The organism is Mycolicibacterium parafortuitum (assembly GCF_002086815.1).
GTDB lineage: Bacteria > Actinomycetota > Actinomycetes > Mycobacteriales > Mycobacteriaceae > Mycobacterium > Mycobacterium parafortuitum.
In genome coordinates this window covers 112,408-227,750 of the sequence record NZ_MVID01000003.1, presented here as the reverse complement: position 1 = coordinate 227,750, position 115,343 = coordinate 112,408, and the positions used below count along the sequence as shown (strand labels likewise).

The 115,343-nt window shown below is 69.6% G+C and carries 106 protein-coding genes, 2 pseudogenes and 1 riboswitch (1 of these 109 running past the window's edge); of the genes and pseudogenes, 53 read left to right on the top strand and 55 right to left on the bottom strand.

Going from position 1 to position 115,343, the window contains the following annotated elements; translation table 11 throughout:
• The 3 genes in view from BST38_RS05895 to BST38_RS05885 are tightly spaced (at most 33 nt apart) and all read right to left on the bottom strand, a layout consistent with a single transcriptional unit that may run on beyond the window.
• Positions 1–898 carry the 5' portion of an FAD binding domain-containing protein gene (locus BST38_RS05895; RefSeq protein ID WP_083142317.1) on the bottom strand. 95 nt of this gene lie to the left of the window's left edge, so only the first 898 of its 993 coding nucleotides appear in the window; it begins with the start codon at positions 896–898; its stop codon lies off the left edge, out of view.
• Positions 895–1,416: a 2Fe-2S iron-sulfur cluster-binding protein gene (locus BST38_RS05890; RefSeq protein ID WP_083142316.1), complete on the bottom strand. Its 522-nt coding sequence runs from the start codon at positions 1,414–1,416 to the stop codon at positions 895–897. The genes BST38_RS05895 and BST38_RS05890 overlap by 4 nt, the downstream gene beginning before the upstream one ends.
• A 33-nt stretch (positions 1,417–1,449) precedes the next feature.
• The gene (locus tag BST38_RS05885) at positions 1,450–2,679 is read right to left on the bottom strand and encodes a YibE/F family protein (RefSeq protein ID WP_237160678.1); all 1,230 of its coding nucleotides are present in this window, start codon (positions 2,677–2,679) and stop codon (positions 1,450–1,452) included.
• A gap of 73 nt (positions 2,680–2,752) precedes the next feature.
• On the opposite strand from BST38_RS05885, the gene BST38_RS05880 reads away from it, so the two are divergent.
• Positions 2,753–3,388: a DUF4304 domain-containing protein gene (locus tag BST38_RS05880; RefSeq protein ID WP_083142314.1), complete on the top strand. Its 636-nt coding sequence runs from the start codon at positions 2,753–2,755 to the stop codon at positions 3,386–3,388.
• On the opposite strand, the gene BST38_RS05875 is transcribed toward BST38_RS05880, so the two are convergent.
• From BST38_RS05875 to BST38_RS05860, 4 genes are all read right to left on the bottom strand, one after another.
• Positions 3,376–4,644 (bottom strand): pyridoxal phosphate-dependent aminotransferase, encoded by a 1,269-nt coding sequence (locus BST38_RS05875; protein WP_083142313.1) that lies wholly within the window; start codon positions 4,642–4,644, stop codon positions 3,376–3,378. The genes BST38_RS05880 and BST38_RS05875 overlap by 13 nt on opposite strands.
• A gap of 113 nt (positions 4,645–4,757) precedes the next feature.
• Positions 4,758–7,937 (bottom strand): 4Fe-4S dicluster domain-containing protein, encoded by a 3,180-nt coding sequence (locus BST38_RS05870; protein ID WP_083142312.1) that lies wholly within the window; start codon positions 7,935–7,937, stop codon positions 4,758–4,760.
• 142 nt (positions 7,938–8,079) lie between these two features.
• A complete protein-coding gene (gene iniR, locus BST38_RS05865; protein ID WP_083142311.1) occupies positions 8,080–10,578 on the bottom strand; it encodes an isoniazid response ATPase/transcriptional regulator IniR in 2,499 nt (832 codons plus the stop codon).
• Between the two features lie 3 nt (positions 10,579–10,581).
• Positions 10,582–12,414 carry an Hsp70 family protein gene (locus tag BST38_RS05860; RefSeq protein ID WP_083142310.1) on the bottom strand — a complete coding sequence of 611 codons (1,833 nt, stop codon included), beginning with the start codon at positions 12,412–12,414 and terminating at the stop codon, positions 10,582–10,584.
• Between the two features lie 199 nt (positions 12,415–12,613).
• Between BST38_RS05860 and BST38_RS05855 the strand changes: the two genes are divergently transcribed.
• The 5 genes from BST38_RS05855 to BST38_RS05835 all read left to right on the top strand — a co-directional run bounded on the left by BST38_RS05855 (position 12,614) and on the right by BST38_RS05835 (position 19,722).
• Positions 12,614–13,126 carry an Rv0340 family IniB-related protein gene (locus BST38_RS05855; RefSeq protein ID WP_083142309.1) on the top strand — a complete coding sequence of 171 codons (513 nt, stop codon included), beginning with the start codon at positions 12,614–12,616 and terminating at the stop codon, positions 13,124–13,126.
• Positions 13,127–13,389: 263 nt separating this feature from the next.
• Positions 13,390–14,409 (top strand): IniB N-terminal domain-containing protein, encoded by a 1,020-nt coding sequence (locus tag BST38_RS05850; protein ID WP_083142308.1) that lies wholly within the window; start codon positions 13,390–13,392, stop codon positions 14,407–14,409.
• Positions 14,410–14,505: 96 nt separating this feature from the next.
• The gene (iniA, locus tag BST38_RS05845; RefSeq protein ID WP_083142307.1) at positions 14,506–16,326 is read left to right on the top strand and encodes an isoniazid-induced dynamin-like GTPase IniA; all 1,821 of its coding nucleotides are present in this window, start codon (positions 14,506–14,508) and stop codon (positions 16,324–16,326) included.
• Between the two features lie 23 nt (positions 16,327–16,349).
• Positions 16,350–17,843, top strand: coding sequence for a dynamin family protein (locus BST38_RS05840; RefSeq protein ID WP_083142445.1), 1,494 nt, complete (start codon positions 16,350–16,352; stop codon positions 17,841–17,843).
• A gap of 37 nt (positions 17,844–17,880) precedes the next feature.
• Positions 17,881–19,722 carry an Hsp70 family protein gene (locus BST38_RS05835; RefSeq protein WP_083142306.1) on the top strand — a complete coding sequence of 614 codons (1,842 nt, stop codon included), beginning with the start codon at positions 17,881–17,883 and terminating at the stop codon, positions 19,720–19,722.
• Here the strand turns inward: BST38_RS05835 and BST38_RS05830 are convergent, their stop codons facing one another.
• From BST38_RS05830 to BST38_RS05800, 7 genes are read right to left on the bottom strand one after another with little or no spacing between them, the layout of a single operon-like run.
• Positions 19,723–20,256, bottom strand: a complete 534-nt coding sequence (locus BST38_RS05830; RefSeq protein ID WP_083142305.1) for a hypothetical protein — start codon at positions 20,254–20,256, stop codon at positions 19,723–19,725.
• Between the two features lie 26 nt (positions 20,257–20,282).
• Entirely contained in the window at positions 20,283–20,738 is a 456-nt protein-coding gene (locus BST38_RS05825) for a hypothetical protein (RefSeq protein ID WP_237160677.1), read from the bottom strand.
• A gap of 40 nt (positions 20,739–20,778) precedes the next feature.
• Positions 20,779–21,711 carry an LLM class F420-dependent oxidoreductase gene (locus tag BST38_RS05820; RefSeq protein WP_110781522.1) on the bottom strand — a complete coding sequence of 311 codons (933 nt, stop codon included), beginning with the start codon at positions 21,709–21,711 and terminating at the stop codon, positions 20,779–20,781.
• Positions 21,712–21,736: 25 nt separating this feature from the next.
• Positions 21,737–22,360: a TIGR03085 family metal-binding protein gene (locus tag BST38_RS05815; protein ID WP_083142302.1), complete on the bottom strand. Its 624-nt coding sequence runs from the start codon at positions 22,358–22,360 to the stop codon at positions 21,737–21,739.
• 15 nt (positions 22,361–22,375) lie between these two features.
• Complete coding sequence (gene zwf, locus BST38_RS05810) at positions 22,376–23,782, bottom strand: glucose-6-phosphate dehydrogenase (RefSeq protein ID WP_083142301.1); 1,407 nt, start codon at positions 23,780–23,782, stop codon at positions 22,376–22,378.
• On the bottom strand, positions 23,779–25,185 hold the full coding sequence (locus BST38_RS05805; protein WP_083142300.1) for a mycothione reductase: 1,407 nt from the start codon (positions 25,183–25,185) through the stop codon (positions 23,779–23,781). Before BST38_RS05805 ends, zwf begins: the two co-directional genes overlap by 4 nt.
• A gap of 50 nt (positions 25,186–25,235) precedes the next feature.
• On the bottom strand, positions 25,236–25,781 hold the full coding sequence (locus tag BST38_RS05800) for a hypothetical protein (protein WP_083142299.1): 546 nt from the start codon (positions 25,779–25,781) through the stop codon (positions 25,236–25,238).
• Positions 25,782–25,976: 195 nt separating this feature from the next.
• On the opposite strand from BST38_RS05800, the gene dnaK reads away from it, so the two are divergent.
• The 4 genes from dnaK to BST38_RS05780 are packed head-to-tail and all read left to right on the top strand — an operon-like array spanning position 25,977 to position 30,090.
• The gene (gene dnaK, locus BST38_RS05795) at positions 25,977–27,851 is read left to right on the top strand and encodes a molecular chaperone DnaK (protein WP_083142298.1); all 1,875 of its coding nucleotides are present in this window, start codon (positions 25,977–25,979) and stop codon (positions 27,849–27,851) included.
• Positions 27,848–28,468, top strand: coding sequence for a nucleotide exchange factor GrpE (gene grpE, locus BST38_RS05790; RefSeq protein WP_083142297.1), 621 nt, complete (start codon positions 27,848–27,850; stop codon positions 28,466–28,468). Before dnaK ends, grpE begins: the two co-directional genes overlap by 4 nt.
• 46 nt (positions 28,469–28,514) lie before the next feature.
• Positions 28,515–29,699: a molecular chaperone DnaJ gene (gene dnaJ / locus BST38_RS05785; RefSeq protein WP_083142296.1), complete on the top strand. Its 1,185-nt coding sequence runs from the start codon at positions 28,515–28,517 to the stop codon at positions 29,697–29,699.
• 31 nt (positions 29,700–29,730) lie between these two features.
• Positions 29,731–30,090, top strand: coding sequence for a heat shock protein transcriptional repressor HspR (locus BST38_RS05780; protein WP_083142295.1), 360 nt, complete (start codon positions 29,731–29,733; stop codon positions 30,088–30,090).
• Positions 30,091–30,172: 82 nt separating this feature from the next.
• Here BST38_RS05780 and BST38_RS05775 read toward each other — a convergent pair whose 3' ends face one another.
• From BST38_RS05775 to BST38_RS05765, 3 genes are read right to left on the bottom strand one after another with little or no spacing between them, the layout of a single operon-like run.
• Complete coding sequence (locus BST38_RS05775; protein WP_083142294.1) at positions 30,173–31,075, bottom strand: aldose 1-epimerase; 903 nt, start codon at positions 31,073–31,075, stop codon at positions 30,173–30,175.
• 24 nt (positions 31,076–31,099) lie between these two features.
• Positions 31,100–32,266 carry an FAD-binding oxidoreductase gene (locus tag BST38_RS05770; RefSeq protein WP_083142293.1) on the bottom strand — a complete coding sequence of 389 codons (1,167 nt, stop codon included), beginning with the start codon at positions 32,264–32,266 and terminating at the stop codon, positions 31,100–31,102.
• A 16-nt stretch (positions 32,267–32,282) separates the two neighbouring features.
• Positions 32,283–33,341, bottom strand: a complete 1,059-nt coding sequence (locus BST38_RS05765; protein ID WP_083142292.1) for a hypothetical protein — start codon at positions 33,339–33,341, stop codon at positions 32,283–32,285.
• Between the two features lie 98 nt (positions 33,342–33,439).
• Between BST38_RS05765 and BST38_RS05760 the strand changes: the two genes are divergently transcribed.
• Positions 33,440–34,066: a TetR/AcrR family transcriptional regulator gene (locus BST38_RS05760; RefSeq protein WP_083142291.1), complete on the top strand. Its 627-nt coding sequence runs from the start codon at positions 33,440–33,442 to the stop codon at positions 34,064–34,066.
• Here BST38_RS05760 and BST38_RS05755 read toward each other — a convergent pair.
• Positions 34,055–34,732 (bottom strand): GAP family protein, encoded by a 678-nt coding sequence (locus BST38_RS05755; protein ID WP_083142290.1) that lies wholly within the window; start codon positions 34,730–34,732, stop codon positions 34,055–34,057. The genes BST38_RS05760 and BST38_RS05755 overlap by 12 nt on opposite strands.
• Before the next feature lie 119 nt (positions 34,733–34,851).
• Here BST38_RS05755 and BST38_RS05750 point away from each other — a divergent pair, with 119 nt between their 5' ends.
• Complete coding sequence (locus BST38_RS05750; protein WP_083142289.1) at positions 34,852–35,205, top strand: VOC family protein; 354 nt, start codon at positions 34,852–34,854, stop codon at positions 35,203–35,205.
• Between the two features lie 17 nt (positions 35,206–35,222).
• Here the strand turns inward: BST38_RS05750 and BST38_RS05745 are convergent, their stop codons facing one another.
• From BST38_RS05745 to BST38_RS05725, 5 genes are all read right to left on the bottom strand, one after another.
• Positions 35,223–36,506, bottom strand: a complete 1,284-nt coding sequence (locus tag BST38_RS05745) for an LLM class flavin-dependent oxidoreductase (RefSeq protein ID WP_181792096.1) — start codon at positions 36,504–36,506, stop codon at positions 35,223–35,225.
• Positions 36,507–36,553: 47 nt separating this feature from the next.
• Positions 36,554–37,876: an LLM class flavin-dependent oxidoreductase gene (locus BST38_RS05740; RefSeq protein WP_083142287.1), complete on the bottom strand. Its 1,323-nt coding sequence runs from the start codon at positions 37,874–37,876 to the stop codon at positions 36,554–36,556.
• The gene (locus BST38_RS05735) at positions 37,873–38,202 is read right to left on the bottom strand and encodes a hypothetical protein (protein ID WP_083142286.1); all 330 of its coding nucleotides are present in this window, start codon (positions 38,200–38,202) and stop codon (positions 37,873–37,875) included. Before BST38_RS05735 ends, BST38_RS05740 begins: the two co-directional genes overlap by 4 nt.
• Positions 38,199–39,707, bottom strand: a complete 1,509-nt coding sequence (locus tag BST38_RS05730) for a sodium:solute symporter family protein (RefSeq protein WP_181791991.1) — start codon at positions 39,705–39,707, stop codon at positions 38,199–38,201. Before BST38_RS05730 ends, BST38_RS05735 begins: the two co-directional genes overlap by 4 nt.
• A 177-nt stretch (positions 39,708–39,884) precedes the next feature.
• Positions 39,885–40,508 carry a CYTH domain-containing protein gene (locus BST38_RS05725; RefSeq protein ID WP_083142285.1) on the bottom strand — a complete coding sequence of 208 codons (624 nt, stop codon included), beginning with the start codon at positions 40,506–40,508 and terminating at the stop codon, positions 39,885–39,887.
• A 180-nt stretch (positions 40,509–40,688) separates the two neighbouring features.
• Between BST38_RS05725 and clpB the strand changes: the two genes are divergently transcribed.
• The 5 genes from clpB (at position 40,689) to BST38_RS05700 (ending at position 46,551) form a co-directional block, all read left to right on the top strand.
• Positions 40,689–43,235 (top strand): ATP-dependent chaperone ClpB, encoded by a 2,547-nt coding sequence (gene clpB, locus BST38_RS05720; RefSeq protein WP_083142284.1) that lies wholly within the window; start codon positions 40,689–40,691, stop codon positions 43,233–43,235.
• A gap of 196 nt (positions 43,236–43,431) precedes the next feature.
• Entirely contained in the window at positions 43,432–44,205 is a 774-nt protein-coding gene (gene ttfA, locus BST38_RS05715) for a trehalose monomycolate transport factor TtfA (protein WP_083142283.1), read from the top strand.
• 14 nt (positions 44,206–44,219) lie between these two features.
• Positions 44,220–44,996, top strand: a complete 777-nt coding sequence (locus tag BST38_RS05710; protein ID WP_083142282.1) for an SDR family NAD(P)-dependent oxidoreductase — start codon at positions 44,220–44,222, stop codon at positions 44,994–44,996.
• Between the two features lie 6 nt (positions 44,997–45,002).
• Positions 45,003–45,902, top strand: coding sequence for a hypothetical protein (locus BST38_RS05705; protein WP_083142281.1), 900 nt, complete (start codon positions 45,003–45,005; stop codon positions 45,900–45,902).
• Positions 45,895–46,551 (top strand): TrmH family RNA methyltransferase, encoded by a 657-nt coding sequence (locus BST38_RS05700; RefSeq protein ID WP_083142280.1) that lies wholly within the window; start codon positions 45,895–45,897, stop codon positions 46,549–46,551. The genes BST38_RS05705 and BST38_RS05700 overlap by 8 nt, the downstream gene beginning before the upstream one ends.
• Here the strand turns inward: BST38_RS05700 and BST38_RS05695 are convergent.
• Both BST38_RS05695 and BST38_RS05690 read right to left on the bottom strand, forming a co-directional pair.
• Positions 46,435–48,054: an MFS transporter gene (locus tag BST38_RS05695; RefSeq protein WP_133057208.1), complete on the bottom strand. Its 1,620-nt coding sequence runs from the start codon at positions 48,052–48,054 to the stop codon at positions 46,435–46,437. The genes BST38_RS05700 and BST38_RS05695 overlap by 117 nt on opposite strands.
• Before the next feature lie 22 nt (positions 48,055–48,076).
• Positions 48,077–48,616, bottom strand: coding sequence for a TetR/AcrR family transcriptional regulator (locus BST38_RS05690; protein ID WP_083142279.1), 540 nt, complete (start codon positions 48,614–48,616; stop codon positions 48,077–48,079).
• A 73-nt stretch (positions 48,617–48,689) separates the two neighbouring features.
• On the opposite strand from BST38_RS05690, the gene BST38_RS05685 reads away from it, so the two are divergent.
• Positions 48,690–49,814, top strand: coding sequence for a glycoside hydrolase family 76 protein (locus tag BST38_RS05685; RefSeq protein WP_083142278.1), 1,125 nt, complete (start codon positions 48,690–48,692; stop codon positions 49,812–49,814).
• Positions 49,807–51,669, top strand: coding sequence for a Na+/H+ antiporter NhaA (gene nhaA / locus BST38_RS05680; protein ID WP_420872521.1), 1,863 nt, complete (start codon positions 49,807–49,809; stop codon positions 51,667–51,669). The genes BST38_RS05685 and nhaA overlap by 8 nt, the downstream gene beginning before the upstream one ends.
• Here the strand turns inward: nhaA and BST38_RS05675 are convergent.
• Positions 51,666–52,352, bottom strand: coding sequence for a DedA family protein (locus tag BST38_RS05675; RefSeq protein ID WP_083142443.1), 687 nt, complete (start codon positions 52,350–52,352; stop codon positions 51,666–51,668). The two genes, nhaA and BST38_RS05675, sit on opposite strands and share 4 nt — an antisense overlap.
• Before the next feature lie 67 nt (positions 52,353–52,419).
• Here BST38_RS05675 and BST38_RS05670 point away from each other — a divergent pair, with 67 nt between their 5' ends.
• Entirely contained in the window at positions 52,420–53,445 is a 1,026-nt protein-coding gene (locus tag BST38_RS05670; protein ID WP_083142276.1) for an alcohol dehydrogenase catalytic domain-containing protein, read from the top strand.
• Between the two features lie 52 nt (positions 53,446–53,497).
• Positions 53,498–54,535, top strand: a complete 1,038-nt coding sequence (gene fbaA / locus BST38_RS05665) for a class II fructose-bisphosphate aldolase (RefSeq protein ID WP_083142275.1) — start codon at positions 53,498–53,500, stop codon at positions 54,533–54,535.
• Positions 54,536–54,550: 15 nt separating this feature from the next.
• On the opposite strand, the gene BST38_RS05660 is transcribed toward fbaA, so the two are convergent.
• Positions 54,551–55,360: an Rv0361 family membrane protein gene (locus BST38_RS05660; RefSeq protein ID WP_083142274.1), complete on the bottom strand. Its 810-nt coding sequence runs from the start codon at positions 55,358–55,360 to the stop codon at positions 54,551–54,553.
• 62 nt (positions 55,361–55,422) lie between these two features.
• On the opposite strand from BST38_RS05660, the gene BST38_RS05655 reads away from it, so the two are divergent.
• The gene (locus tag BST38_RS05655; protein ID WP_083142442.1) at positions 55,423–55,839 is read left to right on the top strand and encodes a DUF3151 domain-containing protein; all 417 of its coding nucleotides are present in this window, start codon (positions 55,423–55,425) and stop codon (positions 55,837–55,839) included.
• A gap of 4 nt (positions 55,840–55,843) precedes the next feature.
• Here BST38_RS05655 and BST38_RS05650 read toward each other — a convergent pair whose 3' ends face one another.
• The 3 genes from BST38_RS05650 to BST38_RS05640 are packed head-to-tail and all read right to left on the bottom strand — an operon-like array spanning position 55,844 to position 58,159.
• Positions 55,844–56,740 carry a cation diffusion facilitator family transporter gene (locus BST38_RS05650; protein ID WP_083142273.1) on the bottom strand — a complete coding sequence of 299 codons (897 nt, stop codon included), beginning with the start codon at positions 56,738–56,740 and terminating at the stop codon, positions 55,844–55,846.
• Positions 56,741–56,783: 43 nt separating this feature from the next.
• Positions 56,784–57,551 (bottom strand): site-2 protease family protein, encoded by a 768-nt coding sequence (locus tag BST38_RS05645; protein ID WP_083142272.1) that lies wholly within the window; start codon positions 57,549–57,551, stop codon positions 56,784–56,786.
• On the bottom strand, positions 57,548–58,159 hold the full coding sequence (locus BST38_RS05640; protein ID WP_083142271.1) for a peptidase M50: 612 nt from the start codon (positions 58,157–58,159) through the stop codon (positions 57,548–57,550). The genes BST38_RS05645 and BST38_RS05640 overlap by 4 nt, the downstream gene beginning before the upstream one ends.
• A gap of 126 nt (positions 58,160–58,285) precedes the next feature.
• Between BST38_RS05640 and BST38_RS05635 the strand changes: the two genes are divergently transcribed.
• The 3 genes from BST38_RS05635 to BST38_RS05625 are packed head-to-tail and all read left to right on the top strand — an operon-like array spanning position 58,286 to position 60,878.
• Entirely contained in the window at positions 58,286–59,581 is a 1,296-nt protein-coding gene (locus tag BST38_RS05635; RefSeq protein ID WP_083142270.1) for an adenylosuccinate synthase, read from the top strand.
• On the top strand, positions 59,578–60,225 hold the full coding sequence (locus tag BST38_RS05630) for a PaaI family thioesterase (RefSeq protein WP_083142269.1): 648 nt from the start codon (positions 59,578–59,580) through the stop codon (positions 60,223–60,225). Before BST38_RS05635 ends, BST38_RS05630 begins: the two co-directional genes overlap by 4 nt.
• A complete protein-coding gene (locus BST38_RS05625; RefSeq protein WP_083142268.1) occupies positions 60,222–60,878 on the top strand; it encodes a hypothetical protein in 657 nt (218 codons plus the stop codon). Before BST38_RS05630 ends, BST38_RS05625 begins: the two co-directional genes overlap by 4 nt.
• Here the strand turns inward: BST38_RS05625 and BST38_RS05620 are convergent.
• From BST38_RS05620 to BST38_RS05610, 3 genes are read right to left on the bottom strand one after another with little or no spacing between them, the layout of a single operon-like run.
• On the bottom strand, positions 60,835–61,041 hold the full coding sequence (locus BST38_RS05620; protein ID WP_083142267.1) for a ferredoxin: 207 nt from the start codon (positions 61,039–61,041) through the stop codon (positions 60,835–60,837). The two genes, BST38_RS05625 and BST38_RS05620, sit on opposite strands and share 44 nt — an antisense overlap.
• A complete protein-coding gene (locus BST38_RS05615; protein WP_083142266.1) occupies positions 61,038–62,249 on the bottom strand; it encodes a cytochrome P450 in 1,212 nt (403 codons plus the stop codon). Before BST38_RS05615 ends, BST38_RS05620 begins: the two co-directional genes overlap by 4 nt.
• Positions 62,246–64,285 (bottom strand): MMPL family transporter, encoded by a 2,040-nt coding sequence (locus tag BST38_RS05610; protein WP_083142265.1) that lies wholly within the window; start codon positions 64,283–64,285, stop codon positions 62,246–62,248. The genes BST38_RS05615 and BST38_RS05610 overlap by 4 nt, the downstream gene beginning before the upstream one ends.
• A 60-nt stretch (positions 64,286–64,345) precedes the next feature.
• Between BST38_RS05610 and BST38_RS05605 the strand changes: the two genes are divergently transcribed.
• Complete coding sequence (locus BST38_RS05605; protein ID WP_083142264.1) at positions 64,346–64,822, top strand: MarR family winged helix-turn-helix transcriptional regulator; 477 nt, start codon at positions 64,346–64,348, stop codon at positions 64,820–64,822.
• Here the strand turns inward: BST38_RS05605 and BST38_RS05600 are convergent.
• Positions 64,812–66,319: pseudogene (locus BST38_RS05600) on the bottom strand (Na+/H+ antiporter); the annotation flags it as partial. The gene BST38_RS05605 and the pseudogene BST38_RS05600 overlap by 11 nt on opposite strands.
• Positions 66,320–66,358: 39 nt before the next feature.
• On the opposite strand from BST38_RS05600, the gene purT reads away from it, so the two are divergent.
• The 5 genes from purT to BST38_RS05575 are packed head-to-tail and all read left to right on the top strand — an operon-like array spanning position 66,359 to position 70,036.
• Positions 66,359–67,474 (top strand): formate-dependent phosphoribosylglycinamide formyltransferase, encoded by a 1,116-nt coding sequence (gene purT, locus BST38_RS05595; protein ID WP_083142263.1) that lies wholly within the window; start codon positions 66,359–66,361, stop codon positions 67,472–67,474.
• 3 nt (positions 67,475–67,477) lie between these two features.
• Positions 67,478–67,951 carry an Rv0361 family membrane protein gene (locus tag BST38_RS05590; protein ID WP_237160676.1) on the top strand — a complete coding sequence of 158 codons (474 nt, stop codon included), beginning with the start codon at positions 67,478–67,480 and terminating at the stop codon, positions 67,949–67,951.
• Between the two features lie 19 nt (positions 67,952–67,970).
• Complete coding sequence (locus tag BST38_RS05585; protein WP_083142262.1) at positions 67,971–68,384, top strand: rhodanese-like domain-containing protein; 414 nt, start codon at positions 67,971–67,973, stop codon at positions 68,382–68,384.
• Positions 68,381–69,595, top strand: a complete 1,215-nt coding sequence (locus tag BST38_RS05580) for an O-succinylhomoserine sulfhydrylase (RefSeq protein WP_083142261.1) — start codon at positions 68,381–68,383, stop codon at positions 69,593–69,595. The genes BST38_RS05585 and BST38_RS05580 overlap by 4 nt, the downstream gene beginning before the upstream one ends.
• Entirely contained in the window at positions 69,596–70,036 is a 441-nt protein-coding gene (locus BST38_RS05575) for a hypothetical protein (protein ID WP_083142260.1), read from the top strand.
• Between the two features lie 45 nt (positions 70,037–70,081).
• On the opposite strand, the gene BST38_RS05570 is transcribed toward BST38_RS05575, so the two are convergent.
• Positions 70,082–70,945, bottom strand: coding sequence for an SDR family oxidoreductase (locus tag BST38_RS05570; protein ID WP_083142259.1), 864 nt, complete (start codon positions 70,943–70,945; stop codon positions 70,082–70,084).
• Positions 70,946–71,014: 69 nt separating this feature from the next.
• Between BST38_RS05570 and BST38_RS05565 the strand changes: the two genes are divergently transcribed.
• From BST38_RS05565 to BST38_RS05540, 6 genes are all read left to right on the top strand, one after another.
• Entirely contained in the window at positions 71,015–71,680 is a 666-nt protein-coding gene (locus BST38_RS05565; RefSeq protein WP_083142258.1) for a GntR family transcriptional regulator, read from the top strand.
• A gap of 80 nt (positions 71,681–71,760) precedes the next feature.
• Positions 71,761–72,255, top strand: a complete 495-nt coding sequence (locus BST38_RS05560) for a GNAT family N-acetyltransferase (RefSeq protein ID WP_083142440.1) — start codon at positions 71,761–71,763, stop codon at positions 72,253–72,255.
• On the top strand, positions 72,252–73,199 hold the full coding sequence (locus BST38_RS05555; RefSeq protein WP_083142257.1) for an LLM class flavin-dependent oxidoreductase: 948 nt from the start codon (positions 72,252–72,254) through the stop codon (positions 73,197–73,199). The genes BST38_RS05560 and BST38_RS05555 overlap by 4 nt, the downstream gene beginning before the upstream one ends.
• Positions 73,196–74,323 (top strand): LLM class flavin-dependent oxidoreductase, encoded by a 1,128-nt coding sequence (locus tag BST38_RS05550; protein WP_083142256.1) that lies wholly within the window; start codon positions 73,196–73,198, stop codon positions 74,321–74,323. Before BST38_RS05555 ends, BST38_RS05550 begins: the two co-directional genes overlap by 4 nt.
• Positions 74,313–74,990 carry an LLM class flavin-dependent oxidoreductase gene (locus tag BST38_RS05545; RefSeq protein WP_083142255.1) on the top strand — a complete coding sequence of 226 codons (678 nt, stop codon included), beginning with the start codon at positions 74,313–74,315 and terminating at the stop codon, positions 74,988–74,990. The genes BST38_RS05550 and BST38_RS05545 overlap by 11 nt, the downstream gene beginning before the upstream one ends.
• Before the next feature lie 10 nt (positions 74,991–75,000).
• Complete coding sequence (locus tag BST38_RS05540; RefSeq protein WP_083142254.1) at positions 75,001–75,291, top strand: hypothetical protein; 291 nt, start codon at positions 75,001–75,003, stop codon at positions 75,289–75,291.
• On the opposite strand, the gene BST38_RS05535 is transcribed toward BST38_RS05540, so the two are convergent.
• On the bottom strand, positions 75,273–76,019 hold the full coding sequence (locus tag BST38_RS05535; protein ID WP_083142253.1) for an MBL fold metallo-hydrolase: 747 nt from the start codon (positions 76,017–76,019) through the stop codon (positions 75,273–75,275). The two genes, BST38_RS05540 and BST38_RS05535, sit on opposite strands and share 19 nt — an antisense overlap.
• Before the next feature lie 23 nt (positions 76,020–76,042).
• Here BST38_RS05535 and fgd point away from each other — a divergent pair, with 23 nt between their 5' ends.
• Positions 76,043–77,053 (top strand): glucose-6-phosphate dehydrogenase (coenzyme-F420), encoded by a 1,011-nt coding sequence (fgd, locus tag BST38_RS05530; protein ID WP_083142252.1) that lies wholly within the window; start codon positions 76,043–76,045, stop codon positions 77,051–77,053.
• Between the two features lie 18 nt (positions 77,054–77,071).
• Positions 77,072–78,043 (top strand): endonuclease/exonuclease/phosphatase family protein, encoded by a 972-nt coding sequence (locus BST38_RS05525; RefSeq protein ID WP_083142251.1) that lies wholly within the window; start codon positions 77,072–77,074, stop codon positions 78,041–78,043.
• Between the two features lie 6 nt (positions 78,044–78,049).
• On the opposite strand, the gene BST38_RS05520 is transcribed toward BST38_RS05525, so the two are convergent.
• The 4 genes from BST38_RS05520 to BST38_RS05505 are packed head-to-tail and all read right to left on the bottom strand — an operon-like array spanning position 78,050 to position 84,492.
• On the bottom strand, positions 78,050–79,735 hold the full coding sequence (locus BST38_RS05520) for a glycosyltransferase family protein (protein ID WP_083142250.1): 1,686 nt from the start codon (positions 79,733–79,735) through the stop codon (positions 78,050–78,052).
• Positions 79,732–81,660: a hypothetical protein gene (locus BST38_RS05515; RefSeq protein ID WP_083142249.1), complete on the bottom strand. Its 1,929-nt coding sequence runs from the start codon at positions 81,658–81,660 to the stop codon at positions 79,732–79,734. The genes BST38_RS05520 and BST38_RS05515 overlap by 4 nt, the downstream gene beginning before the upstream one ends.
• Positions 81,660–83,090, bottom strand: a complete 1,431-nt coding sequence (locus tag BST38_RS05510; RefSeq protein WP_083142248.1) for a glycosyltransferase family 2 protein — start codon at positions 83,088–83,090, stop codon at positions 81,660–81,662. Before BST38_RS05510 ends, BST38_RS05515 begins: the two co-directional genes overlap by 1 nt.
• Positions 83,083–84,492: a hypothetical protein gene (locus BST38_RS05505; RefSeq protein ID WP_110781520.1), complete on the bottom strand. Its 1,410-nt coding sequence runs from the start codon at positions 84,490–84,492 to the stop codon at positions 83,083–83,085. The genes BST38_RS05510 and BST38_RS05505 overlap by 8 nt, the downstream gene beginning before the upstream one ends.
• A gap of 297 nt (positions 84,493–84,789) precedes the next feature.
• Here BST38_RS05505 and pta point away from each other — a divergent pair, with 297 nt between their 5' ends.
• Together pta and BST38_RS05495 are read left to right on the top strand one after the other, a co-directional pair.
• Entirely contained in the window at positions 84,790–86,880 is a 2,091-nt protein-coding gene (pta, locus tag BST38_RS05500; protein ID WP_083142246.1) for a phosphate acetyltransferase, read from the top strand.
• The gene (locus BST38_RS05495) at positions 86,877–88,037 is read left to right on the top strand and encodes an acetate kinase (RefSeq protein ID WP_083142245.1); all 1,161 of its coding nucleotides are present in this window, start codon (positions 86,877–86,879) and stop codon (positions 88,035–88,037) included. The genes pta and BST38_RS05495 overlap by 4 nt, the downstream gene beginning before the upstream one ends.
• On the opposite strand, the gene BST38_RS05490 is transcribed toward BST38_RS05495, so the two are convergent.
• The 4 genes from BST38_RS05490 to glnX form a co-directional block, all read right to left on the bottom strand.
• Positions 87,957–88,286 carry an STAS domain-containing protein gene (locus BST38_RS05490; RefSeq protein WP_494337775.1) on the bottom strand — a complete coding sequence of 110 codons (330 nt, stop codon included), beginning with the start codon at positions 88,284–88,286 and terminating at the stop codon, positions 87,957–87,959. The genes BST38_RS05495 and BST38_RS05490 overlap by 81 nt on opposite strands.
• 423 nt (positions 88,287–88,709) lie before the next feature.
• Positions 88,710–91,007 (bottom strand): serine/threonine-protein kinase PknG, encoded by a 2,298-nt coding sequence (locus tag BST38_RS05485; RefSeq protein WP_110781518.1) that lies wholly within the window; start codon positions 91,005–91,007, stop codon positions 88,710–88,712.
• Positions 91,004–91,984: a glutamate ABC transporter substrate-binding protein gene (locus tag BST38_RS05480; protein ID WP_110781516.1), complete on the bottom strand. Its 981-nt coding sequence runs from the start codon at positions 91,982–91,984 to the stop codon at positions 91,004–91,006. Before BST38_RS05480 ends, BST38_RS05485 begins: the two co-directional genes overlap by 4 nt.
• A gap of 2 nt (positions 91,985–91,986) precedes the next feature.
• Positions 91,987–93,306, bottom strand: coding sequence for a protein kinase G-activating protein GlnX (glnX, locus tag BST38_RS05475; protein WP_083142242.1), 1,320 nt, complete (start codon positions 93,304–93,306; stop codon positions 91,987–91,989).
• A gap of 140 nt (positions 93,307–93,446) precedes the next feature.
• On the opposite strand from glnX, the gene BST38_RS05470 reads away from it, so the two are divergent.
• A complete protein-coding gene (locus BST38_RS05470; RefSeq protein ID WP_083142241.1) occupies positions 93,447–93,938 on the top strand; it encodes an NUDIX hydrolase in 492 nt (163 codons plus the stop codon).
• On the opposite strand, the gene thiE is transcribed toward BST38_RS05470, so the two are convergent.
• Entirely contained in the window at positions 93,922–94,587 is a 666-nt protein-coding gene (gene thiE, locus BST38_RS05465) for a thiamine phosphate synthase (protein ID WP_083142240.1), read from the bottom strand. The two genes, BST38_RS05470 and thiE, sit on opposite strands and share 17 nt — an antisense overlap.
• Positions 94,588–94,724: 137 nt before the next feature.
• On the opposite strand from thiE, the gene thiO reads away from it, so the two are divergent.
• From thiO to BST38_RS05420, 9 genes and pseudogenes are all read left to right on the top strand, one after another.
• A complete protein-coding gene (gene thiO / locus BST38_RS05460) occupies positions 94,725–95,729 on the top strand; it encodes a glycine oxidase ThiO (RefSeq protein ID WP_083142438.1) in 1,005 nt (334 codons plus the stop codon).
• On the top strand, positions 95,726–95,923 hold the full coding sequence (gene thiS, locus BST38_RS05455; RefSeq protein WP_083142239.1) for a sulfur carrier protein ThiS: 198 nt from the start codon (positions 95,726–95,728) through the stop codon (positions 95,921–95,923). Before thiO ends, thiS begins: the two co-directional genes overlap by 4 nt.
• A gap of 1 nt (position 95,924) precedes the next feature.
• A complete protein-coding gene (locus BST38_RS05450) occupies positions 95,925–96,689 on the top strand; it encodes a thiazole synthase (protein ID WP_110781656.1) in 765 nt (254 codons plus the stop codon).
• Positions 96,689–97,451: pseudogene (locus tag BST38_RS05445) on the top strand (SGNH/GDSL hydrolase family protein). The gene BST38_RS05450 and the pseudogene BST38_RS05445 overlap by 1 nt, the downstream one beginning before the upstream one ends.
• Positions 97,448–98,371, top strand: a complete 924-nt coding sequence (locus tag BST38_RS05440) for an ABC transporter ATP-binding protein (RefSeq protein WP_083142237.1) — start codon at positions 97,448–97,450, stop codon at positions 98,369–98,371. Before BST38_RS05445 ends, BST38_RS05440 begins: the two are co-directional and overlap by 4 nt.
• The gene (locus tag BST38_RS05435) at positions 98,371–99,126 is read left to right on the top strand and encodes an ABC transporter permease (RefSeq protein ID WP_181791992.1); all 756 of its coding nucleotides are present in this window, start codon (positions 98,371–98,373) and stop codon (positions 99,124–99,126) included. Before BST38_RS05440 ends, BST38_RS05435 begins: the two co-directional genes overlap by 1 nt.
• An 11-nt stretch (positions 99,127–99,137) precedes the next feature.
• Entirely contained in the window at positions 99,138–100,049 is a 912-nt protein-coding gene (locus BST38_RS05430; RefSeq protein WP_083142235.1) for an alpha/beta fold hydrolase, read from the top strand.
• A 13-nt stretch (positions 100,050–100,062) separates the two neighbouring features.
• Positions 100,063–101,565 (top strand): M28 family metallopeptidase, encoded by a 1,503-nt coding sequence (locus BST38_RS05425; protein WP_083142437.1) that lies wholly within the window; start codon positions 100,063–100,065, stop codon positions 101,563–101,565.
• A complete protein-coding gene (locus tag BST38_RS05420; protein WP_083142234.1) occupies positions 101,562–103,028 on the top strand; it encodes a M28 family metallopeptidase in 1,467 nt (488 codons plus the stop codon). The genes BST38_RS05425 and BST38_RS05420 overlap by 4 nt, the downstream gene beginning before the upstream one ends.
• A 19-nt stretch (positions 103,029–103,047) precedes the next feature.
• Here BST38_RS05420 and BST38_RS05415 read toward each other — a convergent pair whose 3' ends face one another.
• The 3 genes from BST38_RS05415 to BST38_RS05405 are packed head-to-tail and all read right to left on the bottom strand — an operon-like array spanning position 103,048 to position 106,005.
• On the bottom strand, positions 103,048–103,398 hold the full coding sequence (locus BST38_RS05415) for a cupin domain-containing protein (protein WP_237160674.1): 351 nt from the start codon (positions 103,396–103,398) through the stop codon (positions 103,048–103,050).
• Positions 103,399–103,445: 47 nt separating this feature from the next.
• On the bottom strand, positions 103,446–104,735 hold the full coding sequence (locus tag BST38_RS05410; RefSeq protein WP_110781514.1) for a uracil-xanthine permease family protein: 1,290 nt from the start codon (positions 104,733–104,735) through the stop codon (positions 103,446–103,448).
• A 7-nt stretch (positions 104,736–104,742) separates the two neighbouring features.
• Positions 104,743–106,005: an APC family permease gene (locus BST38_RS05405; protein ID WP_420872522.1), complete on the bottom strand. Its 1,263-nt coding sequence runs from the start codon at positions 106,003–106,005 to the stop codon at positions 104,743–104,745.
• A 22-nt stretch (positions 106,006–106,027) separates the two neighbouring features.
• Here BST38_RS05405 and BST38_RS05400 point away from each other — a divergent pair, with 22 nt between their 5' ends.
• A complete protein-coding gene (locus tag BST38_RS05400; protein WP_110781652.1) occupies positions 106,028–107,254 on the top strand; it encodes a TetR/AcrR family transcriptional regulator in 1,227 nt (408 codons plus the stop codon).
• Here the strand turns inward: BST38_RS05400 and BST38_RS05395 are convergent.
• From BST38_RS05395 to thiD, 5 genes are all read right to left on the bottom strand, one after another.
• The gene (locus BST38_RS05395) at positions 107,221–107,487 is read right to left on the bottom strand and encodes a DoxX-related protein (RefSeq protein WP_083142232.1); all 267 of its coding nucleotides are present in this window, start codon (positions 107,485–107,487) and stop codon (positions 107,221–107,223) included. The genes BST38_RS05400 and BST38_RS05395 overlap by 34 nt on opposite strands.
• 9 nt (positions 107,488–107,496) lie before the next feature.
• Positions 107,497–108,987: a flavin-containing monooxygenase gene (locus BST38_RS05390; protein WP_083142231.1), complete on the bottom strand. Its 1,491-nt coding sequence runs from the start codon at positions 108,985–108,987 to the stop codon at positions 107,497–107,499.
• A 45-nt stretch (positions 108,988–109,032) separates the two neighbouring features.
• Positions 109,033–109,761, bottom strand: a complete 729-nt coding sequence (locus tag BST38_RS05385) for a DUF4190 domain-containing protein (protein WP_083142230.1) — start codon at positions 109,759–109,761, stop codon at positions 109,033–109,035.
• A gap of 14 nt (positions 109,762–109,775) precedes the next feature.
• On the bottom strand, positions 109,776–110,399 hold the full coding sequence (locus BST38_RS05380; RefSeq protein WP_083142229.1) for an alpha/beta hydrolase family protein: 624 nt from the start codon (positions 110,397–110,399) through the stop codon (positions 109,776–109,778).
• A complete protein-coding gene (thiD, locus tag BST38_RS05375) occupies positions 110,396–111,241 on the bottom strand; it encodes a bifunctional hydroxymethylpyrimidine kinase/phosphomethylpyrimidine kinase (protein ID WP_083142228.1) in 846 nt (281 codons plus the stop codon). Before thiD ends, BST38_RS05380 begins: the two co-directional genes overlap by 4 nt.
• Positions 111,234–111,343, bottom strand: a riboswitch (TPP riboswitch). It overlaps the preceding gene by 8 nt.
• A 97-nt stretch (positions 111,344–111,440) precedes the next feature.
• Here thiD and BST38_RS05370 point away from each other — a divergent pair.
• Positions 111,441–113,168: an MFS transporter gene (locus BST38_RS05370; protein WP_083142433.1), complete on the top strand. Its 1,728-nt coding sequence runs from the start codon at positions 111,441–111,443 to the stop codon at positions 113,166–113,168.
• Here the strand turns inward: BST38_RS05370 and BST38_RS05365 are convergent.
• On the bottom strand, positions 113,165–113,545 hold the full coding sequence (locus BST38_RS05365) for a DUF7715 family protein (protein WP_083142227.1): 381 nt from the start codon (positions 113,543–113,545) through the stop codon (positions 113,165–113,167). The genes BST38_RS05370 and BST38_RS05365 overlap by 4 nt on opposite strands.
• Before the next feature lie 10 nt (positions 113,546–113,555).
• Entirely contained in the window at positions 113,556–115,199 is a 1,644-nt protein-coding gene (locus BST38_RS05360; RefSeq protein WP_083142226.1) for an HNH endonuclease signature motif containing protein, read from the bottom strand.
• Positions 115,200–115,343: the final 144 nt, after the last annotated feature.

The following is a 115,343-nucleotide window of genomic DNA, read 5'->3' as shown; positions in this document are numbered from 1 at the left end:
CGGCGGCGAGTTCGGCGTCCGCCGCAGCGCTGAACGCGTCGGCGTCAGCAGGGGAGCCGGCGAGCATCTGTTCGGCCTTGTGGGCCCGCCAGGGTTTGTGGGCGACACCGCCGAGCGCGATGCGAGCGGTCGCGATCGCGTCGCCGGCGAAACTGAGCTCCACGGCGACCGAGCTGAGCGCGAACGCGTACGACGCGCGGTCGCGGACCTTGCGGTAGTCGGAGACCGCACCGGGCGGCGGGGCGGGGATCTCTACGGCGGTGATCAGTTCACCGTGACCGAGCACGGTGTCGCGGTGCGGTTCGTCACCGGGCAGCCGGTGGAACTCGGTGACGGGTATCCGGCGTGGTCCGTCGGTGCCTTCGACGACGACCACCGCGTCCAACGCGCTCATCGCGACCGCCATGTCCGACGGGTGCACGGCCACACACTGTGGCGACGCGCCCAGGATCGCGTGGTAGCGCACGTAGCCGCCGAGCGCCGAGCAGCCGCTGCCCGGTTCGCGCTTGTTGCACGCGGTGGTGACATCCTGGAAGTACACACATCGAGTGCGCTGCAAAAGGTTTCCCGCGGTGGTCGCCGCATTGCGCAGCTGCCCGGACGCCCCCGAGAGCAGAGCCCGCGACAGCATCGGATAGCGCGAGCGGATCACCGGGTGGGCGGCCAGATCGCCGTTGCGGACGTTCGCGCCGATCGTGACGCCGCCGTCGTCGCCGACGGTGACGTCGGTGAGGTCGAGACGGCTGACATCGACGAGCAGATCAGGTTCGGCCACACCGAGTTTCATGTGGTCGACGAGGTTGGTGCCGCCGGCGAGATAGACCGCACCCGGATGCGCGGTCAGCGTCGCGACGGCGTCGGAGGCGCTGGTGGCGACGTGGTAGGCGAACGGTTTCACCGGTCCGCCGCCTTGCCGATCGCCGCGACGATGTTCGGATACGCCGCGCAGCGGCACAGGTTCCCGCTCATCCGTTCCCTGATCTCGTCATCGGTCAGCGTCGGGGACGCATCGAGGTCGTCGGCGATCACGCTGGGTGCGCCCGCCTTGACCTCGTCGAGCATGCCCACCGCAGAACAGATCTGGCCGGGGGTGCAGTACCCGCACTGGAACGCGTCGTCGTCCTGGAACGCCTGGGCGACCGGATGCAGCGCGTCGCCGTCGCCGAGGCCGGCCGCGGTGGTGATCCGCGCGCCGTCGGCGGCGACCGCGAAGACCAGGCAGCTGATCGCGCGGCGGCCGTCGACGAGCACGGTGCACGATCCGCACTGCCCGTGGTCGCAGCCCTTCTTCGGGGCGGTGGCGCCGAGTCTTTCGCGCAGCGCGTCCAACAGGGTCATGCGGTTGTCGACGGTGACGGATCGTCGCTGTCCGTCGACTTCGAGGCTGACGTCAGAACTGTGTTGGGGCGGGCTCACCGTCGGCGGATACCCGGGGCCGAACCCACCAAACTACGGCCGGCGGTCGACCCGCGGGGCGGCCAGCAGTGCGGCGATGCCGGTGGTCAGCGGCACCGACAGCGCGAGCGCGATGCCGCCGACCGCGGACCGCGCCACCTCGATGGCCACCAGCTCGCTGGTCAGCACATCCCCGAGCGACCGGTTCGCGACGCTGAACAGCAGCAGCAGCGGCAGCGCGCTACCCGCGTACGCCAGCACCAGCGTGTACACCGTGGACGCGATGTGGTCGCGGCCCACCCGCATCGCGCCGACGAACACGTCGCGCCGGGACGCGTCGCCGAGCGCCGCCAACTCGAACGTCGTCGAGGCCTGGGTGACCGTCACGTCGTTGAGCACACCGAGGGAACCGATGATGAATCCCGCCAGCAGCATCCCGGTGATCGAGACGTTGCCCAGATAGGCGGCGACCTCGTTGTTCTGGTCCTCCGACAGCCCGGTCAGGTGGGTCAATTCGATTGCCGCCCAGGACAACACCGCCGCCAGCAGCAGCGAGGCCAGGGTGCCGAGCAGCGCCGCGCTGGTCCGAAGGCTGACCCCGTGCGCCAGGTAGATCACCGCGTACAGGATCGCCGCCGACCCGACCAGCGCGACCGGTACGGCCGGGGCCCCGTCGCGCAGGGCCGGCAGCAGGAACACCACCAGCACGCCGAACGCGATCACGATCCCGACCAGCGCCCGGAAACCCCGCCACCGCGCCACCGCGACGATCACCACCGCGAACACCAGCGCGAACGCGGCCAGCGGCCACGATCGCTCGTAGTCGTAGAACGCGTAGCTGGTGACCCCGGCGTCGTCGACCTGGCGGCTGAGGCGGACGTCGTCACCCACCGCCAATGTCGGCTGGCCGGGTCCGACCCCGATCTCGAGCAGGGTGTTGGCGCCCCGGTTGGGACCGGAGTCGATCGCGACCAGCGACTGCACGCACTCGGCGCCGGCACCGTCGGACGGCAGCGGCGCCGAGGTCAGCACCGACCCCGCCGACGGGCTGCCGCACGTCGCCGCGGTACTGGAGAGGACATGACCGGATTCGGTGGTGACCGCCCCGCCCGCGGCGTTCTGGAACGGCAGCGGGATGTCGGCCTTCTCACCGCTGGGCCACAGCAGTGCCGCGCCGATCAGGACCGCGACGCCGATCGCGACCAGCAGGCTGACCACGATCCTGGCGGCCAGCGGTCCCAGCGGCGACGGACCTGCCAACGAGTGCGAATGCGAGTGCGCCACCCGGACAGGGTAGTGGGCGGTGGCGCCGGAATTGGCGCGCAAGGGGATGGTCGCGGCGACTTAGCCTGAGGACATGACCGGAAGCGCCGACCGTTCGGCATTGAAACGACGCTACGAGTCCGTGGTCGCCGACGCGGTGGTGCCCGTCCTCGGCTGCCGCGGATTCGTCAGGTCCACGAACACGTTTCGCAGATCACGCGGACCGCTCTACGACGTCATCGAGTTCCAGGCCAACTGGAACAACGGTGTCACGTCCTGGTACGGATTCTTCGTCAACGTCGGTGTCGGTTCCGTGGAGATCGACGAAGCCTGCCCAGGCCATTCCCGCACCCTCCACCGATCCGAGGAGTTTCTGCTGGACCGGCGCTGGGAGCATCTCGTGCCGGCGGCCCCCTACGAGCTGCGATTCGACCGGAGCACAGACATGACGGCGTTCGCCACGAGCCTGTGCGAGAACTTGGAGCTGGTAATCGCAGCGGTGGAACGTATTTCGACGACTGCCGAGCTCGTCGACTACGCCGTCACCAACAACCTGCTGATCGCCTACGAGAAGACGTGCTGCTACCTCGCGGCGAGCGGAGACCTCGCCACCTTGGACGCCTACGTCGGTAAGCTCCGCGACCGCTTCGGGCACCAGGACCGCTGGGAGAACTTCAGGCACCGGATCAGCGCCGTGGCCGGACCTGTGGCCGAGCCCTACTGCCGGTAGTTGGCCAGAAAGTTGCCGAGCCGTTCGATCGCGGCGGACAGGTCACGTGCCCACGGCAACGTCACGATGCGCAGGTGATCCGGTGTGGGCCAATTGAATCCGGTGCCCTGGACCACCAGGATCTTCTCCTGCAGCAGCAGGTCGAGCACCAGCTGTTCGTCGTCGGCGATGTCGTACACCTCGGGGTCCAGCCGCGGGAACGCATACAGCGCACCCCGCGGCTTCACGCAGGACACCCCGGGGATCTCGTTGAGTTTCTCCCACGCGACATCGCGCTGCTCGAGCAGCCGCCCGCCCGGCAACACCAGGTCGTCGATGCTCTGATGGCCACCGAGCGCCACCTGAATCGCATGCTGGGCAGGCACGTTCGGGCACAGGCGCATGTTGGCCAGCAGGCTGATGCCCTCGATGAAACTGGCGGCGTGTTCCTTGGGCCCGGTGATCACCAGCCACCCGGAGCGGTACCCGGCCACCCGGTACGCCTTGGACAAACCGTTGAACGTCAACGTCAGCAGGTCCGGCGCCACCGAGGCCAACGAGATGTGCTCGGCGTCGTCGTAGAGGATCTTGTCGTAGATCTCGTCGGCCAGCAGCAGCAGTTGGTGCTTGCGCGCCAGATCGGCGATCTGGGTCAGGACCTCACGGCTGTACACCGCACCGGTCGGGTTGTTCGGGTTGATCACCACGATCGCCTTGGTGCGGTCGGTGATCTTCGACTCGATGTCGGCGACGTCGGGATTCCAGCCCTGGGTCTCGTCACACAGGTAGTGCACCGGGGTGCCGCCGGCCAGCGAGGTGCACGCGGTCCACAGCGGATAGTCCGGCGCCGGGATCAGCACCTGGTCCCCGTTGTCCAGCAGCGCCTGCAGCGTCATCTGGATCAGCTCGGAGACACCGTTGCCGAGGAACACGTCGTCGATGTCGAAGCGCGGGAAGCCCTCGACGAGTTCGTAGCGGGTGAACACGGCGCGGCGGGCGCTGACGATGCCCTTGGAGTCGGAGTAGCCCTGCGCGTAGGGCAGCGCGGCGATGATGTCGCGCATGATCACATCGGGGGCCTCGAACCCGAACGGGGCGGGGTTGCCGATGTTGAGCTTGAGGATGCGGTGGCCTTCGGCCTCCAGGCGGCCCGCGTGTTCGTGCACCGGTCCGCGGATCTCGTAGAGAACGTCCTGCAGCTTGCTCGACTGCGTGAACTCACGCTGGCGCACGTGCTGGCCACCGCCGGTCTGCCACGGCGCCTGATGCGTACTCATGCCGAAAAGTCTCCCACGGGCTGTCCAGGTGTTTTCCGCACCTGATCGCACCCACTCCCGAAACGAGTCCGGCGGGCCCCGTGTGGGACCCGCCGGCTCGAACTACTCGCGAACTACTTGCGGCCCGGTCGGCGGGCGCCCTTGGCGATGCCGAGCCCCTTCACCGGCGGCTCGTCGCCGACGACGCGATCGTCACCGCTGCCGCTCGAACCGTTGCCGGACGGCTCTGCCGGTGCCTGCGGCTCCGGCTCGGCGGGCGCCTCGGCTGCGGGTGCCTCGGCCGCCGGAGCTGCCGGGGCGGCCGCCTTCTTGGCGCCGGGACGGCGTGCGCCCTTGGCGATCGCCAGGCCCTTGACCTCCGGTTCCGGCGTCGCGGCGGTGTCGAGCCCGCGATCGGAATCGGCGGTATCGGCTGCCTCGGTGCCCGTGGTCGCCTTGTCCGGGTCGACGTTCGGCGGCTGCACGACGGTGCCCTCTGCCGGCTTGGCGGCCGGGGCCTTCTTCGCACCCGGGCGGCGTGCGCCCGACGCGATGCCGAGGCCCTTGACCTCGGGTTCGGGCTTGGCCGCGGTCTCTGCCAATGCCGTCTCTGCGGGTGTCTCCGCCGGTGCGGCGGCCGTCTTCTTCGCGCCGGGACGCTTGGCGCCGCCGGCGATGCCCAGACCCTTGACCTCCGGCTCGGCCTTGGCCGGCTCGGCGGCCGCGGTGCTCGCGCTGGAATCCGAGGGGGCCGGGGCGGCCTTCTTCGCACCCGGACGCTTCGCGCCACCGGCGATACCGAGCCCCTTGGCGGGAGCGGCTTCCGGCTTGTCCTCGGCCGGAGCGGCGGCGGTCTTCTTGGCGCCGGGGCGCTTGGCGCCACCGGCCACACCGAGTCCGGTGACGGGCTTGGTCTCCGTCGGGGCGGTGCTCGCCTTGGCCTCGGCGGGTGCGGCCTCCGCGGCGGGGGCGGCCTCGGGCTCCTCGACCTTGGCCGGCGCCTCGGCGGCCTTGCGTGCCGCGCGCTCCTCGGATTCCTTTGCCGCCGTGCCCTTCTCGGGAAGGGTGAAGGAGCTCTTGTCCAGCGAGCCGAGCAGCAGCTGCGCGACGTCGAGCACCTCGACCTTTTCGATGTCGCGGGTCGCGGACACGTCGTCGACGCCGTCGGTCATCATCACGCGGCAGAACGGGCAGCCGGTCGCGATCGCCGATGCGCCGGTGTCGATGGCCTCCTCGGTGCGCTCGGTGTTGACGCGCTTGCCGATGTGCTCTTCCATCCACATCCGCGCACCGCCGGCGCCGCAGCACAGGCCGCGGTCGGCGTGCCGGGGCATCTCGGTCAGCTTCGCGCCCGACGCCCCGATCAGCTCACGCGGCGCCGAGTACTCCTTGTTGTGCCGACCCAGGTAGCAGGGGTCGTGGTAGGTGATGTCCTGGCCGTGCGGGCTGCCGTCGGCGGACTTCACCGGCACCAGCTTCTTGTCGCGGACCAGGCGGTTCAGCAGCTGGGTGTGGTGCAGCACCGTGTAGTTGCCGCCGACCTGCGGGTATTCGCGGCCGAGCGTGTTGAAGCAGTGCGGGCAGGTGACGACGACCTTGCGGTCGACGCGCTCGACGCCGTCGAACAGGTCGTTGAGGGTCTCCACGTTCTGCGCGGCCAGCTGCTGGAACAGGAACTCGTTGCCGGAGCGGCGGGCGGAGTCGCCGTTGCAGGTCTCACCCTCGCCGAGCACCAGGTACTTGACGCCGGCGGCGGAGAGCAGTTCGGCGACGGCCTTGGTGGTCTTCTTGGCGCGGTCCTCGTAGGCGCCGGCACAGCCGACCCAGAACAGGTACTCGAAGCCCTCGAACGAGTCGACGTCCTTGCCGTACACCGGCACGTCGAAGTCGACCTCGTCGATCCAGTTGGTGCGCTCCTTGGAGTTCTGGCCCCACGGGTTGCCCTTGTTCTCCAGGTTCTTGAACAGCACACCGAGCTCACCGGGGAACTCGGACTCCATCATCACCTGGTAGCGGCGCATGTCGACGATGTGGTCGATGTGCTCGATGTCCACCGGGCACTGCTCGACGCACGCGCCACAGGTCGTGCAGGACCACAGCACGTCGGGGTCGATGACGCCGCCCTCTTCGAGGGTGCCGACCAGCGGGCGGGTCGCCTGCAGCGGCGAGTCGGCCGGGATGCGCTCGAAACCGGACTCGGGAACGTGCTCGTGCGAGTGCTTCTCGCTGCGCTTCTCACCGCGCAGCTCTTCGCCGAGGCCGCCTTCGGGGGTGTTCTCCAGCGGAGATTCCTTGCCGTCGAGGAAGTACGGCGCCTTCGCGAACATGTGGTCGCGCAGGTTCATGATCACGAGCTTCGGGGACAGTGGCTTGCCGGTGTTCCACGCGGGGCACTGCGACTGGCAGCGGCCGCACTCGGTGCAGGTGGTGAAGTCGAGGTAGCCCTTCCAGGTGAAGTCCTCGATCTTGCCTCGGCCCAGGACGGCGTCCTCGGCGGGATCCTCGAAGTCGACGAGCTCACCCTTGGACTCCACCGGCAGCAGCGGCCCCAGCGCGTTGGGCATCCGCTTGAACGTGACGTTGATCGGGGCCAGGCCGATGTGCAGGTGCTTGGAGTGCAGCACGATCAGCAGGAACACCAGCATGACCGCGATGTGGCCGAGCAGCGCCAGCGTCTCGATCCACTCGTTGGCGGTGTGGCCGAGCGGAGACAGGATCCAGCCCATGAACTGCGAGAAGAACGCGCCGTTGCCGTAGGGCAGCGCACCGGTGTTGGCTCCGGCGCCGCGGACCAGCGCGTAGGTCCAGATGACGTTGAAGATCATGAACAGGATCAGCCAGGCGCCGCCGGTGTGCGATCCGTAGAACCGGGAGTCGCGGCCGTGCTTCTTGGGCTCGCGGACGATGCGGATGATCGCGAAGGTGATCACGCCGAGCAGCACCGCGACGGCGAAGAAGTCCTGCAGGAAGCCCAGCGTGTCCCAACGGCCGACCAGCGGGATGTGGAAGTCGTGGTCGACGAGCTGGCCGAACGCCTCGATGTAGACCGTGGCGAGGACGAAGAAGCCCCACATGGTGAAGAAGTGCGCGATACCGGGGATCGACCAGCGCAGCAGCCGGGTTTGCCCGAAGACCTCTTCGAACTGCGTGGTGATGCGCTTCTGGAGGTGGTCCTTGCGGTTGTTGCCCTCGCTCAGCGGTTGCCCGGAGCGGATCAGCTTGGTCAGCCAGACGACGCGTTTGGCCGCGAACACCCCGACGACGGCGAGCATCAGGACCCCGGCGATGATCCTGATCAACATCTGCGTTTCCACGCGGGCCTCCGGTTTTTCTTGTTACCCGTGGGTAACTTAGAGTCGGTTACTGGTGAGTAACTTAAGCTCGATGCCTGCTCATAGTTACATCCACCTGATAACCAGCGCTACGAAGGCTGGCCTAACTAACCGGTTGGGTGTGCTATCGGGTGGCTGTGGAGTCTGGGGAATCCATGGCGGCGCGCAGCATGGACAGCATCTCGGAACGTGATTCCGCACCGAGCCGGCGCCGGATCCGCGCCACATGGTGCTCGACGGTCTTTGCCGAGATGAACAGCGCAGCGCCGATCTCGCGGTAGGGCATGCCCTGGAGCAGCAGCTCGGCGACTTCGCGCTCGCGGTCGGACAGTTGGGCCGACGCCTGCCGCGGGACGGGCCCACGCGCCGCGGCGGTGGGCGGCGCGGGTTCGGGCCCGGCGGGGACGTCGGCCGGCGCGGTCGCCTGTTTCAGGTCGCGGGCCAGCTGCAGCATGGCCTGGGATACGCGGGGCTGTGAGGTCTGCAACGCCGCCTGCCCGGCCAGCCGGGTCGCATCCCAGGTGTGGCCGAACCCGGCCAGCCCGCGCGCGGCCACCGCGACCTCGGCGGCGTCGACCTGTCCCGCCAGCACCCGCAGCCAGGTGCGGCCCGCGGTGGCCAGCGCCTTGGCGAACGGACTGTGCGCAGCCGCGGAGGTCAGCGCCTGTCCGTGCGGTGCGACCGCGTCGGGCGCGTTGGCGAGGATGCCCGCGTGCACCCCGGCCCAGTGCAGCGGCAGCGACCACAGCAGCGGATCGCCCAGCGTGGCCAGCAGCCCGAACACCTCGTCCACCGCGTGGCGCACCTGGTCGACCTGGCGCATCCGGGCCGCCGCGATCCACAGCTCGCCGAGCGGCAGCACGGCGAACACCTCGGCCGAACTCTCGGCCAGTACGTCCATCGCTGCATGCCAGTGCTTCTGCATCGCCCCGCTGTCACCGTTGCGCCGCGCGATGCCGGTGTGCAGCGCGGCGGCCCACAACGCGTCGCGCCGGTGCAATGCGGAGTAGCCGTCGGCGGGGACGGCCGTCGCCGCGGCGGCCAACTGTCCGTCCTGCAGGTGCGCCCAGCCCTGGAGCAGCCGGTGCCGGTGGGTGACGAAGATCGCATCCGCGCGGTCGGGCCGGGCGTCGGCGTGCACGGCGCGCCCGATCACGCTGCGCGCCCGCACGGGATCCCCGCCGTGCAGCGCGGCGAGGGTCACCAGCGCGGCGGGGGTGTCGGGCAGCACGCCCCGCTGCCCGGTGTCGACGCTGATGGCCTGACCCAGCCTGGCCACCGCCGCGTGGTACGGATCCGCCAGCGTCATCACCAGGCCCTCGGCGATGCTGCGCGCCGACCTCGCGGCCGACGTCGGCGGGCCTGCCGACTCGGCGTCCGCGGCGGCGCGGAGCGCTGCGGCGTCGCCGACACCCAGCGCGACGATCGACGCGGCGGCCGACACCGTCGCGTCCGACGTCGGGCCCAGCCAGCGGAACAGGTCCGCGCCCTGCGCGGTGGCGCCGTCGTGGGCGGCGATGCTCGCCGCGATCCGCACCGCGGCCGCGCGTTCGGCCGGCTCCGGCGAGGTGAGCAGTTCGTCGGCGACGCGCCCGGCGGTCGCGCAGTCCCCGGTCAGCGCCAGCGCGTCGGCGAGCCCGGCGTTCGACGCGGTGGCGCCCGCCCCGGCGGCGGCGCGGTAGAGCCGGGCCGCGTGAGCGGGCCGGTCGTGGCTGCGGGCCGCCAGTTCGGTCAGCGCCGCGGCCAGCCGGTCGTCGCGCAGGCCGTGTTCGGCGATCCGCAGCGCGAGGTCGGCGGTCAGCGTGCCCAGCTCCAGCTGTGAGCCCAGCAGCGCCACCTCGATGTCGTGATGTCGTGCGGCGCCGACGATCTGAGCGATCCCGTCGTGGACCGAGCGCAGGAACACCGGTGGATGCACGGGGTCGACCAGCGCGCAGGCACGCGCCCGGTCGACGGTCGCCAGCGCGGCATCGGGGGCCAGCCTCAGCGCAGCGGCGACGTCGTCGGGCCCCAGTCCGGTGCCCAGCGACACGACGAGCAGGGTGTCGAGCAGTCCGTCGTCGAGGCGGGCCAGCCGCTCGGCAAGCTTGACCGCGGCGGCCTGACGCACCGCGGGTGCGCCGCCGTCGACCGCGTCGAGCGCGGCGGTGAGCAGGAACGGGAGCCCGCCCGTCGCGGCGACGAGCAGCCGGGTCAGGTCGCTGCCGGGCGGGCCGCCGAGGCGCGCGGCCGCGGCCTCGGCGACATCGTTCGGGGGCAGGGGGCCGAGGGTGACCGGAGGGTGCTCGCGTTCCAGCTCGGTCATCAACGTCCGCAGCGGAAGGTGGTGCGCCAGAGGCTGTGTCGCGACGACCACGGTGGCGGCGGGGTCGGCCACCAACTCGGTTAGACGGCCCAGGCTCGCGGCGTCGAGGAGATCGGCATCGTCGACGACGACGGCAGCGTCCCCGCCGGTCGCGCCGGGCCGGGCCAGCACCTGACGGCCCGCACTGCGCAAGGCGGTGCGCACGGCGGTCAGCACCGTCGACTTGCCGGTGCCGATACCGCCGGTCACCAGCAGCTTGGTCGCCGCCCGCGGATCGGCGTCGACGGCCGCGATCGCGTCACGGGCGGCCGGCAGCACAGGTCAGGCGCCGCCGTCGTCAGGGATCACCGTCGTCACGATCGGTTCCGGATCCACCGTCGGCGGCGGTTCGACGGTGGTCGGCGGCGGCTCCACCGTGGTCGGTGGCGGCGTGGTCGTCGGCGGTGCCGTGGTGGTGGTGCGCGTCGTCGTCGTGGTCGTCGGCGGCGTGGTCGTCGTCGTGGTGGTGGTCGTGGTGGTGGTCGTCGTCGTGGTGGTCGACGACGTCGGCGAGGTGGTGGTGGTCGTGGTGGTCGACTCCGGTGGCGGGGGCGGCGGCTGGCTGACCGTGGTGGTCGCGATGCCGTCCGAACCCACGGTCACCGTGGTCACCGGAGGCGGCAACTCGGCCGGCGCCGCCTCCGAAGGCGGTGTCGTGCTTGCGGTTTCGGTGACGGTGGTGGAATCGCCGCTCGACGAGGTCAGCGTCACCGCGAGACCGCCGACGGCGAGCAGCGCCGCGGCGGCGGCCAGCCCGAACAGAATCGGGGGCCGTTTGTACCAGGGCAGCGGCGGCAGCTCGTCGGTATATCCGTCGGCGTATCCGTCGGCCCCGAAGCTCACCGGGGGCCGCGCGCCGGTCACGCCCGCGTCGCCGTAGCCGGCGGGTGCGGTGTAGTCGGCGCCGGTGTACGGCGTCGGGTCGACGGCTTCGTCGTCCTCCGACCACGCCAGCGCCCCACCGGCCACCGGCGGCGCGGCCGGGCCCAGTGCGGTCGGAGCGTCGGCGGCCGGACCCATCGCGGTCGGGACGTCGGCCGCGGCGGCCATGCCCGTCGGAGCCATACCGGTCGGGGCGTCGCCGTCGGAGCTCTGGGCGGCGAGCACCGCGGCGCCGGCGGCGATGTTCAGCAGCGCCTGCGGCGTGGTGACCACGGGCGCGCGCAACCGTTCGGACAGCCGCTGCGTCACCAGCGGGATCGCGGCCCCGCCGCCGACCGTCGCGACGGCCGAAAGGCGTTCCAGCGCAACGCTGTTGCGCTGCAGCGTGTCCTCGATGACGGCCAGCAGCCCGTCGAGCGGTCCGCTGATCAGCTGCTCCAGTTCCGGGCGGGTGATCCGCACGTCGGACCGGAACCCGGGCAGGTCGACCGGGACGGCGGTGGCGGTCTCGGCGGAGAGTCGCTCCTTGGCGGCCCGGCACTCGTCGCGCAGCCGGGACAGCGGTCCCACCGCCGCGGTGCCCGCGGTGTCGGCGTCGTTCGCGCCGGTGTCGGCCACCCCGGCGAGCACGTGGTCCAGCAGCGCCCCGTCGATGCCGTCACCCGAGAACTCCGGATAGCGCACGGTCTGACCGACGACGGCCAGATCGGCGCCCGCATCGGCGAGCGTGACGCTGGTTCCTCCGCCGCCCAGGTCGACGAGTGCGACCACACCGCTGCCCGGCAGACCCGGGGTGGTGCGCAGGGACGCCAGTGCCGCCGTGGAATCGGGGACCAGTGTCGGTGGCACGCCGTCGGGGGCCAGGCCCGCGACGGTGCGCAGCGCGCCGCGCAACGCCCCCACGGTCCCGGGACCCCAGTGCGCCGGCACCGCGATCGCGACCGGCGAACCGCCGCCGGCCAGGCGCCCCATCGCGTCGAGAGCGGCGGCCAGCACCTGTTCACCGCGATGGGCGCTGCCGTCCTCGGCGACCAGCGGCACCGGATCGCCGACGCGCTCGACGAAACCGGACAGCACGACACCTGCCGCGCCGCCGGTCTCGGCCGGCGAGCCGACCTCGGGCGCGCGGCCGGGGATGAGGGTGAGGATGGATCGGCGGGTGACGGGCGCACGGCCCACACGGGCCGCGACAAGGTTCGTCGTACCGATCGACAACCCGAGCGGTTCGGTCATGGCGGCGTCTCTCCTGTCTGGACCGCCGCCCACCTTAGCGGCTCACCGCGCGCGAGCGGTGGACGTTCCCCTAGTGTGGCGATTCCCCTAATGGGCGATCCCCTAATGCTCTGTCCGGCCGTGCGGGTCGGGCACCGATCCGTGGGGCTCCCGCGCCGCATACGCTCGGGAACACAACGATCCTGCGGAAGGGAATCTCGTGGCGAACTCGCTGCTCGACTTCGTGATGACGCTGGTGCGCGACCCGGAGGCGGCCGCACGGTACGCCGCGGACCCCGCCCGCGCCCTCGCCGAGGCCGATCTGACCGACGTGACCAGTGCCGACGTGCAGAATCTGATCCCGGTCGTCGCGGAGTCGCTGTCGACGACCGTGTCGTCGCCCGGCCTCGACCCGTTCGCCGCCGAACCGGTGGACAACGTCTGGGCGAGTGGGGCCGCCACGGCGGCGTTCGACGCGTTCGACGATCTGGTCCCGACGTCCGTCGGCGCAGGTCCTGACTCCGACCTACCCGTGATCGTCGACGAGATCGACACCGGACTCGAGGTCACGGCCGCAGACGATCTCGTCGAACCGGTCGCCTCCCTGCAGCTCGACGACCCCGTGTTCGACGCCTCCCCGCCGGCCGATCCTGTCGTCGTCGACGACTGGACCGGACCCGACTCCGGCCAGGACGGCCTCGACCCGGCATCGGGATTCGACCTGTTCGACTGAACTCGGACTTATTCGAACCACGGCCCCCTACGCCCGAAACCCGCGCGGACCACCTGATCCGCGCGGGTTTTTTCGTGTCTGAAACCGGGGTGGAGAGCCGCCCCCAGGCTCACCCCCTATACCCCTAATGAACTGATCCCCGAATCCCTAGCGAGCCCGGATGGGGATTGGGATCCAACCCCGTTCCCGAGCCCCCGGACCGTCCATAAATTGGTTTCCAGACGCCGGGAGGAACCGGCAGCAGCTCCGAGAAAGGGACTCCAATGCTCACTCTCATCGACTTCATCCTCGACCTGTTCCGCAGCCCCGCCGCGGCCCGCGCGTTCGTCGTCGACCCCGACGGTGCGCTGCGCGACGCGGGTCTGCCCAACGTCACCGCCGCGCAGCTCGCCTCGGTCGCCGCGACCGCCGCACCCGCCGGCTACGCCCTCGGCGGCGGCGACCCGATCGTGGGCCTGCAGCGTGCGGTGGCCGACCACCACCAGCTGGCCTCGAACTTCGCGTCGCCGTTCTCGCCGCAGACCTCGTACGCGCCGACGTTCGCGCCGGAGACCACCACCGACCTGCTCAGCGGCAACAACGTGCCGGTGGCCAGCCCGGTCCAGGACGCCGGCGCCAACGCCCAGAACGGCGCGTTCAACCTCGGCTTCGGTGACATCACGTTCGGCGACAAGACCTCCAACACCGCCACCAACGGCGGTGTGGTGGTCGACGGCGACAACGACGGTGACATCGTCAGCGGCGACGGCGCCGTGCTCGGTGACGGCAACACCACCAGCAACGGCGACATCCTCGCCGGGTCCGGTTCGAACGTCGTCGTCGGCAAGGACAACGAGGTCGAGGACAACTCCAAGACCGCCGGCGGCGACCTGATCACCGACAACGACGCCCCCGTGCTCAACGACGTCGACACCAGCGGCGGCAACGGCGGCGGCGCCGACGGCGGCGGGAGCCTGATCGGGATCGGCAGCGGCAACGCGGCAGGCGGGGCCGGCGGCAACGGCGGTGCGATCGTCATCACCGACACGAACGTGAACTCCGGCACCCAGATCGACGGCGACTTCGGCAGCGACAACACCGAGGACAATTCGGTCAGCACGGCGATCGAGACCGACATCGCGACGTCCACGGAGAGCACCGTCACCGACAACTCGTCGGTGTTCGAGTCCAACATCGGCTCGGGCAACGAGACCAGCACCGACCTGTTCTCCGGCAACGTCACCGGTATCGAGACCACCGATGTGGCCTCGCACAACGACACCGCCCTGGTCGACGCGTTCTGATCCACCCACGAACCAGGCTGCTGGCGGGGACCATCCGATGGTCCCCGCCAGTTCGCTGCGCCTACCTTGAACTGACACCGCGGGAGTTAGGGAGCCATGACGCCACCGAATGACCCCAACAAGGTCGTCCTCGAGCTGATCGACCACACCAGCAAGATCGCCGACGCGCAGGGTCGCGCCGACCTGGTGGCCCGGCTCGGGCGCGCGCAGCGCCGCGTCAACGACCCGCAGATCCGCGTCGTGATCGCCGGGCAGCTCAAACAGGGCAAAAGCCTGCTGCTGAACTCCTTGTTGAACATACCCGTGGCTCGCGTCGGTGACGACGAGTCCACCGTGCTGGCCACCGTCGTCTCCTACGGCGAGCAGGCGTCCGCGCGGCTCGTGGTGGCCCGCGGCGACGGACGCGAACCGGAGCTCATCGAGATACCGACCGCCGATCTGCGCAACGATCTGCGCCGCGCCCCGCAGGCCGGCGGGCGCGAGGTGCTCCGCGTCGAGGTCACCGCGCCCAGCCCGCTGCTCAAGAGCGGGCTGGCGTTCATCGACACCCCGGGTGTCGGCGGGCACGGCCAACCGCACCTGTCGGCGACGCTGGGCCTGCTGCCCGACGCCGACGCGATGCTGATGATCAGCGACACCAGCCAGGAGTTCACCGAACCCGAGATGACGTTCATCCGACAGGCTTTGGAGATCTGCCCGGTCGCTGTCATCGCCGCCACCAAGACCGACCTGTACCCCCACTGGCGCGAGGTCGTCGACGCCAACGCCGCGCACCTACAGCGCGCCGGGATCACCACCGAGCTTGTTCCGGTCTCCTCGACGCTGCGCGGCCACGCCGTCGCGCTCAACGACAAGGAGCTCAACGAGGAATCGAACTTCCCGCGCATCGTGAAGTTCCTCTCCGAGGACGTGGTGACCCCGCACAACGACCGGGTGCGGCGGCAGGCCGCCGGCGAGATCCGCGCCGCGGCAGAGCATCTGATCCTCGCCGCGGAGTCGGAACGGTCCGCGCTGACCGATCCGCAGACCCGGGACCGGCTGACCGCGGACCTCCAGCGCCGCAAGCAGGAGGCCGAGGACGCGTTGCAGCAGACCGCGCTGTGGCAGCAGGTCCTCAACGACGGGATCGCCGACCTGACCTCCGACGTCGACCATGACCTGCGAGAGAGGTTCCGCAACATCACCTTTCACACCGAGCGGATGATCGACACCGGTGACCCGACGTTGCACTGGGCCGAGATCGGCGCCGAACTCGAGGATGCCGTCGCGACCGCGGTCGGCGACAACTTCGTATGGGCCTACCAGCGCGCGGAGGCGCTCGCGGCCGATGTCGCGCGCACCTTCACCGAAGCCGGGCTGGGCGCGGTACGAATGCCGGCCATCGATGCCCGCGCCATGGGCGCCGACATGGGTCAGTTCCGGTCGCTGGCCGACCTGGAGGCCAAGCCGCTGAAGATCGGCCACAAGATCGTCACCGGGATGCGCGGCTCCTACGGCGGGGTGCTGATGTTCGGCATGCTGACCTCGTTCGCCGGGCTGGGCATGTTCAACCCGCTGTCGCTCGGCGCGGGATTCGTGCTGGGCCGCAAGGCCTACAAGGAGGACATGGAGAACCGGCTGCTGCGGGTCCGCAACGACGCCAAGACCAATGTGCGCCGGTTCGTCGACGATGTCGCGTTCGCGGTCGGCAAGGAATCCCGCGACCGGCTCAAGGGGATTCAGCGTCAGCTGCGTGACCACTACCGCGAGATCGCCAACCAGGCCACCCGATCGCTGAACGAGTCGCTGCAGGCCACCGTCGCGGCGGCCAAACTCGAGGAGGCCGAGCGCAACACCAGGGTCAAGGAACTCGACCGTCAGCTGTCCATCCTGAGGCAGGTCATTCAACACACTGTGCATGCCGACGACGTGCGGTGATGCCCGCTCATTAAGCTCGGGTGATCAGTACCAGCGACCACGTGCGAGCAATCCTGGCCGGCACCATCGGTGCCTACCGGAGCGATCCCGCATACCGGCACCGCGCCGACGTCCACGCCGAGCTCGAGCGGATCGGGGCGCGGCTGAACCAGCCGATCCGGATCGCGCTGGCGGGCACACTGAAAGCCGGAAAATCCACCCTGGTCAACGCGCTCGTCGGCGACACCATCGCCCCGACCGACGCGACCGAGGCCACCCGCATCGTCACGTGGTTCCGGCACGGCCCCACCCCGAAGGTGACCGCCAACCACCGCGGCGGCCGGCGATCCAACGTGCCGATCACCCGTGACCCGGGCTCCGGCGGGCTGACCTTCGACTTCGCGCTGCTGAACCCCGACGACGTGCTCGACCTCGACGTGGAATGGCCCGCGGCCGAACTGATCGACGCGACGATCATCGACACCCCCGGCACCTCGTCGCTGTCGCGCGATGTCTCGGCGCGCACACTGCGGCTGCTGGTGCCCGACGACGGCGTGCCCCGGGTCGACGCGGTGGTGTTCCTGCTGCGCACACTCAATGCCCCGGATATCGCGCTGCTCAAGCAGATTGGCGAGCTCGTCGGGGGTTCGTCGGGCGCGCTCGGCGTGATCGGGGTGGCCTCGCGCGCCGACGAGATCGGTGCCGGGCGCATCGACGCGATGCTGTCGGCCGCCGACGTCGCGGCGCGGTTCACCTCCGAGATGGAACGCACCGGGATCTGCCAGGCCGTCGTGCCGGTGTCCGGTCTGCTCGCGCTGACCGCGCGCACCCTGCGGCAGAGCGAGTTCACCGCGCTGGAGAAGCTCGCCGGTGTCGAACCCGCCGAACTGGCCAAGGCGATGCTGTCGGTCGACCGGTTCGTCCGCGAGGACAGCACGCTGCCCGTCGACGCCGCGACGCGCGCCGCGCTGCTGGACCGGTTCGGCATGTTCGGGCTGCGGATCTCGATCGCGGTCCTGCACGCCGGCGTCGGCGACTCCGTGGCGCTCGCCGAGGAACTGCTCGAACGCAGCGGGCTGGTCGCCCTGCGGGAGGTGATCGATCAGCAGTTCGCGCAACGCTCCGACCTGCTCAAGGCGCACACCGCGCTGCTCACGCTGCGGCAGTTCGTGCAGCGCCACCCCGTGTACGCGACACCGCGCATCCTCGCCGACATCGACCCGCTGCTCGCCGACACCCACGCGTTCGAGGAGTTGCGGCTGCTCAGCCAGTTGCGGTCGCGGCCGACCACCCTCAACGACGACGAGATGGCCTCGCTGCGCCGGATCATCGGCGGTTCCGGGACCGACGTCGCCAGCAGGCTCGGGCTGCCCGCCGGGGACCACTCCGACGGCCCCCGCGCCGCGTTCGCCGCAGTTCAGCGGTGGCGCAGGCGCGCCGATCACCCGCTCAACGACCCGTTCACCGCGCGGGCCTGCCGGGCCGCGGTGCGCAGCGCCGAGGCGATCGTCGCGGAGTACGCACGCGCCCAGCGCTGACGATTAACGTTTCGTCGCCCCCGGACGAATAAGAGGTATGCGCAGTTCCCTGGGTCTCTCGCTGGGCGCAGCCACCCTGATCGCGGTCACCGACGGCCGGGCGACGGTCCGGCGGCAGGCGCTGACGCTGCCCTCCGGGCTCGCGGTGACCGGCTTCGTGGAGCGCATCGGAGACCCGGTGCCGATGGTGCTCGCCGACGGATCGATCCACCGTCCCGAGACGCTGACCGCCGCGGCGGTCGAAGAACTGACCCAAACCGTGCGGCCGCAGCGCCGACCGGATGTCGCGGCCGTCGCGGTGCCGGCCCACTGGCCCGACACCGTCGTCGCGGCGTTCCGTGCCGCCGTCCCGCACCTGACCGTCGTCTCCGACGCGGCCGCGGCGCTGACCGCGCTGCAGGCCAGCCCCGGACTGCCGGCGCACGGCGTCATCGCGCTGTGTGACTTCGGCGCCGGCGGCACCGGCATCACGCTCGCCGATGCGTCGGCCGGTCTCACTTCCATCGGTACCGTCCGCGTCGACGCGTTCTCCGGCGATGCCGTCGACCGCGCGCTGCTCCAGCACGTGCTGGCCCAGTTCGAGGCCGAGCCCGGCGGGACGGCACACGTCGCGACGCTGGCCGGTCTGCGCGAACAGTGCCGGGTGGCCAAGGAGCGGCTGTCGTCCGAGACGGCGACCTCTCTGGCCTACGGGCACACCACGGTCCGGGTGACCCGCGCCGAGCTGGACGGGCTCATCACCGCCGATCTGAACCTCGTCGCCGACGCGTTGCTGGGCATGCTGGACCGATACGGCATCACACCCGCCCAGCTCGCCGCGGTGGCCACCGTCGGTGGTGGAGCCCGCATACCGCTTGTCACGCAGCGTCTTTCGGAGGTGCTGCGACAGCCGGTGATCACCGCGCCCGGGGCCCAGGTGGCAGCCGCGGCCGGTGCCGAACTGCTGGCGCTGCGCAGCGCCGACCATGATGCGCCGACCGTGCTGGCTTCGGCTCCGCCGACTGCTGATGTGTGGGCTCCGCCGACGGCTGCCAACGCCACCGTCGCCGCTCCCGTGACCCCCCTCGCGTGGTCGGCCGAACCGGACGGCGACGAGACCGGCTACGCGACGGAGTACGCGCGTCCGGACGTGCATTTTCAGCCCGACGAGTCCGACGAACCCGATCTGGAGCCCCTCGCGTGGTACCGACGGCCGGGTGTGTTGTTCGCGGCCGCCGCCTGCTTCGCCGCCGTCGCGGCGACGGGCCTGGTGCTGACCGCGCACACCGGACCGGTCGAGGCGGACACCTCCACCATCGCGACGCCCGTCGCGACGAAACCGGCGCAGGCCCCCGCCGACACCGCACCTGCCGTGGAGCCACCACCCGCCGTCACCGAGGTCGTCGTCGCGGACGCGCCCGCACCGCGCGTGGTACCGCCCGCCGCTCCGGCGCCGCAGCAACCGGTCCTCAAACAAGCCGCGCCGCAACCAGTTCCGCGACCTGTCCCGCAGGCGCTGCCGCAACCGGTACCGCAGACGGTGCTGATACCGGTGCCGATCGCACCGCCGCCGCCACCCGCTCCGTCGACGGTGACGGTGACCCCGAAGCCAACGCCCAGCCCGACACCAACGCCCAGCCCGAGCCCGAAGCCGACGCCCACCTCGACGCCTGCGCCGTCACCGGAGCCGACGTCCAGCCCTGAGCCGTCACCGGAACCGACCTCCAGCCCTACGCCGTCACCGGAACCGACTACGTCACCGGAGCCGACCTCTAGCCCCGCGCCGTCACTGGAACCCACGCAGGAACCCGAACCGGCGCCGACGTCCACGGAAACGGCGGCACCGGCGGCACCGTCCGAACCTCAGGAGTGCGCGCCGGAGTCCGAATCCGACTGCTGATCAGGGGTTCTCGGGCGCGGGCGCAGGCGTCTCGGTAACCGTCTCGGTCTGCGTTTCGGTCTGAGTGACCGTGCTGGTGCTGGTGCTGGTGCTGGTGCTGACCGTCGTGCTCGGTGTCGTGGTCGTTGTCGTGGTGGTGGTCGTCGACGGGGTGGTCGTGGTCGTCGTCGGCTCCTCCGAGGTGGTGGTCGCCGATTCGGTCGGCGCCGCGGTCTCGGTCACGGTCGCAGGCGGCACCACCGCGGGCGCCGAGGTCGTGGTCACGGGGGTCAGGGACGAGGTCGGGGTGGTCTCGGAATCGGAGTCACCGGTGATCGCCTTGGCGAGACCGAACACGATCAGCGCGATCAGCACGGCTCCGACGGCGCCGAGGCCGACGAGTGCGGCGGGCTTGCGGTACCACGGCACCGGCTCGGTCGCGAGCGGAGGCTGGTCCCCGTACCCGTCCCCATACTCACCGCCGTAGTTGCTGAGCTGGGTCGGCTCATCCTCGGAGTAGTAGTTCTGGTCGTCAGAATCGCCGTAACGGGCCACGGAACCCGATAGTAGGCGCTGGGTCCTCAGGTTCCGGGGTACAGCGTGCGTGTCACGTTGGTCCGTGGCGCTCTGGTGGTCCGCGTCGTCGTGGTGCGCGTCCCGTCCTGGTCCTCGGTACTGCGCTGCTCGGACTCCTTGGTCCGCGGCGGCCGGGTGCTGCGCGTCGTGGTCGTTTCCGAGGTCGTGGTGTCATCCGGATTGATGTCGCTGGTCATCGGCGGGCTGGTGCTGGTGATCGTCCCGGTGGTCGACGACCCGGACTTCGTGGTCGACGCGGTCGTCTTGGCCGACGAGGACGGCGGGATGTAGTGCAGCGGCGCCGGGTCAGGGTCGCTGAAGTGCCGCGCGAAGTAGGTGATCAGCGAAATCACCAACGCGAGCGCGGCGATCCCGGCCACGCTGGCGCCGAGCAAAGTCGATGTCCGGTTGTGCCACGCGACGGGCGGCGCCTGCGCTTCGTCGTCGTCCCGTCGGTTCACGGGCACTGATAGTAGCCGTGACCTCGGGCAGCCTGCCTGCTCAGCGAAGCTGGGGCACGACCTGCTCGGCGAAGAACTCGACGTGGTCGAGATCGGACATGTCCAGAACCTGCAGGTAGATCCGCTGGACGCCGGCCTCCAGGAACGGGCCGAGCTTGTCGACGACCTCGGCCGGGGTGCCCACCGCGGGGGAGTTCGAGCGCAGTTCGTCGACCTCGCGCCCGATCGCCGCGGCGCGCCGGGCGATCTCGGCCTCGTCACGTCCGAGGCACACCACGAACGCCGCCGAGTAGGTCAGCGAGTCCTTCGCCCGGCCCGCCTTCTCCACCGCTGCCGCCACCCGTGCGTACTGCTCGGTCAGGGTGTCCAACGGGACGAACGGGATGTTGAACTCGTCGGCGAACCGCGCGGCCAGCGCCGGAGTGCGCTTCGCGCCACCGCCTCCGATGATGATCGGCGGATGCGGGCTCTGCGCCGGCTTCGGAAGGCCGGGGGACTCCACGATGCTGTAGTGGCGCCCCGAGTAGTCGAAGGTCTCGCCGGCGGGCGTGGTCCACAACCCGGTCAGGATCTCCAGCTGTTCGGTCAGGCGGTCGAACCGCTCGCCGAGCGGCGGGAACGGGATCGCGTAGGCCTTGTGCTCGGCTTCGAACCAGCCCGCGCCGAGCCCGAATTCGACCCGGCCTCCGCTCATCTCGTCGACCTGCGCGACCGAGATGGCCAGCGGCCCGGGATAGCGGAACGTCGCGGAGGTGACCATGGTGCCCAGCCGGATCGACGTCGTCTCCCGGGCCAGCGCGCCCAGCGTCACCCAGGAATCGGTCGGGCCGGGCATACCGTCCCCGGCCATCGCCACGTAGTGGTCGGATCGGAAGAACGCCGAGTAACCCGCGCTCTCGGCCGTCTTCGCGACAGCGAGCTGATCGCCGTAGGTGGCGCCCTGCTGGGGTTCGACGAAGATGCGGAAATCCACTGAGCTCACGATGACCAGCCTAGGCTCACAGACCGGCGCGGGAGCTTTTCAGCTGCTCCACGAGGTCGGCGGACCCGTCGAACGACACCCACGCCTGATCGCGGCCCGCGGCGAACATCAGCAGCTCGCCCGGGTCTCCGGTGACGGTGACCTGAGGGCCCTTACCGACGGTGGCCAGGGTGTCGCCCTGCGGGGTGCGGAACACCACCGTCGCCGGTGATTTGCGCAGGGTCATCCGCGCCATCATCGCGACCGGCCTGCGCAGTGCCGCCACCGTCTGGTCGTCGAGCGGCCGCGGCTCCCACTCGCCGCCGGCCCGGCGTACGTCCTCGTGGTGGATGAACATCTCGGCGACGTTCGCGATCGGGTCGAGCAGCTTGAACGGCGAATAGATCGGCGGTCCGTCGGCGACCTGGCCGAGCAGCACATCCCAGTCGGTGGATGCGGCGGTCTGCTGCTGAACCCGCTCGGTATAGCTGGCGAACGCCGGGATCAGGATGCCCGGGGCGGCGTCCATCCGCCGCTCGCGCACCACCAGATGCGCGGTCAGATCCCGCACGTCCCAGCCGTCGCACAACGTCGGGGCGTCGGGCGGGGTGTCGCGGAACGTTGCCACCAGCGCGGCCCGCTCTCGTTGTGCAACGGTCATCGTCGGCCTTTCGGTTCAGTCATCGGGCAGCCACCAGCCTTGCCGACCGGGCAGCTTCAATGCTAGATCGGGCCCCCACGAGCCCATTTCGTAACTGTGTGGTCGCGGGGGATGGTCCAGGACCGGCTGGCACACCTGCCACAGCCGGTCCACCTCGTCGGCACGCGCGAACAGGGTCTGATCCCCGCGCAGGACGTCGAGCAGCAACCGTTCGTAGGCGTCGAGCCCGTCGTTCTCATGGCGCTCGGCGCTCAACCGCACCTCCGAGCCGACGGGCTCCACGGTCAGGTCGGGGCCGGGCTTCTTCACATTGAGCTCCAGCACCGCCGTCGGCGTCTCGGTCAGGTCGAGTGCCAGCCGGTCGCGATGGGTCTCGTCGGCCCCGAACAACGCGCCGGCCGGTTCGCGGAACGTGATCGTCACGGTCCTTCGGTTGTCGCCCAGCGCTTTTCCGGTACGCAGATAGAACGGGACGTCCCGCCAGCGGTCGTTGTCGACGAACGCCTCCAGCGCGACGAACGTCTCGACGTCCGAGTCGTCGGCGACGCCGTCCTCGTCGCGGTAGCCGGCATACTGGCCGAACACCACCCGCTGCGGGTCCAGCGGGCGCATATCGCAGAACACCTGCGCCTTGGCGTCGCGCAGCCCCTGCGCGTCCAGGGTGGCCGGCGGCTCCATCGCGATGAACCCCAGCACCTGGCACAGGTGCGTGGTGACCATGTCGCGGAAGCAGCCGGTCGACTCGTAGAAGCCGCCCCTGCCCTCCAACGCGATGTCCTCGGGTACGTCGATCTGCACTGACTCGATATGCCTACTGTTCCAACAGGGTTCGAGTAGACCGTTGGCGAAGCGCAGCGCCAGGATGTTCTGGACGGCTTCCTTTCCCAGGAAGTGGTCGATGCGGTAGACGGACTGCTCGTCGGCGACGGCCTCGGTGGCCGACGCGAGCCGGCGCGAGCTGTCCAGATCGGTGCCGAACGGCTTCTCCACGATGATGCGCGCGTCGTCGGCGAGCCCCTCGCGGCCGAGCATCTCGATCATCGGCTGCATCGCCGTCGGCGGAACCGACAGATAGATCAGGGTCTGGGTCGGTTCGCCGAGTTCGTCGCGGGCCCGGCGTACCGCCGAGGCGAGCTCGTGGCCGTCCTCGTCGGTCGCCGACTGGAAGCTCAGGCGCTCCAGCAGGGTGTCGGCGACGGCCGGCTCGAAGTCCTTGACCGACTCGGACAGCCCGTCGCGCACCGACTCCCGGAACTCCTCAAGGCTGTCGGGTGAGGATCTGCCGGACCCGATGATGCGGTAGTCCTCGGGCAGCCGGCCTGCCGCCGCGAGCCGGTACAGGCTCGGGAACAGCATGCGGCGCGCGAGATCGCCGCGCGCGCCGAACAGCACCAGCACGACCGGGTCCGCTGCGTCGTTCATGCCTGGTCCTTTCCGAGATCGATCAGGGCGTTCTCCACCACTTCGGTCAACGCCGGGTGGATCCAGTACGGCCGGGCCGCCAGCTCGTCGGCGCGGATGCCGAAGTTCATTGCGACGACGAAGATCTGGATCAGGGTGGCGGCCTGCGGCCCGATGACGTGGGCGCCGAGGATCTCCCCGTCGGCGGTGGTCAGCACCTTGCACAGACCGCTCTCGTCGCGCATGGCCCAGCCGTAGGCGACATCGGAGTAGTGGGCCAGGCCGACTCGATAGTCGAGACCGTCGTCGCGGCAGTCCTTCTCGGTGCGTCCGATCGCCGCGATCTGCGGCTGGGTGAACACCGCCGAGGGCACCAGATCGTGGTTCACCGCGCGCAGATCGTCAGGATGCAGCAGATTGTGTTGGACCACGGTGGCTTCCCGATTGGCGACGTGTTTGAGGGGGACGGCGGTGCTGACGTCTCCGAGTGCGAACACGCCGTCGGCGGTGGTGCGGCAGTGGCGGTCGACGACGATGCGACCGTCCTGGTGGGTGTCGATGCCGCCCTTCTCGACGTCGAGGCGGTCGCTGTTGGACCGTCGTCCGGTCGCGACGAGCAGCATGTCGGCGCGCACCGTCGATCCGTCGTCCAGATGAATGCTGAGATCTCCTGCGGTTCCGGTGATGTCGGCGATCTCGCTGCCGCAGCGCAGGTCGTAGCGCGACCGGGCGAGCTCGGTGTAGACGTCGCGGACCGTGTCGTCGTGCGGGCCGCCGAGCAGCCGGTCGGACTTCTCGATCACCGTGATGCGGCTGCCCGCGGCGGAGAACACATGGGCCAGTTCGGCGGCGATGTATCCGCCGCCGAGCACGGCGAGATGGGCGGGCGCGGCGTCGAGGCGCATCACGGTGTCCGACGTCTGGTACGGCAGGCCGGATTCGACGACGACGTCGGGGACGACGGGCCGGCCGCCCGCGGCCACGACGATGCGCTCCGCGGCGACGTCGACGGTGTCCCCGTCCACCGACACCCGCAGACGCCCGGGTTCGGTGAACCGGGCGTGCCCCTTGTAGACGGTGACGAAATCGCTGTCGCGACGGCCCTGTTCGCCGGCGGCGGCGACCGCGTCGGTGCGGTCGAACACCCGGTCACGCAGGGCGGTCCAGCGCAGTCGAGGCTCTGCTCCTAGCGTGAGCGCTGGACGGCGGAAGTCGGTGTTGATGTCGAAGTCCGCCGCGCCGGCGACGAGGTCGGCGACCTGGGCGGCGTAGGACAACATCTTCGACGGGATGCAGCCGTGGTTGACGCAGGTGCCACCGAACTTGCGGTCGTCAACGATCGCGACGTCGAGGCCGGAGAACCGGTCGTCGACGACCATGTTTCCCGACCCCGCGCCGATGACGACCAGATCGTGGGTGCGCACCCGCCTGCTGTTCCCGGAAGCTGACGGATGTCAAACCCCCGGCGACGGCCTCAGAACGCCTCGACGCCCTCCACCGCGATGACCATGCCGTGTCCGGTGCGGTCGTTGGTGAAGCGGGTGCCCATCTCGTCGGCCTCGATCGTCCAGCCGACCGCGGAGTAGGTGCGGTAGTCCAGGGTCACCGCCGGAATCGCCCCGAGGTTGCCCAGCACCCACTGCAGTTCGCCGTCGGCGTTGATGCGCACCCCGTTGGCCGGCAGCCCGTCGACCTCGGGAGCGTTGCTGAACGCGGACTCGCAGCCGACCTCCTGCGCGTCGAGCTGGCAGCGGGTCTTGCCCGACTTCGTCTCGATGAAGACGTACCCGCCCTGCGGTCGCAGCACCTCGCCACCGGGCCGGGCCGGCCCACTCGGCGCCGGCGAGGCCGGGGTGGACGGTGCCGGGGAGGACGGCCTGGTCGGGCGTGGCGTCGGGAAGTCGGGTTCGGTGAACGTCGCGTCGCCGGCGCGGGTGGCGGTGCCGTCCACCACGGACTGGCATCCGGCGAGCACGGCCGCCGATGCGAGCGCTCCCGCCACGATCAGCCGCGTCCTCATCAATGGCTAGCCTACGCAGTCTGTTGCGCAAGTGACGGAAGTGACGCGGGAACAAATTCCGCAGCCGCTCTGTTGACCGGTTCGACAAGTTGAGTGAGATCGACTCAAGTTAAGCTTGACACGGCGCCGCCGGGAGGAGCAGTCTTGAGTGCGGTGCACTCAGACCACCAAAAGTCTATTCAGGAGGCAGTAACTATGGCTCGTGCGGTCGGTATCGACCTCGGGACCACCAACTCCGTCGTCGCAGTACTGGAGGGTGGCGACCCCGTCGTCGTCGCAAACTCCGAGGGTTCCCGGACCACCCCGTCGGTCGTCGCGTTCGCGCGCAACGGCGAGGTGCTGGTCGGCCAGCCCGCCAAGAACCAGGCAGTGACCAACGTCGACCGGACCATCCGTTCGGTCAAGCGTGAGATCGGCACCGACTGGCATGTGGAGATCGACGGCAAGAACTACACGCCGCAGGAGATCAGTGCGCGCGTGCTCATGAAACTGAAACGCGACGCTGAGGCCTACCTCGGTGAGGACATCACCGACGCGGTCATCACCGTGCCCGCGTACTTCAACGACGCCCAGCGTCAGGCCACCAAGGACGCCGGCCAGATCGCCGGCCTCAACGTTCTTCGTATCGTCAACGAGCCGACCGCGGCCGCGCTGGCCTACGGCCTGGACAAGGGCGAGAAGGAACAGACCATCCTGGTGTTCGACCTCGGCGGCGGCACGTTCGACGTGTCCCTGCTGGAGATCGGCGAGGGTGTGGTCGAGGTGCGTGCCACCTCCGGTGACAACCACCTCGGCGGCGACGACTGGGACGACCGGATCGTCGAATGGCTCGTCGACAAGTTCAAGGGCACGTCGGGCATCGACCTGACCAAGGACAAGATGGCGATGCAGCGGCTGCGTGAGGCCGCCGAGAAGGCCAAGATCGAACTGAGCTCCTCACAGAGCACCTCGATCAACCTGCCCTACATCACCGTCGACGCGGACAAGAACCCGCTGTTCCTCGACGAGCAGCTGACCCGTTCGGAGTTCCAGCGCATCACCCAGGATCTGCTGGACCGCACCCGCAAGCCGTTCCAGTCCGTGATCAAGGACGCCGGCATCTCGGTGTCCGACATCGACCACGTGGTGCTGGTGGGTGGTTCCACCCGCATGCCCGCGGTCACCGATCTGGTCAAGGAACTGACCGGTGGCAAGGAGCCCAACAAGGGCGTCAACCCGGACGAGGTCGTCGCCGTGGGCGCCGCGCTGCAGGCCGGTGTGCTCAAGGGTGAGGTGAAAGACGTTCTGCTGCTTGACGTCACCCCGCTGTCGCTCGGTATCGAGACCAAGGGCGGCGTGATGACCAAGCTCATCGAGCGCAACACCACGATCCCGACCAAGCGTTCGGAGACCTTCACCACCGCCGACGACAACCAGCCGTCGGTGCAGATCCAGGTCTATCAGGGCGAGCGTGAGATCGCCGCGCACAACAAGCTGCTCGGCAGCTTCGAGCTGACCGGTATCCCGCCGGCTCCGCGCGGTGTCCCCCAGATCGAGGTCACCTTCGACATCGACGCCAACGGCATCGTCCACGTGACGGCCAAGGACAAGGGCACCGGCAAGGAGAACACGATCAAGATCCAGGAAGGCTCCGGCCTGTCCAAGGAGGAGATCGACCGGATGGTCAAGGACGCCGAAGCGCACGCCGAGGAGGACCGCAAGCGTCGCGAAGAGGCCGACGTCCGCAACCAGGCCGAGTCGCTGGTCTACCAGACGGAGAAGTTCGTCGCCGAACAACGGGGCACAGCGTCCGACGGTGGCGGATCGAAGGTCCCCGAGGACACGCTCGCCAAGGTCGATTCCGCGATCGCCGACGCCAAGACCGCTCTTGCCGGCACCGACATCGGCGCCATCAAGTCGGCGATGGAGAAGCTCGGCGAGGAGAGCCAGGCCCTCGGCCAGGCGATCTACGAGGCGACCCAGGCCGAGCAGGCCGCGGGTGGCCCGGCCGGCGGGTCCGCCGGTGGGTCGAGCGCCAACGACGACGTGGTCGACGCCGAGGTGGTTGAGGACGATCAGGAGCGCAAGTGAGCGACGCGGATCGACCAGAGGAACCGATAACCGTCACCGATAAGCGGCGCATCGATCCCGACACCGGGCAGGTGCGCGAGAACCCGTCGCCGGAGCCGGCCCCCAGTGGGCCGGCCCCGGAGGGGGTCGCCGGTGAGACGGCCGAGGAGGCCGGCAAGGCCGCCGAACTGCTCGCCGACCTGCAGCGCGTCCAGGCCGATTTCGCCAACTACCGGAAACGGACGCTGCGGGATCAGCAGGTGATCGCCGACCGGGCCAAGGCCACGGTGATCACCCAGCTGTTGCCGGTGCTCGACGACCTCGAGCGGGCGCGCAGCCATGGCGACCTGGAGTCCGGCCCGTTCAAGGCCGTTGCCGACAAGATCGTGGCAACCCTTGAGGGCCTGGGCCTTTCAGGTTTCGGCGACGAGGGCGACGAGTTCGATCCGGAGCTGCATGAGGCCGTGCAGCACGAGGGCGAGGGCACCCACCCCGTCCTCGGGACCGTGATGCGGCGCGGCTACAAGGTCGGTGAGCTCGTGGTCCGGCACGCGATGGTCGGTGTCGTCGACACCGTGCCCGGCGCGTCAGGGCCCGGCAATACCGACTCTGGGGCCCAACAGCCTTCAGAATCGTAAGAATTGAACCGAACACAGATGAGAACAGGTAAGGAGGTGACGCGATATGGCCCAGCGTGAGTGGGTTGAGAAGGACTTCTACAAGGTGCTCGGCGTCGCCTCTGATGCCGACGAGAAGGAGATCAAGCGGGCCGCCCGCAAGATCCTCGCCGAGAACCACCCTGACCGGAACCCGGGCAACTCCGAAGCCGAGGAGCGCTACAAGGCCGCCTCCGAGGCCAAGGAGGTGCTCACCGACCCCGCCAAGCGCAAGGAGTACGACGAGACGCGCCGTCTGTTCGCAGGCGGCGGTTTCGGCCGCGGGCGATTCAGCGGCGGCGGTGGCGGTTTCGGTGGGTTCGGTGGAGACGGCGCCCAGGAGTTCAACCTCAACGATCTGTTCGACGCCGCCGGTCAGGCCGGCGGCGCGAACATCGGTGACCTCTTCGGCGGTCTGTTCGGCCGCGGCGCACAGCAGCCGCGCCCGACCAGGCCGCGGCGCGGCAACGATCTCGAGACCGAGACGGAGCTGAGCTTCCTGGAGGCCACCAAGGGCGTCGCGATGCCGCTTCGGCTGACCAGCCCGGCGCCGTGCACGAACTGCCATGGCAGTGGTGCACGGCCCGGGACCAGCCCGAAGGTGTGCCCGAACTGCAACGGCGCCGGTGTGATCAGCCGAAACCAGGGGGCGTTCGGGTTCTCCGAGCCGTGCACCGAATGCCGGGGCAGCGGCTCGATCATCGAGAACCCGTGTGACGAGTGCAAGGGCACCGGGGTCACCACGCGTACCCGCACCATCAACGTGCGGATCCCACCGGGTGTCGAGGACGGACAGCGTATCCGGCTCGCCGGTCAGGGTGAGGCCGGGCTGCGTGGGGCGCCGTCGGGTGACCTGTACGTGACCGTCCACGTCCGGCCCGACAAGGTGTTCGGCCGCAACGGGGACGATCTCACGGTGAGCGTGCCCGTCAGCTTCCATGAGTTGGCATTGGGGACAACGCTTTCGGTGCCGACCCTGGAGGGCAAGGTCGGGGTCCGGCTGCCGAAGGGCACCTCCGACGGCCGGATCCTTCGGGTGCGTGGCCGCGGCGTTCCGAAACGCGGTGGCGGACACGGCGATCTGCTGGTGACGGTGAAGGTGGCGGTGCCGCCGAACCTCGAAGGCGATGCCGCAGAGGCATTGGAGGCGTACGCGAAAGCCGAGCGCGCCAGTGGGTTCGACCCCCGGGCGGGATGGGCAGGGAATGTCTGATGAGCGCTTGCGTGAAGAAGCGAGGGTTCTGATGGCCGCCCGGAAGGATGAAGCGCGTACGTATCTGATCTCGGTGGCAGCCGAGCTGGCCGGCATGCATGCGCAGACCCTGCGCACCTACGACCGGCTCGGTCTGGTCACCCCGAAGCGTACTTCCGGTGGCGGACGGCGATATTCGCAGCACGATGTGGACCTGCTGCGCGAGGTGCAGCGGTTGTCCCAGGACGAGGGTGTCAACCTCGCCGGGATCAAGCGCATCATCGAGTTGACCAATCAGGTCGAGGCGCTGCAGGCGCGGGTGCGCGAACTCAGCGACGAAGTCGAGCGGTTGCACGCCCAGCGGCCCAAGAGCACCGCGCTGGTGGTGTGGCAGCCGCGCAACCAGCGCTAGACCGCTCACCGCCGAAATTGCGTTCCGGCAGGAGTCTTCTCGAAGTTCCTCTGCTGGAATGCAATTCCGGCGGTCTTGTCGGCTAGGAGACCTTGATCCGGAACTGCGCGACCGCCGACTCGCCGGGCTGCACCTCGCGGTAGCCGCCGCGGCGCAGCGCGTCGGTCGCGGCGGCCATCGGCTCGAAGCACACGACATCGTCGTCGCCGGGCGCGTAGACCTGTGCGGCGGTGTAGCCCTGGTCGAAATGGACCTCGATGCGGCGCCCGCCGCCGGACAGCGCGAACACCGATCCCTCGGGGACCTCGTCGAACCCGTCGTCGATGAACCTGTCGCCGAGCACGTCCGTGGCGGCCGGCCGCTGCTCGACGCGGCCGGTCGGGATACCCCACGCGTTCACCGGCTGATACCGCATCGCCGGGGTCTCGATCTGCCACTGCGCCCGCGGCACACCCGGGAGCTGCAGGTACGGGTGGAACCCGAAACACATCGGCACCCGCGCACCGGTCGTCGCGGTGACCGTCGTCGTCACCGTCAGGGTGCGGTCGGTCAGCGTGATGTCCAGCGTCAGCAGGTGCGGGAACGGGAAGGTCGCCAACAGCGCGGGCCGCGCCGCGAAATCCAGTTCGGCCGTCAGCTGCGACTCCAGCAGCGTGGTCACCGTCCAGTCCCGGTAGCCGCCCAACGTGCCGTGGATCGGCACGCCGTGCTGATCGGTGCGCACCCCGCCGGTACCCGGGGTCAGCGTGACGACCGCGCCGTCCACGCCGTACCCCATGCTGCTCAGCCGATTGGCCCACGGGTACAGGATCGGGATGCCCATGGTTTTGTGGTTGGACACGTAGGCCTGCAGGCCGCGGCGCTGACCGAGTAGTTCGACCCCGTCGTCGGACAGCGACGTCGCGACCATGCCGGCGATCGGGACGTAGGTCGCGGTCAGCGCCGACGACGGATCACGCAGCGTGACGGTTTCGAACTCCTCCATGACAGCGATCCTGCCATGCGGGGCTCAGTCGGCCAGCGGATCGTGCTGGATCCTTTCCGCAGGTGCGCCTTTGGCGATCAGTGCCGCCTTGGTGGCCCGCACCATCTCGGCCCGCCCACACAGCAGGATCTGACGATCGCCCCAGCTGCCGTACCGCGTCACCACCTCGGACAGCAGGCCGGTCTGGCGCACGTGCAGCCCGCGCGGCGGGGTGTTGTCGGGAAAGTCGCCGGCCCACGGCGGGTCGAAGTTCAGCTCCGACACCGGCGTCACCGACAGCCACGGGTTCATCGACGCGAGCTCCCACAGCGTGCGCAGATCGTAGAGCTCGCACGGATACTTCGCGCCGAAGAACAGATGCACGCGCGGGTTCACCGCGTAGCGGGCCAAATCCATGATCAGCGCCCGCAGCGGTGCCAGCCCGGTGCTGCCCGCGACCATCAGCACGTCGCCGCCGTCACGGTCGACATGCATACCGCCGTGCGGATTGGCCAGCCGCCAGCGGTCCCCGGGCCTGGCCTCGCCGACGATGGCGTGGCTGACCATGCCGCCTGGCACGGACCGGACGTGGAACTCCACATGGCCCTGCGGGTCGGCCGGCATCGCCGGGCTCAGGTAACGCCACCGGCGCGGCCACTGCGGCACCTGCACCGGCAGGTACTGCCCCGGGTGGTAGCCCAACGGGTGATCCATCTTCAGCCGCACCACCGCCACGTCGCGGGTGGGCCGCAGGTGTTCGACCACGGTGCCGTCGCAGAACGGGGGAGTGGACTCGGCATCGGCGGCCCCGCTCATCACCTCCACGGCGAGGGTGAACACGTCGGAGACGGCCTCGGCCAGCCGGGCGTTCCACCGGTCGGCCAGCGCGGTGCGCACGGTGGCCAGCAGCGCGTCCTTGACCGCCGCGTAATGCGCCGGGGTGACGCCGTATTTGCGGTGGTCGCGGCCGAGCTGGGCGAGGAACGCGACGGGTTCCTCCGCACGCTGGGCGATCAGCTCGTCGCACAGCCAGCACATCGCGTGCGCGAACGCCCGGCGCTGCGTCGCCATGTCCGGCGGAAACAGGTCGCGGGCGGACAAGTCGGCGGCGAACCACCGCGTGTAGAAGTCGCCGACCAGTTGCTCGGACCCGAGCGCGGGATCGAACGCGTCCCTGAGGATGCGCACCGAGTCGCGGTCTTCGAGTCCCACGCCGGACGATCCTAGGTCAGGAAGCTGTGCTCTTCCCCTGCCGAACAGCGGCGGCCACGGTCAGCGCGAGGCCGAACAGGGCCCAGCAGGCCAGCACCCCGATCGCCATCGTGGCGCCGGCCCCGTCGAATGCCGCCGCCGAGCGCAGCAGCGTCGCGGTCGCGCCCTGCGGCATCAGTTGGCCGAGCTGTCCCCACCCCGACGGCAGCATCTCCGGCGCACTCGCGAGGCCGGACAGCGGGTTGCCGACCAGCAGGGCCAGCGCCGTCCCGACGCCGAGACCGATCCGGCCGAACAGCGAGCCGAGACCGAGCACGGTCAGCGCCGCGGCCGCGATGCCCAGGGCCAGCGCGGCCGACACATCCCAGAAGCCGGTCTCGATCGAGCCGAACACGAACCGCAGCAGCGCCGCGATCGTGACGCCTGCGACGGCGGCGAACACCACCGCCGCGGTCAGGCGCGTCCAGATCTCGCGGGGCAGCGCGAGGACGAGCGCGATGGCGGGCAGGATGCCGGCCAGCGTGATCGGCAGCGCAGATGCGGCCAGCCCGGCGCCGCGGGGATCGCGGGCCGTCGGTGGCGCGAGATCCTCGGTCTGCAACTGCATCCCGGTCTGGCGGCTCAGCTGCGTGCCGATCTGGGTCAGCAACTGCGCGACCATCGGGCTGGCCTGGGTGGCCACCAGCAAGGTGGGCTGCTGCCCTGGCGCGGCGGGAAACGCCTCGCTCGGAAAGACCTCGCTCGGGAACACGATGCCGCCGTAGACATCCCGGTTCCTGATCGCATCGCGCAGTGCCTCCTCGCCGGGGAAGTAGGTCACCTCGAATGCGCCCGGCGCCCTCTCGTCGAGGATGCGGTTCACCTGGCTGCCCGCGGCCTGTGGCCCGGCGGCGCCGATCGGCACGTCGTGCGGGCCGGACTTCACCGCGGGCAGCGCGAACGCGATCGCGACGAGCGCGAGCAGTGCGGTGACGGCGACGACGATGCCCGCCGCGCGCGCGGCGGCGGGTGCCTCGTGGACGGAGAACCGGTGGACGGAGTGCCGGTGACGGGTGGGTGTGTCGGTCGACGTCATGGCGACCCCCTTTTCACTGGTTGTTGAATTTCAGTGTGCCGAGCGTAAGCCTGACCGGGGGTTCAATTCAATAGCTGTTGAAATGCTAGGGTGGCCACGTGCCCCGACCTGCAGAGACGACGCGCCGCCGCGGGAGGCGCAAGGGCGACCCGGTGTCCCGGGACGTCGTGCTCGCCGCGGCGAAGGCGCGCTTCAGCCAGGACGGTTTCGAGAAGACGACCCTGCGCGCGATCGCCGAGGACGCCGGCGTCGACGCGTCGATGGTGCTGTACCTGTTCGGTTCCAAGGAGGAACTGTTCCAGGAGTCGCTGCGGTTGATCCTCGATCCCGAGGTGCTGGTGGCCGCACTGACCGGGGACGAGGGCGACATCGGCACCCGGATGGTGCGGACCTACCTGGGCATCTGGGAGGCGCCGGACAGCGCCGCGACGATGCGCGCGATGCTGTCGTCGGCGACGTCGAACTCCCATGCCCACACCGCGTTCCGGGAGTTCATGCAGCACTACGTGCTGACCGCGGTCTCCGGTGTGCTCGGCGGCGACGAACAGGCCAGGCTGCGCGCGCTGCTGGCCGCCTCCAGCCTGGTGGGCACCGCGATGCTGCGCTATCTGATCGAGGTGCCGCCACTGTCGGAGCTGGCCACCGAGCAGGTGGTGACGCTGGTCGCGCCGACGGTCACGAGGTACCTGACCGCTGACGCCGGCGAACTCGGGCTACCCCAGTAACGCGTGAACGCCCTTGTACAGCACCAGAAGACCGATCACGACCAGGATCACCGCGATCAGCGTCGCGTGCTGGCGCTCCATCCAGACGCGCACCCGGTTCAGCCTCGGGTCCAGACGCTCACCGGAGACGGCGTACGCGAGGATCGGCGCCGCCACCGTCGAGCCGGCCACCAGTACGAACCACAACACCGCCAGCCACACCGCCGGGGCGTCGATGCCTGACGATCCCATCGCCAAACCCGCTGCGGCACAAATGAACAGGACCTTCGGGTTGAGCACGGTCAGCGCTGCCGCGGTCACCGCGGCCTTCCCCGGGGTCAGGGAACCGATCCGCCTCATCCACCCCGGCATGTGTTCAGAGGTCGCGCGCTTGACCCAGCGGTAGACGCCGAACGCGACCAGCGCGACACCGATGACGATGCGCAACCAGGACGCCCACCCCGGCGGCTTGGTGCCGACGCCGCCGAAGAGATTGGACAGCTGCAGGAACACCGCGGTCAACGCGGCCATGCCCAGCAGCCACCCGGCCAGGAATGCCAACCCGGTCGGTCGTGGCCTCGGAGTGCTCAGCACCAGCACCGCGGGAATGACCGACAGAGGGGACAGCGCGATGACGAGACCGAGCGGGATGAGCTCGGTCAGAATGGATCCCCAGGTACCCGACACCCGGAGAACGTAGCAAGCGGCGTCCCCTGCGCGCCGAATGGGGAGCGGCGCGACACGCAGTACCGATGAGTTCGGCGGGGTTCCCCGGTCGGTACCCATGACGAGAAAAGGGGAACCGTATGTCGATCACCCACGTCCTCGCGGTTGTGCACGTCACGGACATCGCCAGGAGCAGGCGCTGGTATGCCGCCCTGTTCGGCAGACCCGAGGACAACAACCCGATGCCGTCGCTGGTCGAGTGGCAGGTATTGCCGGGTGCTTGGGTGCAGATCTTCCACGACCCGGACAGAGCCGGGACGGACGAATGTAACCTCGCAGTCCACGATCTGGAGGAGCACCTCGCCGAACTGCGGGCCCGGGGTGTGGAGCCCGGCGACATCGTCGAGGCGAACAAAGGCGTGCGACTGTCCCGATTCCCGGATCCCGACGGCAACATCATCAGCCTCATCGGTGGGTTCCGGGTCGAGTACTGACGCCCCCGCGCGACCGGCTAATCCGCCCGGATGTTCTCCCGCAGTGTCCTTCCCGGGTAACGGGTCCGGTACCGGCCGCGCCGCTGCAACTCGGGCACCACCAGGTCGACGAACTCCTCGAAGCACCCGGGCGTGTAGGTGGCCAGCAGCATGAAGCCGTCGGCGCCGCCGTCGTCGAGGAAGTTCTCCAGCTGGTCGGCCACCGATTCGGGGGTGCCGATCACCTGCGGCATCGAGAACCGGAACGCGTAGATGTCGGCCGCCTCGGCGACGGTGACCTTCTCACCGGCCCCGGTCGCGACCAACGCGTCCTTGACCCCCTGGATGCCGGGCACCGGGATCTCGTCCAGCGGAGCCGACGGGTCGAAGGTGGAGAAGTCCACGCCCAGTTGACCCGACAGCATCGCCAGCGACGCCTCCGGCCGCAGAAGCGACCGCAGATGTTCGGCCTTCTCCTGTGCCTCGCGCTCGGTTGCCCCGACGATGACCTGCGCCCCGTAGTACAGCTTCACCGACTCCGGGTCGCGTCCGGCCGAGGCGACCCGCGACCGGATGTCGTCGGAGTACGCGCGCATCGAGGCCACCGTCGGCTGGATCGCGAAGATCGCCTCGGCGGTCGACGCCGCGAACTGCCTGCCCGGTTCACTGGCGCCCGCCTGCCACAGCACCGGCCGGCCCTGCGGCGACGGGGCCACGAAATGCCGCGCCCGGCAGCGGAAGTGCTTGCCCTCGAACACGACCTCCCGGATCTTCTCGGGATGGGCATAGATGCCGGTCTCCCGGTCGGCGACCACCGCGTCCGGCTGCCACGAGTCCCACAGTTGGCAGCACAGGTCGACGTACTCGGCGATGCGTTCGTAGCGGATCGAGCGGTCCGGCATCTCCTGGCCGTACGCGGCGAACTCCGACGGCGAGTACGAGCCGACGATGTTCCATGCCACCCGGCCGCCGGAGAGGTGATCGAACGTCGACAACCGGCGGGCCATCGAGTACGGATGCTCGAATGCCGTCGACAACGTCAGGCCGACCCCGAGATGCGTTGTGGCGCCGGTGATGATGGGGGTCAGCGCGGCCGGCTCGTGGGTCGGCGCCTGCACCGCGTACCGGATGGTCGCATTCGAGCTGTCCTCGAACGAGTTGTACGGGGCCAGCTCGTCGGCCAGGAACACCGCGTCGAACAGGCCGCGCTCCAGCGTGCGGGCCAGATGCTCCCAGTACGGCGGCGACGCGTAGTCCCAGCCGACCTTGTCGAGCGGATGCCGCCACATGCCCACGGAGTGACTGCTCACCCCGTGCTGCATGAAGGCCAGGAAATGAGCTTTGCGCTTGGTCTTGGAGGACAAGCCGATCAGTACTCCTGAAGGCTGTCGCGCAGCGTGGTCCCGGGGTAGCGGGTACGGAACCGTCCGCGCCGCTGCAGTTCCGGAACCAGCAGCTCGGTCATGTCGTTGAAGCAGCCCGGCGTATCGGTGGCCAGCATCATGAAGCCGTTGCAGCCGCCCTCGTCGAGGTACTGCTCCATCTGGTCGGCCACATCGGCGGGAGTGCCGACCGCGACCGGCGCGCCCATCGACACACCGTAGATCTGCGCGGCCTCGCGCACCGTGACCGGCGCACCGTCCTTGGCCTCCAGGATCGCGTCGAACAGACCGCGGATCCCCTGCACGTCGGCGTCGACGACGTTGTCGTCCAGTCCGAGCGTGGAGAAGTTGAAACCGGTATGGCCGGACAGGATTCCGAGCGCGCTCTCGATCTGCACCTTCTCGACGAACTCGGCATAGCGGTCGTTGGCCCGCGCCTTGTCGCGGTCGATGACCGTCTGCAGACCGTAGATCAGCTTCACCGACTCGGGGTCGCGGCCGGCATTGTCGGCGCGCGAACGGATGTCGTCGGCGTAGGCCCGCATGCTCTTGGGTGTCGGGAAGATGCCGAACACCGACTCGGCGTGCTTGGCGGCGAAATCGCGGCCCTGCTCCGAGGATCCGGCCTGCCACAGCACCGGCCGCTTCTGCGGCGACGGCGCGACGAAATGGCGGCCCTTCGACGTGAAGAACTCGCCCTGGAAGTCGACCTCCCGAACCTTGGACGGGTCGGCGAACACACCGTTCTCGCGGTCGTAGACGATCGCGTCGTCATCCCAGGAATCCCACAGCTGATAGAGCAGCTGCATGTACTCCTCGACCACCTCGTAGCGCTTGTCGCGCGGCGTCAGGTTGTCCTTGCCCATCGCCTGGAACTCGCTCTTGGAGTACGAGGTCACGATGTTCCAGCCCACCCGGCCGTTGGTCAGGTGGTCCAGCGTCGAGAGCTGACGCGCCATCATGTACGGCGGCACAAAGGACGTCGACAGCGTGATACCGATGCCGAGGTGCTTGGTGAACGCACCGATGATCGGCACCAGCGCCGCCGGTTCGTGCACCGGGCACTGGCCGGCGTACTTGACCACCGGATCGGAGCTGCCCTTGTACGTCGTGTACGGCGCCAGCTCGTCGGCGATGAACATCGCGTCGAACAGCCCGCGTTCCATCGTGCGGCCCAGATCCCGCCAGAATTCCGGACGTGACCAGTGGTAGCCGACCTTGTCCCGCGGGTGCGCCCACATCGTCGACGCGTGGTTCATCACGCCGTGCTGGACGAATCCGAGAAGATGCGCCTTCTTCTTCGCGCTCATGCTGTTGCCTTCCGGTCGATGACGAACGCCGAGATCACCGCGACAGCCGAGCCGATCGCGAGAACCGCTGGGATGTACCAGAACACGGGACTCACACCCAGGAGCACGATCACCGCGGTCGAGGTCACCACGGCCCCGAGTGCCTTCCAGGTGAAGGACCGGTTGTTCTCCTGCTCGAGCCCGGCGGTGTCGATCTCGGCGGGGGCGCCGGACTCCGCGAGTGCCAGCACGTCGCGGCGCACCCGGAAGAACGCCTGCACACCGAGTGTCACGTAGACCACGCCGACGATGCCACCGACCACCACGGCGATCCAGAACGCGATCATCGGACCGGATCCGGTTCAGCCGAAGGGATTTCGGACGGGGCATCGGCGGCGGTGAGCGCCTCGCCGCGGCGCTTGAGCGCGTCGTAGTCGAACTTCTGATTGGACAACAGGCTGATACCGACGGCAGCCACGAGTGAAATCGCCTCCAGGGTGATGATTCCGGGGAGTTCGCCGACGAACTCACGGACGGGATAGCCGATGGCGATCGCCAGCACCAGGCTGGTCACGAACGCCGTCGAGGTCATGCGCTTCCAGAAGATCGCCAGCCCCAGCGGGATGATCAGCGCGGCCTTGAGGAAGTACACGGTGTTGACCAGATCGACATAGTCGATACCGGAGCTCACGACGATGCCGCCGATGACACCGGCCACCAGGATCGAGGCCTTGGTGTAGCGGAACAACGACTTCGGCGCGATGTCGGGCTTGGCGCGCTTGAGGATGTCGACGGCGACGACCGAGGACAGCGCCGAGAACGCGCCATCGATCGACGAGTAGCACGCGTTGAGGATGATCAGCACGTACAGCGCGATCAGCACGATCGGCAGCCCGAGGTGGCTGATCACGTACGGCCCGATGCCTCCGGGGCCGGCGTCGCCGAGATCGTCGAGCGTGACCCCGAATCCGAGGCCGACGAGTCCGAGCAGGCCCAGCACGATCGGGATCGGGTAGAACCACATGCCCGCCCACACGAAGGTGCGTCCGGCGGTCGCGGGCTTGAGGGCCCACGCTTTCTGCCAGAAGGTCTGGTCGGCCATCGTCGAGGCGAGCAGGCCCAGCGCCAGCGAGATGCCGAACGCGGCCGCCGCCGAGCCGTCGAACGCGTCGAGCGTGTTCGCCCCCGCCTCGTCGACCTTCTGGAACACCAGCTCCGGGCCGCCGACCTTCTGCAGCACGTAGAGCACGACGATCGCGGCGGGCACGGTGATCAGCAGCGTGTTGAAGGTCGCGGTGATCGCCGAGGTCCACAGTCCGCCGAAGTACGAGTAGACGGTGACGGTGGCCAGCGTGACGATCAGCACCACGGTCGGGTTGATGCCGAAGATCACGCCCATCACGAGCACCACGCCGAACAGGTTGATGAAGATCTCGGCGAGCAGCCCGAGCAGCATCGCGACCAGCATCACGGTGGTGGCCGGCTTGTTGTGGAAGCGCTCGCGGATGAACTCGACGATCGTGTAGCCGGCCGGCATCTGACGGCGCAGCCGCAGTGCGAACGGCACCATCACCATGACCGCGAGGCCGTTGGGCACCACGAACCAGATCAGGCCGGACGTGCCGAAGCTGAAGGCCTGCGCCGAGGACATCATCACCGCCATCGACCAGGTCCACACCGCGATGACCGAGCCGACGCCGAAGCCGAAGCCGATCCGGCGGTCCGCGATGACGAAGTCGTGGGTGTTCTTGACCATCGAGCGGACGGTGAACGCGACGGCGAACATGAAGACGCCCAAGCCCAGCATCAGCGCGAAGCCGATACCGGGCGAGAGGTCGGACGGGTGGAACACGGGAGCACTCCTGGAATGAGGGCGAGAGTCGCGCAGCGGGCGAAGGGGATGCTGCGGGCGCGCAGCGCTGGGCACCCGCCGCGGTTAAGCGGCTGCGTCAGCTTCGACGGAGTGAGCGCTCAAGAAAAGAATTGAATTCAATGTGAGCGAAATTGCCGCGCGCGTTGTACCAGGGGTCTAGGTGCCCTCGAACTCGTTCTGGCCCAGGGTCTCGACGAACCGCGGGCCGATCAGCTCCAGTTCGCGCGCGTAGTCGGGTGCCCACGTGCCGAACGGGTGATGGGCCAGGTACTCGTTGCGGAACCGGTCGTCCTCGGACACCTCGGTGGTGCAGAACGACGGGATGGCCAGGTCGACGACGGGTGTGTTGCGTTCCACCTCGGCGAGGACCAGCGGTGCGTTGCCGGCGAGGAACCGGTCGATGACCCAGCCGTCCTCACCCAGCCACACCGACGACCGGATCTTGAGGATCACGTGCGCGGCCCGTGACACGATCTGCCCGGCGACGAGCGGGTCCAGTTCGCGTTCGGCCTCGTAGCGGGTGCCGCCCGCGGCCGGACCCTTCGCGGTCATGGTGCCGATCGCGTCGTCGACGAGTGCGCTGACCAACTCCGCGGGGGTGCCGTCGAGGTCGACGGGTGCGCGTCCCTGCAGGCGCACCCGCACCGCGTAGCCGTCGGCGGCGAACAGATATGCCTGCGCGATCAGGGCCGGACTCGGGTCGGACGCCGCGACGGCGGGCATGTCAGCGACGAAGAACTTGCGTTCGAACTCGAAGTCACCGAAGCCGGAATCGGACATACGGCGACGTTAACTCCTCGGCGGCCGCGGCGGTGGACCTCGCGTTCGTGTCCACATCCCAACATCTGGTAAAACTTTCTAGAGTTGAGCGGAACAGACTCAACCTTGACTGCGTTGCTAGAGGGGACAAGCATTCGAAGGGCCTGCTGTGCAGCCCTCCATACCTGAAAGGGAGGTGTCGTGGACTCGTTCAATCCGACGACCAAGACCCAGGCGGCTCTGACTTCGGCGCTGCAGGCGGCCACCGCCGCGGGCAACCCGCAGATCACGCCCGCTCACCTGTTGATGGCGCTGCTGACGCAGAACGATGGCATCGCCGCCCCGCTGTTGGAGGCCGTCGGCGTCGACCCCGCGACCATCCGCGCGGAAACGCAGCGTCTGCTCGACCGGTTGCCCAGCGTGACCGGATCGAATTCGCAGCCGCAACTGGCTCCGCAGGCGATCGCCGCGATCACCGCGGCAACTCACCTCGCGACCGAGATGGACGACGAGTACGTCTCCACCGAGCACCTGATGTTCGGCCTCGCGTCCGGGGACGCCGACGTCGCCAAGCTGCTCACCAGCCACGGTGCGTCGCCGCAGGCGCTGCGCGAGGCGTTCGTCAAGGTGCGCGGCAGCGCCCGGGTCACCAACCCGGACCCCGAGGGCAGTTACCAGGCGCTGGAGAAGTACTCCACCGATCTGACCGCGCGCGCCAAGGAAGGCAAGCTCGACCCGGTCATCGGCCGCGATCACGAGATCCGGCGCGTGGTGCAGGTGCTGAGCCGCCGTACCAAGAACAACCCGGTGCTCATCGGTGAACCCGGTGTCGGCAAGACCGCGATCGTCGAGGGCCTGGCCCAGCGCATCGTCGCCGGCGACGTTCCGGAGAGCCTGCGCGACAAGACGGTCGTGTCGCTGGATCTCGGCTCGATGGTGGCCGGCGCGAAGTACCGCGGTGAGTTCGAGGAGCGCCTGAAGGCCGTCCTCGACGACATCAAGAACTCGGCCGGACAGATCATCACCTTCATCGACGAGCTGCACACCATCGTCGGCGCGGGCGCGACCGGTGAATCGGCGATGGACGCGGGCAACATGATCAAGCCGATGCTGGCCCGCGGTGAACTGCGGCTGGTCGGCGCGACCACCCTCGACGAGTACCGCAAGTACATCGAGAAGGACGCCGCACTGGAACGCCGCTTCCAGCAGGTGCTGGTCGGCGAGCCGTCCGTCGAGGACACCGTCGGCATCCTGCGCGGCCTCAAGGAGCGCTACGAGGTGCACCACGGTGTGCGCATCACCGACTCCGCGCTGGTCGCGGCGGCCGCCCTCAGCGACCGCTACATCACCAGCCGCTTCCTGCCGGACAAGGCCATCGACCTCGTCGACGAGGCCGCGTCTCGGCTGCGCATGGAGATCGACTCCCGGCCCGTCGAGATCGACGAGGTCGAGCGGTTGGTCCGCCGTCTCGAGATCGAGGAGATGGCGCTGGCCAAGGAGGAGGACGCCGCGTCGAAGGACCGGCTGGAGAAGCTGCGCGCCGAACTGGCCGACAAGAAGGAAGAGTTGGCCGAGCTGACCACGCGCTGGCAGAACGAGAAGGGCGCCATCGATGTGGTGCGCGAACTCAAGGAACAGCTGGAGGATCTGCGCGGTGCGGCCGACCGGGCCGAACGCGACGGTGATCTGGCCAAGGCCGCCGAGCTGCGCTACGGCCGTATCCCGGAGGTCGAGAAGAAGCTCGACGCCGCACTTCCGCAGGCCGAGGCCCGCGAGAACGTGATGCTCAAGGAAGAGGTCGGCCCCGACGACATCGCCGAGGTGGTGGAGGCGTGGACCGGTATCCCGTCCGGCCGGATGCTCGAAGGCGAGACCGCCAAGCTGCTGCGCATGGAGGAGGAGCTGGGCAAGCGGGTCGTCGGGCAGCGCAAGGCCGTGCAGGCGGTCTCGGATGCGGTGCGTCGCTCGCGTGCCGGTGTCGCCGACCCGAATCGGCCCACGGGCTCGTTCATGTTCCTGGGCCCGACCGGCGTCGGTAAGACCGAGCTGGCCAAGGCGCTGGCGGAGTTCCTGTTCGACGACGAACGCGCGATGGTCCGCATCGACATGAGCGAGTACGGCGAGAAGCACTCGGTGGCCCGGCTGGTCGGTGCCCCGCCCGGATACGTCGGATACGACCAGGGTGGTCAGCTGACCGAGGCGGTGCGGCGGCGCCCGTACACGGTGATCCTGTTCGACGAAATTGAAAAGGCTCACCCGGATGTGTTCGACGTGCTGCTGCAGGTCCTCGACGAGGGCAGGCTGACCGACGGTCAGGGCCGCACGGTCGACTTCCGCAACACCATCCTGATCCTGACGTCCAACCTGGGCGCCGGCGGTTCCGAGGAGCAGGTGATGGCCGCGGTGCGGTCGGCGTTCAAGCCGGAGTTCATCAACCGGCTCGACGACGTGATCATGTTCGACGCTCTGAACCCGGAGCAGCTGGTGTCGATCGTCGACATCCAGCTGGAGCAGCTGGCCAAGCGGCTGGCTCAGCGTCGCCTGACGCTGGAGGTGTCGCTGCCCGCCAAGAAGTGGCTGTCCGAGCGCGGGTTCGACCCGCTCTACGGGGCGCGGCCGCTGCGTCGGCTGGTGCAGAAGGCCATCGGTGATCAGCTGGCCAAGATGCTGCTGGCAGGAGAGGTGCACGACGGTGACGTGGTGCCGGTGAACGTCAGCGCGGACGGAGAATCGCTGGTTCTGGGCTGAGCGCTTGCGCGAAGACCCCGTCACACTTCGGTGTGGCGGGGTTTTTCGCGTCCCGATCGCGCCAGAGTGCGTCCAGGGCGTGATCGAGCGAAGAATGGCGATCTGAGCGCACTCTCGCGGGCCGGTTCGACCCGGTGACAAGTTGTGATCGGCTCGAGTTCTCGGTTCGGCGGGCCGAGAAGTTACTCTTAGGGCAATGGTCCCGCTTTGGTTCACGCTGTCCGCACTCTGTTTCGTGGGTGCGGCCGTCTTGCTGTACATCGACCTCGACCGCCGCCGCGGACTCGGGCGTCGCCGCAAGTCGTGGGCCAAATCGCACGGCTTCGACTACGAGCGCGAATCCGGCGAGATCGTGCAGCGCTGGAAGCGCGGCGTGATGTCGACCGTCGGAGACGTCACCGCCAGGAATGTGGTGCTCGGTCAGATCCGCGGCGAGGCCGTGTTCATCTTCGACCTCGACGACGTCGCGACCGTGATCGCGCTGCACCGCAAGGTCGGCACCAACGTCACCGTCGACATGCGGCTCAAGGGCCTCAAGGAGCCGCAGGAGAACGACATCTGGCTGCTCGGCGCGATCGGGCCGCGGATGGTGTACTCCACGAATCTGGACGCGGCGCGGCGTGCCTGCGACCGCCGGATGGTCACGTTCGCCCACACCGCGCCGGACGTCGCCGAGATCATGTGGAACGAAGGCAACTGGACGCTGATCAGCATGCCGGTCACCAGCACCCGCGCTCAGTGGGATGAAGGCCTGCGCACCGTGCGGCAGTTCAACGATCTGCTGCGGGTGCTGCCGCCGGTCCCGACCGCCGCCACCGGGCAGCCCGTCGCACGCCGTACCGGCTCCCCGAGCCGTCCGCTGACCCCGGCTCCCGCGGGCCGCGACGTGCCGCCGCCGGGACCGGTGCGCCGCCCCGCGCCGCAGCCGGCGCCGCCGAACGGGCGGCAGTCGCCCAACTATCAGCGATAAGTATTCTCTGGGACATGTCCCGTCCCGTCGCCCTGATCACCGGACCGACGTCCGGGCTCGGCGAGGGATTCGCCCGGCGCTACGCCGTCGACGGCCATGACCTGGTGCTGGTCGCCAGGGATGCGACCCGGCTCGAGACACTCGCCGCCGAGCTTCGCGATGAGGCCGGCGCCGGTGTCGAGGTGATCCGCGCCGATCTCGCCGACGCCGACGACCGTGCGGCGGTGTGCGAGCGGCTGCGGGCCGGCGTGCAGGTGCTGGTGAACAACGCCGGCTTCGGCACCTCTGGGGAGTTCTGGACGGCCGATTACGACGTGCTGCAGGCCCAGCTCGACGTCAACGTCACCGCGGTCATGCAGCTCACGCACGCCGCCCTGCCGTCGATGATCGAGGCAGGCCGGGGCACGGTGCTCAACGTCGCCAGCGTCGCGGGTCTGCTGCCCGGCCGGGGCTCGACGTACTCGGCGTCCAAGGCGTGGGTGGTGTCGTTCACCGAGGGTCTCGCCAACGGCCTGACCGGCACCGGCGTCGGGGTGCACGCATTGTGCCCCGGGTTCGTGCGCACCGAGTTTCACGCCCGCGCCGGTATCGACATGGCGGGCACCGCGCCGTTCCTGTGGCTGGAAGTCGACGAGGTGGTCCGCGAGACCATGGCCGACATCGCCAAGGGCAAGGTGGTCATCATCCCGGGCCTGCAGTACAAGGCGCTCACCACCGGCGGGCGGCTGGTGCCCCGGAACGTCGTGCGCAGCCTGACCAGAGTGGTCGGCAAGGGCCGTGGGCGGACCTGAGGGCCTGTGCGCGTAATCGCCATCCTGGCGGCGATCGTGTTCGCCGTGACGTCCTGTTCCGGTGACGCCGCCGACCGCCGTGACGTGTTCTCCGCCCAGACCGTGACGATCGGGGAAGCGCTGCCGCTGCTCGGCTGGAACATGTCGGTGGCGAACCTGCGCTTCGAGGCCGAGCACGTCCTCGTCGACGTGGACGCGTCCGTCGCCGCGGAGGGGGAGCCGCACGCCGCGCCCGAGGACATCCGGTTCGGCCTGTACGGCGCGCTCGCCCACCCGCTGGAGGCGAACGGGATCGGTGGTTGTCAGGACGTGACAACCCTTGACATCAAACCGCTTTCGGCGCCGACGCCGGACCGGATGACCGGTACGGTGTGCATCGGGCCGCTGCGGGACCAGTCGCAGGTGCGCGGCATCTACGCGTACTCGCCGCGCGAGCGCACACCCGGGACCACCGTGGCCTATCCGGCCGCGTTCCCGGTCGGGCTGCCCCCGGCGACCGGCGACGACGCCGGCCTGGCGGTCAAGACCACGAGTGTCGACGCCTTCCGTGCCGACGGGGCGCAACTGGCCCCGGCCGCGCTCGGCGACCCGGCCGCGTTCCAGGGCCAGGGTTACATGCTGCTCGGCCTCGAGATCACCGGCCTGACAGAGCGTTACCGCGACGAGTCGGCGCAGCGCGGTGGCCCGATGATGGTGTTCACCTCGCCGACCCGGCAAGGCAGGGGTCTGAGCCGGGCGTGCGACGTGTACGGCTCCTCGGTGCTGGTGCTGCCCGACGAGTCGCGCGACGGCGTCCACGTCAACGTGTCGCTGTGCACGCAGGGCGAGATCAACCACGCACTGCTCTACGCGACGGTGTCGCTGGCGGGCACCCGTGCCGGGCTGTGGACCACCTCCGATGACTGAGCCACCCGACGAGCTCCCCGGCCCCACCGAATGGGGTGGCGGAACGGGCGTCGGACCGTGGCCGGGCCCGCTGCCCGACGACCCGCGCTACGACCGGGAGCTGTTGCGCGCGGGGGACACCCGCAACGTCGTCGACGCGTACCGGTACTGGACGCGGGAGGCGATCATCGCCGACATCGACACCCGCAGGCACCCGTTGCACGTCGCGATCGAGAACTTCGGAAACGACGCGAACATCGGCGGGGTGGTGCGCACGGCCAACGCGTTCGCCGTGGACACCGTGCACATCGTCGGCAGGCGGCGCTGGAACCGGCGCGGCGCGATGGTGACCGACCGCTACCAACGGCTTCGCCATCACGACAGCACCGCCGAACTCCTCGAGTTCGCCGCGGGCGCCGGGCTGTGCACCGTCGCCGTGGACAACGTCCCCGGTGCGGCCCGCCTCGAAGAGGTCAGCCTGCCCCGAGACTGCCTGCTGATCTTCGGTCAGGAAGGGCCCGGCATCACGGACGACGCGAAAGACGGTGCCGCGCTAACGGTTTCGATCGCCCAGTTCGGGTCCACCCGCTCCATCAACGCCTCCGTCGCCGCAGGCATCGTGATGCACGCCTGGATCCGCGAGCACGCCGACCTCGACAGCGCCTGGTGAGGCGGCGGCCGCGGCCGGGCGCAGCACCCACCAGACCGCGACCGCGGCGGTCAGCATCAGCGCGGCGCCCACGCCGGCGGACACCGTCAGGCCGTGCGTGAACGACGTTTTCGCGGCATCGAGCAGCGCGCCCTGCTGATCGGCCGGAAGGGTGTGCGCCACCTGGATCGCGCTCGGCAGCGAATCGCGTGCCTTCTCCGCCGCCGCGGCGGGGATCCCCGGCGCGACCACGACGGTGCGGTACACCGCGGTCAGGATCGAGCCCAGCAGCGCGATACCCAGGGCCATACCGAGTTCGTAGGCGGTCTCGGAGACCGCCGCGGCCGCGCCCGCCCGTTCCTTCGGCACCGTCGTCAGGATGATGTCGCTGGCGACGGTGAACGCCAGGCCGAGACCGACGCCGACGACGAACAGCGAAACACCCAGCGGGGCATACGGAGTCAGGGGTGCGAATACGATCAGCGAGGTCATCAGCGCGGCCATCGCGACGCCGACGAGTGCCAGTCCCGCGGCGAGCACGCTGCGGTGCGAGAAGTAGCGCACCGCGACACCGGCGAGCACGCCGAACACCATCGCGGTCACCGCGGCGGGCAGTTCTGCCAGCCCGGCCTTCAGCGGGCCGTACCCGTGCACGAGCTGGAAGTACTGCGACAGGAAGAACACCAGACCCGACAGTCCGAGCACCGCCAGCAGGTTCGCCGCAACCACCCCGGAGAAGCGCGGGTTCGCGAGCAGTCGCACGTCGATCAGCGGATGCGGCAGCCGCAACTGGCGGCGCACGAACAGCGTCAGCGCGATCACGCCGAGCACCGCCGCCGCCGGGACCTCGATGCCGATGCCGTGGGAGAACCCGGTGAGGCCCTCCTTGAGCGCGTAGACGACGCCGAGGATGCCGAGCATCGACAACACCACGCTGGGCAGGTCCCAGGGCCCGGGATCGGTGGTGCGGTGCTCGGGCAGCAGCACCAGCCCGCCGGCGAGCAGCACCACCATCACCGGGATGTTGATCAGGAACACCGACCCCCACCAGAAGTGTTCCAGCAGAACGCCTCCGACCACCGGGCCGAGGGCCGCCCCGGCCGAGAACGCCGCGGCCCAGATCCCGACCGCGACACTGCGTTCGCGCTCGTCGGGGAACAGGCCGCGGATCAGCGCGAGGGTCGACGGCGCCAGCGTCGCACCCGCCACGCCGAGCAGGCCGCGGGTCGCGATCAGCGCCTCCGGGCTGCCCGCGTACGCGGTCAGGGCCGAGGCTGCCGCGAATGCCGTTGCGCCGCAAAGCAGTAGCCGTTTGTGGCCGATCCGGTCGCCGAGGCTGCCCATGCTGATCAGCAGCGAGGCGAGCACGAACGAATAGATGTCGCCGACCCACAGCAGCTGGGTCGCGGTGGTGCCCAGGTCGGCGCTGATGAACGGGGTGGCCAGCGAGAGCACCGTGCCGTCGATGCCGATGATCAGCACGGCCAGGGTCAGCACGCCGAGGGCGAACCACCTTCTGCTCATGTCTTCACTCCGTGAAGGCGGTTCATGAGGTTGTCACTCCGTTGAGTAGTAGGTCGATGATCAGGCGATCGAAGTCGCGGGCGGCGGCCCTGCCGGCGCGGATGCACCACGCGGTCCCGCCGGCGAGGCTGTAGAACGCCTCGGTCAGAAACGCCGCGGGCAGTTCGGGACGGAACTCGCCGTCGCGCTGGCCGCGCAGGAACAACTCGGTGATCGCGGTGTCGATCTCGTCCCAGGCCTGCAGCGTCGAGTCGAAGTCGAGGTCCTGACTCTGGCTGTACAGCAGCGCCAGGTACGGCGCGACCGGCTCGCACGCGGTGACCAGCCTGCGCAGCGCGTCGGCCGCGGGCCCGTCGTCGAGGCGGACGTCGGCCAGCACCTGGCGCATCTCGGCGATCGCGAGCTCCTCCAGTGCGGTCATCAGCGCGACCCGGCCCGCGAAATGCCGGTGCAGGGTCGCGCGGCTCACGCCGACCGCGGCCGCGATCTCGTCCTGCGTCGCGTTGGGGCGGCGGCCGAGGAAGTCGGCGGCCGCACGCAGCAGCTCTTCACGGGACGACATGAAACGACTGTATCTCAGATGAGACATATTTGTCTCATGGCTGTAGGGCCGTCCATAAGGCAGGATCGACGCCATGGACCAGATGTGGGCCAACCGCGCCGCCAGCGCCGAAGCCGCCATCACCACACGTCACCTCAGGCGGCTCTGGGGACTACCGGGAACCCAGCTCGGCGTCGTGGCCTGGCCCGCGACCACCCGGCAGCGGCGGTTCGGCACCTGGCACTACTGGTGGCAGGCCCACCTGCTGGACAACCTCGTCGACGCGCAGCTGCGTGACCCCGACCCCGGGCGCCTGGCCAGGATCACCCGCCAGATCCGCGGGCACCGGCTGCGCAACGTCGGCCGGTGGACCAACAGCTACTACGACGACATGGCCTGGCTGGCGCTGGCGCTGGAGCGCGCCCAACGCTGCACCGGCGTCGGCGGCCCGAGGGCGCTGGCCACCCTGACCGAGCAGTTCCTGACCTCCTGGGTGCCCGAGGACGGCGGCGGCATCCCGTGGCGCAAGCAGGACCAGTTCTTCAACGCGCCGGCCAACGGCCCCGCGGCGATCTTCCTGGCCCGGCACCTGTCGTCGCTGGGCGAACCACTCCGCCGTGCCCAGCAGATGGCCGACTGGATCGACGAGACACTGATCGACCCCGACACCCACCTGGTGTTCGACGGCGTCCAGGGCGGGTCCCTGGTCCGCGCGCAGTACACCTACTGCCAGGGCGTGGTGCTCGGCGCCGAGACCGAACTCGCGGTGCGCACCCGCGACCCCCGGCACGCCGCCCGCGTGCACCGGCTCGTCGCGGCGGTCGCCGCACAGATGGCCCCGAACGGCGTGCTCAAGGGCGCGGGCGGCGGTGACGGCGGGCTGTTCCACGGCATCCTGGCCCGCTACCTGGCGCTGGTCGCGACGACACTGCCCGGCGACGCCGCCGAGGACGCGGCGGCGCGTGACACCGCACGCGAACTGGTGCTCGCGTCCGCCCGGGCGGCGTGGGACAACCGCCAGAGCGTCGACGGGCTGCCGCTGTTCCCGGCCTTCTGGGAGCGTGCGGCCGAGATCCCGACCGTGGGCACTCCGGACGCGCAGTTCGTCGAGGGGGCGGTCAACTCCTCGGCGATCCCCGAGCGGGATCTGTCGGTGCAGCTGGCCGGCTGGATGCTTTTGGAAGCCGCGTGCGTTGTGACCGCAGGTGAGCGTGACTGACCGGGTCCGGGCCTATCCGGCCGCCCAGCGCGGCTTTCCGCTGCTGCCGTCACGGCTGCGCCGGGGCAGCAAGGCCACCAAGACCACCGACAACTCCGCGGCAGCGCTGCTGCTGACCTTCACCGTCATCGCCATCCTGTGGGCGAATTCGCCTTGGGCCCATACCTACTCGGCGCTGCTGGACACCCCTGTCGGGGTCATGATCGGCACCCATCACTTCGAGATGACGGTCAAGCACATCGTCAACGACGGGTTGATGACGTTCTTCTTCTTCATCGTCGGCCTCGAGGTGACCCGCGAGTTCACCGTCGGTGAGCTGACCGACCGCTCCCGGGCCGCCGTGCCGGTGGTCGCGGCCGCCGCCGGGCTGGTGCTTCCCGCCGTGGTCTTCCTCGCGTTCAACCCGTCCGGCGAGAACGCGCACGCGTGGGGCGTGGTGATCTCGACCGACACCGCGTTCCTGGTCGGCGCGCTGGCGATCATCAAGCCGATGTTCCCGGCGCGGGTACGGCTGTTCCTGCTGACGCTCGCGGTCGTCGACGACGTCGGCGCGCTGATCGCGATCGCGGTGTTCTACTCCGACAGCATCCAGGTCGGCCCGCTGGTGGTGTCGGTGGTGCTGATCGTCGCGCTGGCCCTGGTGCGGTATCTGCCCGCCGCGCACGGCCCGGCCTACGCGGGTCTCGGGGTGTCGCTGTGGGTCGCGCTGTACATGGCGGGCATCCACCCGACTCTGGCCGGTGTCGCCGTCGCGCTGCTGATCCCGGTGTTCACCCCGGAGCGCCGCCCCGTGGAGAAGGCGGTCGAACAGATCCGCGCGTTCCGGCAGTCGCCGAACTCGCAGTACGCGCGCGCGGCGAGCCGATCGCTTCGGGAGTCCATCTCGATCAACGAGCGGCTGCAGACCGCGGTCGGCCCGACCGTGTCGTTCGTGATCCTGCCGCTGTTCGCGTTGGTCAACGCCGGCGTGCTGCTGGACGCGCAGTCGCTGTCCACGGCGCTGCGCTCACCGCTGACCTGGGGCATCGTCGCCGGGCTGGTGCTGGGCAAGTTCTTCGGCATCACCGGCGCCACCTGGCTGATCCGCCGCACCGGTCTCGGCCAGTTGGCCCCGGGGCTGACGCTGCGCCGCATCGCCGGGGGCGCGGCGCTGTCCGGGATCGGCTTCACGATCTCGCTGTTCATCGTCGACATCGCGATCGACGACCCGGGCCGGCAGGACCAGGCCCGCATCGGCGTGCTCGCCGCATCGGTGATCGCGTTCGCGCTGGGCTGGGCCATCTTCCGGCTCACCGACCGGCTCAGCCCGCCCGAACCGGTCGGCATGAAACTGCTGCGGCCGATCGACCCGGAGCGCGACCACTTCCGCGGCCGCGTCGACGCGCCGCTGACACTCGTCGAATACGGCGATTTCGAGTGCCCGTTCTGCAGCCGGGTCACCGGCGCCATCGACGAGGTGCGCGCGCATTTCGGTGACGACCTGCTCTACGTGTGGCGGCACTTCCCGCTGGAACGGGCCCACCCGCGCGCGTTCGACGCGGCCCGGGCCAGCGAGGCGGCGGCGCTTCAGGGCAGATTCTGGGAGATGGCGCACGAGTTGTTCGAGCACCAGGACGATCTGGAGTGGGCGGACATCTACCGCTACGCGGTCTCGGCCGGCTGCGACATCGAGCAGTTCGACCAGGACGTGCGGGTGCATGCGAAGAAGGTGCTGCACCGGGTGACCGACGACGCCGAGGACGCCGAGGAGATGGACCTCAACGCGACGCCGACGCTCTTCGTCAACGGCAAGCGGCACCGGGGGCCGTGGGATGCGGCCAGCCTGATCCGCGCGCTGGAGCAGGCGCGCGGTTAGCTCGCCTGCTCGCCGGCTTCCATCGGCGGGGTGGGGATGCCCGCCTGCTTGGCGGCCTTGCGGCGCTTGTACCACTCGAATGCGATCGGCAGCACGGACACGATCACGATCGCGATCACGATCGGCTCGAGCAGCTTCTGGACCATCTCGATGCGTCCCAGCCAGTAGCCCAGAAGCGTGAGGCCGGCACCCCAGACGACGGCGCCGACGGCGTTGTAGAGGGTGAATACCGCGTAGTTCATCTTCGCCGCACCGGCGGTGATCGGCGCCAGCGTGCGCACGATCGGCACGAAGCGCGCGATCACGATCGCGAACGGGCCGCGCTGCTCGAAGAACAGATGCGCCTCGTCGAGGTAGCGCTGCTTGAGGAACCGCGCGTTCGGTTTGAACATCGCGGTGCCGACGTTGCGCCCGATCCAATATCCGACCTGCGCGCCGAGGACCGCCGCGATCGGGATGAACAGCAGCAGCTGCCACAGCTGGAAGTTGACCTGTGCGGTATTGCCCTCCGCCGACTGCGCCGAGATGCCCGCCGCCAGCATGCCCGCGACGAACAGCAGCGAGTCGCCCGGCAGCACCGGGAACAGCACACCGGACTCGACGAAGACCACCACGAGAAGGCCGATCAACGCCCAGGTACCGAAGTAACTGAGGAGGTTGATCGGGTCAAGGAAATCGGGCATCAGCGCGAGATTGTCGACGACCACGGTTTTCAAGGGTACCGGCGGCGTATCCGGCTTAGGCTGGGCCATGCCCACCGACAAGCCCACCCACAAGGCTGTCCACGTCGCCGCCGCCGACGCCGAACTCACTCTCGTCGAGGTCGAAACCCAGCCGCCACCGCCCGGTCACGTCCGTCTCGCGGTCAAGGCGTGTGGGGTGTGCGGCACGGACCGGGAGTTCCACGCCGGCCATTTCCCCGGGATGCAGTGGCCGCTGACGCTGGGGCACGAGATCGCCGGATCCGTGGCCGAGGTCGGCGACGGTGTCGAGGACTTCACGGTCGGAGACCGGGTCGCCGTCGGCTGGTTCGGCGGCAACTGCAACCGCTGCGTGCCGTGCCGCAAGGGCTTCTTCATGCAGTGCGAGCGGCTGCAGGTGCCGAGCTGGCACTACCCGGGCGGCTACGCCGAGTCGGTGACGGTGCCGTGGACCGCGCTGGCGCGGATTCCGGACGGGTTGTCGTTCGCCGAGGCGGCGCCGATGGGCTGCGCCGGGGTGACGACGTTCAACGGGCTGCGCCAGACCCGCGCGAAGGCCGGTGACGTGGTCGCGGTCCTCGGTGTCGGCGGGCTCGGACACCTCGGGGTGCAGTGGTCGCGGGCGATGGGGTTCGAGACGGTCGCGATTGCGCGCGGCACCGGCAAGGCCGACGAGTCCGTGGCGCTGGGCGCCCACCACTACATCGACTCCACCGCCCAGGACGTGGCCGCGGAGTTGCAGAAGCTCGGCGGGGCCGCGGTGGTGCTGGCCACCGCGAACAACGCCGCCGCGATGGCGGCGACCGTCGGCGGGCTCGGCCCGGCCGGTGAACTCGTGGTCGTCGGCGTGACCGCCGAGAACCTGCCGATCAGCCCGCTGGACCTGATCAACAGCGGACTGTCGGTGGTCGGGCATCCGTCGGGCACCGCGCGCGACGTCGAGGAGACGCTGCACTTCGCGCTGCTGTCGGGTGTGCGGGCGATGGTGGAGGAGCAGCCGCTGGCCGAGGCCGCCGAGGCGTTCGCGGCGATGGATGACGGCCGCGCCAGATATCGCCGGGTTCTGACCGTGTGATCATGCCCGGAACTTGACATACTTGCCCCAACGCCAGTTGAGAGGAACCGCCATGCCCATCGCCACGCCCGAGGTCTACGCCGAGATGCTGGGCCGCGCCAAGGAGCACTCGTTCGCGTTCCCGGCCATCAACTGCGTCGGTTCCGAGAGCGTCAACGCCGCCATCAAGGGCTTCGCCGACGCCGGCTCCGATGGCATCATCCAATTCTCCACCGGCGGTGCGGAATTCGCGTCGGGTCTGGGTGTCAAGGACATGGTCACCGGCGCGGTCGCGCTCGCCGAGTTCGCGCATGTGATCGCCGAGAAATACCCGATCACCGTCGCGCTGCACACCGATCACTGCCCGAAGGACAAGCTGGACACCTACGTGCGGCCACTGTTGGCGATCTCGGCGGAGCGGGTGCGGGCGGGCGGCAATCCGCTGTTCCAGTCGCACATGTGGGACGGTTCGGCGGTCCCGATCGACGAGAACCTCTCGATCGCCCAGGAGCTGCTCAAGCAGGCGGCCGCGGCCAAGATCATCCTCGAGATCGAGATCGGCGTCGTCGGCGGCGAGGAGGACGGGGTCGAGGCCGAGATCAACGACAAGCTCTACACCACGCCCGAGGACTTCGAGAAGACCATCGAGGCGCTCGGAGTCGGTGAGCACGGCAAGTACCTGCTGGCCGCGACGTTCGGCAACGTGCACGGCGTCTACAAGCCGGGCAACGTCAAGCTCAAGCCCGAGGTGCTCGCCGAAGGGCAGCGGGTCGCGTCGGCCAAGCTGGGCCTGGAGGAGGGCTCCAAGCCGTTCGACTTCGTATTCCACGGTGGCTCAGGCTCTTTGAAGTCCGAGATCGAGGATTCGCTGCGCTACGGCGTGGTCAAGATGAACGTCGACACCGACACCCAGTACGCGTTCACCCGGCCCATCGCGGGGCACATGTTCGCCAACTACGACGGGGTGCTCAAGGTCGACGGCGAGGTGGGCAACAAGAAGGTCTATGACCCGCGCAGCTACTTCAAGAAGGCCGAGGCCTCGATGAGTGAGCGGGTGGTCGAGGCGTGCAACGACCTGCACAGCGCGGGCCGGAGTGTGTCCGCGGGCTGAGGCGGGGCGACGGGCTCAGGAGCTCGGGGCCTGGCAGACCTTCCACTGGTCGTCGCGGAACTGCAGGTCGAAGCTGCGGGTGGAGCGGGTCTGCGGGGCGTAGGCCATGAACGTGGTGACATTCGCTTCGGCGTGGTCGCCGTTGATCACGACCTGGTCGATGCTGGCGACGACGGGGTAGCGCCCGGCCTGGGCCACCCGGCGGTGCGTGTCGGCCCACTTCTTGTCGTCGATGTTGTTGTAGCCCTCGGCGGTGGTGCCGCAGGTGATGCTGCGCAGCGTCGCGAGATCGCCCTTCTCGATCGCGGCGTCGTAGTTCTGGATCGTGCTGCGTACGGCGTCCTCCTGGGACACCGTCGACGCCGAACCCCGGGTCAGCAGGATGGTGCCGACCACCGCGACGGCGGCCAGCGCCGCGATCACCACGATGATCGCGATCACCCAGCCCCAGTTGCGGCGCGCGGTCTTGGGTGCTTTGGGGGCGTCCCCGCGCGGCGGGATCATCTGCGGCGCAACCGGTTTCTGGGCGGCGAAAGCCTCGGTCGGCGCGTTGCCGGGATCCCGGACGGTGAACGCCTCGGTGGCGGGGTCGTTCGGGCGGTTGATCACCTGGGTGGAGCCCGCGTCGAATCCGGACGGCGCGGTGAAGCGGCGCTCGCCGGACTGCTCGGTGTCCGGTTCGTCGCCCTGGGGTTCGGCGGGTGCGAACACCTCGGTGGCGGGTTCGTGCTCGGGGTCGGTGCCGGGCAGAACCTCGGTCTCGGCGTCCGCGGATGATTCGGCGGTGGTGTCGTCCGAGTCGTCAGGACCTTCTGCGTTCGACATATTGCGGAAGCTTAGCGATCCGAGGTGCAGGTCTGCGGTAGCCGCACGGCACAATGGGTTCCATGACACGGATGGGTGATCTTCTCGGACCGGAACCTGTACTGCTGCCCGGCGATCCTGCCGCCGAGGCCGAGTTGGAGGCCAACGAGAACCCGTCGATCGTCGCCGCGGCGCACCCGGCCGCATCGATCGCGTGGGCGGTGCTCGCCGAGCAGGCGCTGGCCGACGATCAGGCCGTCACCGCCTACGCGTACGCCCGCACCGGCTACCACCGCGGCCTTGATGCGCTGCGCCGCAACGGGTGGAAGGGGTTCGGTCCGGTGCCGATCTCCCACGAACCCAACCACGGTTTCCTGCGGTGTGTCGCCGCGCTGGCCCGCGCCGCCGAGGCGATCGGCGAGACGCCCGAATACCAGCGCTGCCTCGATCTGCTCGACGACTGCGACCCGGCCGCCCGCGCCGAACTCGGGCTGGCCTGAGCGCTCAGGCCTGGCTTTCGCACTCACAGTCGGCCGCGCTGTCGGGCGGCTCGACCTGCACGGTCGCGTGCCCGAGCCCGCGGGCGGTCAGCACCGCGCGGGCGTCGTCGAGCACCGCGGCTGAGTCGCGCACGCTGGTCAGATGCGCGGTGACCATGTCCTTGCCGGGGACCAGCGTCCACACGTGCAGGTCGTGCACCTCGGTCACCCCGTCCACCGCGCACAGCGCGGCGCGCAGCTCGTCGACGTCGATGTGGCTGGGGGAGGACTCCGACAGGATGCGCAGCGCTGCGCGGGCCAGCGCGATCGCGCGCGGTAGCACCCACAGCGCGACCAGGACGGCGACGACGACGTCGGCGTACGGCCAGTTGGTGGTGACGGTGACGATGCCGGCGATCAACACCCCGATGCTGCCGACCGTGTCGGCCATGACCTCCATGTAGGCGCCCTTGACCGCGAGGCTGTCCTGCGAGTGCGACCGCAGCAGCAGCACGACCGCGAAGTTCGCGATCAGCCCGGCGACGGCGACGACGATCATCGGCACGCCCGGGATGTCCGGCGCGTCGCCGAGACGCTCGACGGCCTCGTAGAGGATGAACGCCGCGACACCGAGCAGCAGCGCCGCGTTCGCGACCGCGGTGAACACCTCGGCGCGGTGCCAGCCGTAGGTGCGCGACGGCGACGTGCTGCCGCGCCTGGCGAGCAGCACCGCGGTCAACCCCATGAACATCGCGACCAGGTCGGTGAGCATGTGACCCGCGTCGGCCAGCAGCGCGATCGAGTCGATGGCCAGCGCGGTGACGAGCTCGACGACGAAGAACACCGTCAGGATCGCCGCGGCGATCACCATGCGGGAGACCTTGGTGTCACCGCCGTGGCTGTGATCGTGTCCGGCGCCCATGGGCCAGAATATATGCGCAATGACGCATATGTCGCAAGGGGTCTTACAACCAGGCCGACCAGAACCGGGTCAGCTGGCCGCCGACCCGCGACAGGTACACGTCCACGCCGGACAGCTCGAACAGCCAGTACACCGCGCCGAAGAACCACTGGTTCAGCGGCGGCGCGATCAGCAGGACCAGCAGGATGACGAAGCCCCACTGCTTGGCGGGCGCGAGCGCGCGCTGATTCGCCGGGCTCAGATGCGGCTCCAGCGCGCCGTACCCGTCCAGGCCGGGGATCGGCAGCATGTTCAGCAGGAACGCGGTGACCTGCAGGAACCCGAGGAACGCGACGCCCGCCCAGAACACGCCATGCGCCGGGTCGTAGAACGCCCGGGCCAGGGCCAGCAGCATCACCGCGAACACGAGGTTCACCGCGGGCCCGGCGAGGCTGACCAGCGTCTTCTGCCGGTCGGTCAGGTATCCGGTCCGCAGGTACACCGCCCCGCCCGGCAGGCCGATCCCGCCCAGCGCGATGAACAGCACCGGCAGGCCCAGTGACAGCAGCGGGTGGGTGTACTTGAACGGGTTCAGGGTCAGGTAGCCGCGCGCGGCGACGTCCCGGTCACCGAACCGGTAGGCCGAGTACGCGTGGCCGAACTCGTGCAGGCACAGCGTGACCAGCCAGCCGAAGATCACGAACGCGAACACCGCGGCATAGGACAGCGGGCGGACCTCGTCGGTCATCGCCCACGCCAGCGCGCCGCCGGCGGCGGTGACCGCGATCAGCGCCAGGAAGATCGGGCTGGGCCGCACCGACTGCCCGATCATCGGTGGCCGACCCGCAGCCAGCCCTGCGTGTGGCGGTAGAACGTCGAGCGGCGCACCGGCCTGCGGCCCGGCTCGCCGTCACGCACCACCAGCGCGCCGGTGGTGCCCAGCTGCGCGGCGCGCCCGGCAATCCAGCGGTTGGGCCGCATCCGGCCGGTCAGCGCGGACGCGCGCAGCCCCGGCATCGACGCGGTCGGCTCGATCCGCACGCCGGTGATCTCGCCGTCGAACAGCCACTCGTCGTCGACGACGGCCTCGCCGCGGATCGTGCGCTGCCCCTCGGGCGGCAGCCAGTAGGCCGCCCCGGTGATGACCGAGCCGGTCTCATCCCGGATCAGCGGCACCCGAGTCGCCGTCCCGGTGCGGGCCTGACCGGCCTGCCAGGGCCGTCGCACGTGGGCCACCTCGACATCGAGCCGGTCGGCGCGCATCAGCGCGGTGAGCACCGAGGACAGCTCGCGCTCGGAGCCGAGCACGATCAGTCGGCGGTGCCCGGTCAGGTCGGGAGCGGGGTCGGCGTCGGGACCGGGCAGAACCGGCAGATCATGCAGCGACCTGGGGATGCGGCGTTCGCCGAAGCGGACGACAGCGGTGCTCGACGGGTCCAATCTGCTCCTCGCAAACGACTGGTGATCAGGTGCGATGTTCATCGGATATGGTGGATCACCGGCTGCACACAGTATCCAAGCGCAGCTTGAGCGTAAGAATCTAGCGGGAAGACGCGAAGGACTGCGATGCCGGCAATCGTCCTCATCGGCGCCCAGTGGGGCGACGAGGGAAAGGGAAAAGCCACCGACCTCCTGGGGGGACGTGTCCAGTGGGTGGTGCGCTACCAGGGCGGTAACAACGCCGGACACACGGTGGTGCTGCCAACCGGGGAGAATTTCGCCCTGCACCTGATCCCGTCGGGCATCCTGACCCCCGGCGTGACCAACGTGATCGGCAACGGCGTCGTCGTCGACCCCGGTGTGCTGCTCACCGAGCTCAAGGGCCTCGAGGACCGCGGCGTCGACACCGACGGGCTGCTGATCTCGGCCGACGCGCACCTGCTGATGCCCTACCACGTCGCGATCGACAAGGTGGTCGAGCGGTACGCGGGCAGCAAGAAGATCGGCACCACCGGCCGCGGTATCGGCCCCTGCTACCAGGACAAGATCGCCCGCCAGGGCATCCGGGTCGCCGACGTGCTCGACCCCGCGCTGCTGGCCGAGAAGATCGAGGGCGCACTGGAGTTCAAGAACCAGGTGCTGGTCAAGATCTACAACCGCAAGGCGCTGGAACCCGCCGAGGTGGTCGACAACCTGCTCGAGCAGGCCGAAGGCTTCAAGCACCGCATCGCCGACGCCCGGCTGCTGCTCAACGAGGCGCTGGAGCGCGACGAGATCGTGCTGCTGGAAGGTTCGCAGGGCACCCTGCTCGACGTCGACCACGGCACGTATCCGTTCGTCACGTCGTCGAATCCGACGGCAGGCGGCGCGTCGGTCGGCTCGGGCATCGGGCCGACGCGGATCACCACCGTGCTGGGGATCCTGAAGGCCTACACGACCCGGGTGGGTTCGGGACCGTTCCCGACCGAACTGTTCGACGAGCACGGCGCCTACCTGGCCAAGACCGGTGGTGAGGTCGGTGTGACGACCGGCCGGGCGCGCCGGTGCGGCTGGTTCGACGCCGTCATCGCCCGCTACGCGACCCGGGTCAACGGCATCACCGACTACTTCCTGACCAAGCTCGACGTGCTGTCGACGCTGGAGACGGTGCCGATCTGCGTGGGCTACACCGTCAACGGCAAACGCACCGACGAGATGCCGATGACGCAGAGCGACTTCGCCGCCGCCGAACCGGTGTACGAGGAGCTGCCCGGCTGGTGGGAGGACATCAGCTCGTGCCGCACCTTCGAAGAACTGCCCGCCAACGCGCGCGACTACGTGTTGCGCCTGGAAGAGCTTGCCGGGGCGCATGTCTCGTGCATCGGTGTCGGGCCGGGCCGCGATCAGACGATCGTGCGGCGCGACATCCTGGCCACCTCGTGAGCTCCGACTTCGGGCTGGATCCGCGGCGCGTCGACCCGGAGTACGACAGGCACGGCGGATTCCCGGTGTTCGAGGCCGCCGACCCCGGCCCCGGATTCGGGCGGTTCCTGACCGCGATGCGCCGGGCCCAGGATCTTGCCGTGTCGGCCGACCCCGATCCCGACACCTGGAACGACGCCGCCGACCGGGTCGAGGAACTCGTCGCGCTGCTCGAACCGTTCCAGGCGGCGGAAGGAGTCGGCCCGTCGAACCGGGTGCCGTCGCTGCCCGGCGCGGGCAGCCTGCTGATGCCGCCGTGGACGGTCACCAAGTTCGAGGCCGACGGGGTCGAACTGCAGGTCACGTTCAGCCGCTACCACGTCGGCGGCAACTCCGCGGTGCACGGCGGGGTGCTGCCGCTGCTGTTCGATTCGATGTTCGGCATGGTGATCCACGCGACCGGCAGGCCGATCAGCCGCACCGCGTTCCTGCACGTCGACTACCGCAGGGTGACGCCGATCGACACCGTGCTGACCGCGCGGGGCTGGCTGCGGGAGGCAGAGGACCGCAAGGCGTGGGTCAACGCCGAACTTCTCGACGCCGACGGCAACGTGCTGGCCGAGTCGAACGGGCTGATGATCAGGTTGCTTCCCGGCCAGCCATGACCGAGCATCCGGCCGACCGGCATCTGCGCCGCCTGAGCACCCCGCACGCGGCCGCGTTCGCCGGGGTGGCCTTCGCGCTGCTGTTCGGGGCGGCGCTGGTGCTGATCCGCACGTCGGTGCCCGACGGCTCCACGGGCGGACTGCGCATCGCGATCGTGCTGGTGCCGTTCGCGGGCATCGCGTTCCTGTGGTTCCTCGGGGTGGTGCGCGACGGCCTCGGGACGCTGGAGGACAAGTTCTTCTCGACGGTGATGATCGGCAGCGCGCTGGTGTTCCTCGCGATGATCTTCGCGTCGACCGCCGTCGGCGCCGGGCTGCTGGCCACCAGGGAGTTCGCCGAGCCCGGCACCCGCACCGAGGTCGACGCGTTCGGCCAGGGTCTGCTGCTGGCGCTGTCGAACACCTACGCGCTGCGGATGGCGGCAGTGTTCATGATGTCGTTGGCGACGATCTGGCTGCGCACCCGGCTGATGCCGCGCTGGCTGGTGGTGCTGACCTATCTGGTGTCGCTGGCCGTGCTGGTCGGCAGCGATGTCAGCAAGTGGATGACGATCACGTTCCCGATTTGGGTGCTGGTCGTCAGCCTGGTGATGCTCGCGCGCGCCGGCGTCATCGATCCTCGAGTGCCAGGGCACTCGCCGGGCACAGCGTGACCGCTTCGGCCGCGCGTGCCACGTCGTCGCCGCTGACCTCCTCGCGCAGGATCGCGACGATGCCGTCGTCGTCCTGATCGAAGATCTCCCCGGCGACCATCACGCAGTTGCCCGCCTGGATGCACAGTTCGCGGTCGGCGACCACGCGCTTGGTCTCGCTCATCCGGTCGACACCTCCAATGCCTTGAGACCGTAGATGAAGTGGAACGACCGGAACTCCACATCGGCGAAGTCCTCGGCCAGGCTCAGCGCGGGGAACCGGCGCAGCAGCGCGGGGAACGCGATCTGCATCTCCATCCGCGCCAGCGGCGCGCCGAGGCAGTGATGCACGCCGTGCCCGAACGCCAGGTGCCCGGGCGCACCTCTGGTGATGTCGAAGTCCTCAGGGCGGTCGACGAATCCGGGATCGCGGTTGCCCAGCGGTAGCGACGCGAACACGAGGTGCCCGGCCGGGATCGTGACGCCGGAGAGCTCCACGTCGGTGGTGGTGCAGCGCGGGATCGCGGTCTGTACCACCGACAGCCAGCGCAGCATCTCCTCGACCGCGGGCATCACCGCGGCCGGGTCGTCGCGCACCGCGGCGAGCTGCTCGGGGTGGCGCAGCAGCGCCAGCGTGCCCAGCGCGAGCACATTCGACGTCGTCTCGTGCCCGGCGAGCAGCAGCAGGCCCGCGATGCCGATCAGCTCGTCGTCGGTGAGCTCACCGCCGTGCTCGCGGATCAGCATGCCGAGGATGTCGTCGCCGGGGGCGGTCCTGGCCCGCTCGACCAGCCCCGCCATGTATGCGCGTGCTTCCCGCGCGAGCTCGAGTCGTTCCGGGATCGAGATCGACAGGTCGAGTTGGCGGGCGCTGCGGCGCTGGAACTCCGCGCGGTCGGTGTACGGCACGCCGAGCAGCTCGCAGATCACCAGCGACGGGATCGGCAGCGCGAAGTGCTCGACCAGATCGGCTGCGGGTCCGGCCGCGGCCAGCGCGTCGAGTTGGCCGTCGACGATCTCGACCACGCGGGGCTGCAGCCGCTGCATGCGGCGGTGCGTGAACTGCGGAGTGAGCATGCGCCGCAGCCGCTGGTGTTCGGGCGGGTCGAGGCCGAGCAGGTTGCCCGCCCTGGCGCGGGCCTGGGCGGCCGCGTCGACCGGCGGCGCCCCCGGCACGACGAAGCCGGGCGGCCGGTCGTTGGAGAACCGGGCGTGATCCGACAGCACGGTCTTGACGTCGTCGTAGCGGGTGACGAGATAGACCTGCATCCCGAACGCGTTGGTGACCGTCCGGACCCCCTCGCCGTCCCGGATCTCCCGCAGCTCGGGGATCGGGTCGAACCCGTCGCGCCGCATGTGCAGCGGCGGCAGGTCGTGGGCTGCCTGGGTCATCTCTCGACGCTACGCGTCTCCTCACGCAGCGCGGGCCACCAGATCTTCGGGCCGATGAGCGTGAACAGCGCCGGGATGATCACGGTGCGCACCAGGAAGGTGTCCAGCAGGATGCCGAGGCCGACGATGATGCCGACCTGGGTCAGCACGATCAGCGGCAGCACGCCCAGCACACAGAACACCGCGGCCAGCACGATGCCCGCGCTGCTGATCACCGCGCCGGTCGCCGACACGGCCCGCACGATGCCGTCGCGGGTGCCGTGCTCGGGGGTCTCCTCCCGGGCGCGGGTGACCAGGAAGATGGTGTAGTCGACGCCGAGGGCGACCAGGAACAGGAACGCGTACAGCGGCGCGGTGTTGTCGAGTGCGGGGAAGCCGAACAGGTGCACGCTGGCCCAGCCGCCCAGGCCCAGGGCCGCGACCGAGCTCAGCACGGTGACGCCGACGAGCACCAGCGGGGCGAGCGCCGAGCGGAGCAGCACGTAGAGCACCACCAGCACCACCACCAGGATCGCGGGGATCACCACGGCTCGGTCGTGGCCGGCCGCGCCTGCGGCGTCACGCGCGGTCGCGTCCGAACCACCCACCAGCGCGTCCGGATCCGCCTGGTGCACCGAATCCCGCAGCGCGTCGATGGTGTCGAACGCCTCGTCGGAGGCCGGATCGGCGGCCAGCACCACCGACCACTGGGTCAGCCCGTCAGCCTCGGGACCGGCCGGGAACGCCGAGACCACACCCGGGGTCTCGGTGATCGCGCGCTGCACCTCGGCGCTGCGGTCGGCCGATGCGATGACGCGGGCGGGGTCGGTCAGTCCGCTCGGGAAGTGCTCGGACAGTGTGTCGAAGCCGCTGACCGATTCGGCCTGCACCCGGAACTGCTCGGTCTGGGAGAGCCCGACCGGGGTCGCGAACAGCCCGGTGCACAGCACCGCGAGCCCGCCGATCGAGATCACCGCGACCACTGCCGGGCGTCGCGCGACCGCCGACGCGATGCGGTGCCACACGCCGCGGTCGGTGAGTGCCTGCGCGCCGACCTGAGGGATGAACGGCCAGAACAGCTTCCGGCCGAACAGGGCCAGCGCGGGCGGCAGCACGAGCAGGACGAACACCGCGGCGACCACCAGACCGGCTGCGGCCTGGACACCGAGGCTGCGGGTGCTCGGCGCCGACGCGAACAGCAGGGTCAGCAGCGCCAGCACCACCGTCGCATTGCTGGCGATGATGGCCGGGCCGGCGCGCCGAACCGCGATGTCGAGGGCCTCGCGGTGGGAGTTGTTGCGGCCCAGCTCTTCCCGGTACCGCGAGATCAACAGCAGCGCGTAGTTGGTACCCGCGCCGAACACCAGCACGCTGGTGATGCCGGCGGTGGATCCGTCCGGGGTCATCCCGAACAGCTCGGCGACCGCCGACCCGATCACCGCGGCGACACGGTCGGCGAACCCGATCACCAGCAGCGGCACCAGCCACAGCACGGGGGAGCGGTAGGTGATGATCAGCAGCAGCGCGACCACGGCAGCGGTGACCGCGAGCAGCGTGAAGTTGGCCCCGGAGAACGAGTTCGCGATGTCGGCGCCGAATGCGGGTCCGCCGGTCACCTGTGCCTGCAGATCGGCGGGCAGTCCGTCGGCGGCGGCGTCCCGCATCTCCTTCACCTTGTCGGTGAGGTCGAACCCGGACAGGTCCGCCGACAACGGCACGGTCGCGACCGCGGCCTGGCCATCCTCGGACACTTGTGGCGGCGGTCCGGCCTCGCCCGCCCCCGCGGAGGCGAGCAGGCGGGTGCGCGCGGCGTCGACGGCTTCGAGGTCGGCGGGGCTCAGCGGCGCGGAATCGGTCCGTGTGACGACCAGGATTGCGGGTACCTGATCCCCGCCGGGCAGTTGTGCACGCGCCGCGTCGGCACGGGCGGATTCCGACGAGGCCGGGACCGCCACGGGCGACTGCGAATCGGACTCGCCGCCGCCGAGCAGCCCCATCAGGGCGCCGGAGACGAGGACCACGAGAAGCGCGACCACCCACGAGAATCGACGGTTCATGAGAACCAATATTTCAAATAGTTAACCATTAATCAACTTAATTTTTGCTATTGTGGTCACATGCCAGACGGGGACCGCGGAGCGTTGGAACGGCTGATCGCGGGCGACGTCCGGGCGCTGACGGCGGCATCCGACGAGATCGGGCACAAGTTCTCGGCGCGCCACGGGCTCACCGCCAACGATTTCCGGGCGCTGCTGCATGTCACCGTCAGCGAGGACGACGGTGATCCGCTGACCGCGGGCGAACTGCGCACCCGGATGGGCACCTCGGGTGCGGCGATCACCTACCTGGTCGAGCGGATGCTCGAATCCGGCCACGTGTTGCGCGACAGCGACCCGAGTGACCGGCGCAAGGTGCTGCTGCGCGTTGCCGAGCACGGTAAAGGCGTCGCGCGGGAGTTCTTCGGACCGCTGGCCGAGCACACCCACCGCGCGCTGGCCGAGCTCCCCGACGGCGACCTGGAGGCCGCCCATCGTGTGATGACCGCGCTGGTGAAGGCGATGTCCGAGTTCGGCGAGCAGCTCAACCGCGATTGAGCACGGCCTCTTCCAGATCCAGTCCGTACAGCATCGCGCGCAGCGCAGCTCACGGAACGTCGCCATCGGCGATTCGACCCCCTCGTCGTCGATGCGCTCCCAGGCCGTCTGACGTCTGCGGTGGTTCCACGCGCGCAGTACGTCGGCGGCACGGTCGTCGACGTCGGTGGACCCGTCGGACAGCAGCTCGTCGAGCCGGTCGGCTGCCGCTTGGGCGGCGCGATCCTGCGCGGCGGCCGCCGCGAGCAGGTCGGCGCGCTGCTGGTCGCCTTGACCGTCGAGGCGGCGGATCAGCCACGGCAGAGTCAGCCCGTGAAGCAGCAGCGTCCCGACGACCACGACGAAGGTCAGGAAGATCAGTTGCGGTCGGCCGGGGAACAGCTGGCCCGACAGCGTCGTCAACGGCACGCCGAAGGCCGCGGCCAGCGACACCACCCCGCGCATCCCGGCCCACGAGACCACGAAAACCTGCCCGGGAACCGGCGGCGGTTCGGTGCTGCGGATACGCCGCACCAGCCGCGGCAGATACGCGAACGCGTACACCCACGCGATCCGGACCGCGATGACCGTCGCGAACACCGCGAGCGCCGACGCCACGATCAGTGCCGCCGAGGTGCCCTTGAGTCCTTCGACCGCCGCGGGCAGTTGCAGCCCGATCATCAGGAACGCGAAGGACTCCAGCACCAGCTGCACGGCCTTCCACACCGCGCGGTCCTGCAGCCGGGCGGCGTAGCCGGCCCTCGAGTGGCGCTGCCCGGCGATCAGCGCGGCGACCACCACCGCGAGCACGCCGGAGCCTTCGACCTGCTCGGCGACGAGATAGATCAGGAACGGCGCGACCAGGCCGATCGCGCTCTCGGCGAGCGGGTCGTCGAGGCGGGACCGGATGAACACGACGATTTTGCCGAGTACGAACCCGACGAGGACGCCCGCGACGGCGGCCACCAGGAATGTCTCCAGCCCGGCGCGCAGGCTGGTCGAAGCACCGATGGCGGCGGCGAGCGCCACCTTGTACGCGGTCAGCGCGGTCGCGTCGTTGAGCAGGCTCTCCCCGCTCAGCAGCGTCATGGTGCGCCGTGGCAGGCCCAGTTTGCGCCCGACCGCGCTGGCCGACACCGCGTCCGGCGGTGCGACGATCGCGCCGAGGACGAACGCCGCCGCCAGCGTCAGCTCCGGCACCGTCCGGTAGGCGACGAAGCCGACCGCCACGGTGGTCGCCAACGGCAGCCCGATCGCGAGCAGCCCGATCGAGCGGGTGTTCGCGCGCAGGCTCACATAGCTGCTTTCCAGCCCGGCCGACCACAGCAGCGGCGGCAGCAGCACGTAGAGCACCAGGTCGGGGTCGAGTTCGATGCCGGAGATGTGGTCGGCGCCGGGGATCAGGCCCACTGTCAGGCCGGCGACGACCAGGAACAGCGGTGACGACAGGTCGTACCGTCGGGCGACCGCCGCCAGCAGCACGGACGTGACGAGGATCGCCAGCAACGAGGCACTCATGTTCCGATTCTCTCGACTCGTCTGGCAGGCTGAAAATCGATGACTGATACCGAGGCGTCCCGCGACGGCAGGACAGTGGTGTTGCTACTCGGCGCCGGGGAGCGCACCCGCGAGTTGGCCGCGGCGTTCGCGCGTCTGGGCGCCGACGTCGTCACGGCCGACCCGCCCGTCGACGGTGATGCGCTTACGACGCTGGTCGACGACGAGAAGCCGGGCTATGTGGTCAGCGATGCGGAGGCGGTCGCGACCGACACGCTGGTCGCCATCGCCGAACGCGGCGACGTCGAGGTGTTCCCGACGCCGCGCAGTGCCCGGCTCGCGCTGGACGCCGAAGGACTTCGCCGGCTGGCCGCCGACGAGCTGGGGCTGCCCACTGCACCGTTCTGGTTCGCCGGTTCGGCGGCCGAGCTGGCCGCGGTCGCCCAGCACGCCGGCTTCCCGCTGGTGGTCAAGCCGGTCGCCGCCGCCCCGGGCGAGGGTGAGTCGGTGCTGTTGCGACCCGAGGACGTCGATCCGGCGTGGGAGCGCGCGGTCGCAGGCGGCAAACTCAGCCTGGCGCGGGTGATCGCAGAGTCGGTGGTCGACGTCGACGTCGAGGTCACGCTGCTGACGGTGCGGACCACCGGACCGTCGGGACCCGCGGTGTCGTTCTGCGAACCGATCGGCCACCACCAGGACACCGGTGGATCGCTGGAATCCTGGCAGCCGCAACATCTTTCGCCGACCGCGCTGGATTCGGCGAAGTCGATCGCGGCCCGAATCGTGAACTCGCTGGGCGGCCGCGGGGTGTTCGCGGTGGAACTGCTGGTGCGCGGCGACGAGGTGTACTTCTCCGACGTCCGGCCGCGCCTGCAGGACAGCGGGCTGGTGACGCTGCGCTCGCAGCGGCTGTCGCAGTTCGAGTTGCACGCGCGCGCCGTGCTCGGGCTGCCGGTCGACACCATCATGGTCTCCCCGGGTGCGGCGGAGGTGACCTACGCGACCGAGGATGACGGGCCGCCGCTGCTGGCCGATGCCCTCGCGGTCGCCGAGAGCGACGTCAGGTTGTCGCAGGCAGAGCCCGCGTTGCGGGTGTCCCTGGCGACCGCGCCCGACCCGATCGTGGCCCGTGACCGGGCCCGCCGGGTCGCGTCGGCGCTGCGCAGGAAGGGCTGAGACATGGCGGATGGCATGGCGGATGCGGCGGGGCCCCCGGAGGACCCGGACACCTCGAGCGGATCGGCGATCGCGCCGTTCCTGGGCGCGCTGACCCTCATTGTCGCCGTCGTGATCGGAATCTGGCTGATGAACGTGTTCTCCGGCGAGGAGCTGACCGACACCCAGCGGATCGCGCGGGCCGCATCCGGCCAGAACGATGCGCTGCAGCGGCAGAGCTATCCGGATTTCCAGGCGTTCACCTGTGCCGCGCAGCAGCGCGACGAAGCCGAAGTGATGGACGCGCAACGGGATTCGGTGTCCGAGCACGGAGACCGCTACGTCGACCGGGTGGAGGCGGTGGCCATCGACGGGGACCACGCCACCGCCGAGGTGACCTACTACTTCGACAAGGACAAAGACGCCAAGCAGACCGTCGAGCTGTCGTTCGTTCACGAGGACGGGGCGTGGAAGGTGTGTTCGACCGGCCCCAGCTAGCTGTGGGACACTCTCGACCGTGAGTTATGCCGGAGACATCACGCCGCAGGAGGCATGGAAGCTGCTGAGCGAGAACCCGGATGCGGTGCTCGTGGACTGTCGCACCGACGCCGAATGGCGGTTCGTCGGCGTCCCCGATCTGTCCCCGCTGCACCGCGATGTCGTCTACATCGAGTGGAACCGCACCGACGGCACGCGCAACGACGGGTTCGTCGACGACCTGCAGGCCGCCGGCGTCACGCCCGGTGAGCGGCCCGTGGTGTTCCTGTGCCGCTCCGGCAACCGGTCGATCGGGGCGGCCGAAGCCGCCACCGCGGCGGGCATCGGCCCGTCCTACAACATCCTCGACGGGTTCGAGGGCAACCTCGACGAGAACAAGCACCGCGGCGGCACCGGCTGGAAGGCCGTCGGACTCCCGTGGGTGCAGTCATGAGCGACGAGATCCCGTCGGTTCGCCGGCCCGCGCAGCTGCCCGACGGCGTCAGCCAGGACACCATCGGTGTGCGTGGCGGTCTGCTGAGGTCCGGGTTCGAAGAGACCGCCGAGGCGATGTACCTGACGTCCGGCTATGTCTACTCCTCGGCCGCCGACGCGGAGAAGGCGTTCACCGGCGAGATCGACCGGTACGTGTACTCGCGCTACGGCAACCCGACGGTTTCGATGTTCGAGGAACGGCTGCGGCTGCTCGAAGGTGCGCCGGCCTGCTTCGCGACGTCGACGGGGATGTCGGCGGTGTTCACCGCGCTGGGCGCGCTGCTGGGCGCCGGAGACCGGCTGGTGGCCGCGCGCAGCCTGTTCGGGTCGTGCTTCGTGGTGTGCAACGAGATCCTGCCGCGCTGGGGCGTCGAGACGGTGTTCGTCGACGGCGACGATCTGGCCCAGTGGGAGGAGGCGCTCTCGGTGCCCACCCAGGCCGTGTTCTTCGAGACCCCGTCCAATCCGATGCAGTCCCTGGTCGACATTGCCGCGGTGTGCGAGCTCGCCCACGCCGCGGGCGCGAAAGTGGTGCTGGACAACGTGTTCGCCACCCCGATCCTGCAGAAGGGGATGCCGCTGGGCGCCGATGTGGTGGTGTACTCCGGCACCAAGCACATCGACGGGCAGGGGCGGGTGCTGGGCGGAGCGATCCTCGGCGACAAGGAGTACATCGACGGCCCGGTGCAGAAGCTGATGCGCCACACCGGTCCCGCGCTGAGCCCGTTCAACGCGTGGACCCTGCTCAAGGGGCTGGAGACGCTGGCGCTGCGGGTGCAGCACCAGACCGCGTCGGCGCACCGGATCGCCGAGTTCCTGGAGGGGCACTCCGCGGTGAGCTGGGCGAAATACCCGTTCCTGGAATCGCATCCGCAGTACGAGCTGGCCAAGAGGCAGATGAGCGGCGGTGGCACGGTGGTCACGTTCGAACTCGCCGGCGGGACGAAGGAGCGCGCGTTCGAGGTGCTCGACAAGTTGCAGATCGTCGACATCTCCAACAACCTCGGCGATTCGAAGTCGCTGATCACCCACCCGGCCACCACCACGCACCGCGCGATGGGCCCGGAGGGGCGCGCCGCGATCGGGCTCGGGGACGGCGTCGTGCGGATCTCGATAGGGCTGGAGGGCACCGAGGATCTGATCGCCGATCTGGACCGGGCGCTCGGCTAAGTGTCGCGACGGTCGGACCAGAAGAAGGCGCGGCGCAAGAAGCGCCAGGCTGCCCGGGACCGCGCCTGGCTGCCGGCGGGGGTGCTCGACGAACTCCAGATCGCCGCTGACCTCGAGGAATTCGATGCGCGGCTGACGGGGCGCGGCTGGGTGTTCTCCGAGGACGTCGACGACGACACCGGGGTGGTGTGGTTCTGGCCGCCGTCTGAGGTCGATTCCGAAACCAGCGTCCAAGACTCCGAGGCCGAGGACACCGGGGTCGAGGACGAGAACGTGAATGTCACGGTGGTCCTGCTGACCCCCGAGGACGGCGGCGAGATCGCGCACGTGGTGTTCGCCGGGATGTCCGACGACTACCAGTTCAACCTCGACGAGTTGTTCGAGCACCTCGACGTGATCGAGGGGTACCGCAGCGGTGACCCCGTCCCGGTCTTCGGGTAGTTCTGCTCGGTCCCGCGCGCGAGTTCTGCAGAACTCGCGACGCGGCTAGTTTTTGTCCGTCCCCTCGACGACGCCGAGAGCTGAGCGCGCCCGCTGCTCGTAGCCTTGGCGCGCGGTGCTGTCGAAGTCGAGGAACACCTGGTCGAGTCCCAGTTTCTTGTTCAGCCAACGTCTTCCGCGTGGACCGAGCAGCTGGGCGGCCTGCGCGGTGAAGCGCAGTACCGGCGGCACCGAGACGTGGGTCTTGGGCTTGTCCAGCGTCTTGGCGACGGCCGCGGCGATCTGCTCGGGCTCGACCGGTTTGATCGCGCCGCTCTCCTTGGTGCCCGCGATCAGTTCGGTCTTGGTGAACGGCGGCATCACCACCGACACGTGTACCCCGTGCGGGGCCACTTCGTCGGCCAGCGCCGCCGACAGCCCGACCACACCGAATTTGGCGCCGACGTAGACCACCTGGCCGGGCACCGGGATCAGGCCGGACAGCGACGCGATGTTGATGATGTGGCCGCGCCCCCGGGAGATCATGTCGGGCAGCGCCAGCTGACATCCGGTGATCACACCGTAGAGGTTCACCTCGATCGACGAGCGGATCGCCTGCTCGGACTGCTCGAGGAACGGTCCGATCGGCATCACGCCCGCGTTGTTGATCAGCACGTCGATGTGGCCACCGCCGTCGGTGCGGGCCTTGTCGAGGAAAGTCGAGAACGACTCCCGGTCGGTGACGTCGAGCGGATAGCCCGAGACCGGGCCGAGGTTGGACAGCTTGGCCACCGAGGACTCCTGCAGTGCCACGTCGCGGTCGCCGATCACCACGCGCGCACCGCGCCGGAGCAGGGCTTCCGCCGTGGCGTAGCCGATGCCGCGGGCGGCTCCGGTGATCGCGATGGTCTTACCCCGGATGTTGTCCATGCGGCCGGACTTTACACCTGTCAAGTTTGTCGGGGAAGACCTCACAACCAGCCGGATACAGTATTTTGCATGCCGGTTCCGGACGAGCGCGGGAAGCACAAGCGATCACTGCTGCGCGAGCAGGCCTACGAGTCGATCCGGGACGCGATCATCGCGGGCACGCTGGCGCCCGGGGAGAAACTGCGCGACGCCGACCTGGAGAGGTGGCTCGGCATCAGTCGCACCCCGATCCGGGAAGCGCTCGCACGCATGGAGGCCGCCGGCCTGGTGCACACCGTCCCGGGGCGCTCGACGGTGGTGTCGACCATCGAGCGCAAGGCGGTGCTCGATGCCCAGACCGTCGCCGCGGCCATGCATGCGCTGGCCGCCCGCCTCGCCGTCCCCCTGATGGACAAGTCGGACTTCACCGAAATGGTCAGCGCCAACAAGGACTTCGCGGATGCCGTGTCGGCCGGGGACGCGGCGGCGGCGATCCGCGCCGACGACCGGTTCCACGGCGTTGTCGTCGCCGCGAGCGGCAACGACCTGATCCCGACCGTGCTCGAACAGGTGACCCCGGTGCTTCGGCGGCTGGAGTCCCTGCGCTTCTCGTCGCTGTGCGGGCGGCAGTCGATCGCGCAGCACAGGAAGATCATCGAGTGCTGCCGCAAGCGCGACGCGGACGCGGCCGCCGAGGCGACCCGGGAGAACTGGGAGACGTTGACGCTGTTGATCGAACACCTCGACGACGACTGAGGAGGGCTGAGTTTTCCTCACCCCGAGCAAAACACGCGCAGTGGAATGCCCGCGGCGGGTGTGCGTTAGACATGGAGGTGATGTCCGTACCTGCGGTGGGTGAGTTGCGCTTCGTCGCGGTGGGCCAGGACGATTCGCTGGCCGCACCGCTGCTCGAGGAGCTCGCGACCGAATACGCCGACCGCTACGGCGGCAGGCGCGACCGCGTCCACGCCTGGTTGCGCGAGTATCCGGCAGACGAATTCACACCACCGGCAGGCGGGCTGATCGTCGGATTGCTCGGCGAGCGGCCGGTGACCGGCGGCGCGTTCCGCCGTTTCGACGAGCACACCGCCGAACTCAAACGCATCTGGACCGACAGTGGGCACCGCCGCCGCGGCTACGCACAGGCGCTGGTGTCCCGGCTGGAGGCCGAGATCGCCGCCCGCGGTTACCGCCGGATCTACCTGACCACAGGCGACCGCCAACCCGAGGCCGAGGCGCTGTACACCTCGCTGGGCTACACCCGGCTCGACGACCCGCTGCCCGCCGACGGCGAGGTCTACCCGATCGCGTTCCTGAAGGTCCTGACGTGACCGCGCCGCCGCGGGTCGCCGTCGCACTGGAGGGCTACGGCTGGCATCCCGAGGCGTGGCGCCACACGACCGATACCCGCCCGGTGACGGCGGGCGATTACTGGGCGGACCTCGCCAGGACCGCCGAACGCGGGCTCGTCGACTTCGTCACGTTCGACGATTCGCTGTCCCCGCAACGGCGCAGGCGCCCGGAGATCGATCCGCGCTGGCTCGCCGGCCGGCCCGATGCGGTCCTGCTCGCGGCGCGGGTGGCGCCGGTGACGCGGCACGTGGGACTCGTCCCGGTGGCCAACGTCACCCACACCTCGCCCAGACAGCTGGCGAAAACCGTTGTGACGCTGGATGACATCTCCTGCGGCCGGGCCGGATGGCAGATCAGGGTCGGCGCTGCGGCGCACGAGGCGCAGCTGTACGGCAGGCCCCCGCCGGCCGGGGAGGTGTTCGACGACGCGCTCCGCGCTGTCATGGCGGTCCGGGACCTGTGGCCTTGTCCCCAACCGGTGGTCGCCGCCCTCGCGCACAACCCGCGCGTCTACGAGTTCGCCGCCGCCGGGGCCGATCTCGTGTTCATCACCCCGCAGGACGATGACTCGGTGACGACGATCCTCGGTGAGGTCGAACAGGCCGGCGGACGGGGTCTGCAGGTGTACGCCGACCTCTACGTCACGTTCGACGGCGTCGTCGACGAACGCTCGGACGCGCTGGTGGTCTCGGGGACCCCGCGCGAACTCGCCGACCACATCGTCGCCTGGCACCGCCTCGGTGTGCACGGAATCCGGCTGCGCCCGGCCGTGAACTCCATGGACCTGCCCGTCATCGCCGACGAACTCATTCCGCTGCTGCAACGTCGCGCCGGCTTCCGTACCGGCTACGCCGACGGTGAGACGCTGCGGCAACGCCTCGGACTTCCCGCCGACAGGTCTGCGAAAGCGAGCACGCCATGACCGTTCCACTGTCCATCCTGGATCTCGCGCCGATCCCCGAGGGCTCCGACGCGGCCACCGCCCTGCGCAACACCGTCGACCTGGCCCAGCACGCCGAACGCTGGGGGTATCGGCGATTCTGGGTGGCCGAACACCACTTCGTCTCGGTCGCCAGCTCGGCGCCCGCGGTACTGATCGGGCAGATCGCCGCGGCGACACAGAGCATCCGGGTCGGCGCCGCGGCGGTCCAGCTCGGCCAGACCACCGCGATCGCGGTCGCCGAGACCTTCGGCATGCTCGAGGCGTTCCATCCAGGGCGGATCGACCTCGGCGTCGGGCGCTCGGGCCAGCGGCGCCGCGAGGCGCAGCGGGACGGCGCCGTGAAGCGGGAACCGAAACCCGTGCCGCCGTGGCGGCAGATCGACGGCGTGGTGATCCCGGCACCGTTCGACATCACCGCGATGATGCGTAACCCGCGGCTCAAGGCCCGGATGTCGGTGCTGCAGCAACCCGAGGCCGTCGCACCGGATTTCGCCGAACAGGTCGACGACATCCTCGCCATGATCGCCGGCCGCTACCGGATCGGCGACGTCGAGGCGCACGCCGTGCCGGGGGAGGGCTCGGCGCTGACCCCGTGGGTGTTCGGCAGCAGCAAGGGCCAAAGCGCGCGGGTCGCGGCCGCGCGCGGTCTGCCGTTCGTCGCGAGCTACCACATCACCCCGGCCACCGCGCTCGACGCCGTCGAGGTGTACCGCGCCGAATTCCAGCCCTCGCCGGCGCTGGCCGAACCCTACGTGGTGGTGTCGGCCGACGTCGTGGTCGCCGAGGACAATGCCACCGCACGGCATCTGGCGTCGAGTTACGGCCACTGGGTGTATTCGATCAGGGCCGGTGACGGTGCGTCGCCCTACCCCGACCCGGATCTCGTCGCGCCGTTGACCGCCGAACAGGAGGCGGTGGTGAAGGACCGTACCGCAACACAATTCGTCGGAGATCCCGACGAGGTGGCGCACCGGCTGGATGCGCTGCAACGGGTCAGCGGCGCCGACGAGTTGGTGATCACCTCGGTGACCCATCGCCACCCCGACCGATTGCGGTCGCATCGGTTACTCGCCGAGCACTGGGGGTTGGCCGGTGGATGCTGAGCGCCCCAACGGTATTCGCCTGGCGACGCGGATTCCCGGGACGGCCGGGTTCGACGCCTGCGTGCGCATCGCCCGGTCGGCCGAGCGCGGCCGTTTCGACTTCGTCCTGCTCGACTTCGTCCTCGACAGCGCGCCCGACCCGTTCTCCGTACTGGCCGCGCTGCCGGCGGTGACCGATCGCATCGGCCTCGTCGCGGTGGTGGACACCGACACCGCTGAGCCGTTCGACGTGGCGCGGAAACTGGCCACCGTCGACCACCTGTCCGGCGGCCGGGCCGGATGGCGCATCGCCGATTCCTGCGACCGCGACCGTGCCGAGGAGTTCGCCGCCGTCGCACGCGAATTCTGGGACAGCTGGGCCGAGGACGCCGTGACGGCCGACCGCCAGGCGGGCCGCTACGTCGATCCCGACCGGATCCGGCCGGTCGAGCACCGCGGCGCCCATTTCACCGTCCGCGGCGTCGCGACGATGCCGCGCCCGCCGCAGCGGCATCCGGTGCTGATCACCGCCGGTCTTCTGGAGCTGTCGGGTCCGCCCGGCGAGATCGCCGCCGAGATCGCACGGCACATCCGAGACGGCGGGGGTGGCGTCCTGCTGCTGGACCCGGACGACGGCCAGGACGGCCTCGACACGATCGTCGAGCACCTCGGCCAGACCGCGCTATAGGCTTGCCGATGTGTCGCAGGCGACCGTGGGCTGGCTGTTGCTGGCCGCTGCGGCCTTGACCTTCGTGCTGGGCGCGGTGTCGCGGCTGTTCATCGGCAACAGGCGAGAGTCCAAGGCGGTGCGCGCTCTGGTGCACACGTTCCGCCGTACCGGCATCGCACGGGTGCTGTTCGGCCGCTTCTCCGACGATGTCCTCGACGACGACGAACTCGACACGATGATCCTGATGCCGGCGATCGTCGTCGCGTGCGGCCTGGCGCTGACCGCGATCTTCCTGCTCTTCTACGGCAATCTGGCCTGATCCACCGCGTCGCGCACCGATCCCCGCCACACCGGGCCGTGTCCGGGCAGCAGCACCTCGGTGTCGAGGTTGCCGAGCGCGTCGAGGCTGCGCAGACAGGCCGCCTGGTCGTGGTTGAACACCGACGGCAACAGCTGCGGGCCACGGCGGCCCGACACCGGATGATCGGTGACCAGCGCGTCGCCGCTGACGAGCACCCCGTCCACCACGTACGAGCAGTGCCCCCCGGTGTGCCCCGGCGTCGGAACGCACACCGGGGCGCCCGGCAGCTGTGCGGCGGTGTCGGCGGTCAGCGCGGCCGCGGTCGGAATTCCCTCGTGGGTCAGCGCGCCCTTACGGATGATCGACACCGACCACTTGAGCCACTTCGGTTGCCATGCGTTGCGGGCCACCGCCACCGGGGAGGCCTGCTCGAGATATTCGCGCCTGGAGTGCCCGACCTCGTCGGTGTGGCAGTACACCGGGGTGCCGTGGGTTCCTGCGAACCAGATCGCGGTGCCGAAATGGTCGATGTGGGCGTGGGTCAACAGGATTGCGCGCACATCGCCGGCGTCGAAGCCGAGGGCGCGCAGCGAGGCCAGCACGTCCTCGCGGTGCCCGGGGAAGCCCGCGTCGATCAGGATCACCCCGCCGCCGCTCTCGTCGGAGCCGGTGACCAGCGTCCAGTTCACCAGGTCCGTCTGGGCGAAGTGCACGCGCTCGGTGATGGCCGTGACTGCCGGTGCCATGAAGCGAGTGTAGAAACATAACTATGGCTGAACTGAAACTGGGCTACAAAGCGTCGGCGGAGCAGTTCGCGCCTCGCGAACTCGTCGAACTCGCCGTCGCCGCCGAAGAGCACGGCATGGACAGCGCCACCGTCAGCGACCACTTCCAGCCCTGGCGGCATGAGGGCGGCCACGCCCCGTTCTCGCTGGCGTGGATGACCGCCGTCGGGGAACGCACCAAGCGGCTGCAGCTGGGCACCTCGGTGCTCACCCCGACCTTCCGCTACAACCCGGCCGTCATCGCCCAGGCGTTCGCGACCATGGGATGCCTGTACCCGAACCGGATCTTCCTCGGTGTCGGCACCGGTGAGGCGCTCAACGAGATCGCGACCGGTTACGAGGGCGAGTGGCCGGAGTTCAAGGAGCGCTACGCGCGGCTGCGCGAATCCGTCCGGCTGATGCGCGAACTGTGGCTCGGTGACCGCGTCGACTTCGAGGGCGAGTACTACAAGACCAAGGGTGCGTCGATCTACGACGTGCCCGAGGGCGGCATCCCGATCTACATCGCCGCGGGCGGCCCGCAGGTCGCCAAGTACGCCGGCCGCGCCGGTGACGGCTTCATCTGCACCTCCGGCAAAGGGGAGGAGCTCTACAAGGACAAGCTGATCCCGGCCATGCGGGAAGGTGCGGAGGCCGCGGGCAAGAACCCCGACGACGTTGACCGGATGATCGAGATCAAGATCTCCTACGACACCGATCCGGAACTGGCGCTGGAGAACACCCGGTTCTGGGCACCGCTGTCGCTGACCGCCGAGCAGAAGCACTCCATCGACGATCCGATCGAGATGGAGAAGGCCGCCGACGCCCTGCCGATCGAGCAGGTCGCCAAGCGCTGGATCGTCGCGTCCGACCCCGACGAGGCCGTCGCCAAGGTGAAGGATTACGTCGACTGGGGCCTCAATCACCTGGTGTTCCACGCCCCCGGCCACGACCAGCGCCGGTTCCTGGAACTGTTCCAGCGTGACCTGGAGCCGAGGCTGCGCAAGCTCGGCTGACGTCGCGAATCCCGCGGGATGATCCGGTTTCTCGCGACGCTGCTGGGCCTGGCTGCCCTCGTCGTCGCGGCGGTGGGCTTCACGGCCCGGTACCTGCCCATCTCCGGGCACCCGACGCTGATCCTGGCCGCCGCCGCGCCGTACCTGTCGGTGGCCGCGCCGGCGGCGATGCTGCTGTTCGCCCTCGGCAGGCGCTGGGTGCTGAGCCTGGTCGCGGTGGCGCTGACCGTCGCGCTGATGTGGGTCTACGTCCCGCGCTATCAGGTGGCCTCGGCAGCCGAGGCCGCGACCGTCGAGTTACGCGTGTTGACCGCCAATCTCGGTATGGGACAGGCGGATCCGGATGCGCTCGCCGCGCTGGCCGCGAACTCCGCCGATGTGGTGGCGGTACAGGAGATGACGCAGGAGGCCGCCGACGGTCTGTCCGCCGCCGGGATGGACCAGGTGTTCCCGCACCGGGTGATCGTGCCCGCGCCGATGGCGGCGGGAATCGGTATCTGGAGCAGGTTCCCGCTCGTGCATCCGGGCCGGATCGACGGCTACGCACTGCCGATGGTCGGGTCGAGGATCCGGGTCCCGGGGGTACGCGTCGACGCGACCGTGTTGTCGGTCCACCTGGCCGCGCCGTGGCCGATGCCGATCGACGCGTGGCGTTCCGACCTCACGGCGTTCGCCGACACGCTGCGCGAGATCGGCGTCAGCGCAGGGGCGGGCGCGGTGATCGTGGCGGGCGACTTCAACTCCACCTATGAGATGGCGCCGTTCCGCAAGCTGCTCGACGAGGGCTACGGCGACGCGGCCGTCGACGCCGGCGCCGGTCTGGCGCGCAGCTATCCCGGCCGCGGGTACCGTCCGCCGCTGATCGGGATCGACCACATCCTGACCAGGAACTGCTCGGCGTCGGGCGTGCGGACGGTCGTCGTGCCAGGCGCCGACCATCGCGGCCTGCTGGCCACCCTCCGCCTGCCGGTGGACCTCACGGCGAGCTGACGGCTCTCAGCTGCGCGGTGGCGCCGGCGGACCGGTCACCCGGTACACCCGGAACCGTTCGTCACCGGAGGCACCGGCCACCGACAGCACACGCATGCCGAATCCCGCGCCGTCGGCCCACATGGTCGGATAGCGCTGGCTGACGGCATCCGAGTCGCCGAGCGACGGGCTGGTCGCGACGATGAACTCGACGCCGAAGTCCCAGGGTCTGTTCAGCGCCGCGGTGAAGTCGTAGTCGCTGGTGATCAGGAACTGCTTCGGGTTGCCCGACGCCAACCACACTCCCCACGTGTTGAATGTGTCCATCAGCACCGAACCCGGGGGCAGGTTCCTGCGGTCGAAATATTCGGCGAGCCGGCGGTCGTCGACCATCAGCCTGCGGTACCACAGCTCACCGGGCGGATAGCGTTCCGGATCGTGCAGCTGCGGCAGGCCGTACTGCAGCTGCTGGTTGCCGATCCGGTCGTCCATCGCCGCCCGCACCGTCACCGGGAATCCGATCACCAGCGACGCGACGATCAGCGCCGCCCCCGCCCGCCGGGTCAGGACCGCACCGCGCTCGTCGCCGGGGTCGCGGGCCGGGGACCAGAACGCCAGCGCGATGCACACCACCATCGGTATCGCCAACAGGTAGAAGCGGAACCAGCCGAACGTGGTGGACGAGTACTGCCCCCACGCCGCGAACGCGAGCACCGGACCGAACAGTGCCAGCGGGACGAGCACATCGACCCGGCGCCGCAGTGCGGCGACCACGACGGCGGCCGCCGTCGCCAGCCCGAGGAACGGTTGCATGCCGAGAAGGCGGGCCGAGATCACCACCCAGTCGTCGGAGGCGGCCCGGGTCAGCGGTCCGGCCTTCTGCATCGCCGCCTGGACCTGGTGGTCGTTGCCGTACCGCGACGACAGCGTGGCGAACAGCTCGCCGGTCACCACCCAGCCGGTCAGCGCCCAGGTCGCGAACGCGGTGGCGAGCGGGAACACCACGATGAGCACCATCAGCGCGGAGCCGGCGAGTTTGCCGCGCTCCCTGGCTCCGTACATCGCCACCGCGGCCACCAGCAGCGCCGCGCCGGCGCCCGCGACCACCACCTCGTAGCGGGCCAGATACCCGACGCCCAAAGCGATTCCGGCCCAGGCGAGGTCGCCCTCGCGGCGGGTCTGCACCCAGCGCAGCAGATGCCGGGCGCACCATACGATGGCGAAGATCTCGGCGGCCTCGCTCATCCCCGACGCGCCGTAGACGATGATCATCGGTTGCAGCGCAAAGCATGCGACCGCGAGTCGCCGCCACAGGGGTTTCAGCCCGCGGTCGATCGCGATGCCGCGGATCATCACCGCAGCGCCGGCCATGAAGACGGCGCTCTGCACGACGGCGGCGAGTCCGTGCGTCTTGAGCGCCGGCCACCACTCCGCGAACATCAGCACGGGCAGTTGCGCGAGGCTGGGCAACGGGTTCCACACGAACCCGATTGCGGACAGGTGCGGGTCGCGGCTCATGAACACATAGCCGGCGTTCGCGACGCGGCTGGGGGCGTCGGGGTCGAACAGGTTGTAGCGCAACACCAGAACCGCGCCGACGGCGAAGTACAGCACCGACAGCGTGGTGAGCAGCGTCAAGGCCGCGCCGCGCCCGGACCCCGCGGTGGCGGTGACCTCGGGTTGCGGCGGTGCGGCCTCGACGGTGGCGGTCACGGGATGACGGGTGGGCGCCGGCGTCGGGCGATCAGGAACACGCCGCCGACGAGGACACCGACGCCGACGGCCGCCGCCGAACCCACGGCCCACCACTTCCAGCCGTCGCCGGGGTACTCGTTGACCAGCGCGACCCCCTCGCGCAGCGTCAGGTTGACCGGTTCGTTGTCCGGGCCGGCGGCGACGACGTCACCGGTCAGCGATGACCACCGGTCGGGCAGCCCACGGATGTAGTCCAGGCTCGCGTCCACCGCGGCCCAGTCGCCGCTGCCGGTGACGGCCAGCACCGTGCGGTCGTTGTGGGTGAAGGCCTGCACCACACCGACCTCGCCGTTGACATCGATCACGCTGGTGCCGTCGATGTCCACCGAGTTCGCGGCGCCGGGCATCAGCGGTCCCACCAGTCCAGCGGCCGAGAGGCTCTCCCCGGCGCCGACCGCGAGCAGGCCGGCCTGCGAATTCGCCGACTCGGCAAGGGTGCTCAGGTGCGGCCGCAGGATCACGCTGGAGCGCTGGGCCATCAGGTTGACGACGTCGGCGGCGAACCTCAGCTGCTGTGGTGATTCGATCGCCACGTCGAACTCCGGGGCGAACGCCATCGGCAGTACCTGGAAGCCGCCCCGGTTCTTGCTGCCCGGGGTCACCTCGACGGTGGAGCTCGGGTCGATGACGAACCGCAGCGTGTTGTCCAGCGGCGCGCAGTCCTGATCCGGCACGTACTGGATCTCCAGTGCCATACCGACTTTCGAGGTGATCGATTCGGCCGGAACGTCACCGGTGACGTCGAGGACACCGGACTCGTCGAGCACGCGGGTGGCCAGGACGGTGGAGCCCGAGCGGATCACCACCGATGCCGTTCCGCCGACGACCGGCGTGTAATCGGCCTTCAGGTGGACCTTGGCGTTGGTGATCGAGCCGACGCCGAACGCGCCGGCATCGAATCCCGCGTAGAGCGTCGACTTGCCCTGCACCGCGATGTCGCCGGCGATCCCGAGCTGATCGAACGTCTGCAGGGTGGTGGTGGTCGGGCTGCGGTCGGTGGCCGACAGCGTCTTCGCGAAGTCGGTCTGCGCGATCGCGAAGCGCCGGTCGTCGAACAGCGACACCTGGCGTACCAGGTCGTCGCCGTCACCGGTGATCACCAGGACCGCGCGCGGCGTGCCCGGGTTCTTGACCACGACGCTGGGGTCCTTGCCCTCGCGCAGCGTGATGACCCTGACCTCGGGACCCGGGACCGGGACCTCCTCGCTGACGTCGACGTCGATGCGGACCGGGATGGGTTGGTACAGATGCGTCAGTGCCGCAACCAGACTCAGCGCGGCCTGGGTCTGGGCGTCCGTCGGGTTCGGACCGACGTGGATGGTGACGCCGTCGACGAAGGCGGGCAGGAAATCGGCGACCGTGGTGGGATCCGGGGTGGCCCGGGAGTAGGCGCTGGCCAGTTCGCTGAGCACCATCGACGGCGGGCGGGTGCAACTGTCGGCGGACGTGCCGGCGTCACGGATGGCGAACCTCAGCGGCGCCCTGCCGTCGACCACCGCGGCTCTGGACATGTCGACGCGCAGCGGTGTCGTGGTCGAGTTGCCGCCGACCTTGACGCTGGCGAGCGTGACGCCGCGGGAATCGAGGACGTCGAGCCGCGCGTCGGTGGTGTTGACCACCGAGCCGATCAGGCCGGTGAGCACCGCGGGCGTCACACCGGTGGGCACGGGCACCGACACCTCGGTCAGATGGTTGGCCCCGGTGAGCGAGAGTTCCTCGGGCAGACCCAGCTGGGTCCACGAGATCTCGCGTGGCGGCGCCGGTGTCGCCGCGTTGCGGTCGGGCGGCGCCGCGGCTGAGTGGGGGATGCCCGCGGCGGAGCCGCCGAGTGCGAGCGCGCCGGCGACGAGGACGGACGCGGCTGCGGATCGCCAGTCGGACATCAGAGTTCCCTCCCGCTGTGCGCCAGCGGCGCGGGATGAGTCGAGGACAGTCCGTGCACGGTCTTCTCCCAGAAGTGAGGTCGGGTCAGCAGCTGGAAGATCGCCTTCATCGCGGCGATCGACTGCAGCATCCAGTACAGCGGGATCAGCGCCGCTGCCCACCACAGATACGGTTTGTCCAGCCGCTGCACGACGATCAACCCGATGTAGACCGAAAGTGGCGCTCCCACAAGGTACATGACGAGGTAGGTGTAGTAGGTCAGCGACGGGAACGCCATCTCGATCAGGTGGGGCCGGCCGAGGACCCAGGTCGCCATCGTGGACCAGAACAGCAGGTTGATCACGTTGACGATGGGCACCGCGCCGGTCATGTTGATCAACCGCAGGATGCCCTTGCCGCCGATCTCGGACCACAGGGTCACCGGCTGGCGCAGGTGCACGAGCATCGTCTGCAGGTAGCCCTTGTACCACCGGGAGCGCTGCCGAATCCAGTTCAGCACATCGGAGTTCGCCTCTTCGAGGGTCACCGAGTCGAGGATCCGGGTGTGGTAGCCGTGCCGGGCGAGCCGCACCCCCAGGTCGGCGTCCTCGGTGACGTTGAACTCGTCCCAGCCGCCGATGGCGCGCAGCACGCCGGTGTGCATGTGGTTGGAGGTCCCGCCCAGCGGGATCACACACCCGGCGGCCTGGACCGCGGGCAGCATGATCCCGAACCACTGGTCGTACTCCAGGGAGAACCAGCGCGTCAGCAGGTTCTGCTTCTCGTTGAAGTAGCCGAGCCTGGCTTGCAGACACCCGACTTCGGGCGGCAGATCGGCGAAGGCGGCGACGGCCTTGCGCAGCTGGAGCGGATCGGGAATGTCCTCGGCGTCGTAGATGGTGACCATCTCGCCGCGCAGCCCGGGGGAGGCCATCCCGTAGTTGCACGCCTTGGGTTTGGTCTTCGGTTCGCTGTGCGGCACCCGCACCACCTGAACCGATTCGAGTTCGACGCCCTCCATCGCGCGTTGCGTCGCGATGTCGTCCTCCTCGACGAGGAGCAGGATCTCCAGCTTGTCCTTCGGATATTCGAGTCTGCCGACGCCTTCGATCAGGTTGTGCACGATCGAAGGCTCGTTGTAGACCGGCAGCAGCACCGTGTACACCGGCAGCTCGTCGTCGGGGATAGCGCGGGCCTGCTCGTCGCTGATGGTGATCATGCTCGGTGCCCGCAGCCCCCGCAGCAGCAGCCAGTGCCGGTCGATCGTCGAGGCCAGATACAGCGCCGCGAGCACGGTGGTCACTATCGGCAGGACGGACTCGGGCGCCAGGAACGCGGCGACGACGCCTGCCGCGAGTGCGGCGCCGCCGACGAGCAGGAACGCCCCGTCGAAAACCTTCCGCGCCGAGAAGTGTTCGGGTAGTTGACTTCCTGGGGTGTAGCTATGCACGGATGACGAGGTGCGCCAGCAGGCTGTCGGCGACCTCGGTGGCTCGGCGCACCACCAGGTCGTCGACGCGGCCCTGCCCCTCGGCCTGCTGCCTGCCGATCCACAGGGCAGGGCTGACCAGGGTGTCGGTGACAGTCATCGGCTGCGGGGCGGGCGGTTCGCCGCCCGCGACGTGCTGGTTCACCACGACGGTGACCCGCTGGTAGCCGGCATCGCTGTGCCAGTCCCAGGTCAGCGCGTACCAGTGCGGGGTGGTGCTGTCGATCGCGGTGTCGGCGTTGCTGTAGACGGCACGCACGTCGACCGGTGCGCCGGTCGTCAGCGGTGGCGCCGCGGTGAAGTTCAGCGGGCGCGTCGTCGGGTACCAGACGGTGCTGTGGTGGTCGTGCAGCGACGCGAGGCTGGGCATCGTGATCACGTCGACGGCGGCGGCGGGCATCCCGGCGCTGGCAGGCACCGTGTACCGGACGTACTCGGCGTCACCGCCGAGGTAGTGCTGGACTTCGGTGAGCTCGTGGGCGTCGAACGGCCCCGCCGAGCGGACCCAGTCGGCCTGCACGGCCGGAGGTTCGGTGGCCATCGGTGCGGAGGTGTGCGCGAAGCCGACCACCAGCGCGAGCACGGGCAGTGCGAGCAGCGAGCGCCACGACCGGGCCGGGTAGGACTCCAGCGGGCCCGTGTCGGCGCCGGTACCGATCCACCGGCGCATTCCGAGGTGGACGAGTACCGGGACCCCGAGCGCGGCGATCGCGGTGACCCCGAACAGCGGCAGCGCGTCGATCAGCAGGGTGGCCGTGAGCCAGCCGAGGGTCAGCGACGCGGCGGCGGCCAGCAGCCGCTTCGGCCGCGGTGCCCGCGCTCCGGCCAGATACACCGCGGTGGCACCGAAGCACACGCTCACGGCGACGTTGGCGGTGTCCGAGCCGCCCAGCGCGCCCGCGGCGAGGGTGAACGGCACCGGGCTCGCGCTGATCACCGCGAACAACCACACGCGCCACATCCGCTGGGTGTGGCGGGCGCCGAGGAGGATCACCGACGCACAGACGGCCCACAGCACCGCGCCGATCAGGTCCAGCCGCCACACCGCGGCGAGCGCCTCGAACCGCGCGTTGACCAGTGCGATGCCGGCGAAGCCGATGGTCCCCAGGACCGCGACGAACAACCAGTCGGATTCGTTGTCGTTCACGCCGTCCGGCGGGCGGCGGTAGCCCGTGGCGACCAGCAATGCGAACAACGGAGTCAGGGCCAGCAACGGCGTGCGGGACCCAGCCAACGCGTCGCCGACGAGGTGGGCGTAGTCCGAGCCGTACGCGATCGCGACCAGAGCTACGACGGCCAGCAGTCGGCTCCGGTACCCCCACCGGATCTGGATCCGTTGCCGAGCCCGCGCGGTCCGGGACAACGTGTTGCTGATTTTGAGCGTATTGGCATTGCCTAGAACGCCTACGGAACGTTCAAAGTTTGCTGTAGTTGTCATCGGCCGCCGATTTCCGCGAGGTGTGGTGGTAATGGATCATGTCATGCCTGTTCGCGTGGCCGCAACAAGTTTTGTCGAGTTTGTCAATTTGAATTTATGGAATTGCTCACATCGCACGACTGGGTAACGACGTGGTCTCGAATGGGACGCGAGTCCTTTTGCTATATCTGCACCTGCCGGGCGGATGGTGCGGTGCGCGGAAGACTTTGGCACGCTTTAGCTGTGCCTGAAGCTGCGAAGGCGACAATCTCCGCCATCTATGTGGCGTCGCCCGAGGGCGACACCGGGAAATCGACCATCGCGCTGGGCATCCTGCACCGGCTCGCGGCGAACGTCGCCAGGGTCGGGGTGTTCCGGCCCATCACCCGCGACGACGGCGAGGACCGCGACTACATCCTGGAGATGCTGCTCGACCACACCACCGCCGGCCTGCCGTACGAGGACTGCGTCGGGGTCACCTACCAGCAGCTGCACGAGGACTTCGACGCCGCGCTCGGAGAGATCGTCGACCGCTACCACCGGGTCGCCGATCAGTGCGACGCGGTGCTGGTGGTCGGCAGCGACTACACCGACGTCGCCGCCCCCAGCGAGCTGTCGGTCAACGCGCGCATCGCCGCCAACCTCGGCGCCCCGGTGGTGCTCGCGGTGAAGGCACAGGGGCGCACACCCGAGCGGGTCGCCCAGGTCGCCGAGGTCTGTGTCGCCGAGATCGCCGAGCAGCACGCCCACACCGCGGCCGTGGTCGCCAACCGGTGCGACCCGGCCCAGCTGGCCGAGGTGCGCGCGGCGCTGCAGCGGATCGAACCGCGCAGCTACGTGCTGCCCGAGGAGCCCCTGCTGGTCGCGCCGTCGGTGGCCGAACTGCGGGTCGCCGTCGACGGCACCGTGGTGCAGGGCGACAAGGAGCTGCTGCACCGCGAGGTGCTCGACGTGCTGGTGGCCGGGATGACGGCCGAACACGTGCTCGAACGCCTGACCGAGGGCGTCGCCGTGATCACCCCCGGCGACCGCTCCGATGTCCTGCTCGCCGTGCTGTCCGCGCACTCGGCCGACGGGTTCCCGTCGCTGTCCACGGTGATCCTCAACGGCGGCCTTGCGCTGCACCCGGCGATCGACAAGCTCGTCTCGGGGCTGGGACAGCGGCTGCCGATCATCGCGACGGGGTTGGGCACCTTCGAGACGGCCAGCCGGGTCGCCGCGACCCGTGGCCGGGTGACCTCGTCGTCACAGCGCAAGATCGACACCGCGCTGACGCTGATGGACGAACACGTCGACACCGCGGATCTGCTCGCGCAGCTGTCCATCCCGATCCCGTCCGTGGTCACCCCGCAGATGTTCACCTACCAACTGCTGGACCGGGCCCGTGCGGACCGTAAACGGATCGTGCTGCCCGAAGGCGACGACGACCGGATCCTGAAGGCCGCGGGCCGGCTGCTGCAGCGCTCGGTCGCGGATCTGACCATCCTCGGCGAGGAGAACCAGGTGCGGGCGCGCGCGGCCGAACTCGGCGTGGACCTTTCGGCGGCCGATGTGCTGAACCCGCAGACCAGTGAGCTGTGCGACCGGTTCGCCGAGCAGTACGCCGAGTTGCGCAAGCACAGGGGCGTCACCATCGACCGTGCCCGCGAGATCATCCACGACGTCTCGTATTTCGGCACCATGCTGGTGCACAACGACATGGTCGACGGAATGGTCTCGGGCGCGCGGCACACCACCGCGCACACCATCCGGCCCGCGTTCGAGATCATCAGGACGGCGTCCGGTGTCTCCACGGTCTCCAGCATCTTCCTGATGTGCCTGGCCCACGAGGTGCTCGCCTACGGAGACTGCGCGATCGTGCCCGACCCGACGGCCGAACAACTCGCCGACATCGCGATCTCCTCGGCCCGCACCGCGGCGCAGTTCGGAATCGAGCCCCGGGTCGCGATGCTGTCGTACTCCACCGGCACGTCCGGCACCGGAGCCGACGTCGAGAAGGTTCGTGAGGCAACCGAACTCGTACGCGCCCGGGAACCCGACCTGCCCGTGGAGGGTCCGATCCAGTACGACGCCGCAGTCGAACCGTCGGTCGCCGAGACGAAGATGCCGGACTCGCCGGTGGCCGGCCGCGCGACCGTACTGATCTTCCCCGACCTCAACACCGGCAACAACACCTACAAGGCGGTGCAGCGCAGCGCCGGCGCGATCGCCATCGGGCCGGTGTTGCAGGGATTGAACAAGCCGGTCAACGACCTGTCCCGCGGGGCACTGGTCGAGGACATCGTCAACACGGTGGCCATCACCGCGATACAGGCACAGGGGGGCCCACGATGAGCCGCACGGTATTGGTACTGAACTCCGGGTCATCCTCGGTGAAATTCGCTGTGCTCGAACCTGATTCGGGAGTGTTGATCGCCGATGGCATCGTCGAGCGGATCGGCGACGAGGGCTCGGTGCCCGATCACGCGGCCGCGATGGAGGCCGTGTTCGAGTCCCTGGCCGCCGACGGGCACCGGCTCGACGACCTCGGGTTGGTCGCGGTCGGGCACCGCGTGGTCCACGGCGGGCCGGACCTGTACCGGCCCACCGTCGTCGACGACGCGCTGATCGCGCGGCTCAAGGAGATCTCTCCGCTTGCGCCGCTGCACAATCCGCCCGCCATCCTCGGGATCGAGGTCGCCCGCAAGGCGCTGCCCGACCTGCCGCACGTCGCGGTCTTCGACACCGCGTTCTTCCACGACCTGCCGCAAGCCGCCGCCACCTATGCCATCGACGCCGAGCTGGCCCACACGTGGAAGGTTCGGCGCTACGGCTTCCACGGCACCTCGCATCAGTACGTCAGCGAGCAGGCCGCCGCGTTCCTCGACGTCCCGCTCGAGTCGCTGAGCCAGATCGTGCTGCACCTCGGCAACGGCGCATCGGTGTCGGCGATCGTGGGCGGCCGGCCGGTGGAGACCTCGATGGGGCTGACCCCGATGGAGGGCCTGGTGATGGGAACCCGCTCCGGTGATGTCGATCCCGGGGTGATCTTCTATCTGTGGCGTGAGGCCGGGATGAGCGTCGAGGACATCGAGACGATGCTCAACCGTCGCTCGGGCGTGCGGGGCCTCGGCGGTGAGATCGACTTCCGGGAACTGCACCGGTGCATCGAATCCGGCGACAGCGCTGCACGTTTGGCCTACGACGTGTACATCCACCGGCTGCGCAAGTACATCGGCGCATATCTGGCGGTACTCGGCTCGGCGGACGTCATCACGTTCACCGCCGGCGTGGGGGAGAACGACGCGGCGGTCCGGCGCGACGCACTGTCGGGACTCACCGCATTCGGCGTCGAACTCGACGAGCACCTCAACGCCAGCCCCGGCAGGACCGCGCGCCGCATCTCACCCGACGGCGCCCCGACGACGGTGCTAGTGATACCCACTGACGAGGAGCTTGCGATTGCTCGGGCGTGTGCGGGAGTACTTCGCGCTGGCCTTGGCGACGGGTAGCTCGCGGTCGGGGTCGCAGATGGTGAGCAGCCGCCGCACGTGCGGGCCGGCCAGCAGTCGCCAGCGAACCCCGCGGCGGGCGCACACGACGTTGATGTTCGACAGTGCGGCAAATCCGGACGCGGCGAAGAACTCGACAGTCTGCAGGTCGACGATGAGTTTGCGGGCGTCTCCTATCCGCTTCTCGATGTAGCTCGCCAGCGCCATGCTGTTCGTCGCGTCGATCTCGCCGTGGATGGTCACCAGCACCGTGGTTGGCGGCAGCTCGCACGCCGAGAGGGTCGCGCGGTGGTGCTCTTCACGGAGTTCGAACGACGTCGGATCCGGCCGGAATACCCGCTGTGTACCTGTCGGGAGTGGGGGTCCGGACGCGGACGTTTCATACACAGACATATGGAGTTCCCCTCAGACGAACGCGGATTCGTACTGCGGGTGAGGTCAAGGGGATCGGCCCTAGTTTTCTCAAAGCTGCGCCGATGACGTCACCGTAGGTGGTGGAGCCACATTACTACGGAATCCGTGCCGTGACCATATGTCGAAACGAATTCCATCCATGTACTCTCACCTGCTGTTTTCAGGTGGAACGGGTGCCGATTGCCGGGGGTCGCCGCGGCGGTACGCAGGGTTGCCGGCGGGCAGCAACGGATTCCGTCGTTGCTGCGCGGTCGGCGGTCAGAAGGTCGACATCGGGCGCACGCTGTTGGCCAGGTCGACCAGGGCGTACCGGTGCGCCTGGGTCGGCGCGACCCTGGCGAGGCTGCGCAGCGCCGCCTCGACGCCGAGCTGCAGTCCGTGCTCGGTGAACGGGAACCCGAGGATGTGGTTGGTGCTGGCGGTGTTGTCGGCGAGCCAGTCCATCGCGGTGCCCAGCACCAGCGCGCGGATCTGCAGCACCCTCGGCTCGGTGTCGGGCAGCGCCTCGACGCGCCTGGCGGCATCGCGGATGTGCTGTTCGGTGATCTCGCTGGTGGACCGCCCGGACAGCAACGTCACCGCGCTCGTCAGCCGCGCCGTCGTGAAATGCCGTGAGGTGGCCGGGACCTCGTCGAGGGTGCGGACCGCGCCGTCACGGTCGCCTTCGGCCGATTGGGCTCTGGCCCAACCGAATCCGGCGGAGATCACCCCGTGGTCGGTGTCCCACACCGTCTTGTAGAACTGGTTGCCGTCCTGGGTGCCCGCGAGTTCCGCGGTTGCCCCCAGCGCCAGTTTCGGCGCCAGCTCACCGGGCAGGATGTCGAGGACCTCGGTGAAATGTTCGGTGGCCGAGTCGTAGTCGGCGGTGAGCAACTCCGAGACGGCCCGGAACCAGACTAGTCGCCACTGCCAGCCGACCCGCTCGGCGAGGTCGTCGAGCTTGCGCCTGGCCTTGGCGACATCGCCGAGGTCGAGCAGCGCGCGGACCTCCATCAGCGGCAACTCGACCGATGCGCTGAGGTCCACTCCGTCGGAGTCCAGAGCGCCGTGCCGGGCCGCCCGCAACGAATCCAGCGTCTGCACAGGCTGACTCAACAGCGTCGCCGACAGCACCGTGGCCCCGACGTCGGTCGGATCCACCAGCGGAACCTGCAGCGCCCGGACGATCTCCTGGGCGGTGAGCTTCTCCGAGTGCACCTGGCCGTCGAGGTAGACGTCGGTGTGCGCGACCAGCAGATCCACGCCGAACGTCGACCGCGACGGGCTGAACGTGGTCGACAGACCGGGCCGGGGGATCCCGGTGTCGCTGGCGACGACCTCGCGCAGCACGCCCATCAGCTGGCTCGACATCTCCTCGGCGGACTGGAAGCGCCGCCGCGGATCCGGGTCGATCGCGCGCCGCAACAACCTGGCGAACGAGTCGTACTCCTGGAGTACCGGGTTGTCCTCGGGCAGCCCGTCGGCGTAGCGGCCGCGCTTGGTCGGCAGCCGCATCGTCAGCGCCGCCAGCGTGCGGCCGACGGTGTAGATGTCGCTGGCCACCGTCGGCCCGGTCCGGACGATCTCGGGCGCCTGGTATCCCGGCGTCCCGTAGAGGTATCCGAAGGAGTTGATCCGCGACACCGCACCGAGGTCGATGATCTTCAGCTGGTCCTCGGTGACCATGATGTTCTCGGGTTTGAGGTCGTTGTACACCAGCCCGATCGAGTGCAGGTAGCCCAGCGCGGGCAGGATCTCGAGCATGAAGCCGATGGCCTCGGCGACCGGCAGCCGCAGCTGGGCGCTGTGTTTGAGCAGGGTGGCCTGCTTGAGCGAGGTGCCCCCGACGTACTCCATCACGATGTAGCCGACGGGATTGCCGTGCTTGTCCTCGTGCTCGACGAAGTTGTAGATCTTCACGATCCCGGGATGGGTCACCTCGGCGAGGAACTGCCGCTCGGCCATCGCGATCCGCTGCGCCTCGGCGTCTCCGGAGTGCACCAGGCCCTTGAGCACGACGGGCCGGTCGTTGACGTTCTTGTCGAACGCCAGGTACACCCAGCCCAGTCCGCCGTGGGCGATGCAGCCCTTGATCTCGTACTGGTCGGCCACGATGTCGCCCGGATTGAGCTGCGGCAGAAACGAATACGCGCTACCGCAGTGCGGGCACCAGCCCTCCGACAATGCCCGGCCGTCATCGGTCGACCTGCCCACCGGCCGTCCGCAGTTCCAGCAGAACCGCTTCGACTCCGCGACCACCGGGTCGGTCATCAACGCGGCCAACGGATCTCGCGCGGGTACCCGCGGGATCTCGACCAGGCCACCGCCGAGCCTGCGGGTCGGGGACAGCTGACGGGTCACCGTCGTCGTGGTGTCCTGCGGTTCGGTGTCGCCCGTGTGCACGACGTCGAGGTCGTCGTCATCGTCGTCGAAATGCGGCCGGAACACCGCCTGGGTGGCCATCGGGCGGATCGTGGCCATCGAGTCGTCGTCGAGATCGGCGAGGCTGGCAGGCTGGGTCCCCGGCCCGTCATCCTCGGGCCGGGTGATGTCGACGTCGTCAGGTTCGGCGATCAATCGATGTACCTCGCCACCGGCGGTGCGGGCGCAGGGCCCAGGACGGTCAACCACTTGCGGTACAACGTGTACCACGTGCCGTCGCGACGAATCCGTTGCAGGGTGCCGTTGACGAATCGCACCAGCCCGGTGTTCTCCAGGTTGACCCCGATGCCGTACGGCTCCTGGTTCATCGACGGTCCGACGATGTGCAGATACGGATCCTGCGACACCAGCCCGGCGAGGATCGAGTCGTCGGTGCTGACGGCGTCGACCTGATGCTGTTGCAGTGCGACCAGGCAGTCGGCCCAGGTTACCACGCCGACGATGATCGGCGGCGGGGTGATCTGCTGGATGCGCTCCAGCGAGGTGGTGCCCTTCGCGACGCACACCCGCTTGCCGGAAAGATCCGACGACTGACGGATGTTCGAGTCCCGCGGCGCCAGGATGCGCTGGTTGGCCATCAGGTACGCGGTCGAGAAGTTCACCAGCTTCTTGCGCTCGCAGGTGATCGTCATGGTCTTGACCACGACGTCCACCTCGTTGTTCTGCAACGCGGCGATGCGGTCGGCCGACGACAGGATGCGGTACTCCACCTGAGACGGCGTGCCGAAGATGTCGCGGGCGATCTCACCGGCGATGTCGACGTCGAAACCGGTGATCTCGCCGGTGATCGGATCACGGAAGCTGAACAGGTTGCTGCCGATGTCCAAGCCGACGATCAGCCGGCCGCGGGCCTTGATGTTGGCGACCGCGGCGTCGGCTTCCTCCTTGGTGTCGAACGGCCGCAGGCTCGCCAGCGGATCGCAGTCGTCGTCGGCCGGGGTGCGCGGCCGGGCCGACTCGGGCGGCAGCTCCTCCATGCCGGCGGGCGTCGGCGGCGCCAGCGTCACCGTCGGCGTCGCCACCGTCGGAAGTGCCTGCCCGCAGCCACTCAGCAGCGTGACCGCCGCAACCAGCGCAACAGCCGCGCGCGCCCGAGACCTGCCTGGCTTCATGCTCATCTGTACTCGTTCAGTCGTGGCCAGATCCCCAGCGCCACCGCCACCGCCGCCACCACCGACAGCAGCGCGGCGCCGACCGTCGCGCCCGACAGCACGCGCCGCGCGTTGACGATGTCGCTGCGCAGCTGCGAGCGGCTCTGGTCGATACCCTTCGTCAGCGCCTCGTCGAGCTTGTTGAACGCCGGCGTCGCGTCGTCCTCACCCGTACCGAGGGCCACCCGCGTCGCCGCCTGATAGTTGCCGACCGCGATGTAGGCGGTGATCCGGTCGTCGGCGGCGCGCCAGCGGTCCAACAGCTGCGCGGCGTCGACCAGATCGGTCTTGTCGATCGAGTCGTCGCGTGCGACGAAGCGCGCCAATTGTTCCTTCATATCGTCGATGCGCTGGTAGTAGGACTGCTTGCGGATGTCCTCGTCGCCGCGGCGGATCAGCGACAGGGTCTCGTCGGCGCGGGCCTGCTGCGCGGTGATCGCCAGCGAGGTCACGGTCTTGAGGGACTCGGCGGCGGTCTCCTTGGCGCTGCGGCTGTCGGTGGTCGAGATGATCAGCGCGGTGCCGACCCAGATCAGCATGATCAGCACCGCCAGCCCGCCGGCGACGAAACCGACGTTGACCCGGCGCCGCGTCCGCTTGGCCAGCCAGCGGTTGGCGAACACGCCGAACAGCAAAGTTGCGGTGACCACCAGGATCACCGGGATCGGGATCCGCGTCGACGCCGTGGTCTCGGCGTCCACCCGGGCCGAGGTCTCCTCGTAGAGCCGCTGCGCGTCGGGCAGGATCTGCTGCTGCATCATCGCCGATGCCTCGGACAGGTACGACGAACCGACCGGGTTGCCCGCCCGGTTGTTGGTCCTGGCCGTCTCCACCAGCCCGGTGTAGACGGCCAGCCGGGCGTTGATGCGCCCGAGCAGCTGCACCAGCTGCTCCTCGGTCAACCCGCTCGAGGCGCGCGTCACCGCGACCGACGCATCGGTGATGGCCTGCTCGTAGCGCTGCCGGACCGGGCGTGGCTCCGACCCCGCGATGAACGCGGTGGCCGCGGCGGCGTCGGCGACCGACAGCGTGGTGTACAACTGGCCCGCGGCGAACGCGAGTGGCTCGGTGTGGTTGAGCACCGTCGTCAGCGCCTGCTGGCGGTCGTTGATGGCGGTCGAGGTCGCGAACGCGCTGGCGATCACCAGCGCGGCGAGCACCAGGCCGATGGTCAGGATCCGGCCCGGCGTGGTCCACAGAAACCACCACCGCGGATGCGACGACCCGGTCGGGGACCGCGACGCGAGGGGTTCGGTCGACGGGTGCGCCAACTCCACAGTCACGTCTGCGCGGACCTCATCCTGGTCTCGATCTCTACGGCGGTCGGTTCAAGAACTATATAAAAGAATTCTAAGAGCTCTGGTTGCGACGCGTGCGGATTCAGGTGCTCCGAATTCACGAACCGTTACCTAAGCTGGACGCCGTGCGCGGTGACGGTGACGGCTGGGTGGTGTCGGACTCGGGCGCCGCGTTCTGGGGACGACACGGCGCGGCCGGCTTGCTGCTGCGCGCGCCCGGCGCCGACGGAACGGCCGCCGTCCTGCTGCAGCACCGGGCCCCGTGGAGTCATCAGGGCGGCACCTGGGGACTTCCCGGCGGTGCCCGCGACAGCCACGAGACCCCCGAGGAAGCGGCCGTGCGCGAGGCGCACGAGGAAGCCGGGCTGTCACCGGAGCGGCTCACCGTCCGGACCACGGTCGTCACCGCCGAGAACTCCGGGTGGACCTATACGACCGTGATCGCCGACGTCGACGAGCAGCTCGAGACCGTTCCCAACCGGGAGAGCGCCGAGTTGCGCTGGGTCGCCGAGGACGAGGTCGCGGAGCTGCCGCTGCATCCCGGGTTCGCGGCGAGCTGGACCCGGTTGCGTGAGGTCACCGCATCGATACCGCTGCTGGTCAAACGGCAGAACTGAGGATCCCGACGAGCTCTTCGGCCGCCGCCCTGGGGTCGTCGGCGGCGGTGATCGCACGCACCACCACGACCCTGCGCGCGCCGGCCTCCAGCACCTCGGGCAGCCGGGCGGCGTCGATGCCGCCGATCGCGAACCACGGTTTGTCTGTGCCCAGTGCCGCGGCGGCGCGCACCAGATCCAGCCCCGGCGCGGCGCGGCCCGGTTTCGTCGGGGTCGGCCAGCACGGCCCCACACAGAAGTAGTCCACGTCCTCCGCCACCGCCGCGCGGGCCTGGTCGGCATCGTGGGTCGAGCGCCCGATCAGCCGCCGCCCGACGATGTCCCGGGCGGTCGGCAGCGGCAGGTCGTCCTGGCCGAGGTGCAGGATGTCCGAGCCGGCCGCCACCGCGACGTCGGCGCGGTCGTTCACCGCGACCTGCGCCCCGTGCCTGCGCGCCGCGTCGGTCAGGATCTCCAGCGCGGCGAGCTCGTCGCGCGCCTCCAAGGGGCCGAACCGTTCCTCGCCGGCGGACCCTTTGTCGCGCAACTGGACGATGTCGACGCCACCGGCGAGCGCGGCGTCGACGAACTCGGCCAGGTCGCCGCGCTCCCGGCGGGCGTCGGTGCACAGATAGAGGCGGGCACTTCGCAGCCGCGCGGTTTCGGACACAGTCGAACCGTAGCGGGGAGGCGACGTAGGCTGGCGGACGACCACACGGGAGTCCCGGGCACGGGGACTGAGAGTGGGCCCGCCGGCCCTTACCGTCACACCTGATCCGGGTCATGCCGGCGAAGGGAGGACGCGAGATGCCCCGCTCACTGGCCGTCATCGGCGGCGGCGTCATCGGGCTCACGGTGGCCCACCGCGCCGCCACCGACGGCTGGGCTGTGCGCGTGCACCGCACCTTGCAGCCGGGGGCCTCGTGGGTGGCCGGCGGGATGCTGGCCCCGCACAGCGAGGGCTGGCCCGGCGAGGAGCGGCTGCTGGCGATCGGGCTGGAGTCATTGCGGCTGTGGCACGACCGGTTCCTCGGCGAGCTGCCGCCCGACGTGGTCACCGCCCGCCAGTCGCTGGTGGTCGCCGTCGACCACGCCGACGCCGCCGATCTCAAGACGGTCGGTGCGTGGCTGACCGCGCAGGGCCATCCGGTCACCCCGACGGTATCCGCCCGTGATGTCGAACCCCTTCTCGCGCAGGGGATCCGGCACGGATTCATCGCCGAGACCGAGCTGGCGGTCGACAACCGCGCGGTGGTGGCCGCGCTCACCGCGGCGTGCGAACGGCTCGGCGTGCGGTGGGCGGACCCGGTGCAGACCCTGACCGAGGTCGCCGACTCCGACACGGTGCTGATCGCCAACGGCGTCGACGCGCCGGCGCTGTGGCCGGGCCTGCCGGTTCGGCCGGTCAAGGGAGAGGTGCTCCGATTGCGCTGGCGCCGTGGATGTCTGGCGCCGCCGCGGCGGGTGATCCGGGCCCGGGTCCGCGGCAGGCAGGTCTACGTCGTGCCCCGCGCCGACGGGGTGGTCGTCGGCGCCACCCAGTACGAACACGGCCGGGACACCACCCCCACCGTCAGCGGTGTGCGCGACCTCCTCGACGACGCGTGCGCGGTGATCCCCGCGCTGGGGGAGTACGAATTCGCCGAGGCGGCAGCGGGTCTGCGCCCGATGACACCGGACAACCTGCCGATCGTGGGCAGGCTCGACGAACGCACCCTGGTCGCCGCCGGGCACGGCAGGTCGGGTTTCCTGCTGGCGCCGTGGACCGCCGAAACGATCGCCGCCGAGCTGGAAGGAGCGAGCGTCACATGAGGCTCACCGTCAACGACGAGGACGTCGAAGTCGGGGACGGCACCACCGTCACCGGACTGCTGGAACACCTGGGGATCCCGGAGAAGGGCATCGCCGTCGCGGTGGACTGGTCGGTGTTGCCGCGCACCGAGTGGGACACCGTGCTGACCGACGGCGCGAAGATCGCCGTGGTGACGGCGGTGCAGGGTGGCTGAGCTGAACTCCCAGCCGGCGAAGCTGAGCATCGCCGGCCGCGAGTTCACCTCGCGGCTGATCCTCGGCACCGGCGGGGCCGCCAACCTCGCGGTGCTCGAAGCCGCGCTGATCGCGTCGCAGACCGAACTGACCACGGTCGCGATGCGGCGCGTCGACGCCGACGGCGGCACCGGGGTGCTGGATCTGCTGACCCGCCTCGGCATCACCCCGCTGCCCAACACCGCCGGATGCCGCGGCGCGGCCGAGGCGGTGATGACCGCGCAGCTGGCCCGCGAAGCGCTGCAGACCGACTGGGTCAAGCTCGAGGTGATCGCCGACGAGCGCACCCTGCTGCCCGATGCGGTCGAATTGGTCAGGGCCGCCGAGCAACTGGTCGACGACGGGTTCTGCGTGCTGCCCTACACCACCGACGACCCGGTGCTGGCGCGCCGGCTGGAGGCGGTCGGTTGCGTGGCGGTGATGCCGCTCGGATCGCCGATCGGCACCGGGCTGGGGATCGCGAACCCGCACAATATCGAGATGATCGTCGAACAGGCCGGGGTGCCGGTGATCCTGGACGCGGGCATCGGAACCGCCAGTGACGCCGCGTTGGCGATGGAACTCGGCTGCGACGCGGTGCTGCTGGCCTCGGCGGTCACCCGCGCGGCCGACCCGCCCGCGATGGCCGCGGCGATGGCCGCCGCGGTGCGGGCCGGATACCTGGCCCGCCACGCCGGGCGGATCCCGAAGAGGTTCTGGGCGCAGGCCTCCAGCCCGGCGCTGTGATGAAACGCTATGTCGCGCTGGGCAGCTCGATGGCGGCCGGGCCGGGAATCCGGCCGCGGGCGGCGGGTTCGCCGCGGGCCGCGGGACGCTCGGCGCGCAACTACGCGCACCTCGTCGCCGCGGCGCTCGACCTCGACCTGGTCGACGTCACCTTTTCGGGGGCGACGACCGCGCACGTGCTGACCGAATCCCAGCGCGGCGCACCCCCACAGATCGACGCGCTGGACGGCACCGAATCGCTGGTGACGGTCACCATCGGCGGCAACGACGCCGGGTACGTCCCAATGCTGTTCGCCGCGTGCCTGCCCCGGCCGCTGCGCGCGGTGCCGCTGCTCGGCGGCCGGCTGCGCGACCTTCTCGACCCGTCCCCCCCGGTATGTGGCGGTGGCCGAGGCCGGCGCCGCGCTGGTCGAGGTCGGGCACCAGATCCGGCACCGTGCCCCGCGGGCCACGGTGCTGTTCGTCGACTACCTGACGCTGCTTCCGGCTTCCGGTGCCGCGCCGCCGCTCGGCGCGGCCGACCTGACGCTGGCCCGGCACGTCGCCGCCACGTTGGAGCAGCTCACCGCCGACGCGGCGCGGATCACCGGGTGCGGTCTGGTGTGCGCCGCGCAGGCCAGCCGCGACCACCACGCCTGGTCCCCGCGGCCATGGACCACCCGGTTCGGGTTGCCGGTCCCCGGCCGCCCGGCACCGCTGCACCCGAACGCCGCCGGTATGCGCGCGGTCGCCGACCTCGTGATCGAGGAGGTGTCGCGGTGATCCGCCTCGACGGGCTCACGAAGGTGTTCCGCGGTCGCGGTGCCCCCGCCGTCGACGGGTTGACGTGCACGATCGAACCCGGCGTGGTGACCGGGTTCCTGGGCCCCAACGGTGCGGGCAAGACCACCACGATGCGGTTGATCCTCGGCCTGGACCGGCCCACCTCGGGTGCGGCGACCATCGACGGCAAGACCTACCGGCAGCTCACCGATCCGCTGCGCACGGTCGGTGCGCTGCTGGACGCGCGTGCGGTCCACCCGAACCGGACGGTCCGCAACCACCTGCGCTGGGTCGCCGCGAGCAACCGGATCCCGGCGCAGCGCGTCGACGAGGTCCTCGGCACGGTCGGATTGGCCGGGGTGGCCGGTGCGCGGGCGGGCACGCTGTCACTCGGCATGAGCCAACGCCTCGGCATCGCGGCCGCGCTGATCGGCGATCCGCCGGTGCTGCTGTTCGACGAGCCGGTCAACGGCCTCGACCCCGAAGGCATCCGCTGGGTGCGCACGTTGCTGCGCACACTGGCCGGGGAAGGCCGCACGGTGCTGGTGTCGAGCCATCTGCTCTCCGAGATGGCCGATACCGCCGACCATCTGGTGGTGATCGGCAAGGGCCGGCTGATCGCGGACACCACCGTCGCGGACTTCGTCGGTCACGGTGCCGCTGTCCGGGTGCGCAGCCCGCGCCGCGACGAGCTGGCCGGCGCGCTCACCGCGGCCGGCTGGACCGTCGGGCGCGACGGTGACGCGCTGCTGGTGTCCGGGGGCGCGATCGAGGCGGTCGGTGAACTGGCGGCGCGGCACGCGATCCCGCTGCACGAGCTGAGCCCGCAGCAGGCCACCCTGGAGCAGGCGTATCTCGCGCTGACGGACTCTGCCACCGATTACCGGGGAACCACCGAGTACCGCGGGATGACCCGGTGATGCGCGCGGCAGGCGCGGCGCTGAACGCCGAACGCATCAAGCTGACCACCCTGCGGTCCCCGCTGTGGGCGGCCGTCGCCGCGGCCGTCCTGGCCCTGGCGCTTGCGGCGCTGCAGGCCTCCGTGTCCTCCGGGTACGCGCCGATGCCGGTGCAGCGGGCGGCGATGGGGGTCGCGGTGTTCGGGGTGCCGGTGCTGATGGTGGTCGCGGCGATGACGGTGACGGGGGAGTACCGCAGCGGTCTGATCGCGACCACGTTCCTGGCCACCCCGCGCCGAACCGTCGTGGTCTGTGCCAAAGCGGTTGCCGCCGCGGTCTTCTCGGTGGTGGTCGCGGTGGTGATGGTGTTCGGCGCTGTTCTGGTCGCCCGGCTGGTCGCCGCACCGCGTGCCGCGGCAGGCCTCACGGTGTCCGCCGCGGCGGGCTTCTCGGTGTCGATCGCGATCTATGCGGCGCTGACCGCCGTGCTCGGCGTCGGGGTCGCGGTGCTGGTGCGCCACACCGCGGGTGCGGTCACCGCGCTGCTGCTGTGGCCGCTGCTGCTCGAGCCGCTGCTGGGGAACCTGCCGGGCCGCAGCTGGGACATCGGCCCGTACCTGCCGTTCGCGAACATGTTCAGGTTCCTCGACGTGCAGTGGCTGTTCCCGGACTATCCGATGCGCTGGGGCGCCACCGGTTCGCTCGGCTACTTCGCCGCCGTGGTCGGTGCGGTGTTTGTCGTGGCACTGCTGACGGTGAACCGCCGCGACGCCTAGCATGGCTGCCCATGGCCGACCCGCAGACGCTCACCTTCACGCTGCCCCATCTGGACATCACCGCGCTGTCCTGGGGGCCGTCCGACGGTCGGTTGGTGTTGTGCCTGCACGGGTTCCCCGACAGCGCATGGGGCTGGCGCAAGTTCGCGCCGCTGCTCGCCGAGCGGGGCCTGCGGGTGGTCGCCCCGTTCGCCCGCGGGTACGCGCCGACCGGGCCCGCGCCCGACGGCGACTACCACATCGGGGCGCTGATGTACGACGCGCTGGCCGTGCACCGCGGGCTGGGCGCCCCCGACGACGCGGTGGTGATCGGGCACGACTGGGGCGGGTTCGCGGTCAGCGGGCTGGCGGCCTACCCGGATTCGCCGTTCGCCGAGCATATTTCGATGGCTGTCGCGCCGATCGGCGCGATCAGCAGGACCCGCGGGCCGATCAGCCGCCAGTTGCGCCTGCTGCCGCGTCAGCTGCGCAACAGCTGGTACATCCTGTTCTTTCAGGTGCCCGCGCTGCCGGAACGGCTGCTCCCGCGCGTCATCCCGCGGCTGTGGCAGGACTGGGGCCCGCGCGGATACGACACCGACGCCGAACTCGACGACGCGCTGGCGGCGCTGCCCAGCCCGGCGCACCGCCAGGCCGCGGTCGGGTACTACCGGGCGATGGTGCGGCCCTCGCGTCCGCTCGCGAGATACGCCGATCTCCACAAGTGGGTGTTCGACCCGCCCCGGGCGCCGATGCTGCACCTGCAGGGCGAACAGGACGGGGCGATGGAGGCGGCCTACGCCGAATCGATCGAATCCGTCCTTCCTGCCGGCAGCCGGGTGGTCTTCGTCCCGGACGCGGGACACTTCCTGCAGATCGAACGTCCGCAGGTCGCCGCCGGTGCCGTCCTCGACTATCTGAGTGCCCGTCCGGCGCCACGCTAACGTGGTGGCCGTGATCCCGAGAAGACTCGCCGCGGTGCTGGCGTGCGCTGTGCTGGCCGCCGGCGGGTGCGCCGGCGGTAGCGACCCGAAGCCCGTGCCGCAGACCGACCCGGACCCGGCCGCCGCTGCCGCGTTCGCCGACGAGTTGTCCGGCAAGGTCACCGTCGACGCCATGTTCGCCCACCTGACGAAACTCCAGGAGATCGCCGACGAGCACGGCGGAAACCGCGGACTCGGCTCCGCCGGTTACGACGCGAGCGTCGACTACGTCGCTGACGCGCTGCGGGACAACGGGTTCGATGTCGAGACCCCGGAGTTCGAGGTCAAACTGCCGTGGGCCGACGAGCCGTCGCTGACCGTCGCCGGCACCAAGCTCGAGGCCCGCCCGATGGTGTTCACGATCGGTACCGGGCCCGACGGGGTGTCCGGCCCGCTGGTCATCGCCCGCTCGGAGGACACGCCGGGCTGCACCGAGGACGACTACGACGGGCTGCCGGTCGACGGTGCCATCGTGGTGGTCGACCGGGGCTCGTGCCCGTTCGGCGGCAAACAGGCCGTCGCCGCCAAGCTCGGTGCCGTCGCGCTGATCGTGGCCAACAACGAGGACGGCGGCGAGCTGGCCGGCGGGACCCTCGGCGGGGGCACCGACGTCAAGATTCCCGTCATCGGTGTCAGCAAGGCGTCCGGGGACCGGTTGCGTGAACAGCCCGGTGCCCGCGCGGTGCTCAACCTGAACGCCGGCGTGCGGGTCGAGAACACCCGCAGCGTGATCGCCCAGACCACCACGGGCTCGACCGAGGACGTGGTCATGCTCGGCGCCCACCTCGACAGCGTCGACGACGGCCCCGGTATCAACGACAACGGTTCCGGGGTGGCCGCGGTGCTGGAAACCGCACTGCAGCTGGGTGGTTCGCCCGACGTGCGCAACGCCGTCCGGTTCGGGTTCTGGGGCGCCGAGGAACACGGCCTGATCGGGTCGGGCAACTACGTCGGATCGCTCGACGAGGACGCGCTGCGCGACATCGCGCTCTACCTGAACTTCGACATGCTGGGCTCCCCGAACCCGGGCTACTTCATCTACGACGGCAACCAGTCCGCACCGCCGGACCCCCGGCTGCCCGTGCCGCGGATCCCGGAGGGCTCGGCCGGAATCGAACGCACCCTGATGGGTTATCTCGACAAGGCCGGAAAGCCGGGCCGGGACACCTATTTCGACGGCCGCTCGGATTACGACGCGTTCACCAGGGCCGGGATCCCGGCCGGCGGCCTGTTCTCCGGCGCCGAGGAGAAGAAGACGGCCGAGGAGGCCGATCTGTGGGGTGGGCAGGCCGACGAGCCGTTCGATCCCAACTATCACAAGCCCTCCGACACCATCGACCACATCGACCGCACTGCACTGGGGATCCACGGCAGCGGCGTCGCGTATGTCACCGGCCTCTATGCGCAGGACCAACGGGGCCGCAACGGAATCCCGCTGCGGGAAGACCGCACCCGGCACCGGTTGACCGCGTCGTGAGCGCCCGCCGAACCGCCGTCACGCTCGCCGCGGTGGGCGCCCTGGTGGCGTCCTGCTCGTCCCCGGAGCCCGCCCCGCCACAGTGGGGTCCGGAACTGGCAGGCAAGGTCACCGTCGACGCCGTCTACGGGCATCTGGAGAAGCTGCAGCAGATCGCCGATGCCAACGACGGAAACCGCGCCGACGGCTCCCCGGGTTTTCAGGCCAGCGTGGACTATGTGGCCGGACTGCTGCGCGACAAGGGGTTCGACGTCCAGACACCCGAGTTCGAGCGGCTGTCGGGTTCGCGTGGGGGGAAGCCGGCGCTGACGGTGGCCGGCCGGACGTTCCGCGTCGAGCAGGCCTCGCTGATGATCACCACGCCGCCCGGTGGGCTCAAGGCGATCACGCTGCGACCCCGCAAGCCGGCCGGGTGCGCGGCCGCCGACTACGGCGACGTCGATGTCGACGACGCGATCGCCGTGGTCGACGACAACGGCTGCTCGATCGTGCAGAAGCAACGGGTGGCCGTCGACCGCGGCGCGGTCGGCGTCCTGGTGGTCAGCCAGGCCACCCCGGCACGACCCGTCGGGGCCCCGCCGACGCTGTTCACCGCCGGCTACTACAACGACCTGAAGGTCCCGGTGGGCGTCATCGACCCCAGCGCGGATGCCGCGCTGCGGCGGACCGAGGCGCCGGTAACCCTGGTGCTGGACAACAAACCCGTGATGAGCACGTCACGAAACGTGATCGCGCAGACCGCGACCGGCGACACCGGCAACGTGGTGGTGGTCGGCGCGCACCTTGACAGCGTGCAGTCCGGCCCCGGGATCAACGACAACGGTTCCGGGGTGGCCGCGGTACTCGAGACCGCCCTGCAGCTCGGCGCGCAGCCGCAGACCACCACCAACGCGGTGCGGTTCGCGTTCTGGGGCGCCGAGGAGATCGCGATGGACGGCTCGACGAAGTATCTGCGTTCGCTGAGCCCGGACCAACTCGACGACATCGCGCTGTACCTGAACTTCGACATGCTGGGTTCACCGAACGCGGGCTACTTCACCGACGACGGCGACCAGTCGGCCCAGGCCGAGCCGAATGTCCGTGCGGTGCCCGAGGGTTCGGCCGGAATCGAACGGACGCTGGCCGGGATCCTGAACCTCGCCGGGGTGCGTCCGGCCGACATCCCGCTGGCGCGCACCACCGACTACGCGCCGTTCCTGGCCGCGGGCATCCCGGTCGGCGGTCTGACCTCAGGATCGTCCCAGCGCAAGACCGAGGTGCAGGCACGGCTCTGGGGCGGAAAGGCCGGCGCACCCTTCGACCCGAACTATCACACCCGGCTGGACAACATCGATAACGTCGACCGCGACGCGCTCGGGATCATGGCGTCGGCGGCGGCGTACGCCGTCGGGACCTACGCGCAGTCGATCGACGGCGTCAACGGGGTTCCGGCGCGGGACCAGCGGGACCGGCGTACGCCCTAGCCACCCGGGTGACGAAGATCTAGAAGACGACATACACCTTTCGCAGTGTCTCGTGGATGACCCAGGTGCCGGACCATCCCAGCGGAAACACCGCGATGTCACCGGCTTTCACCTCCAGCGGCTCACCGCCGTCCGGAGTGACGGTCATTCTGCCGGACAGCACGTAGATGACCTCGTGCTCGTCCTGGCACCAGTACGACGGACCCGGGGTCACCTGCCAGATCCCCGCCGACTTCGCACCGTCGACCCACAACTCCAGACCGTGCACCGTCATGGCATCGCCGGTGGCCTCCTTGAGCGGCCCCCAGTCCTCCAGTTCGGCCTCGGCGGCGCCGGGCAGCAGAGTGGTGAGCACGGCAGGGGTCATCATCGAAATATCCTCTCGTAGAGTGTGTTCGGAGCAAGTTCACCAGCGCGTCATTGTGGCGCGGCAGGTGCTGAATCGCGGTCCGTCGGCTCTTCTCGACCCGGCCGCAGGCCCAGCAGCCGCATACCGTGGTAGATCGCCAGCGCGGCGATCGAGCCCAGCGCGATCCCGGTGAACGTCAGATCGCCCGCACTCCAGGTGAAGTCGGCGATGCCGATGATCAGCGGGATGGCCGCGGTCATCTGGTTGACCGGCTTGGCGAAGTCGACGTGGTTGGTCAGCCAGATCCGGATCCCGATGATGCCGACGAGACCGTAGAGCACCACCGTCGCTCCGCCGAGCACCCCCGCGGGGACCGCGGCGATCACCGCGCCGACCTTGGGGCACAACGACAGCAGGACCGCGACGATCGCGGCGATCCAGTACGGGGCGGTCGAATACACCCGCGTCGCGGCCATCACGCCGATGTTCTCGGCGTACGTCGTCGTCGCGGACCCGCCGCCGAAACCGGCCAGCGTCGTCGCCACTCCGTCGGCCGCCAGCGCTCGGCCGGTCAGCGGATCCATGTCGCGCTTTGTCATCTGTCCCACGGACTTCACGTGGCCGATGTTCTCGGCGACGAGCGCGATCACCGCGGGCAGGAACAGCGGAAGCACCGACAACGAGAACGTCGGAGAGTGGAACTCGGGCAACCCGATCCAGGCCGCGGCCTTGATGCCCGAGGTGTCGACCTCGCCCATGAACAGCGCCAGCAGATAGCCGGCCGCGACGGCGAGGAAGATCGCCAACCGGCCGACCAGCCCACGGAACGCGGCGAGCACCGCGACCAGCAGCACCAGCGTCACGAACCCGATCAGCGGGCCCTGCTCGAAGTTGTTCTTCGCCGCGGGTGCCAGGTTGAACCCGATCAGCGCGACGATCGCGCCGGTAACCACCGGCGGCAGCGTGATGTCGATCCAGCGGGTGCCCGCCACGTGCACGACGGCGCCGATCAGGATCAGCAGCACGCCGACCGCGATGATCCCGCCGAGCGCACTGCCCATGCCGTTCGACGCCGTCGCCGCGGTGACCGGTGCGATCACCGAGAAGCTGGAGCCCAGGTAGCTGGGCAGCCGGTTGCCCGTGATCAGCAGGAACAGGATGGTGCCGACGCCGGAGAACAACAGCGTGGTGGCGGGCGGGAAGCCGGTGAGCACCGGGACCAGGAATGTCGCGCCGAACATCGCGACCACGTGCTGGGCGCCCAGGCCGATGGTGCTCGGCCAGCTCAGCCGCTCGTCGGGCGCGACGACGAAATCTGGATCGGACTTCGAATCAACACGGTTCCAGGTGAGAGCCACGGGAGAACTACACACCACGGCGCGCGGCGCCGCCAGTCCACCCGCGCACCGCGTAGGCGAGCATGCCGAGCACCACCACCACCGCCCCGGCGGCCACCGACACCGGCGGCAGGGTGAACGCGAGCACCAGGCAGCCGGTGAGCCCGACAGCGGGCACCAACCGCGCGCCGAGCGTCGCGGTCAACGTCCAGGCCGATGCGTTCGCGACCGCGTAGTACAGCAGCACCCCGAACGACGAGAAGCCGATCGCGCCGCGGACGTCCCCGACGGCCGCCACGACCGCGACCACGGCGCCGACGGTCAGTTCGGCCCGCTGTGGTGTGCCGGTCCGTGGATGGACCGCGGCCAGGGCGTGCGGCAGATATCGGTCGCGGGCCATCGCCAGCGCCGTCCGCGACACCCCCAGCAGCAGCGCCAGCAGGGCGCCCAGCGCGGCCAGCGCCGCCGCGGCGGCGACCAGCGGTGTGACCGCGGGGAACCCGGCGGCGCGCACGGCATCCGAGAGCGCGGCGTGCGACGACGCCAGCCCCGCCGCGCCGAGTTGGGCCAGCACGGCCACCGCGACCACCGCGTACACGGCCAGCGCGATCGCCAGTGCCAGCGCGACTGCCCGCGGGATCGTCCGCGCCGGGTCGCGCACCTCCTCACCCAGCGTCGCGATCCGCGCGTAGCCGGCGAACGCGAAGAACAGCAGCCCGGCGGCCTGCAGCACGCCGTACGCGGTGACATCCGCGCCGAGCGCCAGCCGCGACGCGTCGGCGCCGCCGAACCCGAGGATCAACACCACGACCATCGCGAGCACGCCCAGCACCGCCGCGACGATGATCCTGGTCAGCGTCGCCGAGCGCTGCACGCCGGCACAGCTGACGGCGGTCAGCGCGACGACGCATCCGACGGCCACCGCATGGGCGTGGCCCGGCCACACGTAGTAACCGATGGTCAGCGCCATCGCCGCACACGACGCGGTCTTGCCGACGACGAAGCTCCAGCCCGCGGTGTGGCCCCAGAACGGCCCCAGGCGTTCGCGGCCGTACACATAGGTGCCCCCGGACTGCGGGTAGCGCGCCGCCAGCCGAGCCGAGGACATCGCATTGCACACCGCGACCACCGCGGCCAGGCCCAGAGCGATCAGCAGGCCGCTGCCGGCGGCCGCCGCCGCCGGGGCGAGCGCGACGAAGATCCCCGCCCCGATCATCGACCCGAGGCCGAGGGTGACGGTGTCGAACGTGCCCAGTCGGCGGTGCAGTACCGACTCGTCGGCCGTGTTCACGGGCCCACGATATCGTGTGCGGGTGGGGCGATCCGCCGACGAGATCGGCATCAGGCGTCGGCCGAAGGACCGAAAAGCTCAGATAGCGCGTGCGTCGGCCGAGGCGTTCAGCGAGCTGGGCTACAACGGCGTGAGTATGGAGCTGATCGCGTCGCGGGTGGGCATCTCCGCGCCCGCCCTCTACCGCCATTACGCGGGCAAGTACGAACTGTTCCGCGGCGCGGTGCTCAACCTGGGCCAGCAACTGGTCGACGGCACCGCCGACATCGGCGGCGACGATCCGCAGACCGTCCTCGACGGGCTGGTCGCGGCGCTGACCGACATCGCGCTGGCGAACCGCAGTTCCGGCGGGCTGTACCGGTGGGAAGGCAGGTACCTGCGCGGCGACGACCAGGTGGCGCTGCTCGATCAGGTGCGCACCGTGCACCGCCGCCTCCGCGGCCCGCTGTCGATGCTGCGGCCCGAACTCGCGCACCCGCAGCTCGTCACGCTGACGACAGCCCTGCTTTCCGTGGTCGGCAGCGTCGTCGATCACCGGGCCAAACTCCCCGCCGCACAGGTGCATCGGGTGATGCAGCAGATCTGCAGGGCGGTCGCCGCCGTCGAGCTACCGACGAATGTGGCGGACGCCCCGGCGCCGCAGGACCCGGTGCGCTTCACCGTGGAGACGTCGAAATACGAAGCGCTGCTGACCGAATCGATCCGTCTGTTCGCGCACAACGGCTACCGCGACACAAGCATGGAACAGATCGCGTCGGCGGTCGGGATTCCGGCTTCCGGGATCTACAAGTACTTCTCGGGCAAGAGCGACATCCTGGCCGCGATCTTCCGGCGCGCCTCAGACCGGATGTCGGCCGCGCTGGCGGCGATCATCGCGTCGGTCCCCGACCCCGCGGACGCGTTGGCCGCGGTGACCGACGCCTACATCGCACGCGCCTTCGGTCAGCCCGAGCTCGAACGCGTCTACTACAGCGAACGGCTCAACATGACCCCCGCCGACCAGCGGATCATCAGGGGCCTGCAACGCGCGACGCTCGAATCGTGGGTCGAGCTCGTGGTCGCGGTACGCCCGGAGTGGACGCCGGCCGAGGCGCGCTTCGCCGTGTACGCCGCGTCGTCGCTGGTGATCGATCTCGGACGGCTCGTCGGCGACGCACGATCCGACGAGGCCCGTCAGATCGTGCAGCGCCTGATGGATGCGGTGCTGCTCGGCGGCTACCGGTTACGGGCGACGTTGCCCAGCATGTAGACCCCGTACGCCGCCAAGCCGATCAGCGCCCACTTGCGGGTCTTCGCCGACGCGATGCCGAGGCCGACCGCGGTCTCGATGGCACCGTCGATGTACACGTGCTGCCGGGTGTTGGTCGGGAACGCCGACTTGGTCAGATCGTCGTAGATCTGGGGCGCGACGAAGTGGGACAGGCCGGTTCCGGCAAGCGCCAGGCCTGCGACGGTGGCTGCACGTGAATTCTCTTTGGGCACAGGCGGATCTTAGACGAAAGAGTAGTCGCTGAGCGGGAATGTCGATGCTTCGGTGATGGCGTCCTGCGTCGACATCGGCCGCAGCAGGCTCGGTTCGCCGTGCGGGTTGAAGTAGTAGGACCGCGACGACGCGCAGTTGCCGAGCGTCCAGAGTGAGTCGCCGAGGAGTTCGGTCATCCGGTCGAGGTAGGCGGTGTTGGCCTGCTCGGTGACCTCGAACGTGGTGGCGCCGCGGTGCCGGAGCTCGCCGAAAAGCCGGTCCATCAGCCGCATCTGGTACTCCATGGTGTTGAAGAAGTTCAACCCCAGGAACGCATACGGACTGGCCAGGCTCAGATAGTTCGGGAACGAGGGCATCGACACGCCCTGGTAGGCTTGGAACCTGTTCTCCCGCCACCACTTTCCGAGGTTGCGGCCGTCACGGCCGATCACCTCGATGGCCGGGAAGTTGGCCTCCCACAGGTCGAAACCGGTGGCCAGCACCAAGGTGTCGATCACGGTCTTGGTGCCGTCGGTGTTGACGATGCCGTCGGCGGTGACGTGGTCGATGCCGTCGCTCTGCAGATGCACGTGCGGTTTGGTGAACGTGCGGAAGTAGCTGTTGGAGAACGTCGGTCGCTTGCAGCCGATGTCGTAGTCCGGTGTCAGGCGGCGGCGCAGATCCTTGTCGCGGACCTGGATGAACTGGTTGATCTTGCACAGGTCCATCGCGGAGATGTTCAGCCGGCGGAAGAACGGGACGCGGTAGTGCACCACGCCGACGTTGATCATCGTCTCGTAGATGTTGTCGGTGATCGCACGGATGATGCGCTGAGTCCACGGCATCCGGGCGAAGACCCGCTTGGTGCGCTCGGAGATGCGGACGTCGAGCTTCGGCGCGACCCAGATCGGGGTGCGCTGGTAGACCGTGAGCTCACCCGCGGTCTTCGCCAGTTCGGGGATCAGCTGCACCGCGGTCGCGCCGGTGCCGATGACGGCGATCCGTTCCCCGCCAGGGTCGTAGGAGTCATCCCAGGCGGTGGTGTGGATGACCCGGCCCGCGAATTCGGTGATGCCCGGGATCTCGGGCATCCGAGGTTGGGACAGGAACCCGGTGGCGGTCACCAGATACCGGGCCGACAGCGTCGTGCCGTCGGCGAGGCCGACCCGCCACAGCTTGGCGTCGTCGTCCCAGCGCGCGCCCTCGACGGTCACGCCGAAGCGGATATGGCGGCGCACGTCGTACTTGTCGGCGACGTCATCGCAGTACTGCTTGATCTCGTCGCCGGTGGCGAACAGCCGCGACCAGTTCGGGTTGGGCTCGAAGAAGTACGAGTAAGTGGTGGTCGGCACGTCGACCGCCAGCCCGGGGTAGTGGTTGACGTACCACGTGCCACCGAGATCGTCCTCGCGGTCCAGGATGACGAAGTCGTCGATCCCCATCCGCTTGAATTGGATCGCCGCGCCGATTCCCGCGAATCCTGCACCCACGATGACCGCGTCGAACCGCTCCGAAGTCATGCGCAAACGGTACCCGAGGTACCGGTAGAAGCCGGAATCGCGAGGTTAGCCCCGGATCGAGCCGGTACGGGGCGGATCCAGGGTGGCGATGCAGGTCACAGCGCGGTCGCCGTTGTCCCAGGTCTCCTTCGTCGGGTAGAGCACGTAGAGCTGCACGGAGTCGTCGAGCATCGACTGTGGCGAGTACGACACCAGCTCCGGGCTGCACCGTTCGTGATAGGCCTCGACGACCTCCTGGCCGGGGAAATCGCCGCCCGGCATGGTCAGCACGGCGAACACCTCGCCGGCATGCGGCTCGTCACAGCTGATCGTCTTGACCGTCAGTACCCGTTCGCCGTCGGGGATCTCGGCGAGGCAGTCGCCGACCTCGACGTCGGTCGCGGTGACGCGGTCGCTGTTGACGACCGCGACCACGAAGATCAGCAGCCCGACCGTCCACACTGCCGACAGCACGAGCGCTCCGATCGCCATGTTGCGGCCGCTGCCGTACTGCTTGGCCTTGATCAGGCCGACGACGCCGCAGACGAAACCCACCAGGACCCCGCCGATGGCGCCGAAGATCAGCGCGACCACGGCCCACCAGTTGGTCCGCCGCGCCGGGGCGTACGGATGCTGCCCGGGATCGTCGGGGTAGGGCAGCGGTGGCGGCGGAGGATAGGGCTGGCCATATGCGGGTTGACCGGGGCCGGGCTGACCGTACTGGGGCTGCCCCCACTGGGGCTGCCCGTAGGGTGGATCAGCCGGTGGCCCAGGTGGCCCAGGTGGCACGGTCACGCTGCGACAGTAGCTCAGCCGAGGCGGCGAAGTGCGGCGTCGACGGCGAGCGCGGGCACATCGAGCTTCTTGGATCCGAGGTCGTGCCGCGCGCCGGTCACCTCGACGATTTCGGTGGGCGCGCCGACCAGCGCGACCGCGGCCCGGATCTCCTCGGGCGTGCCGAACGGGTCGGCGGTGCCATGGGTGAACACCGTCGGCACCGTGATCCGGGGCAGGTGTTCGGTGCGGGCCCGTTCCGGCTTGCCGGGCGGGTGCAGCGGGTAGGAGAACAGCGTCAGCACGTCGAGCTCGAGCCCGTCGGCGACAGCCATCGACGTGAGCCGTCCCCCGTAGGAATGGCCGCCGGCGATGACGGGTCCGTCGGCGAGGCCGCGCACCGTGGCGACCGCCTCGACGATGCCGGCCATGTCGGTCGCCGCGGAGTTCGAGGGCGGACCCTTCGGCCTGCGCCTGCGGTAGGGCAGGTTGTAGCGCACGGCGAGCCAGCCGCGCCGGGCCCATTCCTCGCACAGCGCGACCAGCATCGGGGATTCGCGGCTGCCGCCGGCGCCGTGGGTCAGCGCGACGACACCCCGCGGGGCCGCGTCGGGGCGATGCAGGACGCCCGCGATCTCGGGGATCTCCGGGAGGGTCATGACGGCAATCGGAACATCGCCGACACCGGACCGTGCCCCTGACCCAGCGGATACGCGGCGCGCAGGCATTCGGTGACCCAGCGTTTGGCGAAGCCGACCGCATCGGGCATCGAGTAGCCGTGTGCGAGAGCGCTCGCGGCCGCCGCGGCCAGGGTGTCACCGGCGCCGTGGTCGTGGACGGTGTCGATACGGGTGGTGTCGAACCGGTGGAACTCGGTGCCGTCGAACAGCAGGTCGGGGCTCTGCGCCGACCTCCGCAGGTGCCCGCCCTTGACCAGCGACCATTTCGGGCCGAGGGCGTGCAGTGCGCGGGCGGCCTCGCGCTGGGATTCCTCGTCCACGACGTCGATGCCGACGAGCAGCTTGACCTCGTCGAGGTTGGGGGTGACGAGGGTGGCCAGCGGGAACAGCTTCTCCTTCAGCGCGGCGAGCGCATCGGGGTGCAGCAGTGGGTCACCGTGCATGGATGCGCACACCGGGTCCACGATCAGCGGCACTGTGCCGTCGAGGCCCTGGCCGATCCAGACGTCGGCGATGGTTTCGATGATGGCCGAGGACGCGAGCATGCCGGTCTTGGCGGCGTGGATGCCGATGTCGGAGGCGACGGCCTCGATCTGGCCGCCGACGACGTCGAGCGGCATCTCGTGAAAGCCCTTGACGCCCAAGGAGTTCTGGACGGTGACGGCGGTGACGGCGACGAGGCTGTGGATACCCAGCAGCGCGAAGGTGCGCATGTCGGCCTGAATCCCGGCGCCGCCGCCGGAGTCGGATCCGGCGATGGTCAGCACCCGCAGCGGGGTCTGGCCGGTCAGGCTCAACGGCAGATAGGTGCCTTCGGTCATCTCTCGTTCTCCCTACGCCGGCATTACCCGGTCAGGTTCGTACGGTCGACGGGCCTACCCGTCCTCTCAGCGCGCTCGGCACGCGCTCCCGTGTGGTCGGTTAGCCACGCTAGCGCAGCACCGGAGCCCGCGAAATCCCGAATTGCGGCCAGATGATTTACATAGCTAATATATGTTTTCTATGGGCGAGGTGAATGCGATGACGGAGACCCAGGCCGGTACGAAGGCCACATCTTCTGCGGTGCGGCGCCGTTTCGATGCCGACCACCCGCACTACAAGTGGATCGTCCTGTCGAATACGACGCTGGGGACGCTGCTCGCGACGGTGAACGCGTCGATCGTGTTGATCTCGTTGCCTGCCATCTTCCGCGGCATCGGCCTCAATCCGTTGTCGGCGTCGAACATCAGCTACCTGCTGTGGATGCTGATGGGCTACCTGGTGGTGACGGCGGTGCTGGTGGTGCCGTTCGGCCGTCTCGGGGACATGTTCGGCCGGGTCCGCATCTACAACATCGGCTTCGCGGTGTTCACCCTGGCCGCGATCGCGCTGTCGTTCGACCCGTTCAATCTCGACGGCGGAGCGATCTGGTTGATCGCGTGGCGGGTGGTGCAGGGTTTCGGCGGGGCGATGCTGATGGCGTCGTCGTCGGCGATCCTGACCGACGCGTTCCCCGCGAACCAACGCGGGATGGCTCTGGGCGTCAACATGGTTGCGGCGGTGGCCGGCTCGTTCCTCGGGTTGCTGATCGGCGGCGTGCTGTCGGAATGGCACTGGCAGGCGATCTTCTGGGTCGGGGTGCCGATCGGTCTGGCGGGCACCGTTTGGAGCATGCGCTCGCTGCGCGAGATCGGGGTGCGCACGCCGGGCAGACTGGACTGGGCGGGCACGCTGACCTTCGGGATCGGATTGACCGTCCTGCTGATCGGGATCACCTACGGCATCCAGCCCTACCGGGAGTCGACCACCGGATGGACCAATCCGTGGGTGCTCGGTGCGATCATCGCGGGGTTCGCGCTGCTGGCGGTGTTCTGTGTCGTCGAGCTGCGTGTCGCGCAACCGATGGTGAACATGCGGTTGTTCCGCTCGACGGCGTTCGGCATGGGCAACTTCGCGGGGCTGATGTCGTCGATGGGACGCGGCGGCCTGCAGTTCATGCTGATCATCTGGCTGCAGGGGATCTGGCTTCCGCTGCGCGGCTACGACTTCGAGGCGACACCGCTGTGGTCGGCGATCTACATGCTGCCGATCACGATCGGCTTCCTGCTTGCCGGGCCGGTCGCCGGGTGGCTGTCGGACCGTTACGGCGCACGGCCGCTGACGGTGGGCGGGATGGCGTTGATGGCCGCGTCGTTCATCGCGCTGGTGTTGATCCCGGTGGACTTCGACTACTGGATCTTCGCGCTGCTGATCTTTCTGAACGGCGTCGGCGGCGGCATCTTCACCGCGCCGAACACCGCGGCGATCATGTCGAGTGTCCCGGCGTCGGAGCGTGGCGCCGCGTCCGGGGTGCGCGCGACGTTCTTCAACGCGGGCTCCTCGCTGTCGATCGGCATCTTCTTCTCGCTGATGATCGTCGGTCTGGCCAACACGTTGCCGACGGCGTTGAGCACGGGGCTTCAGGCGCAAGGCGTTTCGGCTGACGTCGCCCGCCAGGTCGCGGACCTGCCGCCGGTCGGGAGCTTGTTCGCGGCGTTCCTGGGCTACAACCCGATCGCCGAACTGCTGGAGCCGTATCACGCGCTGCAGCAGCCCGGCGTCAACGCCGAGGTGTTGACCGGGCAGACGTTCTTCCCCAATCTGATCACCGAGCCCTTCCACTCCGGACTGGTGGTGGTGTTCGTCGCCGCGGCGATCATGATGGTGCTCGGAATGATCGCCTCGCTATTCAATCCCGGCCGCTATTCCGAAGTCCTCGAGGACGCCTAGAACATCGCCCCGCGCACGAAGAAGCTCTCCAGCTTCCGCGTGATGATCGCCCCGGCAGGCAGACGCGCCGCGATGTCGAGGTTCTCATCGGTGACGTCCTCGGCCCATTCCGGTGGCCATCCGCCGTCCTCGAGGCTGGTCTGAAACGCCAGAACCATGTCGTCCCTGGTCATCTCGGACTCCACCACCATGGCGGTGGTGGTGGCCCGATGTGATGCGGCGCCGGCGAATCCGCGGCCGCACCCGCACGGGCCCTCGGGATCGCGCAGGTCGCGTCCGCACGGTTCCTGGATCCACACCAGCTCCCGCTCGATGCAGTAGTGGTAGTCGCCGGGGTGTATTCCCTGGGTATGTCCGGTCGCCACAAGGATCTTCATCTCTTCCTCCTCAGAACGGTGGTGGGTCGTTGCCGTAGTCGGGTGGGTGGTCGGGGGTGTCGAAGGTGTTGGGTCTCGGGCTGGCTCCGGGTGTGGGTTGGATTGTGCGGCGGCGGTGTTCGGCTTTGCGTTCGGTGTTGTTGAGTCGGCGTTCGCGGGTGATGTAGGTGGCGCGGTTGTGGGTGCGGGTGTGTCGGCGGGTGGGCATTTTGAGGTGCCGGCCGGGTGTGGTCGGTGGGCTGGGTTGGTCTGTTGGTGTTGGTGGTGGGGTGGTGGTGCGCCAGTTGGGAAACAGCAGGGTGCTGAGAGGTTTTGTGGTGCACCGTGTTCCGGTGGGAGTCGTGATGGTGATGGCGCCGTCTGGATGTTGGGTGTCGGCCCAGCCGGGCAGGAAGGTTTTGATCAGGTGGTGCAGGCGGCAGTAGCACTTGGTGTTGGCCGGGTGGGTGGCTCCGCTGGGCCAGGGGGTGGTGTGGTCGATGTCGGTGCGGGTGGCGGGGCGGTCGCAGCCGGGGAAGCGGCAGGTCATGTCGCGGGTGCGGATGAAGCGGTCCAGGGCGGTCGAGGGACGGTAGCGGGGTTCGGTGGTCAGGGTGTCGGGGTTGATGAGCCGGATGGTGGCGCCGCGGGCGATGAGTTCGGCCAACAGGGGTGCGGGCACGATGCCGCCCCCGGCGATGACGGCTGGGCGGTCCTGGACCGGCGCTGGGGGTTTCGGGGTGGGCGCGGGTTTCGGCGCCGCTTCCTCGGGTTCGGGTGAGGTGTGTTCGTCGCGGCTGGCCGGCGGGGTGTGGCCGTGGTAGTGGGGGTCGGGTTCGGCGTACAGGCTCTCGGGGTCGGTCAGGACGTGGATGGTGATGTGGGAGGCGTAGCCGTCGCCGGTTTTGCCGGGGCAGTCGGGGTTGTCGCAGGCGCAGGCCAGGAGGTGGAATCCGGCCAGTGAGGCGCCCGCGGCATCGGCGTTGCGTTGGTCTTGGGTGCGGGGGTCATCCGGGCAGAGGTGGGCTTGCATTTCGGCTTGGCGGGCTCGGGCGAGGGCGGCGTCGGGTCCGGTGAGCCGGCCGTGGACGGTGACGGTGCCGGCGGCGGGGTCGGTGCCGGCGCGGGGTTGGGTGTCGATGGTGAAGTAGCGCCCGCGCATCGCGTTGCGGGTGCGTCGGACGGCGTCGGGGTCGTGGCGGTGGATCCAGGTGTCGATGGCGGTGCTGAGTTGGTGTCGGGTCAGGGTGCCCCAGCGGTGGGCGCGTTCGGCGATGGCGGTGTCGATGGCGGGAAGGGCGGTGGGGGTGACCAGGAAGGTGCGATAGGCGATGGTGGTGATCAGGGTGGGGCTGATCTGGCCGGCGAGGTAGCGGGCCGCGGTTTGGGGGAGCCTGTCGCGCAGGGTGGTGGCGAGGTCGATCATGGCCAGGGCGTTGCCGTGGCTGATGGTCAGGGCGCAGCTGATCTGGGCGGCTGCGGCATCGGTGTCGTCGACGGCGTCGCGTTCGCGCAGCAGACCCGTGGTGGCGCGGCGGTGCAGTTCGGCGATCGCGGCGAGTTTTCGGGCGTCGGCGGCCGCCGACGTGGCGGCCCAGCCCGCGATGGCGGCGCAAAGCTCGGCGTCGTCGAGGGTGGCCACGGTGTCGGGCCCCGGCAACGATTCATCGAACATGTGTTCGAGTATAGTGACACCGCCGACAAGTTCCACCGTCGTAGTTCTGCCACCCGACGATCAATTCCTGCCACCGGAATTATCCGGCTGAACTGCTGGTTTAGCAGGGCAGATCATCAAGATCGAGCACCACCGTAAGTCGAA

Coding starts and splice junctions, on each gene's coding strand:
- BST38_RS05765 (WP_083142292.1), bottom strand. CDS start 33,341: ATGACGTCGACCGACACACCCACCCGTCACCGGCACTCCGTCCACCGG.
- BST38_RS05370 (WP_083142433.1), top strand. CDS start 111,441: ATGACGGAGACCCAGGCCGGTACGAAGGCCACATCTTCTGCGGTGCGG.
- thiO (WP_083142438.1), top strand. CDS start 94,725: ATGCCCCGCTCACTGGCCGTCATCGGCGGCGGCGTCATCGGGCTCACG.
- BST38_RS05480 (WP_110781516.1), bottom strand. CDS start 91,984: ATGAAGCCAGGCAGGTCTCGGGCGCGCGCGGCTGTTGCGCTGGTTGCG.
- BST38_RS05655 (WP_083142442.1), top strand. CDS start 55,423: ATGACACGGATGGGTGATCTTCTCGGACCGGAACCTGTACTGCTGCCC.
- BST38_RS05515 (WP_083142249.1), bottom strand. CDS start 81,660: ATGTCCGACTGGCGATCCGCAGCCGCGTCCGTCCTCGTCGCCGGCGCG.
- BST38_RS05495 (WP_083142245.1), top strand. CDS start 86,877: ATGAGCCGCACGGTATTGGTACTGAACTCCGGGTCATCCTCGGTGAAA.
- BST38_RS05365 (WP_083142227.1), bottom strand. CDS start 113,545: ATGAAGATCCTTGTGGCGACCGGACATACCCAGGGAATACACCCCGGC.
- BST38_RS05360 (WP_083142226.1), bottom strand. CDS start 115,199: ATGTTCGATGAATCGTTGCCGGGGCCCGACACCGTGGCCACCCTCGAC.
- BST38_RS05625 (WP_083142268.1), top strand. CDS start 60,222: ATGACCGAGCATCCGGCCGACCGGCATCTGCGCCGCCTGAGCACCCCG.
- BST38_RS05725 (WP_083142285.1), bottom strand. CDS start 40,508: ATGTCCGATTCCGGCTTCGGTGACTTCGAGTTCGAACGCAAGTTCTTC.
- BST38_RS05605 (WP_083142264.1), top strand. CDS start 64,346: ATGCCAGACGGGGACCGCGGAGCGTTGGAACGGCTGATCGCGGGCGAC.
- BST38_RS05690 (WP_083142279.1), bottom strand. CDS start 48,616: ATGTCGTCCCGTGAAGAGCTGCTGCGTGCGGCCGCCGACTTCCTCGGC.
- BST38_RS05780 (WP_083142295.1), top strand. CDS start 29,731: ATGGCCGCCCGGAAGGATGAAGCGCGTACGTATCTGATCTCGGTGGCA.
- BST38_RS05685 (WP_083142278.1), top strand. CDS start 48,690: ATGGACCAGATGTGGGCCAACCGCGCCGCCAGCGCCGAAGCCGCCATC.
- BST38_RS05660 (WP_083142274.1), bottom strand. CDS start 55,360: ATGTCGAACGCAGAAGGTCCTGACGACTCGGACGACACCACCGCCGAA.
- BST38_RS05430 (WP_083142235.1), top strand. CDS start 99,138: ATGGCCGACCCGCAGACGCTCACCTTCACGCTGCCCCATCTGGACATC.
- BST38_RS05815 (WP_083142302.1), bottom strand. CDS start 22,360: ATGACCGTTGCACAACGAGAGCGGGCCGCGCTGGTGGCAACGTTCCGC.
- purT (WP_083142263.1), top strand. CDS start 66,359: ATGACTGATACCGAGGCGTCCCGCGACGGCAGGACAGTGGTGTTGCTA.
- BST38_RS05390 (WP_083142231.1), bottom strand. CDS start 108,987: ATGACTTCGGAGCGGTTCGACGCGGTCATCGTGGGTGCAGGATTCGCG.
- BST38_RS05750 (WP_083142289.1), top strand. CDS start 34,852: ATGTCGATCACCCACGTCCTCGCGGTTGTGCACGTCACGGACATCGCC.
- zwf (WP_083142301.1), bottom strand. CDS start 23,782: ATGAACGACGCAGCGGACCCGGTCGTGCTGGTGCTGTTCGGCGCGCGC.
- BST38_RS05735 (WP_083142286.1), bottom strand. CDS start 38,202: ATGATCGCGTTCTGGATCGCCGTGGTGGTCGGTGGCATCGTCGGCGTG.
- BST38_RS05800 (WP_083142299.1), bottom strand. CDS start 25,781: ATGAGGACGCGGCTGATCGTGGCGGGAGCGCTCGCATCGGCGGCCGTG.
- BST38_RS05880 (WP_083142314.1), top strand. CDS start 2,753: ATGACCGGAAGCGCCGACCGTTCGGCATTGAAACGACGCTACGAGTCC.
- BST38_RS05570 (WP_083142259.1), bottom strand. CDS start 70,945: ATGGACAACATCCGGGGTAAGACCATCGCGATCACCGGAGCCGCCCGC.
- BST38_RS05775 (WP_083142294.1), bottom strand. CDS start 31,075: ATGGAGGAGTTCGAAACCGTCACGCTGCGTGATCCGTCGTCGGCGCTG.
- BST38_RS05525 (WP_083142251.1), top strand. CDS start 77,072: ATGATCCGGTTTCTCGCGACGCTGCTGGGCCTGGCTGCCCTCGTCGTC.
- BST38_RS05710 (WP_083142282.1), top strand. CDS start 44,220: ATGTCCCGTCCCGTCGCCCTGATCACCGGACCGACGTCCGGGCTCGGC.
- BST38_RS05610 (WP_083142265.1), bottom strand. CDS start 64,285: ATGAACCGTCGATTCTCGTGGGTGGTCGCGCTTCTCGTGGTCCTCGTC.
- BST38_RS05860 (WP_083142310.1), bottom strand. CDS start 12,414: ATGACCGAACCGCTCGGGTTGTCGATCGGTACGACGAACCTTGTCGCG.
- BST38_RS05615 (WP_083142266.1), bottom strand. CDS start 62,249: ATGACCCAGGCAGCCCACGACCTGCCGCCGCTGCACATGCGGCGCGAC.
- fgd (WP_083142252.1), top strand. CDS start 76,043: ATGGCTGAACTGAAACTGGGCTACAAAGCGTCGGCGGAGCAGTTCGCG.
- dnaK (WP_083142298.1), top strand. CDS start 25,977: ATGGCTCGTGCGGTCGGTATCGACCTCGGGACCACCAACTCCGTCGTC.
- BST38_RS05745 (WP_181792096.1), bottom strand. CDS start 36,506: ATGCAGCACGGGGTGAGCAGTCACTCCGTGGGCATGTGGCGGCATCCG.
- BST38_RS05535 (WP_083142253.1), bottom strand. CDS start 76,019: ATGGCACCGGCAGTCACGGCCATCACCGAGCGCGTGCACTTCGCCCAG.
- BST38_RS05835 (WP_083142306.1), top strand. CDS start 17,881: ATGCGCAGTTCCCTGGGTCTCTCGCTGGGCGCAGCCACCCTGATCGCG.
- BST38_RS05620 (WP_083142267.1), bottom strand. CDS start 61,041: ATGAGCGAGACCAAGCGCGTGGTCGCCGACCGCGAACTGTGCATCCAG.
- ttfA (WP_083142283.1), top strand. CDS start 43,432: ATGGTCCCGCTTTGGTTCACGCTGTCCGCACTCTGTTTCGTGGGTGCG.
- BST38_RS05675 (WP_083142443.1), bottom strand. CDS start 52,352: ATGCCCGATTTCCTTGACCCGATCAACCTCCTCAGTTACTTCGGTACC.
- BST38_RS05590 (WP_237160676.1), top strand. CDS start 67,478: ATGGCGGATGGCATGGCGGATGCGGCGGGGCCCCCGGAGGACCCGGAC.
- dnaJ (WP_083142296.1), top strand. CDS start 28,515: ATGGCCCAGCGTGAGTGGGTTGAGAAGGACTTCTACAAGGTGCTCGGC.
- BST38_RS05565 (WP_083142258.1), top strand. CDS start 71,015: ATGCCGGTTCCGGACGAGCGCGGGAAGCACAAGCGATCACTGCTGCGC.
- BST38_RS05560 (WP_083142440.1), top strand. CDS start 71,761: ATGTCCGTACCTGCGGTGGGTGAGTTGCGCTTCGTCGCGGTGGGCCAG.
- BST38_RS05850 (WP_083142308.1), top strand. CDS start 13,390: ATGCTCACTCTCATCGACTTCATCCTCGACCTGTTCCGCAGCCCCGCC.
- BST38_RS05645 (WP_083142272.1), bottom strand. CDS start 57,551: ATGATCGGGCAGTCGGTGCGGCCCAGCCCGATCTTCCTGGCGCTGATC.
- BST38_RS05875 (WP_083142313.1), bottom strand. CDS start 4,644: ATGAGTACGCATCAGGCGCCGTGGCAGACCGGCGGTGGCCAGCACGTG.
- BST38_RS05650 (WP_083142273.1), bottom strand. CDS start 56,740: ATGGGCGCCGGACACGATCACAGCCACGGCGGTGACACCAAGGTCTCC.
- fbaA (WP_083142275.1), top strand. CDS start 53,498: ATGCCCATCGCCACGCCCGAGGTCTACGCCGAGATGCTGGGCCGCGCC.
- thiS (WP_083142239.1), top strand. CDS start 95,726: ATGAGGCTCACCGTCAACGACGAGGACGTCGAAGTCGGGGACGGCACC.
- BST38_RS05695 (WP_133057208.1), bottom strand. CDS start 48,054: ATGAGCAGAAGGTGGTTCGCCCTCGGCGTGCTGACCCTGGCCGTGCTG.
- thiD (WP_083142228.1), bottom strand. CDS start 111,241: ATGACCGAAGGCACCTATCTGCCGTTGAGCCTGACCGGCCAGACCCCG.
- BST38_RS05550 (WP_083142256.1), top strand. CDS start 73,196: ATGACCGTTCCACTGTCCATCCTGGATCTCGCGCCGATCCCCGAGGGC.
- BST38_RS05435 (WP_181791992.1), top strand. CDS start 98,371: ATGCGCGCGGCAGGCGCGGCGCTGAACGCCGAACGCATCAAGCTGACC.
- BST38_RS05740 (WP_083142287.1), bottom strand. CDS start 37,876: ATGAGCGCGAAGAAGAAGGCGCATCTTCTCGGATTCGTCCAGCACGGC.
- BST38_RS05670 (WP_083142276.1), top strand. CDS start 52,420: ATGCCCACCGACAAGCCCACCCACAAGGCTGTCCACGTCGCCGCCGCC.
- BST38_RS05380 (WP_083142229.1), bottom strand. CDS start 110,399: ATGACCCTCCCGGAGATCCCCGAGATCGCGGGCGTCCTGCATCGCCCC.
- iniA (WP_083142307.1), top strand. CDS start 14,506: ATGACGCCACCGAATGACCCCAACAAGGTCGTCCTCGAGCTGATCGAC.
- BST38_RS05700 (WP_083142280.1), top strand. CDS start 45,895: ATGACTGAGCCACCCGACGAGCTCCCCGGCCCCACCGAATGGGGTGGC.
- BST38_RS05635 (WP_083142270.1), top strand. CDS start 58,286: ATGCCGGCAATCGTCCTCATCGGCGCCCAGTGGGGCGACGAGGGAAAG.
- BST38_RS05580 (WP_083142261.1), top strand. CDS start 68,381: ATGAGCGACGAGATCCCGTCGGTTCGCCGGCCCGCGCAGCTGCCCGAC.
- BST38_RS05415 (WP_237160674.1), bottom strand. CDS start 103,398: ATGATGACCCCTGCCGTGCTCACCACTCTGCTGCCCGGCGCCGCCGAG.